At 53.9% G+C, this 113,515-nt stretch carries 117 protein-coding genes, 2 pseudogenes and 1 riboswitch (1 of these 120 cut by a window edge); of the genes and pseudogenes, 94 read left to right on the forward strand and 25 right to left on the reverse strand.

Annotated elements, in window-relative coordinates:
• Positions 1–61: 61 nt before the first annotated feature.
• The 6 genes from dnaG (at position 62) to B9L19_RS05885 (ending at position 6,047) form a co-directional block, all read left to right on the forward strand.
• A complete protein-coding gene (dnaG, locus tag B9L19_RS05860) occupies positions 62–1,858 on the forward strand; it encodes a DNA primase (RefSeq protein WP_089113870.1) in 1,797 nt (598 codons plus the stop codon).
• Positions 1,859–1,892: 34 nt separating this feature from the next.
• On the forward strand, positions 1,893–3,020 hold the full coding sequence (gene rpoD, locus B9L19_RS05865) for an RNA polymerase sigma factor RpoD (RefSeq protein ID WP_011231962.1): 1,128 nt from the start codon (positions 1,893–1,895) through the stop codon (positions 3,018–3,020).
• A gap of 73 nt (positions 3,021–3,093) precedes the next feature.
• Complete coding sequence (locus B9L19_RS05870; protein WP_025948915.1) at positions 3,094–3,609, forward strand: hypothetical protein; 516 nt, start codon at positions 3,094–3,096, stop codon at positions 3,607–3,609.
• Positions 3,610–3,718: 109 nt separating this feature from the next.
• Positions 3,719–4,081 carry a cytochrome c550 gene (gene cccA / locus B9L19_RS05875; protein ID WP_025948916.1) on the forward strand — a complete coding sequence of 121 codons (363 nt, stop codon included), beginning with the start codon at positions 3,719–3,721 and terminating at the stop codon, positions 4,079–4,081.
• 143 nt (positions 4,082–4,224) lie between these two features.
• Complete coding sequence (locus tag B9L19_RS05880; RefSeq protein ID WP_025948917.1) at positions 4,225–4,926, forward strand: tRNA (adenine(22)-N(1))-methyltransferase; 702 nt, start codon at positions 4,225–4,227, stop codon at positions 4,924–4,926.
• Entirely contained in the window at positions 4,926–6,047 is a 1,122-nt protein-coding gene (locus tag B9L19_RS05885; RefSeq protein ID WP_025948918.1) for a Nif3-like dinuclear metal center hexameric protein, read from the forward strand. The genes B9L19_RS05880 and B9L19_RS05885 overlap by 1 nt, the downstream gene beginning before the upstream one ends.
• An 81-nt stretch (positions 6,048–6,128) precedes the next feature.
• Here B9L19_RS05885 and B9L19_RS05890 read toward each other — a convergent pair whose 3' ends face one another.
• Together B9L19_RS05890 and vrrA are read right to left on the reverse strand one after the other, a co-directional pair.
• A complete protein-coding gene (locus B9L19_RS05890) occupies positions 6,129–7,079 on the reverse strand; it encodes a 4-hydroxy-3-methylbut-2-enyl diphosphate reductase (RefSeq protein WP_025948919.1) in 951 nt (316 codons plus the stop codon).
• Between the two features lie 121 nt (positions 7,080–7,200).
• Positions 7,201–7,731 carry a VrrA/YqfQ family protein gene (gene vrrA / locus B9L19_RS05895; RefSeq protein ID WP_047752777.1) on the reverse strand — a complete coding sequence of 177 codons (531 nt, stop codon included), beginning with the start codon at positions 7,729–7,731 and terminating at the stop codon, positions 7,201–7,203.
• 153 nt (positions 7,732–7,884) lie between these two features.
• Here vrrA and B9L19_RS18970 point away from each other — a divergent pair, with 153 nt between their 5' ends.
• From B9L19_RS18970 to B9L19_RS05905, 3 genes are all read left to right on the forward strand, one after another.
• Positions 7,885–8,055 carry a hypothetical protein gene (locus tag B9L19_RS18970; protein WP_169714169.1) on the forward strand — a complete coding sequence of 57 codons (171 nt, stop codon included), beginning with the start codon at positions 7,885–7,887 and terminating at the stop codon, positions 8,053–8,055.
• Between the two features lie 74 nt (positions 8,056–8,129).
• Positions 8,130–9,440 carry a DEAD/DEAH box helicase gene (locus tag B9L19_RS05900; RefSeq protein ID WP_047752778.1) on the forward strand — a complete coding sequence of 437 codons (1,311 nt, stop codon included), beginning with the start codon at positions 8,130–8,132 and terminating at the stop codon, positions 9,438–9,440.
• A gap of 41 nt (positions 9,441–9,481) precedes the next feature.
• Complete coding sequence (locus B9L19_RS05905; protein WP_047752779.1) at positions 9,482–10,381, forward strand: deoxyribonuclease IV; 900 nt, start codon at positions 9,482–9,484, stop codon at positions 10,379–10,381.
• Between the two features lie 20 nt (positions 10,382–10,401).
• Here B9L19_RS05905 and B9L19_RS05910 read toward each other — a convergent pair whose 3' ends face one another.
• A complete protein-coding gene (locus B9L19_RS05910) occupies positions 10,402–10,662 on the reverse strand; it encodes a DUF2624 domain-containing protein (RefSeq protein WP_025948923.1) in 261 nt (86 codons plus the stop codon).
• 95 nt (positions 10,663–10,757) lie between these two features.
• On the opposite strand from B9L19_RS05910, the gene B9L19_RS05915 reads away from it, so the two are divergent.
• The 4 genes from B9L19_RS05915 (at position 10,758) to B9L19_RS05930 (ending at position 13,764) form a co-directional block, all read left to right on the forward strand.
• On the forward strand, positions 10,758–11,639 hold the full coding sequence (locus B9L19_RS05915; protein ID WP_013144722.1) for a YitT family protein: 882 nt from the start codon (positions 10,758–10,760) through the stop codon (positions 11,637–11,639).
• Between the two features lie 82 nt (positions 11,640–11,721).
• The gene (locus tag B9L19_RS05920) at positions 11,722–12,489 is read left to right on the forward strand and encodes a metal ABC transporter ATP-binding protein (RefSeq protein WP_025948924.1); all 768 of its coding nucleotides are present in this window, start codon (positions 11,722–11,724) and stop codon (positions 12,487–12,489) included.
• A gap of 25 nt (positions 12,490–12,514) precedes the next feature.
• Positions 12,515–13,348 (forward strand): metal ABC transporter permease, encoded by an 834-nt coding sequence (locus tag B9L19_RS05925; protein ID WP_047752780.1) that lies wholly within the window; start codon positions 12,515–12,517, stop codon positions 13,346–13,348.
• A complete protein-coding gene (locus B9L19_RS05930) occupies positions 13,345–13,764 on the forward strand; it encodes a Fur family transcriptional regulator (RefSeq protein ID WP_021322332.1) in 420 nt (139 codons plus the stop codon). The genes B9L19_RS05925 and B9L19_RS05930 overlap by 4 nt, the downstream gene beginning before the upstream one ends.
• 37 nt (positions 13,765–13,801) lie before the next feature.
• On the opposite strand, the gene B9L19_RS05935 is transcribed toward B9L19_RS05930, so the two are convergent.
• Positions 13,802–14,368, reverse strand: a complete 567-nt coding sequence (locus tag B9L19_RS05935; RefSeq protein WP_020756540.1) for a haloacid dehalogenase — start codon at positions 14,366–14,368, stop codon at positions 13,802–13,804.
• 97 nt (positions 14,369–14,465) lie between these two features.
• Here B9L19_RS05935 and B9L19_RS05940 point away from each other — a divergent pair, with 97 nt between their 5' ends.
• A complete protein-coding gene (locus tag B9L19_RS05940) occupies positions 14,466–14,813 on the forward strand; it encodes a hypothetical protein (RefSeq protein ID WP_047752781.1) in 348 nt (115 codons plus the stop codon).
• 57 nt (positions 14,814–14,870) lie between these two features.
• Here B9L19_RS05940 and ispG read toward each other — a convergent pair whose 3' ends face one another.
• Positions 14,871–15,995 carry a flavodoxin-dependent (E)-4-hydroxy-3-methylbut-2-enyl-diphosphate synthase gene (gene ispG / locus B9L19_RS05945; protein WP_089113871.1) on the reverse strand — a complete coding sequence of 375 codons (1,125 nt, stop codon included), beginning with the start codon at positions 15,993–15,995 and terminating at the stop codon, positions 14,871–14,873.
• 82 nt (positions 15,996–16,077) lie between these two features.
• A complete protein-coding gene (locus B9L19_RS05950) occupies positions 16,078–16,392 on the reverse strand; it encodes a LysM peptidoglycan-binding domain-containing protein (RefSeq protein ID WP_025948927.1) in 315 nt (104 codons plus the stop codon).
• A gap of 299 nt (positions 16,393–16,691) precedes the next feature.
• Here B9L19_RS05950 and B9L19_RS05960 point away from each other — a divergent pair, with 299 nt between their 5' ends.
• Genes B9L19_RS05960 through pstA form a run of 3 tightly spaced genes read left to right on the forward strand, consistent with a single transcriptional unit; the run spans position 16,692 to position 19,460 of the window.
• Entirely contained in the window at positions 16,692–17,582 is an 891-nt protein-coding gene (locus B9L19_RS05960) for a phosphate ABC transporter substrate-binding protein PstS family protein (RefSeq protein ID WP_047752782.1), read from the forward strand.
• 56 nt (positions 17,583–17,638) lie between these two features.
• Entirely contained in the window at positions 17,639–18,535 is an 897-nt protein-coding gene (gene pstC, locus B9L19_RS05965) for a phosphate ABC transporter permease subunit PstC (RefSeq protein WP_089113872.1), read from the forward strand.
• 1 nt (position 18,536) lies between these two features.
• On the forward strand, positions 18,537–19,460 hold the full coding sequence (gene pstA / locus B9L19_RS05970; RefSeq protein ID WP_047752783.1) for a phosphate ABC transporter permease PstA: 924 nt from the start codon (positions 18,537–18,539) through the stop codon (positions 19,458–19,460).
• 38 nt (positions 19,461–19,498) lie between these two features.
• Here the strand turns inward: pstA and B9L19_RS05975 are convergent, their stop codons facing one another.
• Complete coding sequence (locus B9L19_RS05975) at positions 19,499–20,272, reverse strand: DUF1189 domain-containing protein (RefSeq protein ID WP_025948931.1); 774 nt, start codon at positions 20,270–20,272, stop codon at positions 19,499–19,501.
• 94 nt (positions 20,273–20,366) lie between these two features.
• The gene (locus tag B9L19_RS05980) at positions 20,367–22,046 is read right to left on the reverse strand and encodes a methyl-accepting chemotaxis protein (protein ID WP_089113873.1); all 1,680 of its coding nucleotides are present in this window, start codon (positions 22,044–22,046) and stop codon (positions 20,367–20,369) included.
• Between the two features lie 266 nt (positions 22,047–22,312).
• Here B9L19_RS05980 and sodA point away from each other — a divergent pair, with 266 nt between their 5' ends.
• The 4 genes from sodA to pstB all read left to right on the forward strand — a co-directional run bounded on the left by sodA (position 22,313) and on the right by pstB (position 27,668).
• The gene (sodA, locus tag B9L19_RS05985; RefSeq protein ID WP_011231937.1) at positions 22,313–22,927 is read left to right on the forward strand and encodes a superoxide dismutase SodA; all 615 of its coding nucleotides are present in this window, start codon (positions 22,313–22,315) and stop codon (positions 22,925–22,927) included.
• Positions 22,928–23,069: 142 nt separating this feature from the next.
• Positions 23,070–24,353, forward strand: coding sequence for an MFS transporter (locus B9L19_RS05990; protein ID WP_047752784.1), 1,284 nt, complete (start codon positions 23,070–23,072; stop codon positions 24,351–24,353).
• 72 nt (positions 24,354–24,425) lie between these two features.
• Complete coding sequence (locus tag B9L19_RS05995) at positions 24,426–26,540, forward strand: peptidoglycan D,D-transpeptidase FtsI family protein (RefSeq protein ID WP_089113874.1); 2,115 nt, start codon at positions 24,426–24,428, stop codon at positions 26,538–26,540.
• 318 nt (positions 26,541–26,858) lie between these two features.
• A complete protein-coding gene (gene pstB, locus B9L19_RS06000; RefSeq protein ID WP_128733412.1) occupies positions 26,859–27,668 on the forward strand; it encodes a phosphate ABC transporter ATP-binding protein PstB in 810 nt (269 codons plus the stop codon).
• A 145-nt stretch (positions 27,669–27,813) separates the two neighbouring features.
• Here the strand turns inward: pstB and B9L19_RS06005 are convergent, their stop codons facing one another.
• Both B9L19_RS06005 and B9L19_RS06010 read right to left on the reverse strand, forming a co-directional pair.
• Positions 27,814–28,263, reverse strand: a complete 450-nt coding sequence (locus tag B9L19_RS06005; protein WP_015375407.1) for an endolytic transglycosylase MltG — start codon at positions 28,261–28,263, stop codon at positions 27,814–27,816.
• Positions 28,260–28,610 carry a sigma factor-like helix-turn-helix DNA-binding protein gene (locus tag B9L19_RS06010; RefSeq protein ID WP_047752790.1) on the reverse strand — a complete coding sequence of 117 codons (351 nt, stop codon included), beginning with the start codon at positions 28,608–28,610 and terminating at the stop codon, positions 28,260–28,262. Before B9L19_RS06010 ends, B9L19_RS06005 begins: the two co-directional genes overlap by 4 nt.
• Before the next feature lie 157 nt (positions 28,611–28,767).
• Here B9L19_RS06010 and rpmG point away from each other — a divergent pair, with 157 nt between their 5' ends.
• The 5 genes from rpmG (at position 28,768) to B9L19_RS06035 (ending at position 31,874) form a co-directional block, all read left to right on the forward strand.
• Entirely contained in the window at positions 28,768–28,917 is a 150-nt protein-coding gene (gene rpmG / locus B9L19_RS06015) for a 50S ribosomal protein L33 (RefSeq protein WP_011231931.1), read from the forward strand.
• Between the two features lie 53 nt (positions 28,918–28,970).
• A complete protein-coding gene (locus B9L19_RS06020) occupies positions 28,971–29,543 on the forward strand; it encodes a 5-formyltetrahydrofolate cyclo-ligase (RefSeq protein ID WP_033024011.1) in 573 nt (190 codons plus the stop codon).
• Positions 29,533–30,306: a DUF92 domain-containing protein gene (locus tag B9L19_RS06025; protein WP_025948938.1), complete on the forward strand. Its 774-nt coding sequence runs from the start codon at positions 29,533–29,535 to the stop codon at positions 30,304–30,306. The genes B9L19_RS06020 and B9L19_RS06025 overlap by 11 nt, the downstream gene beginning before the upstream one ends.
• A gap of 75 nt (positions 30,307–30,381) precedes the next feature.
• Entirely contained in the window at positions 30,382–30,561 is a 180-nt protein-coding gene (locus B9L19_RS06030) for a hypothetical protein (protein ID WP_025948939.1), read from the forward strand.
• 143 nt (positions 30,562–30,704) lie between these two features.
• Positions 30,705–31,874, forward strand: coding sequence for a rhomboid family intramembrane serine protease (locus B9L19_RS06035; protein WP_033024012.1), 1,170 nt, complete (start codon positions 30,705–30,707; stop codon positions 31,872–31,874).
• Positions 31,875–31,925: 51 nt separating this feature from the next.
• Here B9L19_RS06035 and B9L19_RS06040 read toward each other — a convergent pair whose 3' ends face one another.
• Positions 31,926–32,789, reverse strand: a complete 864-nt coding sequence (locus B9L19_RS06040) for a hypothetical protein (RefSeq protein WP_025948941.1) — start codon at positions 32,787–32,789, stop codon at positions 31,926–31,928.
• Positions 32,790–32,914: 125 nt separating this feature from the next.
• On the opposite strand from B9L19_RS06040, the gene B9L19_RS06045 reads away from it, so the two are divergent.
• The 4 genes from B9L19_RS06045 (at position 32,915) to B9L19_RS06060 (ending at position 36,992) form a co-directional block, all read left to right on the forward strand.
• On the forward strand, positions 32,915–34,378 hold the full coding sequence (locus B9L19_RS06045) for a spore germination protein (protein WP_025948942.1): 1,464 nt from the start codon (positions 32,915–32,917) through the stop codon (positions 34,376–34,378).
• 94 nt (positions 34,379–34,472) lie between these two features.
• Positions 34,473–34,685, forward strand: coding sequence for a YqgQ family protein (locus B9L19_RS06050; protein ID WP_025948943.1), 213 nt, complete (start codon positions 34,473–34,475; stop codon positions 34,683–34,685).
• Positions 34,686–34,692: 7 nt separating this feature from the next.
• On the forward strand, positions 34,693–35,646 hold the full coding sequence (locus B9L19_RS06055; protein ID WP_025948944.1) for an ROK family glucokinase: 954 nt from the start codon (positions 34,693–34,695) through the stop codon (positions 35,644–35,646).
• A 185-nt stretch (positions 35,647–35,831) separates the two neighbouring features.
• A complete protein-coding gene (locus B9L19_RS06060) occupies positions 35,832–36,992 on the forward strand; it encodes a M14 family metallopeptidase (protein WP_047752792.1) in 1,161 nt (386 codons plus the stop codon).
• A gap of 34 nt (positions 36,993–37,026) precedes the next feature.
• Here the strand turns inward: B9L19_RS06060 and B9L19_RS06065 are convergent, their stop codons facing one another.
• Positions 37,027–37,203 (reverse strand): DUF2759 domain-containing protein, encoded by a 177-nt coding sequence (locus B9L19_RS06065; RefSeq protein ID WP_011231921.1) that lies wholly within the window; start codon positions 37,201–37,203, stop codon positions 37,027–37,029.
• Positions 37,204–37,371: 168 nt separating this feature from the next.
• Between B9L19_RS06065 and B9L19_RS06070 the strand changes: the two genes are divergently transcribed.
• Both B9L19_RS06070 and B9L19_RS06075 read left to right on the forward strand, forming a co-directional pair.
• Complete coding sequence (locus tag B9L19_RS06070) at positions 37,372–38,004, forward strand: MBL fold metallo-hydrolase (protein WP_025948946.1); 633 nt, start codon at positions 37,372–37,374, stop codon at positions 38,002–38,004.
• A 319-nt stretch (positions 38,005–38,323) separates the two neighbouring features.
• The gene (locus tag B9L19_RS06075; RefSeq protein WP_047752795.1) at positions 38,324–39,457 is read left to right on the forward strand and encodes a class I SAM-dependent methyltransferase; all 1,134 of its coding nucleotides are present in this window, start codon (positions 38,324–38,326) and stop codon (positions 39,455–39,457) included.
• Positions 39,458–39,540: 83 nt separating this feature from the next.
• Here B9L19_RS06075 and B9L19_RS06080 read toward each other — a convergent pair whose 3' ends face one another.
• Positions 39,541–39,783: a DUF2626 family protein gene (locus tag B9L19_RS06080; protein ID WP_008879854.1), complete on the reverse strand. Its 243-nt coding sequence runs from the start codon at positions 39,781–39,783 to the stop codon at positions 39,541–39,543.
• Positions 39,784–39,935: 152 nt separating this feature from the next.
• Positions 39,936–40,634, reverse strand: a complete 699-nt coding sequence (locus B9L19_RS06085; protein WP_025948948.1) for a helix-turn-helix transcriptional regulator — start codon at positions 40,632–40,634, stop codon at positions 39,936–39,938.
• A 192-nt stretch (positions 40,635–40,826) separates the two neighbouring features.
• Between B9L19_RS06085 and comGA the strand changes: the two genes are divergently transcribed.
• The 8 genes from comGA (at position 40,827) to B9L19_RS06125 (ending at position 45,253) form a co-directional block, all read left to right on the forward strand.
• On the forward strand, positions 40,827–41,900 hold the full coding sequence (gene comGA / locus B9L19_RS06090; protein WP_025948949.1) for a competence type IV pilus ATPase ComGA: 1,074 nt from the start codon (positions 40,827–40,829) through the stop codon (positions 41,898–41,900).
• Complete coding sequence (gene comGB / locus B9L19_RS06095) at positions 41,897–42,925, forward strand: competence type IV pilus assembly protein ComGB (protein ID WP_047752793.1); 1,029 nt, start codon at positions 41,897–41,899, stop codon at positions 42,923–42,925. The genes comGA and comGB overlap by 4 nt, the downstream gene beginning before the upstream one ends.
• Positions 42,926–43,104: 179 nt before the next feature.
• Complete coding sequence (gene comGC, locus B9L19_RS06100; protein ID WP_025948951.1) at positions 43,105–43,401, forward strand: competence type IV pilus major pilin ComGC; 297 nt, start codon at positions 43,105–43,107, stop codon at positions 43,399–43,401.
• Positions 43,391–43,828 (forward strand): competence type IV pilus minor pilin ComGD, encoded by a 438-nt coding sequence (comGD, locus tag B9L19_RS06105; protein WP_025948952.1) that lies wholly within the window; start codon positions 43,391–43,393, stop codon positions 43,826–43,828. The genes comGC and comGD overlap by 11 nt, the downstream gene beginning before the upstream one ends.
• Positions 43,812–44,138 carry a type II secretion system protein gene (locus B9L19_RS06110; protein WP_025948953.1) on the forward strand — a complete coding sequence of 109 codons (327 nt, stop codon included), beginning with the start codon at positions 43,812–43,814 and terminating at the stop codon, positions 44,136–44,138. Before comGD ends, B9L19_RS06110 begins: the two co-directional genes overlap by 17 nt.
• Positions 44,117–44,563 (forward strand): competence type IV pilus minor pilin ComGF, encoded by a 447-nt coding sequence (gene comGF, locus B9L19_RS06115; RefSeq protein ID WP_047752796.1) that lies wholly within the window; start codon positions 44,117–44,119, stop codon positions 44,561–44,563. The genes B9L19_RS06110 and comGF overlap by 22 nt, the downstream gene beginning before the upstream one ends.
• Before the next feature lie 75 nt (positions 44,564–44,638).
• The gene (gene comGG / locus B9L19_RS06120) at positions 44,639–45,028 is read left to right on the forward strand and encodes a competence type IV pilus minor pilin ComGG (RefSeq protein ID WP_025948955.1); all 390 of its coding nucleotides are present in this window, start codon (positions 44,639–44,641) and stop codon (positions 45,026–45,028) included.
• Positions 45,029–45,073: 45 nt separating this feature from the next.
• The gene (locus B9L19_RS06125; protein WP_011231910.1) at positions 45,074–45,253 is read left to right on the forward strand and encodes a YqzE family protein; all 180 of its coding nucleotides are present in this window, start codon (positions 45,074–45,076) and stop codon (positions 45,251–45,253) included.
• Positions 45,254–45,355: 102 nt separating this feature from the next.
• Here B9L19_RS06125 and B9L19_RS06130 read toward each other — a convergent pair whose 3' ends face one another.
• Together B9L19_RS06130 and B9L19_RS06135 are read right to left on the reverse strand one after the other, a co-directional pair.
• Entirely contained in the window at positions 45,356–46,150 is a 795-nt protein-coding gene (locus B9L19_RS06130) for a YqhG family protein (protein ID WP_025948957.1), read from the reverse strand.
• Positions 46,137–47,801, reverse strand: a complete 1,665-nt coding sequence (locus B9L19_RS06135) for a DEAD/DEAH box helicase (protein ID WP_025948958.1) — start codon at positions 47,799–47,801, stop codon at positions 46,137–46,139. Before B9L19_RS06135 ends, B9L19_RS06130 begins: the two co-directional genes overlap by 14 nt.
• A 220-nt stretch (positions 47,802–48,021) precedes the next feature.
• Positions 48,022–48,110, forward strand: a riboswitch (glycine riboswitch).
• Positions 48,111–48,296: 186 nt separating this feature from the next.
• On the opposite strand from B9L19_RS06135, the gene gcvT reads away from it, so the two are divergent.
• The 4 genes from gcvT to B9L19_RS06155 all read left to right on the forward strand — a co-directional run bounded on the left by gcvT (position 48,297) and on the right by B9L19_RS06155 (position 53,739).
• The gene (gcvT, locus tag B9L19_RS06140) at positions 48,297–49,391 is read left to right on the forward strand and encodes a glycine cleavage system aminomethyltransferase GcvT (protein WP_047752797.1); all 1,095 of its coding nucleotides are present in this window, start codon (positions 48,297–48,299) and stop codon (positions 49,389–49,391) included.
• A 35-nt stretch (positions 49,392–49,426) separates the two neighbouring features.
• Complete coding sequence (gcvPA, locus tag B9L19_RS06145; RefSeq protein ID WP_047752798.1) at positions 49,427–50,773, forward strand: aminomethyl-transferring glycine dehydrogenase subunit GcvPA; 1,347 nt, start codon at positions 49,427–49,429, stop codon at positions 50,771–50,773.
• Positions 50,766–52,238: an aminomethyl-transferring glycine dehydrogenase subunit GcvPB gene (gcvPB, locus tag B9L19_RS06150; protein ID WP_047752801.1), complete on the forward strand. Its 1,473-nt coding sequence runs from the start codon at positions 50,766–50,768 to the stop codon at positions 52,236–52,238. The genes gcvPA and gcvPB overlap by 8 nt, the downstream gene beginning before the upstream one ends.
• A 313-nt stretch (positions 52,239–52,551) precedes the next feature.
• Positions 52,552–53,739, forward strand: coding sequence for an ROK family transcriptional regulator (locus tag B9L19_RS06155; RefSeq protein ID WP_047752799.1), 1,188 nt, complete (start codon positions 52,552–52,554; stop codon positions 53,737–53,739).
• Between the two features lie 56 nt (positions 53,740–53,795).
• Here B9L19_RS06155 and B9L19_RS06160 read toward each other — a convergent pair whose 3' ends face one another.
• Positions 53,796–54,170, reverse strand: a complete 375-nt coding sequence (locus B9L19_RS06160; protein ID WP_012820561.1) for a rhodanese-like domain-containing protein — start codon at positions 54,168–54,170, stop codon at positions 53,796–53,798.
• Between the two features lie 210 nt (positions 54,171–54,380).
• Between B9L19_RS06160 and B9L19_RS06165 the strand changes: the two genes are divergently transcribed.
• The 4 genes and pseudogenes from B9L19_RS06165 (at position 54,381) to B9L19_RS06185 (ending at position 59,983) form a co-directional block, all read left to right on the forward strand.
• A complete protein-coding gene (locus tag B9L19_RS06165; RefSeq protein WP_025948964.1) occupies positions 54,381–55,217 on the forward strand; it encodes a lipoate--protein ligase family protein in 837 nt (278 codons plus the stop codon).
• A gap of 262 nt (positions 55,218–55,479) precedes the next feature.
• A pseudogene (locus tag B9L19_RS06170) lies at positions 55,480–56,265 on the forward strand (ribonucleotide reductase N-terminal alpha domain-containing protein); the annotation flags it as partial.
• Between the two features lie 403 nt (positions 56,266–56,668).
• Positions 56,669–58,456, forward strand: a pseudogene (locus tag B9L19_RS06180) (vitamin B12-dependent ribonucleotide reductase); the annotation flags it as partial.
• Positions 58,457–58,570: 114 nt separating this feature from the next.
• Positions 58,571–59,983, forward strand: a complete 1,413-nt coding sequence (locus B9L19_RS06185; RefSeq protein ID WP_047752802.1) for a glycoside hydrolase family 18 protein — start codon at positions 58,571–58,573, stop codon at positions 59,981–59,983.
• A gap of 39 nt (positions 59,984–60,022) precedes the next feature.
• On the opposite strand, the gene B9L19_RS06190 is transcribed toward B9L19_RS06185, so the two are convergent.
• On the reverse strand, positions 60,023–60,463 hold the full coding sequence (locus B9L19_RS06190) for a hypothetical protein (RefSeq protein ID WP_047752803.1): 441 nt from the start codon (positions 60,461–60,463) through the stop codon (positions 60,023–60,025).
• Between the two features lie 362 nt (positions 60,464–60,825).
• Here B9L19_RS06190 and splB point away from each other — a divergent pair, with 362 nt between their 5' ends.
• The 3 genes from splB (at position 60,826) to B9L19_RS06205 (ending at position 63,568) form a co-directional block, all read left to right on the forward strand.
• The gene (gene splB / locus B9L19_RS06195; RefSeq protein ID WP_025948967.1) at positions 60,826–61,851 is read left to right on the forward strand and encodes a spore photoproduct lyase; all 1,026 of its coding nucleotides are present in this window, start codon (positions 60,826–60,828) and stop codon (positions 61,849–61,851) included.
• Between the two features lie 322 nt (positions 61,852–62,173).
• Positions 62,174–62,599, forward strand: a complete 426-nt coding sequence (gene mntR / locus B9L19_RS06200) for a transcriptional regulator MntR (RefSeq protein WP_025948969.1) — start codon at positions 62,174–62,176, stop codon at positions 62,597–62,599.
• A gap of 87 nt (positions 62,600–62,686) precedes the next feature.
• Complete coding sequence (locus tag B9L19_RS06205; RefSeq protein ID WP_025948970.1) at positions 62,687–63,568, forward strand: patatin-like phospholipase family protein; 882 nt, start codon at positions 62,687–62,689, stop codon at positions 63,566–63,568.
• 78 nt (positions 63,569–63,646) lie between these two features.
• Here the strand turns inward: B9L19_RS06205 and B9L19_RS06210 are convergent, their stop codons facing one another.
• Entirely contained in the window at positions 63,647–64,003 is a 357-nt protein-coding gene (locus tag B9L19_RS06210) for an SA1362 family protein (RefSeq protein WP_021322363.1), read from the reverse strand.
• Positions 64,004–64,025: 22 nt separating this feature from the next.
• The gene (locus tag B9L19_RS06215; RefSeq protein ID WP_025948971.1) at positions 64,026–64,961 is read right to left on the reverse strand and encodes a DUF1385 domain-containing protein; all 936 of its coding nucleotides are present in this window, start codon (positions 64,959–64,961) and stop codon (positions 64,026–64,028) included.
• Positions 64,962–65,148: 187 nt separating this feature from the next.
• Between B9L19_RS06215 and B9L19_RS06220 the strand changes: the two genes are divergently transcribed.
• The 26 genes from B9L19_RS06220 (at position 65,149) to spo0A (ending at position 87,608) form a co-directional block, all read left to right on the forward strand.
• On the forward strand, positions 65,149–65,679 hold the full coding sequence (locus B9L19_RS06220; RefSeq protein ID WP_047752830.1) for a YqhR family membrane protein: 531 nt from the start codon (positions 65,149–65,151) through the stop codon (positions 65,677–65,679).
• Positions 65,680–65,843: 164 nt separating this feature from the next.
• Positions 65,844–66,905 carry a M24 family metallopeptidase gene (locus tag B9L19_RS06225; RefSeq protein ID WP_047752807.1) on the forward strand — a complete coding sequence of 354 codons (1,062 nt, stop codon included), beginning with the start codon at positions 65,844–65,846 and terminating at the stop codon, positions 66,903–66,905.
• 27 nt (positions 66,906–66,932) lie between these two features.
• Complete coding sequence (gene efp, locus B9L19_RS06230) at positions 66,933–67,490, forward strand: elongation factor P (protein ID WP_011231892.1); 558 nt, start codon at positions 66,933–66,935, stop codon at positions 67,488–67,490.
• A gap of 176 nt (positions 67,491–67,666) precedes the next feature.
• A complete protein-coding gene (locus B9L19_RS06235) occupies positions 67,667–67,948 on the forward strand; it encodes a YqhV family protein (RefSeq protein ID WP_011231891.1) in 282 nt (93 codons plus the stop codon).
• A 61-nt stretch (positions 67,949–68,009) separates the two neighbouring features.
• Positions 68,010–68,930, forward strand: coding sequence for a stage III sporulation protein AA (gene spoIIIAA, locus B9L19_RS06240; RefSeq protein WP_025948974.1), 921 nt, complete (start codon positions 68,010–68,012; stop codon positions 68,928–68,930).
• Complete coding sequence (gene spoIIIAB, locus B9L19_RS06245; RefSeq protein ID WP_025948975.1) at positions 68,927–69,439, forward strand: stage III sporulation protein SpoIIIAB; 513 nt, start codon at positions 68,927–68,929, stop codon at positions 69,437–69,439. The genes spoIIIAA and spoIIIAB overlap by 4 nt, the downstream gene beginning before the upstream one ends.
• A 15-nt stretch (positions 69,440–69,454) precedes the next feature.
• Entirely contained in the window at positions 69,455–69,661 is a 207-nt protein-coding gene (gene spoIIIAC, locus B9L19_RS06250) for a stage III sporulation protein AC (RefSeq protein ID WP_011231888.1), read from the forward strand.
• 11 nt (positions 69,662–69,672) lie between these two features.
• Entirely contained in the window at positions 69,673–70,068 is a 396-nt protein-coding gene (gene spoIIIAD / locus B9L19_RS06255; protein ID WP_047752808.1) for a stage III sporulation protein AD, read from the forward strand.
• Positions 70,069–70,081: 13 nt separating this feature from the next.
• Positions 70,082–71,245: a stage III sporulation protein AE gene (gene spoIIIAE / locus B9L19_RS06260; protein WP_025948977.1), complete on the forward strand. Its 1,164-nt coding sequence runs from the start codon at positions 70,082–70,084 to the stop codon at positions 71,243–71,245.
• A gap of 10 nt (positions 71,246–71,255) precedes the next feature.
• Complete coding sequence (spoIIIAF, locus tag B9L19_RS06265; protein WP_047752809.1) at positions 71,256–71,867, forward strand: stage III sporulation protein AF; 612 nt, start codon at positions 71,256–71,258, stop codon at positions 71,865–71,867.
• 6 nt (positions 71,868–71,873) lie between these two features.
• Positions 71,874–72,506: a stage III sporulation protein AG gene (gene spoIIIAG, locus B9L19_RS06270; RefSeq protein ID WP_025948979.1), complete on the forward strand. Its 633-nt coding sequence runs from the start codon at positions 71,874–71,876 to the stop codon at positions 72,504–72,506.
• Positions 72,507–72,529: 23 nt separating this feature from the next.
• Positions 72,530–73,081 carry a SpoIIIAH-like family protein gene (locus B9L19_RS06275; RefSeq protein WP_025948980.1) on the forward strand — a complete coding sequence of 184 codons (552 nt, stop codon included), beginning with the start codon at positions 72,530–72,532 and terminating at the stop codon, positions 73,079–73,081.
• Positions 73,082–73,225: 144 nt separating this feature from the next.
• Positions 73,226–73,759, forward strand: a complete 534-nt coding sequence (gene accB / locus B9L19_RS06280) for an acetyl-CoA carboxylase biotin carboxyl carrier protein (RefSeq protein WP_047752810.1) — start codon at positions 73,226–73,228, stop codon at positions 73,757–73,759.
• Between the two features lie 15 nt (positions 73,760–73,774).
• Positions 73,775–75,130, forward strand: a complete 1,356-nt coding sequence (accC, locus tag B9L19_RS06285) for an acetyl-CoA carboxylase biotin carboxylase subunit (RefSeq protein WP_025948982.1) — start codon at positions 73,775–73,777, stop codon at positions 75,128–75,130.
• A gap of 10 nt (positions 75,131–75,140) precedes the next feature.
• Positions 75,141–75,542: an Asp23/Gls24 family envelope stress response protein gene (locus B9L19_RS06290; RefSeq protein WP_047752811.1), complete on the forward strand. Its 402-nt coding sequence runs from the start codon at positions 75,141–75,143 to the stop codon at positions 75,540–75,542.
• 192 nt (positions 75,543–75,734) lie between these two features.
• Positions 75,735–76,127 carry a transcription antitermination factor NusB gene (gene nusB / locus B9L19_RS06295; RefSeq protein ID WP_047752812.1) on the forward strand — a complete coding sequence of 131 codons (393 nt, stop codon included), beginning with the start codon at positions 75,735–75,737 and terminating at the stop codon, positions 76,125–76,127.
• 59 nt (positions 76,128–76,186) lie between these two features.
• The gene (gene folD, locus B9L19_RS06300) at positions 76,187–77,041 is read left to right on the forward strand and encodes a bifunctional methylenetetrahydrofolate dehydrogenase/methenyltetrahydrofolate cyclohydrolase FolD (protein ID WP_025948984.1); all 855 of its coding nucleotides are present in this window, start codon (positions 76,187–76,189) and stop codon (positions 77,039–77,041) included.
• An 11-nt stretch (positions 77,042–77,052) separates the two neighbouring features.
• Positions 77,053–78,399, forward strand: a complete 1,347-nt coding sequence (gene xseA, locus B9L19_RS06305) for an exodeoxyribonuclease VII large subunit (protein WP_047752813.1) — start codon at positions 77,053–77,055, stop codon at positions 78,397–78,399.
• Positions 78,396–78,626 (forward strand): exodeoxyribonuclease VII small subunit, encoded by a 231-nt coding sequence (locus tag B9L19_RS06310; protein WP_012820585.1) that lies wholly within the window; start codon positions 78,396–78,398, stop codon positions 78,624–78,626. The genes xseA and B9L19_RS06310 overlap by 4 nt, the downstream gene beginning before the upstream one ends.
• Before the next feature lie 3 nt (positions 78,627–78,629).
• On the forward strand, positions 78,630–79,523 hold the full coding sequence (locus B9L19_RS06315; protein ID WP_047752814.1) for a polyprenyl synthetase family protein: 894 nt from the start codon (positions 78,630–78,632) through the stop codon (positions 79,521–79,523).
• A gap of 247 nt (positions 79,524–79,770) precedes the next feature.
• A complete protein-coding gene (gene dxs, locus B9L19_RS06320) occupies positions 79,771–81,663 on the forward strand; it encodes a 1-deoxy-D-xylulose-5-phosphate synthase (RefSeq protein WP_047752831.1) in 1,893 nt (630 codons plus the stop codon).
• A 3-nt stretch (positions 81,664–81,666) separates the two neighbouring features.
• Entirely contained in the window at positions 81,667–82,515 is an 849-nt protein-coding gene (locus tag B9L19_RS06325) for a TlyA family RNA methyltransferase (RefSeq protein WP_025948988.1), read from the forward strand.
• A 49-nt stretch (positions 82,516–82,564) separates the two neighbouring features.
• Complete coding sequence (ahrC, locus tag B9L19_RS06330) at positions 82,565–83,014, forward strand: transcriptional regulator AhrC/ArgR (RefSeq protein WP_011231872.1); 450 nt, start codon at positions 82,565–82,567, stop codon at positions 83,012–83,014.
• A 125-nt stretch (positions 83,015–83,139) separates the two neighbouring features.
• A complete protein-coding gene (gene recN, locus B9L19_RS06335; RefSeq protein WP_047752815.1) occupies positions 83,140–84,861 on the forward strand; it encodes a DNA repair protein RecN in 1,722 nt (573 codons plus the stop codon).
• Between the two features lie 282 nt (positions 84,862–85,143).
• On the forward strand, positions 85,144–86,439 hold the full coding sequence (gene spoIVB / locus B9L19_RS06340) for a SpoIVB peptidase (RefSeq protein ID WP_047752816.1): 1,296 nt from the start codon (positions 85,144–85,146) through the stop codon (positions 86,437–86,439).
• A 350-nt stretch (positions 86,440–86,789) separates the two neighbouring features.
• A complete protein-coding gene (gene spo0A, locus B9L19_RS06345) occupies positions 86,790–87,608 on the forward strand; it encodes a sporulation transcription factor Spo0A (RefSeq protein ID WP_025038882.1) in 819 nt (272 codons plus the stop codon).
• 151 nt (positions 87,609–87,759) lie between these two features.
• Here spo0A and B9L19_RS06350 read toward each other — a convergent pair whose 3' ends face one another.
• Positions 87,760–87,906, reverse strand: a complete 147-nt coding sequence (locus B9L19_RS06350) for a YycC family protein (RefSeq protein WP_075261359.1) — start codon at positions 87,904–87,906, stop codon at positions 87,760–87,762.
• A 108-nt stretch (positions 87,907–88,014) separates the two neighbouring features.
• On the opposite strand from B9L19_RS06350, the gene B9L19_RS06355 reads away from it, so the two are divergent.
• On the forward strand, positions 88,015–88,743 hold the full coding sequence (locus B9L19_RS06355; RefSeq protein WP_025948991.1) for a glycerophosphodiester phosphodiesterase: 729 nt from the start codon (positions 88,015–88,017) through the stop codon (positions 88,741–88,743).
• 75 nt (positions 88,744–88,818) lie between these two features.
• On the opposite strand, the gene B9L19_RS06360 is transcribed toward B9L19_RS06355, so the two are convergent.
• Positions 88,819–89,067 carry a DUF2627 domain-containing protein gene (locus B9L19_RS06360; protein WP_025948992.1) on the reverse strand — a complete coding sequence of 83 codons (249 nt, stop codon included), beginning with the start codon at positions 89,065–89,067 and terminating at the stop codon, positions 88,819–88,821.
• Between the two features lie 139 nt (positions 89,068–89,206).
• Between B9L19_RS06360 and B9L19_RS06365 the strand changes: the two genes are divergently transcribed.
• The 11 genes from B9L19_RS06365 to B9L19_RS06415 all read left to right on the forward strand — a co-directional run bounded on the left by B9L19_RS06365 (position 89,207) and on the right by B9L19_RS06415 (position 102,783).
• On the forward strand, positions 89,207–91,270 hold the full coding sequence (locus B9L19_RS06365; RefSeq protein ID WP_025948993.1) for a sigma-54 interaction domain-containing protein: 2,064 nt from the start codon (positions 89,207–89,209) through the stop codon (positions 91,268–91,270).
• Positions 91,271–91,398: 128 nt separating this feature from the next.
• The gene (gene yqiS, locus B9L19_RS06370) at positions 91,399–92,310 is read left to right on the forward strand and encodes a phosphate butyryltransferase (RefSeq protein WP_279627613.1); all 912 of its coding nucleotides are present in this window, start codon (positions 91,399–91,401) and stop codon (positions 92,308–92,310) included.
• Positions 92,311–92,330: 20 nt separating this feature from the next.
• Complete coding sequence (locus B9L19_RS06375; protein ID WP_025948995.1) at positions 92,331–93,434, forward strand: leucine dehydrogenase; 1,104 nt, start codon at positions 92,331–92,333, stop codon at positions 93,432–93,434.
• 55 nt (positions 93,435–93,489) lie between these two features.
• Entirely contained in the window at positions 93,490–94,602 is a 1,113-nt protein-coding gene (gene buk / locus B9L19_RS06380) for a butyrate kinase (RefSeq protein ID WP_025948996.1), read from the forward strand.
• 30 nt (positions 94,603–94,632) lie between these two features.
• Positions 94,633–96,054, forward strand: a complete 1,422-nt coding sequence (gene lpdA / locus B9L19_RS06385) for a dihydrolipoyl dehydrogenase (protein ID WP_025948997.1) — start codon at positions 94,633–94,635, stop codon at positions 96,052–96,054.
• 63 nt (positions 96,055–96,117) lie between these two features.
• On the forward strand, positions 96,118–97,113 hold the full coding sequence (locus B9L19_RS06390; protein ID WP_025948998.1) for a thiamine pyrophosphate-dependent dehydrogenase E1 component subunit alpha: 996 nt from the start codon (positions 96,118–96,120) through the stop codon (positions 97,111–97,113).
• 17 nt (positions 97,114–97,130) lie between these two features.
• The gene (locus tag B9L19_RS06395) at positions 97,131–98,114 is read left to right on the forward strand and encodes an alpha-ketoacid dehydrogenase subunit beta (protein WP_047752818.1); all 984 of its coding nucleotides are present in this window, start codon (positions 97,131–97,133) and stop codon (positions 98,112–98,114) included.
• A 148-nt stretch (positions 98,115–98,262) separates the two neighbouring features.
• Complete coding sequence (locus B9L19_RS06400; RefSeq protein ID WP_047752819.1) at positions 98,263–99,606, forward strand: dihydrolipoamide acetyltransferase family protein; 1,344 nt, start codon at positions 98,263–98,265, stop codon at positions 99,604–99,606.
• Between the two features lie 119 nt (positions 99,607–99,725).
• Positions 99,726–100,703 carry a YncE family protein gene (locus tag B9L19_RS06405; RefSeq protein ID WP_047752820.1) on the forward strand — a complete coding sequence of 326 codons (978 nt, stop codon included), beginning with the start codon at positions 99,726–99,728 and terminating at the stop codon, positions 100,701–100,703.
• Positions 100,700–101,374: a response regulator transcription factor gene (locus B9L19_RS06410; RefSeq protein WP_025949002.1), complete on the forward strand. Its 675-nt coding sequence runs from the start codon at positions 100,700–100,702 to the stop codon at positions 101,372–101,374. Before B9L19_RS06405 ends, B9L19_RS06410 begins: the two co-directional genes overlap by 4 nt.
• A 2-nt stretch (positions 101,375–101,376) precedes the next feature.
• Positions 101,377–102,783, forward strand: coding sequence for a sensor histidine kinase (locus B9L19_RS06415; RefSeq protein ID WP_025949003.1), 1,407 nt, complete (start codon positions 101,377–101,379; stop codon positions 102,781–102,783).
• 331 nt (positions 102,784–103,114) lie between these two features.
• Here B9L19_RS06415 and B9L19_RS06420 read toward each other — a convergent pair whose 3' ends face one another.
• The 3 genes from B9L19_RS06420 to B9L19_RS06430 all read right to left on the reverse strand — a co-directional run bounded on the left by B9L19_RS06420 (position 103,115) and on the right by B9L19_RS06430 (position 106,650).
• The gene (locus B9L19_RS06420; protein WP_053914908.1) at positions 103,115–105,529 is read right to left on the reverse strand and encodes an ABC transporter permease family protein; all 2,415 of its coding nucleotides are present in this window, start codon (positions 105,527–105,529) and stop codon (positions 103,115–103,117) included.
• Entirely contained in the window at positions 105,526–106,203 is a 678-nt protein-coding gene (locus B9L19_RS06425; protein WP_025949005.1) for an ABC transporter ATP-binding protein, read from the reverse strand. The genes B9L19_RS06420 and B9L19_RS06425 overlap by 4 nt, the downstream gene beginning before the upstream one ends.
• A 75-nt stretch (positions 106,204–106,278) precedes the next feature.
• A complete protein-coding gene (locus B9L19_RS06430; protein WP_025949006.1) occupies positions 106,279–106,650 on the reverse strand; it encodes a hypothetical protein in 372 nt (123 codons plus the stop codon).
• Between the two features lie 571 nt (positions 106,651–107,221).
• Between B9L19_RS06430 and B9L19_RS06435 the strand changes: the two genes are divergently transcribed.
• The 5 genes from B9L19_RS06435 to B9L19_RS06455 form a co-directional block, all read left to right on the forward strand.
• Complete coding sequence (locus B9L19_RS06435) at positions 107,222–109,270, forward strand: methylmalonyl-CoA mutase family protein (RefSeq protein ID WP_047752822.1); 2,049 nt, start codon at positions 107,222–107,224, stop codon at positions 109,268–109,270.
• Entirely contained in the window at positions 109,254–111,449 is a 2,196-nt protein-coding gene (scpA, locus tag B9L19_RS06440) for a methylmalonyl-CoA mutase (RefSeq protein WP_047752823.1), read from the forward strand. Before B9L19_RS06435 ends, scpA begins: the two co-directional genes overlap by 17 nt.
• Positions 111,446–112,594, forward strand: coding sequence for a methylmalonyl Co-A mutase-associated GTPase MeaB (gene meaB, locus B9L19_RS06445; RefSeq protein WP_025949009.1), 1,149 nt, complete (start codon positions 111,446–111,448; stop codon positions 112,592–112,594). Before scpA ends, meaB begins: the two co-directional genes overlap by 4 nt.
• A gap of 32 nt (positions 112,595–112,626) precedes the next feature.
• Entirely contained in the window at positions 112,627–113,064 is a 438-nt protein-coding gene (locus tag B9L19_RS06450) for a BrxA/BrxB family bacilliredoxin (RefSeq protein WP_020756259.1), read from the forward strand.
• Between the two features lie 215 nt (positions 113,065–113,279).
• Positions 113,280–113,515: the 5' portion of an AbrB/MazE/SpoVT family DNA-binding domain-containing protein gene (locus B9L19_RS06455; RefSeq protein ID WP_047752824.1), read on the forward strand. 133 nt of this gene lie beyond the right edge of the window; the window shows 236 of its 369 coding nt (coding positions 1–236); it begins with the start codon at positions 113,280–113,282; the stop codon falls past the right edge of the window.

The following is a 113,515-nucleotide window of genomic DNA, read 5'->3' on the forward strand; positions in this document are numbered from 1 at the left end:
GTCGAAATGGAAAGGAAAATCGGCTTGCTGCCGAGAATAAATACGATACGGGGTTGTTCGTATGGGACATCGCATTCCCGAGGAAACGATTGAAGCCATCCGCCGCGGTGTTGACATCGTTGACGTCATTGGCGAATACGTCCAGTTGAAAAAGCAAGGCCGCAACTATTTTGGCTTATGCCCGTTTCACGGAGAAAAGACGCCATCGTTTTCCGTTTCCCCAGAAAAGCAAATTTTCCACTGCTTCGGCTGCGGGGCAGGGGGGAATGTCTTTACGTTTTTAATGGATATCGAAGGCATTCCGTTTGTGGAAGCGGCGAAACGTCTTGCGGCCAAAGCAGGGATCGACTTGTCCGCCTATGAGCTGGACAGCCGTGGGAGTGATGGCAGCCGAGCCGACGAGGCGAAGGCGATGGTCGAAGCACACACGTTGTTGAAACGATTTTACCATCATTTGCTTGTCCATACAAAAGAAGGACAAGCCGCGCTCGATTATTTGCAGGTGCGCGGGTGGACAAAAGAAACGATCGACCGATTTGAAATCGGCTATGCGCCGGATGTTCCTGATGCCGCCGTCAAGCTGCTGGATAGCCGTTCGTTTCCGTTGGTATTGATGGAAAAGGCGGGCTTGTTGGTGAAAAAAGAAGACGGGCGATACGTCGACCGCTTCCGGAATCGGATTATGTTTCCGATCCATGATCATCGCGGCGAGACGGTTGGTTTTTCCGGCCGTCTGCTCGGCGACGGGCAACCAAAGTACATGAACAGCCCAGAAACGCCGATTTTCCGCAAAGGCACGCTTTTGTATTTTTTTCACGAGGCGCGCGTGTCAATCCGCAAGCGTCAAGAGGCGCTGCTCGTTGAAGGATTTGCCGATGTCATCTCTGCCGTGCAGGCCGGCGTTGACTATGTGGTGGCAACGATGGGAACATCGCTGACCGAGGAGCAGGCACGCATTTTGCGCCGCCATGCTGAAACGGTCACGATTTGCTATGACGGCGACAGCGCCGGAACGGAAGCCGCCTGGCGCGCCGCCGAACAATTGAGCGGATTCGGGTGCCGCGTGAAGGTAGCATTGCTCCCGGACGGGCTGGATCCAGATGAATATATACGCACTTCTGGCGCCGATCGTTTTGCCGAAGAGATCGCCGCCGCCCGGCCGCTCATGGCGTTTAAAATGGATCGTTTGCGGCGGGGAAAAAATTTGCAGGAAGAAGGCGACCGGCTCCGTTATATCGAGGAAGCGCTCCGAGAAATCAGCAAGCTGTCGAGCCCGGTGGAAAAAGATTATTATATGCGCCAGCTTGCGGATGAGTTTTCGCTGTCGCTCTCCGCGCTTTATGAACAGTTGTCCCGCTCCAAGCCGGAACAGCCAAAGCCGCAGGTGAACGGCGGCGGAAAACCGGCCCAGCCGGCATTGACGAAAAAATTGCTTCCGGCCTTTCAAAATGCCGAGCGGTTGTTGCTTGCCCATATGATGCGGAGCCGCGATGTGGCGTTCATCGTTCAGGAGAAGGTCGGCGGCCGATTTAATATCGAAGAGCATCGGGCGTTGGCTGCTTACATTTACGCCTTTTACGAAGAGGGTCATGAAGTCGACCCCGGCGCGCTCATGTCTCGGCTTCCCGGGGAGCTGCGGACGCTGGCGAGCGAGCTGTCGCTTTTGTTGGTCGCAGACGACGTTTCCGAGCGGGAGCTTGCCGATTGCATCCGGCATGTGTTGAATCACCCGAAATGGTTAATGCTAAAGGAAAAAGAGCAAGAAAAGACGGAAGCGGAGCGAAGAAAAGACTTTTTGACGGCCGCCCGCATCGCGAAAGAGATGATTGAGATGAAAAAAATGTTATCTTCTTCATAACATGGTGGTATGAGTTTTTAAAGGAGGTAATGAAATGGCTGAAAAACCAGCCCAATCAAAGCAGGCTGAAGCTGCCGGCGAATCGCTTGAACAAGTGAAAGAGCAACTCGCTGAGCTCGGTAAAAAGCGGGGGATCCTCACCTACGAGGAAATCGCTGAGCGGTTGTCTGGCTTTGATTTGGACTCCGACCAGATGGATGAGTATTATGAATACCTCGCTGAGCAGGGCATTGAAGTGATCAGCGAATCCGATCTTGAGGCCGATCCGGACATCGACGACTTGGCCAAAGAGGAAGAATTCGACTTAAATGACTTGTCCGTTCCTCCCGGCGTCAAAATCAATGACCCGGTGCGCATGTACTTGAAGGAGATCGGCCGCGTGCCGTTGTTGTCGGCGGAAGAAGAAATCGAGCTGGCGAAACGGATCGAGCAAGGCGATGAAGAAGCGAAACGCCGGCTGACGGAAGCGAACCTCCGCCTCGTCGTCAGCATCGCCAAACGGTATGTCGGCCGAGGCATGCTCTTTCTTGATTTGATTCAAGAAGGGAACATGGGGCTGATCAAGGCGGTCGAAAAGTTTGACTATCGGAAAGGCTACAAGTTCAGCACGTACGCGACGTGGTGGATCCGCCAAGCCATCACAAGGGCGATCGCCGATCAGGCGCGGACGATCCGCATCCCGGTTCATATGGTCGAAACGATCAATAAACTGATCCGCGTCCAACGGCAATTGCTCCAAGACCTCGGGCGCGAACCAACGCCGGAAGAAATCGCCGAGGAAATGGATTTGACACCGGAAAAAGTGCGGGAAATTTTGAAAATCGCCCAAGAACCGGTGTCGCTCGAGACGCCGATCGGCGAGGAAGATGACTCGCATCTTGGCGATTTCATCGAAGACCAAGATGCGACATCGCCATCCGAGCACGCTGCTTACGAGCTGTTGAAAGAGCAGCTCGAAGATGTGCTTGATACGCTGACGGATCGCGAGGAAAATGTGCTGCGTCTCCGCTTCGGGCTTGACGACGGACGGACGCGGACGCTCGAAGAAGTCGGCAAAGTGTTCGGCGTGACGCGCGAACGCATCCGTCAAATTGAAGCCAAAGCGTTGCGCAAGCTGCGCCATCCAAGCCGCAGCAAACGGCTGAAAGACTTTTTAGAGTGACCGTTTTGTTCGATAGTTTACTTCTTCGGAAGTAAACTATTTTTTCTTTCTTTATGGGAAAGGTGGTCTATCTATGAATCGGCAACGACGGGAAACGATCATCCAAGAAATCGAATATTGGAAACGTTCGCGCCTTCTGCCGGAACATTATTGCGACTATTTGCTCGCGTTGTACACGGAAGGAGACGCCCGTTCGCACGGACGACGGTGGCGCAGCTCGCTCGCCGCTGGTCTCTGTTTATTGCTTCCAGCCGCTGCTCTTGTCATTTATTTTACTGAATTGTCATTCGTTTTGCAAACGCTCCTTTTCGCCCTTTTTTTGGCTCTCTGCTTGTTCTTTTGTTGGCGGTGGCGGAACAAGCGAGAGCTCCTTCACTTTCCGCTCATCGGAAGCGCCTGGATTTTGCTTGTGGCATCCATTTTTGAGGTTGATCGGTATTTTCCCAGGCAAACGGGTACGCTAGCAGCTGTCGTGCTCGGAAACTGTGTTCTCTGGTTTGTTGTCGGCCGCCTGCTTCACCTTCGCTACTTTTCGCTCGCTGCTGTCAGCGGGGCGTTGCTTGTAACCGCCGCCATCTGGTGGCGCTGAGGCGTGTTGTTGCCATTTCGGCAACTTAGGGCTTTTCCTTGTCCATTATTTACAGTAAAATAAAATTGTTTGCAGCGTTCTTCATTACTACATAAGGGAGGTAAAAGAGATGAACCGCAATCCGCTCATCCCGTTTTTCATCATCATGGCATTCGGGATTGTGCTGACGTTCGTCTTGTCGTTTAAAGGGCTAGGCGATGCGAAGGAAATGGCGAAAGAGAAAAAAGGCGGCGAAAAAACGGAACAAACGGCTGAATTTAATCCAGAACAGTTTTACCAACAAACGTGTTCTAGCTGTCACGGCCAAAACTATGAAGGCGGCGTCGGTCCATCGTTGAAAGGGGTCGGACAACGGCTGTCAATGGACCAAATTAAAGACGTCATTCAACACGGACGCGGCAACATGCCGGCAGGGCTTGTGCCGGCGGATAAAGCCGATGCCATGGCGAAATGGCTCGCCGGTTTAAAATAATGGATGGTGAACATCCCTTTGCTTTTGGCAGAGGGATGTTTTGTTTAGTACAATAGAGGCGCGCGGTGTTGGAGAGGAAAGGAGGGGAAGGCGAACCGCCTTCGCGCTGCAGGTGGCGGAAGGTTGGTTGCCATTGCAGTGCTATGAACGAATTTCGCCTGTCGAAACGGCTGGAAACGGTCGCCTCATTCATTCCAAAAGGGGCGGTGCTTGCTGACATCGGGTCGGATCATGCGTATTTGCCTTGCTATGCCTGCTTGCACGGCTACGCATCAAAAGCCATTGCCGGCGAGGTGGCGGACGGACCGTTCCGCCTAGCGCAGCAGCAAGTCGAGAAGTCCGGGCTTTCTCATCTCATTTCCGTGCGCAAAGGGGATGGGCTTTCGATCCTTGCCTCGGGGGAGGTAGACTGCATCACGATCGCCGGCATGGGTGGGGCGCTGATCGCCCGCATTTTGGGCGACGGAAAGGAAAAGCTTGCCGGTGTCAAACGGCTCATTTTGCAACCGAACATCGGTGCGGAACTTGTTCGCCGTTGGCTTCTTGATCATGGGTGGGAGCTCGTGGCTGAGCGCATTTTGAAAGAAGATGGGCAAATTTATGAAGTACTCGTCGCCGAGCCTGGCGCCCCCCGACGGCCGTATCGCCATCTCGAGGCGGAGCTGCTCCTTGGACCGTTTTTGCGCCGGGAAAACAGCGAGGTGTTCCGCGAAAAGTGGAAGCGCGAGATTGAAAATTGGAAACGGATCATCGCTGATTTGACGGCCAAAGGGCAAAGTGAAGCGGCCAAGCGGAAAAAGCGTGAACTGGAGAGAAAAGTTCAATTGGTGGAGGAGGCGTTGTGATGAGCCGCGTTCCGTACGGTTATGAAATCATTCAGCTTCTTGAGCAGCTTGCTCCGAAACAGTTGGCGATGGAAGGGGATCGGATCGGTCTGCAAATCGGGACGCTAAACAAGCCGGTCAAAAAAGTGATGATCGCTCTTGATGTGCTTGAAGATGTCGTTGTGGAAGCAATCGATCAGCAAGTGGATTTAATCATCGCCCACCACCCGCCGCTGTATCGTCCGCTGAAGCAATTGCTGACTGATGATGGGCACGGGCGGATGATCGCCGCGTGCATCAAGCATGACATTGCGGTGTACGCCGCCCATACGAATTTGGATGTAGCCGATGGCGGTCTGAACGATTGGCTTGCCGAGGCGCTCGGCTTACACGATACGGCTGTGCTCGTGCCGACGTATACCGAACCATTGAAAAAGCTCGTCGTGTACGTGCCAGCGAGTCATGCCGAGGCGGTGCGGACGGCGTTAGGCGATGCCGGCGCCGGGCATATCGGCCGCTACAGCCATTGCACGTTCAACAGCCGCGGCGTCGGCACGTTTTTGCCGCAAGAAGGAGCGCGGCCGTTCATCGGCGAACAAGGGAAGCTGGAAGAAGTGGAGGAGGTGCGCATCGAAACGATCGTGTCGGCCTCTCTTGAACGGGAAGCGATTCAGGCGATGCTGGGTGTTCATCCGTATGAGGAAGTGGCCTATGATATCTACCCGCTTGACAATGGAGGACGCCGCTTCGGGCTTGGCCGCATTGGCCGGCTGCCGCAGCCGGTGACGCTTGGCGCTTTTGCCGAGCAGGTGAAAACGGCGTTTTCCGTTCCGGCGGTGCGCGTCGTTGGCCGGCTGGATGATCTCGTGCAAACGGTCGCGGTGCTTGGTGGGGATGGGAATAAGTTTGTCGCTGCCGCCGCATCGGCCGGGGCGGACGTATACGTGACAGGGGATGTGTATTACCACACCGCCCATGACGCCCAAGCGCTCGGTCTTCACATCATTGATCCGGGACATCATGTAGAAAAAATCATGAAAGAAGGCGTAGCCCGATACTTAATCACGGAGCTCGCGAAACGTCAATGGGAGGCGGAAGTGGTTGCTTCCAGCGTCCATACTGATCCGTTTCAGTTCGTATGAACGGCCAACGAAAAAGGCTGTCCTGGATGAGCGGTTCAACCGTTTGTCCAAGACAGCCTCTCTTGATGGATGAAACAACCGTCACTCTTCTTTCTTTGTTTTCACTTTCGGCAAGATTTTTTGCAGCGGCACTTTCCGTTCCCTCTTCCATGTCGATGGGTCGTTCGGGTCAAACTGCTCCAAAAAGTCGATCACTTCTTTCGTAATCGGCGTCGGGGTGGAAGCGCCGGCGGTGACAGCGACTTTTTTCGCATCTTTAATCCAGTTGATGTCGATTTCCGTCACATCAGCGACGCGATACGCCTTCGTGCCGGCGATCTCTTCCGATACTTGGGCGAGGCGGTTCGAGTTGTTGCTGCGCGGGTCGCCGACGACGATCGTCACATCGGCTTCCTTCGCCTGCTCAGCGACCGCTTCTTGTCGGAGCTGGGTGGCCAGGCAAATTTCTTTATGCATTTCCACGTGCGGGTATTTTTCTTTCACTTTCGCCATGATATCGGCGACGTCCCATTGGCTCATCGTCGTTTGGTTTGTCACCATGATGCGCTCATTGTGAATGGACAGCCGTTTGACATCATCGATGGTTTCCACAAGATGGATTCTTTCCGGATTGATGCCGACCGCTCCTTCCGGTTCCGGATGTCCTTTTTTGCCAATATAGATGATATCGTAGCCATCGGCGAGCTTTTGTTCGATGAGCCGATGCGTTTTTGTCACATCGGGGCATGTCGCATCAATCGTGACAAGTCCCTTTTCGAGCGCTCGTTTTTTTACTTCTGGTGAGACGCCGTGGGCGGTGAAAATGACGGTGCCATGGTCGATTTTTTCCAAAATTTCCAAACGATTTTCTCCATCGAGCGTGATGATGCCTTCTTCGGCAAACGCGTCCGTGACGTGTTTATTATGGACGATCATGCCGAGAATGTAAATCGGACGCGGCAAAGATGGGTCCAACGCCGCGTTGCGGGCGATGACCATTGCATCGACCACCCCGTAGCAATACCCGCGCGGGGTAATTTTAATCACTTCCATCATATTCCCTCCCTGCCGCCGGTTGTGCGGCGGTTGTTCACCTTCCATTATATCGGAGCACCGGGGAGAAGACAAAGAATAACCGCCCTAAACAGCGGGTACGCTAGGGCGGGGAAAGAAACTAGATATACAGTTTCGGCTTGGACGGCTTCGGGGCAGCCGATGCTTCTTTTTCTTGCGGCTCTTCGCGCTTTGCCTGCGGAACGGAGCGTTTTTTTGGCGCCTTGGCGGCCGGCTTTTGTTTCGTTTCGTTGGCCGGTGCGCTTTCCGATGTTGTTTCGCCTTCCCCTTCGTCGGCCGGTTTCAGCTCGCGGAAAATGCGGATCATCGCCGGAAGATTGCGGATGAGCGGTCCATACTGTTGCACCATCGGCATGACGTTTTGCGCGATGCCAAGCATTTTTTGCACGTTGTTTAACATGCCAACCAAGCCGCCCCCCGTGTTGGATGCGGCGGTGCTAGCGGCGTTGGGCAAAAACGGCAGCCCCCAAGGAGACGATGCAGCAGCCGGCGGCTGCCCGCGCGAAAACAAGCGGGCCAAGAAGCCGCCGGGGCCGCTGGGGCCAAAAGGCGGCGCCGGCATGCGGGTGAACGGGGCTGGCGGCCTTCCGGCAAACGGAGAAGGCATCATCGGGGGCCGACTGTATCTCATAGCAGCTTCCTCCTTTCGGTCGTGCGGATGAACGAATGTCCTCCTTTCTACAATATGCGGGCAAGGCGGGAAAGGTTTGTTGCAGGATCGTCTTTAGTTGCGGCAGGGGGCAGCGATTGGCTATAATGGTGAAGCGGACGAAGCGGCGCCCATATGCCATTTGAAACGTTAACGTTTACGCTCTTTTATGGAGCCAGCCGGTATTGGATCGACTGTCGGGTGACCGAACCATACTGCTTCCAGACCGATGCATGGATTTGTGAAACGGTTGGTTGTTCCGGCTTCCGTCGCGTCAAAGCTTGCCGCCGACAGTCGGAAAAATAGACGGCACGCTTTTGGGCCAACGAGATGGGAAACCTTCCAGTTGCGTTTATTTAAATAGAAGGGAGTGGTGCTTCATGGCAGAAACGCAGTTTACTCGTTTTTCATTTCAACCGTTTATCATCGAAGCCATTCAAGCGCTTCGTTTTTATAAACCGACGGAAATTCAAGAGCGCATCATTCCGGGGGCGCTGCGCGGCGAAAGCATGGTCGGCCAATCGCAAACCGGAACGGGAAAAACACATGCGTACTTGTTGCCGATCATGGAAAAAATCAAGCCAGAACGCGCCGAAGTGCAAGCCGTCATCACGGCGCCGACGCGCGAGTTAGCGACGCAAATTTACCACGAAACGCTGAACATTACGAAGTTTTGCCCGAAAGATCGGATGATCGTCGCCCGTTGCTTGATCGGCGGGACGGATAAGCAAAAAGCGCTCGAAAAGCTCAACGTGCAGCCGCATATTGTCATCGGCACGCCGGGACGCATCAACGATTTCATCCGCGAGCAGGCGCTTGATGTGCATACGGCCCACATCCTTGTCGTCGATGAAGCCGACTTGATGCTCGATATGGGCTTTATCACGGATGTCGACCAAATCGCCGCCCGGATGCCGAAAGACTTGCAAATGCTCGTCTTTTCCGCGACGATTCCGGAAAAGCTGAAGCCGTTTTTGAAAAAATATATGGAAAACCCGACCTTTGTCCACGTCGACCCGAAGCAGACGGCGAACGAAAACATCGAACACGTGCTCATCCCGCTGCGCGGACGCGAGAAAACAAAACTTCTTCATGATGTGCTCCTCAGCTACAACCCGTATTTGGCCATCGTATTTGTCAACACAAGGAAAATGGCTGACGAGGTCGCCGACCGTCTCGCTGAGCAAGGGTTGAAAGTCGGCGTGCTGCACGGCGATTTGACGCCGCGCGAGCGGAGAAAGATGATGAATCTCATCCGCGATTTGGAGTTTCAATATGTCGTCGCGACCGATTTGGCGGCGCGCGGCATCGATATTGAAGGCGTCAGTCATGTCATCAACTACGAGTTGCCTGATGATCTGCAGTTTTATATTCACCGCGCCGGACGGACGGCGCGCGCTGGCTATAGCGGCATTGCGGCGACGATTTATGAGCCGTCTGACCAAGATGCGATTGCCCGGTTGGAAAAAATGGGAATTTCGTTTGTCCACCGTGATCTCGTGCGCGGCGAATGGAAGGAGCTGCCGCCGTGGAACCGGCGGAGCAAGCGGGCGGGCGAAAAGGATGACGAACTGGCGCTGCTTTTCGCCAAACTGAAAAAAACGAAGCAGGTGAAGCCGGGCTACAAAAAAAAGTTGCGCGCGGAGCTGGAGAAGAAGAAAAAGCGGCTTGGCCGTTTCAAAAAATCATAATAGCCGTCCGTCTTTAACGCAAAGAAAAGGGAGAGAAGAACATGTTAAAAATCGGTTCACATGTTTCCATGAGCGGAAAGAAAATGCTGCTGGCCGCCAGCGAAGAAGCGGCCTCCTACGGAGCGAACACGTTTATGATTTACACGGGGGCGCCGCAAAACACAAAGCGCAAGTCGATTGAAGAGCTCAACATCGAAGCCGGGCGCCAGCATATGCAAGCGCACGGCATCGAAGAGATTGTCGTCCACGCCCCGTATATCATCAATATCGGCAATACGACCAATCTCGATACGTTTTCGCTGGGCGTCGACTTTTTGCGCGCGGAAATCGAGCGGACGGAAGCCATTGGAGCAAAGCAGCTTGTGCTGCACCCAGGCGCTCATGTCGGCGCAGGGGTGGAAGCCGGACTTCGCCAAATTATTCGTGGACTGAATGAAGTGTTGACGCGCGAACAGAATGTACAAATCGCCCTAGAAACGATGGCTGGCAAAGGGTCGGAATGCGGGCGGACGTTTGAGGAGCTCGCGTACATTATCGACGGCGTCGCCTATAATGACAAGCTGTCCGTTTGCTTTGATACATGCCATACGCATGACGCCGGCTATGACATCGTCAACGATTTTGACGGCGTCCTTGAGGAGTTTGACCGGATCATCGGTCTCGGACGGCTGAAAGTACTGCACATCAACGACAGCAAAAACCCGCGCGGCAGCCGGAAAGACCGCCATGAAAACATCGGTTTCGGCCATATCGGGTTTGCTGCGCTCAACTATATCGTCCATCACCCGCAGCTTGAGGATATTCCGAAAATTTTAGAAACCCCATACGTGGGCGAAGACAAACACAACAAAAAGCCGCCGTACAAGCACGAAATCGCCATGCTGCGGGCGCAGTCGTTCGATGACCAGTTGCTTGAAAAAATCAACGCTGGAGTGGAATGAGAAAAGGGCTATGCGCCCTTTTATTTTTTTTGCACGAATTTCAAAAACAGCTCGTTCGCTTTTCGAGCGATGTCCGGCGAGGTGATTTTCGCTAACTCTCGCACCCATTTTTTCCGCTCCTCGGGGTCAAAGACGTTAATGTCGTTCGTCCGGGCGAGATGAAGAATTTGTTTCGCTTGGCTCGCCGTGATGGGCAAGCCGTACTCTCGGCTGTACGCAACGAGTTCTTCCGGGGTGATCGTTTTCAATTTTTGCTTGACAAGCTGTTGGTAAATGTTCATCGCAGCCGCCTCCTTGCTTCTGTTCCATCATATGACGTGAATGGAAAAGGCGTGTATGGTATAATAGAAAAAACAAAAAGGGAAAGGGTGGTAGTTTGGCGCCAAAACAGCATAAAAAAGAACCGCTAGGCCATGTGTTGTATCGGGTGTTGATGATCGCCATCGGCGCCTCTTTGGCGGCGTTTGCCATCGAGCGGCTGCTCGTTCCGAACAAAATGATCGACGGCGGCATCATTGGCATATCGCTGATTCTGGACTACTTGACTCCGGACGAATGGCGGCTGCTCAATTTTGCCACGCTCGTCATCCTCTTAAACGCCCCGTTCATGTATTTCGGCTACAAGCAAATCGGGAAAACGTTCATGCTGTCAACGATTTTAGGCGTCGTGATCCTCGGCGTCACCGAACGGCTGTTTCACCATCTTTCCCCGCTGACGACCGAGCCGATTTTAGCCACCGTTTTTGGCGGGTTGTCGCTCGGTCTTGGCGTCGGATTGGTCATCCGTCATGGCGGATCGCTCGATGGGACGGAAATTTTGGGGATTTTGATGACGAAAAGGATCCCGTTTTCGGTCGGCGAGTTTGTCATGTTTGTCAACGTTTTTATTTTTGGCTGGGCGGCGTTTGTGTTTGGCCTCGAGCCAGCCATGTATTCGGTGATGACGTACTACATCGCCTCCAAAACGATCGATGCGGTCATTGAAGGGCTTGACGAGACGCGGGCGGCCTTTATTGTGACCGATCATTATGAGGAAATTTCCGACGCCATTTTGCACCGGCTCGGCCGCGGGACGACGAAATTGCTCGGCAAAGGCGGATATACGGACGAGCAAAAGGAAATCATTTATGCAGTCGTCACGCGCTTGGAAGTGACAAAACTAAAATCGATCGTCAATGAAATCGACCCGGATGCGTTCATCACCATTATGCCGACGCATGAAGTGCGCGGCGCCCGCTTTAAATCAGCGATTCATTGAGGTTTACAAAACGCGGATGGTGGGGTATACTTGCATAGTGAAGCAAATCGGAATGATTCTGAATTAGCAAGGGAGAACCGCCATGGAAAATGGGCTTGTTGTGCAAATTGAGGATGTGTCGTTCCGCTATGAAAACGAGAACGTGCTTGAGCATGTTAGTTTAACGGTGCCGAAAGGGGCATTTTTAGGATTGGTCGGCCCGAACGGCTCGGGAAAATCGACGCTGCTCAAATGTGTGCTCGGCTTGTTAAAACCGAACAGCGGCCGCATTTTTTTGTTCGGCGAGCCGATTGAATCGTTTCGCGAATGGCATCGGATCGGTTTCGTGTCGCAAAAAGCGAACAGCTTCAACCGCAGCTTTCCGGCGACGGTTGAGGAAGTGGCGGCGAGTGGGTTGGCGGCTAAACGCGGCTTATTTCGGCCGCTGACAAACGAAGACCGCCGTGCGGTCGAAGCGGCGCTCGCGGCCGTTGGGTTGAGCGGCCTGGCAAAGCGCAATATCGCGGAGCTGTCCGGCGGCCAGCAACAACGAGTATTTATCGCCCGCGCACTGGCGAGCAAGCCGGATTTGCTCATTTTAGACGAGCCGACGGTCGGCGTGGATGCGCGCCATGTGCACGAATTTTACGAACTGCTCGGCGACTTGAACCGCCGCGGCTTGACGCTTATCTTAGTGACGCATGACATCGGGACGATCACGGACCGGGTGACCGATATCGCCTGTTTGAACAAGCGCCTCTATTTCCATGGAAAGGCGGAAGAGTTCGAACATCTTGGCAACGAGGCGATTTCGCAGTTTTATGGCCATCCGATCCATGTTCTCTCTCACGAGCATGAACGGGCGGAATGAAACGGTGACGGTGGAGGAATGACACGTGTGGGAAGCCATTTGGCAATACGAATTTTTGCGCAATGCGTTTGTTGCCGGCGTTTTGACCGGTTTTACGGCGCCATTGCTCGGCGTTTTTATTGTCGTTCGGCGGCTGTCGCTCATCGCTGATGCATTGAGTCATGTGACGCTCGCCGGCATTGCCGCCGGGCTCTTGCTTGGAAAAGCGGCGCCGTCAGCCGCGAGCTGGAACCCGCTTTACATCGGAATGGGGTTTTCCGTCGTCGGGTCGCTGTTTATCGAAAAGCTGCGCGCTGTGTATCGGCATTATGAAGAGCTTGCGATTCCAATCGTGTTGTCGTCCGGTCTTGGCTTGAGCGTCATTTTCATTTCGATGGCCAACGGGTTTACGACCGATTTGTTTTCGTATTTATTCGGCAGCGTCAGCGCCGTCAGCCGTGCTGATGTTTGGACAGCGTTTGCTGTCGCCGCAGCTGCCGCGATCGTGATTTTGACGTTTTACAAAGAGCTGTTTCTTCTTTCCTTTGACGAGGAATACGCCCGAGTCTCCGGCGTTCGCACCACATGGATCCATTTTTTGTTTATTGTGCTTGTTGCGCTCGTCATTGCTGCATCGATGCGCATCGTCGGCGTGCTCCTCATCTCGTCGCTCATGACGCTGCCGGTGGCGGCGAGCATCCGCATCGCCAAAAGTTTTAAACAGGTGATCGGGCTTTCGATTTTGTTCGGGGAGCTGGCCGTCATCGCCGGGCTCTGGGCGGCGTATGAGCTAGACTGGGCGCCGGGTGGAACGATCGTCATCGCAGCGGTTGTCATTTTGCTTTTCGCACTCGGATGGAAAAGGGGGCGGCAGCGATGAATATCGACGAAGCGTTGCAGTTGATGAAAGAGAAAGGATTTAAATATACGGAAAAACGGAGACAAATGCTTGAGTTGTTTGCCGAAAGCGACAAATACTTGACGGCCAAAGACGTGCTTGAAGCGCTCCGTCCCCTCTATCCGGGCCTGAGCGTTGATACGGTGTACCGCAATTTGTCGCTCTTTACGCTGCTTGGCATTTTGGAAATGACCGAGCTTTCCGGGGAGAAACATTTCCGTTTTGCCTGCGGCGCCCGCCGCCACCACCATCATTTCATTTGCATCCAGTGCGGAAAAACGAAGAAGATTGACGCTTGTCCGATGGACGGGTTTGCGGCGCAGCTCGATGGGTATGAGATCACGGACCATAAGTTTGAAATTTACGGCACATGTCCGCAATGTCAACAGAGGGGCTGATCCCAAAACGCATTCGCGTTTTGGATCAGCCCTTTGTTTATGGCTGGAGGCGCTGTTCGATTTCTCGCTTTGCTTCAAGCCAGTTATTGACGCGGATGACGTTTTCGGGGAGCGGGCCTTGGTTGTACGGGGTGTCGAACAAAATGACGGGAATGCCGCATGTTTTGGCGATTTCGCAGGCATTATCGTACTTGTCTTCAAAGAAGGCCGACAGCTTATACTGGCGGACGGCGGCGATTTTGTCGTGCGACCCAATCAGATCAATATGGTGGTAATGGACGCCGTGCCGCCGGAACCAGCGCTCGGTGAGATCATACAAATGGCGGCCGCGGGCGCTGATGTAATACAGCTCGTATTTGTCTTTCCAGCTGTCAATCACCTCAAGCGCATAGCGGGCAAGCGGAGCCCTCTCATAAATATCCGCTTCGTTTTCCTCAAGCCAGCGGTCCATTTCTTCCTCCGCCACGCCGTATAACGGCGCCAAATTGTATTGCGTAATGTCGTGTAATGCGAGCTCTTTGCCGAATGCTTCGTTTAAATACGGAATGAACGTGCTCGGACATGTCACCGTGCCGTCAATGTCGATGCCAAGCCGTTTTTTCACCGCTTCATCCTCCTGTTAGAAAATATTCACACTGATAAAATAACGCCGGTTTCTCATACTAATAATGCTTCTTACTTTAGGAAAGCGAGGGAAGCATATGGCAGACGACCGCGAGCGCACGTATAACGGAGGTTACGTGCAATCGATCGGAAAAGAGGAACCAGAACGCCATTTTATGGAAGAAACAGCGGCGGAAGTTGCTGAACCGATTCGCCGCGGCGACGAACGGGACGAAGAACGCGCGGACGGCGCCGGGCTCGGCTGGCTCGCTTTGGCCCTGTCCATCATCGCCTTGTTTATTTGGCCGATTTTGTTAGGGGCGGCCGGCATTATTGTCGGGTTTATCGCGCGCCGGCGCGGCGCAGAGACGCTCGGTGCGTGGGCCATCGGGATCGGTGTCATCGCGATTCTCGTCCGTCTGTTTATTATGCCGTTTTATACGTAAAAAGCGAGGGTGTCCCCAAGCGGGGACGCCCTTTCTCGTTATGCAGGAACATTCCGCTCATTGGGCGGCGCTGCCTTTCAGAGCGGCTTTGTTTTCCTTTTGCTTTGCAAAATATTCTTCCGCCAGCTTGTCGATTTCTTTTTTCAGTTCTTCCACCATTTGCTCTTCCGGTACTTTTCGGACGATTTTGCCGTGGCGGAACAACAAGCCTTCGCCACGGGCGCCGGCAATGCCGATGTCGGCTTCCCGTGCTTCCCCTGGTCCATTGACGGCGCAACCGAGCACGGCGACTTTGATTGGCGCCTTAATTTTGGCGATATAGTCCTCGATTTCATTGGCGATGCTGATCAAATCGATCTCAATCCGCCCGCACGTCGGGCAGGAAATGAGCGTCGCCGCATTGGAAGCGAGTCCGAACGTTTTTAAAATTTCGCGCGCTACTTTCACTTCTTCAACCGGGTCGGCGCTTAACGAAACGCGGATCGTATTGCCGATGCCTTTGCTTAAAATGGCGCCGAGTCCAACCGCGCTTTTGATCGTGCCGGAGAAAAGCGTGCCCGCTTCGGTGATGCCGACATGGAGCGGGTAGTCGAACGTGCGCGCCGCTTTTTCGTACGCTTCAATGGCGAGGCGTACGTCGGACGCCTTTAACGAAACGATAATATCGTGAAAATCAAGTTCTTCTAAAATGCGGATATGATATAAGGCGCTCTCAACCATGCCGTCGGCTGTTGGATATCCATATTTTTCTAAAATGCGTTTTTCCAGCGATCCAGCGTTGACGCCGATGCGAATCGGTACGCCGCGCTCTTTCGCCGCTTTCACGACCGCTTCGACTTTTTCGCGGCGCCCGATGTTGCCTGGATTGATGCGGATTTTATCGACGCCGCCTTCGATCGCTTTCAGCGCCAATTTATAGTCAAAGTGGATGTCGGCGACAAGCGGGATGTTGATTCGCTTTTTGATTTCCGGTATGGCCTCAGTCGCCCGCTCGTCCGGGCAGGCGACGCGGACGATTTGGCACCCCGCTTCCTCGAGACGGTGGATTTGCGCCACCGTCGCTTCGACATCGTGCGTTTTTGTCGTCGTCATGCTTTGAATGATGACTTCGTTGTTGCCGCCGATTGTCAGCGGACCGACGCGGACCGGCCGAGTCTTTGAACGATGGATGATTTCACCCACGGGAATTCGCTCCTTTTGCATTCAAGTCGCTTTCTGCATTATTGTAACAGTGCCATCCGCCGTTTGACAAGCGATTCGCCGGTTAGCGATAGATCGGCACTTTATAAGTTTTCCCGATTTTTAATGTTTGCGCATGTTCGCCTGGATTTAACCGTTCAAAATCACGGATCAGCTGCTCGAGCGGAACGGGCAATGGGCCGTTGAGTTCTTTCTCGATGATGGACAACAACGTATCGCCAGGGCGAATGGTCACCATCCGGTACGGGATGGCCGCCTGTTTCGACTGGACAACGGCTGCCGCTGTTTCAGATGAAGGGTGAAGCGTTCCGATGACAAGGTCGCGGTAAACGATATAACTGGAAAGAACGAGAAGCAGGAGAAACATGAATTTTTTCATGACGCTTCCTCCGCATGCGTATATCTATTTCATATGTATGCTTGTCCAGCGAAAATATGTCTTCCTTAGCAAGGTCGTTGAATTCATGAGGAACATACGTCAACAAAAGAATGTCTCCAATTTGAAAAACGGCATCACCGTTCTTCTTTGCCTTCAAGGCTCGCTTGACGGCTTTTTGAACATATTCCTGTTTTTTGTCTTTACAGAAACTTAACAACTGCTTTATAAGGACCTAACAATGTCTCGCTACAATGGTCTTGTACGTTGAAAGTACGAAAACAAAACGGGGGGATTTCTGCATGTGGAGCAAACGAGTCAAATTGGGATTGGCCGCCTTGTTGATGGCCGGCGTTTTGGCCGGCTGCGGGCAGACTGAAAAGAACAACGCAGGCGGCAACGAAGGAGCGGCAAAGAAAGAAGAAACCTACTCCGGCACTATTGCACTAGCGGGATCTACAGCGCTTCAGCCGCTGGCAGAGGAAGCGGCAAACGCGTTTATGGAAAAATATCCGGACGTATCGATCACCGTTCAAGGCGGCGGCAGCGGCACGGGCGTCAACCAAGTGGCAGCCGGCGCCGTGCAAATCGGCAACTCGGATGTGCCGGCGGCGGAGAAGCTGGACGACAAATCGAAAGCGTCAGAGCTTGTTGACCATAAAGTGGCCGGCATCGCCTTTGCGATTGTGGTCAACAACGATGTGAAGGTCGATAATTTAACGACGAAGCAAATTCAAGATATTTTCAGCGGAAAGATTAAAAACTGGAAAGAAGTCGGCGGCAACGACGAAGCCATTCACGTGATCAACCGTCCGGCATCATCGGGAACAAGAGCGACGTTTGAGAAAACGATTATGAAAGGCGTAAAAGTCGATGATTCCATCGGTACAGTGCAAGATTCGAACGGAGCGGTCGAGCAAGCGATCAGTTCGACGCCAGGGGCTGTCAGCTATGTAGCGATGTCGTATTTAATCGGGGAAAAGAAAAACTTGAAAACGGTCAAAATTGACGGCGCGGAACCGACGGTGGAGAACATCCGCACGGAAAAATACCCATTTTGGTCGTATGAATACATGATTACCAAAGGGGAAGCGAAGGAAGAGGTGCGAGCGTTTATCGACTTTGTCAAGAGCGAAGAATTTGCGCCGACCGTGAAAAAGATGGGGTATATCCCGATGACGGAATTGGAGTAGAGAAGGGCGGAAGGCCGGCTCGTTAGGCCGGCCTTTGACAATGGAGGGATGAAGCCATGCAACAAATGCATACGAAACGGCGGAATCGCTGGCTTGAAGAGTACATCGGCCGCACGTTTGCGGTCATCTCCGGCTGGCTGATCGTTCTGATTACGGTGACGATGATCATCTTCTTAGCGGTAAAGGGAATTCAGTCCTTTACGGACAGCGGTCTCTCGCTTTCCGACATGTTGCTTTCGGCCCAATGGGATCCAAACGGCACGCCGCCGAAGTATGGGGCGCTCATTTTTATTGTTGGCTCGATGCTCGTCTCGCTTGGCGCTTTGTTGATCAGTGCGCCGATCGCGTTGGCGTTGGCGATTTTCATGAACTTTATCGCTCCCAAATGGTTCGTTTCGTTGCTCAAGCCGGTGCTGGAGCTGCTTGTCGGCATTCCGTCGGTGGTGTATGGCTGGCTTGGGGTGACGATTCTCGTTCCGCTCTTGCGCGAATGGTTCGGAGGCTCCGGCTTTAGTCTGCTTGCGGGGATCATCGTCCTTAGTATGATGATTTTGCCGACCATCACCAGCATTGCGGCCGACGCCTTGGCCAATGTCCCGATGGCGTATATGGAAGCATCATACGGGCTTGGCTCTACGCGTTGGCAGGCGATTTCCCGCGTCATTGTTCCGGCGGCGAAAGCCGGGATTGCCACCGGCGTCGTTCTCGGCTTGGCGCGGGCGTTTGGCGAGGCGCTTGCCGTGCAGATGGTGATCGGCAATACGATTAAGCTGCCTTCAGGCCTTGACAGCCCGACGGCGACGTTAACCAGTGTATTGACGATGGATATGGCGAATACGATCAACGGAACACCATGGAACAACGCGTTATGGACATTGGCGCTCATTTTGCTCTTGATCTCGTTTTTCTTTATTGCCGTGATCCGTTTGGTCGGCCCGAGAAAGGAGCGATAAGATGACAGCGCGAATGATCGATAAAGTTTGGACAGGCATTTTCTATGCGGTGGCTGCTGCAGTCATCGGGTTGCTCATGTTCTTTTTTGCCGTTGTGTTGTCGAAAGGAGCGGGATTTTGGCAACCTGAGTTTCTGTTCGGACGGCCGAGCAATACGCAAGCGGGCGGCGGCATTGGTCCGCAGCTCATCAATTCATTTTATATGTTGGTTGTGACATTGCTTTTGTCGGTTCCGCTTTCGTTGGGAGCTGGAATTTATTTGGCCGAATACGCCAAACAAGGGCGGATCGTCGGGTTCATTCGCCTTTGCCTGGAAGCGATGGCATCATTGCCGTCGATTGTTGTCGGGTTGTTTGGATTGTTGGCGTTTGTCACCTTGACGGGTTGGGGCTATACGTTGCTCGGCGGCGCGTTAGCCGTCACGATCATCAATTTGCCTGGATTGACGCGCATTTGCGAAACGGCGATTTTGGATGTTCCAGCCAACATTAAAGAGGGGAGTCTTGCCCTTGGAGCGACGCGCTGGCAGACGTTGGTCAAAGCGGTGCTTCCGGCCGCCATCCCGCAAATTGTCACCGGCGTCATTTTATCGGCTGGGCGCATTTTCGGCGAAGCGGCTGTTTTCATTTATACCGCTGGGCTGACGACTCCGATGCTTCGTTGGGATGCGGATTGGTCAAGCCAAGCCAACCCGCTGAACGTGTTCCGGCCGGCCGAAACGCTGACGGTGCATATTTGGAAATTGAATTCGGAAGGCATTGTCCCAGACGCAAAGCTGATCGCGGCCAAATCGGCGGCTGTATTGATGGTGGCCGTTCTTTTATTCAATTTGGCCGCACGGCTCGCTTCTTCCTTGCTTGCGCGGCATTTCTCCGGGGGGCGGCGCGCGCGTCGGGGACGAGGAGAAAGAAGCAAAGCAGCGTAAGCACAAAAAAAGCTGTCCTGCATCAACAGGCAGCTTTTTTATATTTCCCGTTTGGCTGATGGCACTTCCTTGACAGCCAAAAAGAGGACGACAAGCGAAACGAACCAATGGATCAACGCACCGTAGGGCACGACCGCTTGCACCGTTTCCATCACGGTGAAAAAGACGGTCGACAGCGTAATGGCGTAAGCCGACATCACCCATGTATGGCGGTAGCGCAGCGTTTTGTCGAGCACGCCGGCCAAAATCAGGCCGAAAAAGGCAAAGATGCACACGCTGATGAATTTCCCGGCGCAGGCGAGCACGTATAAAACGAGCCCAAAAAGCGGAATGAGAACGGGAAGCATAGATTTTAGATCCGTAATAAAGACACGTACATCTTGATCGGTAATGTTGATGTCAGGAAACGTTGCATAGCTATAATGCTGCGCTTGATGGCTTGCAACCAATACGGCTTCATGTTTTAACAAGGCAAACGCATTCGGAAACCGCTCCACTTCCTCTTTTGTCACCGTGCCGGTGCTGTCAAAAATGATCGTAAATCCGTCTTGATCAATATGAATCGGCGCAGCTGCCTCCGAATGAAGTTCGCCATTTTCAATCGAAAACGCGGGCAGCTCGTGATTTAATAAGGCGCTCGTTGTGCGGATGCCTTCCATAAGCGACGAGGAGAAATAGTAAAACGTCGGAAGAATGGACAGCAACGTCAGCAAAAACAAATAACCGATCGTTTTCCCAATGCCCTGAAATCGAAAGCGGGCGATGTCTTTCGGAGAATATAAGCTTTTCCACAGTTGGACGAATACGTTCATCGCAGACACACCTTTCTTTGTCTCCTTTTCCATTGTAGCCGGGAAAGAGGAAGAATTCAACTTGAGACAAAGAAAAAGCGGGCGTCTTCCCGCTTTAGTCAGAAGGCAAATGAAAGGTTTCAAGCAAGGCGCGCCATTGCAACACCCGTTCATTTAGTGCATCGGCTTCGGAACGAATGGCAGCCATGGCATTGTGCTGGTTGTCGGTAAAATGCGAAATTTGCTCCATCGACGAAGCGATCTGTTGGGCGACGGTGGCAATCTCTGCGATATGTTCACGCATTTCGCTGATTTGCTGCTCGGTAGCGGCGAATTGTTCTGAAATTTGCAACGTATGTGCGGATGAATGCAACACCATGGTGGTGATTTCTTCAAAGGCTTGTTGGCTTTCCGTGAACGTTTTTTTCGTTTCATCGAGTTGTTTTGCGCTTTCTTTCATCGATTGAACCGCGGCCTCGATTTGGCTTTGCACATCTTGGACAATGGATTGAATTTGTGCCAACGCTTGTCCTGTTTGCGCCGACAGCGCCCGGATTTCTTTCGCCACAACGGAGAACCCCCGGCCATGCTCCCCTGCTTTGGCTGCTTCAATGGCGGCGTTTAGGGCGAGCAAGTTCGTTTGTTCAGCGATGGTTCCGATCAGGGATAGAATGCTGGCAATATGACGTGAATGGTCTTTCAACGCATCGATCGTGTACATCGTGTTCGCAATGGATTGTTGCAGGTAAGCCATGTCGTTGCTTGCCCGCTCAACAAGTCGGTTGCCGCTTTCCGCTTGGGAATGGGCTTGTTCTGTGGAACGACGGGCTTCCTCCATTCGAAAGGACATTTGTTCCATTTCATCCGCCAGTTGTTGAAAAAAAGAGGCGATATCAGCCGATTTGCGCGCTTGTTGCTCTGCCCCGTACGCCGTGTCTGCCACCGCCGCTGCGATTTGTTCAGAAGCCGCTGTTGTCTCAGAGGATGTTTGGTTTAAAATGTTGGTAGCCGCTGCGATTTGTTCAGAGCTGAAGCGCATATGTTCGATCAGAACGGCCAAATTGCTGGACATCTGATGGAACCCATCGGTGAGGGCGAGAATATCTTTTGTCGCGGCATGCCATTCGATGCGCGACCGCCAATCGCCAGATCCAAGCCGTTCCATGGCTTGCTGGAGCCAAGCAATGGGGCGAGTGGCGCGGCGGATGATCCCCCATCCGGCGAGGCATACGGCTAAGATGGCGGCGACAGACCCTGCTAAGTTTGCTGCTTGTTGTTTCAAAAGCGGCCACAAATAATCCTTTTCTGGGATGGCAATCATGTAGACCGCTCCTTGCAAATCACTTGAACTAGAAAATGCAGCCAGCCATTGGTCTGTATGCAAAACACCTTGCTTCTTTTTCAATATATCGCGAACGAGCTGTTCAGGCAGTGTTTGGTTAGGCGAGGATGACCGTTTTGCCACCGTCTTTCCCGTTTTCGTTACAATCAATTGCACCGGATGAAGGTGTAAGGCGTGGAATTTCCGTTCATTTAACGTCAATGAATAATTCAGTTTTGGAGAAAATGCTTCATTGGTCGTTGTCGCTTTTAAAATAGAAATTTTTTTAACCATCGTTTCGCTTGATAGCTGCAACTGTTGTTGGATCGACTGAATCGCTGAATGGCGCCCTTGAATATAGCCGATTGAGGTGATGGCAAGGGCTGACAACGTTGTTGTGAGCACCATGGCCATCATGACAATGGTCTCAAGGCGAAAGGCGTTCCATAAAGAACCTGATCGTTTCGTTTCCATTTTCGCTGAGTTCCTCCTTAACTGGAAGCTATTTTATACTATAACTTGCCATTATGAAGAAATGGTCAACGTTGTGTTGAAAATATGTAAATAAAAAGCTCGTTCCCCCTCGCCCGCAACAGGGTTCGACGATATGTGTGTTGAAAATATGTAAACAAGAAGCGAGGACAAGCAAATCGATTGAAACATTGTGCCAACTTTGGTAAGCTAATTTCAAACGAACGCGTTGGCGTTCGTGTACATAAACCAAAAAGGAGGAGATCGGTATGCCATTTGAATTGCCAGCATTGCCGTATCCGTACGATGCCCTGGAGCCGCACATCGACAAGGAAACGATGAACATTCACCACACGAAGCACCATAACACATACGTTACAAATTTGAATGCGGCGCTTGAAGGGCATCCGGATTTGCAAAACAAATCGCTCGAAGAATTGCTCAGCAATTTGGAAGCCCTTCCGGAAAGCATTCGCACGGCGGTGCGCAACAACGGCGGCGGCCATGCGAACCACTCGCTTTTCTGGACGATTTTGTCGCCAAATGGCGGCGGTGAGCCGACGGGTGAGCTGGCTGAGGCGATCAACAAAAAATTCGGCAGCTTCACCGCGTTTAAAGACGAGTTTTCGAAAGCAGCGGCTGGCCGTTTCGGTTCTGGCTGGGCATGGCTTGTCGTGAACAACGGCGAGCTGGAAATTACGAGCACGCCGAACCAAGATTCGCCGATTATGGAAGGCAAAACGCCGATTCTCGGCTTGGACGTTTGGGAGCATGCGTACTACTTGAAATACCAAAACCGCCGTCCGGAATACATTGCCGCATTCTGGAACATTGTCAACTGGGACGAAGTGGCGAAACGGTACAGCGAAGCGAAAGCGAAGTAATCAACAAAGCGGGGCGAAACAAAGCGCCCCGCTTTTTTTAGCGACGGAGGGTGCAGGCAAAAGAAGCGGTTTTCTTCGCGCCGGGTGCATAGAGGCTGCGGAAACGGCCACACTACCGGATAGATGAAAAGGGGAGTTTGCAATGGCATTTTTCCAAAAACTAACCGGCCAAGAACAAGTGAACCGCGATTTGTTGCTTTTGCTTTGCATCGGTGGGTTTTACGCGCTCGGTGTTTCCCTGTCGAACACGTTTGTCAACATTTATTTATGGAAACAGACCGGCGATTTTCGCGATTTGGCATTGTACAACTTGGCGGTCGTCACGATGCAGCCGCTGACGTTTATTTTCGCCGGCCGGATGGCAAAACAAATTGACCGCATTCTCGTTTTGCGGCTTGGCGTGTCGTGTTTAGCCGTTTTTTTTGTCACTGTTTTGTTGGTCGGCTCTCGCGCCCATCAATATTTACTTTTTCTCGGTGCGCTGCTCGGCGTCGGCTATGGTTTTTATTGGCTGGCATTTAACGTGTTGACATTTGAAATTACCGAACCGGAGACGCGCGACTTTTTTAACGGTTTTTTCGGGGTGTTGACCTCATCAGCCGGCATGATCGGGCCGATTGCCGCCGGTTATATCATCTCATCTCTTCATGGAGCGAAAGGGTATACGTTCGTTTTCTCGCTGTCGCTCGGCTTGTTTCTTGTCGCTGTGCTGCTCAGCTTTTTCCTTAAGCGCCGTCCGGCAGCGGGGAAATATTTATTTTTCCGCATTTTAAAGGAACGGAATGAAAACCGGAACTGGCGGCTCATTACGAATGCCCACTTTTTTCAAGGATTGCGCGAAGGCACGTTTGTGTTTATCATTTCCGTGCTTGTGTATGTCACTTCTGGAAGTGAATGGGCGCTCGGCAAATTCGGGCTTGTCAACTCGTTTACATCGTTTATCGCCTATTATGCTGTCTCCCGGCTGATCAAGCGTGAATATCGGATGAAAGCGATTTTGCTGGGAGGAGCGTTGCTATACGGAGCGATTTTTTTAATCGTCTTCCATCCAACCTATCCGCGCCTCATTCTTTATGCCATCACGATCGCCATTGCGTATCCATTGCTGCTTGTTCCGTATTCCTCCTTGACGTTTGACGTCATCGGAAAGAGCTGGAAATCGGCCGAGGCGCGCGTCGAATACATCGTTGTCCGCGAATTGTTTTTAAACGCCGGACGGGTGGCGTCGATTCTTGCCTTTTTGGCGGCTGTGGCGCTCTTTGGCGAAGAAGCTGGCATTCGCGTGCTGATGTTTGTATGCGGAGCCGGGCATTTGGTGATTTATTGGTTTGTCCGCCGCATTCGCTTCACCGATGGCCATCCGGAGCGCGAGCGGCTTTTGCTTCGGCCGAAGCTGGCCGGCGAACGAGGCCGTTCGCCGGTGTGAGGGGCCAAGTTTTTCCCTAGCCATGCCCGCCTTTTTCTTTTACAATAGGGGGAGGGAAAGGAGGACCGGGGGATGAAACGGAAAAAGCGGGCGCAAGTGCCGATTCGGTTAAACATTTTGTTTTTCTTTGTCTTCTTGTTGTTTTCAGCGCTGATTTTGCGCCTTGGCGTCGTGCAGATCGTCTACGGTGAAGATTATCGGCGCGAAGTGGAGCGAACGCAGGATGAAATCGTCAGCACGCCGGTGCCGCGCGGCAAAATTTACGATCGATTCGGCCGCGTGATCGTCGACAACACACCGCAAAAGGCGATTACGTACACGCGTTCCAAAACGACTCAGCCGGAAGAAATATTGGACGTAGCAAGGAAACTCGCCCAATACATCGACATTCCCGATGCAGAGAAAAAAGTGACGGAGCGCGATATGAAAGATTATTGGATTTTGACCCATCCGGAAGAAGCCAAAAAGAAAGTGAGCGAACAAGAACGGAAAAAGCTCGCTGACCAAGGGCTGACACAAAAAGAGATCGACAAAAAGGTGTACGAATGGACGCTTGACCGCATCACCAAGCAAGATTTGGCGCAAATTTCGAAGTCGGAGCTTGAAGTGATCGCCATTAAACATGAGATGGAAAGCGGCTATGCGCTGACGCCGCAAACGGTCAAAAGCAAAGGAGTGACCGACCGCGAATATGCGGTCGTCAGCGAGCATTTGAGCGAGCTGCCCGGCGTCAATACGACGGTGGATTGGGACCGGAAATACGTGTATGACAACACATTCCGCTCTGTGCTCGGCAGTGTGACGGAAGAAGACGAAGGCGTTCCGCGCGAGCGGCTTGATTACTTTTTAGCCCGCGACTACAGCCGCAATGACCGCGTCGGCAAAAGCTATTTGGAGATGCAGTATGAAGAAGTGCTGCACGGCAAAAAGGCAAAAGTGAAAAACATTGTCGACAAATCGGGCAATGTCATCTCGGTTGAACAATTGTATCCAGGCGAGCGCGGCAAAGACCTCGTGTTGACCATCGATACTGAATTGCAACAAAAAGTCGAAGAGATTATTCAGCAGGAGATTTTGGCGACGAAGCGCAAAGGCCGGTCGCCGCTCTTGGACCGAGCGTTTGTCGTCATGATGAACCCGAAGACGGGCGAAGTGTTGGCGATGGCCGGCAAGCTTCTTCAAGATGGCAAATTTGTCGACTTTGCCATCGGCAACATCACGTCCGCCTATGCGATGGGATCGGCGGTGAAAGGGGCGACCGTTCTCACCGGCTTTCAAACCGGGGTGCTTCATCCGAATACGTATATCAAGGATGAGCCGCTGTATATTAAAGGAACCCCGGTGAAAAAATCATGGAAGACGATGGGGACGATCAACGAGCTGACGGCGCTCAAGCAGTCATCGAACGTCTATATGTTCAAAACAGCGATCGCCATCGGGGGCGGTGCGTATCGTCCGCACGCGCCGCTTCGCATCAATCCAGAGGCATTTACGACGATTCGCCACTATTTCAGCCAATTCGGCCTTGGCGTGAAAACGGGCATCGATTTGCCGAACGAACTTAGCGGCTTCCAAGGACAAAGCACGCGCGGCGGATTTTTGCTTGACTTAGCCATCGGCCAGTACGATATGTATACGCCGATGCAGCTGGCGCAATACGTCTCGACGATCGCCAACGGCGGCTATCGAATGAAGCCGCAGCTTGTCAAAGAAATTCGTGAGCCGTCGGCTGACGGAAAAAAACTTGGCCGAATCATGAAACAGTTTGAACCGGTTGTGCTCAACCGGATTGACATGAAGACGGAATACATCAAGCGGGTGCAAGAAGGATTCCGCCGTGTGATGCAAGAGCCGGGCGGAACGGCGTATTCGTACTTTGCGAGTGCTTCGTACAAGCCGGCCGGCAAAACGGGGACGGCAGAGGCGTTTTACGATGGACCGATCCAAAGCCGGCGGAATGATCCAACGTACAACTTGACGCTCGTTGGCTATGCGCCGTACAACGATCCAGAAGTGTCATTCGCTGTTGTTGTCCCGTGGGCGACGCAAGGAGAGAGCGACGGGATTAATGACCGGATCGGCCGCCGCATTTTGGACGCCTATTTTGAATTGAAAGCGAAGCGAGCCGCTGAAGGCGGGAGCAGCTTCGATGTGCAAGGCGGCGCGGAGGCCGCCGATGCGCGCTGACAGGAAAGGCGCCTAGCTAGGCGCCTCTTTTTTTGCGCTTGCAAAAAAATGGATCTTCACCAAAAGTTGTACTTGATTTTTTCTGAACATACCCTATTTACGCTTGGGAGGGAAAATCAGCACGTTTTGCATAAACCGTATTGTTTGTCAAGTGCATGTTGTGGTGAAGAGCCAAAAAAATGATGTTTGTTTACAAAAACTTTACATACGGTCCACACAGCGTTAACGATCGTTTTGTATGCTCATGATAGGAAAAACTCGATCTTCCGCTGCCAGTGAGGGCGGAAGGAAATGAAAGGAGTCACGCCGATGAGGACGATGGCGGTGGTGGAGCGCCGAAAAGAGGACATTCCTTCGGCTCAGTTGGTGACAAAAGAGGTCGTTTACGAAACGAATGGACTGAACGTATGGTATGGAGAGCATCATGCGTTAAAACATATTCACCTGTCTTTTTATGAACGCGAGATTACGGCGATTATCGGCCCGTCAGGATGCGGCAAGTCAACCTATATCAAAACGCTCAATCGAATGATCGAGCTCATTCCAAACGTCCGGCTCGAAGGGGAGATTTTGTATCGCGGCCGCCGCATTTTTGACACGTCATACCCTGTTGAACAGCTGCGGACGCAAGTGGGGATGGTGTTTCAAAAGCCCAACCCGTTTCCAAAGTCGATTTATGACAACGTCGCCTATGGGCCGCGCATTCATGGGATCCGCGACCGGCGGCTGCTCGATGAGATCGTCGAAAAAAGCTTGCGCCAAGCGGCGCTCTGGGAGGAAGTCAAAGATCGGCTTCATGAAAATGCCCTCGGTTTATCGGGCGGCCAACAGCAGCGGCTGTGCATCGCCCGCTGTTTGGCCGTCGAGCCCGATGTCATTTTAATGGATGAGCCGACATCAGCGCTCGATCCGATTTCGACAGCGAAGGTCGAGGAGTTGATGGGCGAATTGAAAACAAAATACAGCATCATCATTGTCACGCATAATATGCAGCAGGCGGCTCGCATTTCTGATCGGACAGCGTTTTTCTTAAACGGAGAAGTCATTGAGTACGGCGAGACAAAAATGTTGTTTTCTCGCCCCGCTGATCAACGGACGGCGGATTATATCGCTGGGCGGTTCGGATGATAAAAGCGGACGGAGGGCGTCAGGCATGACGGACAAAAAGTTCGTTTCAAATAAAGATGTGTTTCTTTCAAAAAATGCTGTTTGATGCGCAGACACAGCCTTAAGAAAAGGTGTCCCGGTCCTTTGGGAGGGACACCTTCTTTCGTTATGGTTCGGCAATCAAACGGCCGATCGCTGCGTAGTCCATATCGCTCCGCACGTTGTAGACGCCGGGGCGGATGGAGCGCGTCAGCCCATGTTGTTCCAAGTAGTCGTTGAAGGCGCGGGCGCTTTGAACGATGCCAGCCTCTTCAAGTTCGCGGGCAAATGTCTCTGGTGTATCTCCTTTTTGAATAACGAGTCGATAGACGTAAACGGTTTGCCCTGATGGTTCGGACATCTGCTTGGACGCCGCTTTCGGAGCGGCATTCGGCTGAGCGCTGCGGAGCCTGTCGTATTCCTCTTTCGCCACGGCGACAAGCCCATGCTGTTTGAGAAACGTCTTGATTTCCGCTTCCGTCGGTGCAGCCGGGGGTGAAGCGTAATACGAGGCGCCGATCAGTGCTGTCGATGCAAGCAACCCGAGGGCAAACGAACGCATGGATCGCTTGTTCATCGGCGCAACCTCCTTACCGCCCGCTCGACTTCCGCAACGGTCAGCCCCGTCTCACGGGCGATGTCTTCGAGCGGGAATCCTTGTTTATGCAAAAACAAGATGCGCCGATCGGCCGGCGACAACGATCCGTCAAGCCGCAGCGAAGCGGACCGTTGCCGCTCCGGAATGAGGAGCTCCTCCTCGATGACTTGCAGCCGCTTTTTGATCTGGTACGTTTCTTGCGCCAGGGAAACGGTCAAATGATCAATTTGTTCTTCGAGCGGTTTCAGATCATCTTTCGCAAAAAAGGAAAGAACAAGGAGAATAATGGCTAGAGCTGCCAAAGCGATGATTGCGTATTCTACCACATGCATCCCTCCCCTTTTCACTATACCATATCGTTCTCTGCTTGTGGCGCTCTTATTGAACAAAGATGAAATTTAAAGGTGGAAATCGCCGAAGAAAAATGGTATCATAGAAAGGTCTGATTATATAAAGTATAAAGCTCGTTTGGAGGGAAAAAAGATGCGCGTGAACATTACATTGGCATGCACAGAATGCGGCGAACGCAACTATATTACATCGAAAAATAAACGCAACAACCCAGAGCGTTTGGAATTGAAAAAATATTGCCCGCGCGATCGCAAAGTCACGTTGCACCGCGAAACGAAGTAAGCAGTGGGAAGATGATTCCTGCTGCTTTTTGTCTTTATGGGAGGAAGGGGAAGATGATGGACGGTAAACAGGAATGGCGCCAGCGCATGTTGAATCAGCTTCGGCAGCTTAAAGCGGCAGAAAAAGAGAGGTACGATCGGCAAATCGCCGCTCATTTATATCGGTGGCCATTATGGCAAACGGCGCGGACGATCGCCATGACGGTGTCGAGAGAGACGGAAGTCAACACCTTGCCGATCATGGAACAGGCGTGGCGGGAAGGAAAAACGATCGGCGTCCCAAAATGTGATCCGAGGGCGAAAACGATGTCCTTTCGGCGGCTTGAGTCGTTTGCTCAGCTCGAAAAAGCGTACGCGGGATTGTTGGAGCCGATTGAAGACCAAACAACGCCGATCGACCGCGATGAGTTTGATCTCATCATTGTCCCGGGGGTCTGTTTTGCCAAAACCGGCTACCGGATCGGCTATGGCGGCGGGTATTACGACCGATATTTACGGGGAGCTTCGGCGGTGACGGCAGCGCTGGCTTACTCCTTTCAAGTGATGGACGACATTCCGGCCGAGGAGCATGATGTGCCGGTGAAATTCATTATTACGGATCAAGGAGTTCTTCACTGTGAGCGATGAATGGTGGTATATCGCGGTCTCTGCCCTCGCCGCCGGCGGAGGATGGCTGTTGCGCTCGTTGTCCATATCAGGAGCGGCGGTAGCCATTGTCATCGGCGCAGCGGTTGGATGCGGCTTTTCATGGGGCGGAATATGGGTGTTAGGCTGCTTTTTTGTCAGCTCCAGCTTCTTTAGCCACATCGGAAAGCAACGCAAGGCAAAACTGTCTGAAAAATTGGCGAAAGGCGGGCGGCGCGATGCCATCCAAGTGTTGGCCAATGGCGGGGTGCCGGCCGTGTTGGCGCTATTGGCCGCTGTCCGTCCCGACCCGATTTGGGATGATCTGTTTGTTGTCGCCGTCGCTGCAGCGAACGCCGATACCTGGGCGTCTGAAATCGGTTCTTTAAGCCCGTGGCCGCCTCGGGTTTGGCCGAGTTTTCGGCCGGTGGAAGCCGGCACCTCAGGGGCTGTGACGCTCCTTGGCACGGCTGCTTCGTTTGCCGGCGCACTGTTTATTGCGGCTGTTGGCGTGTTTTTTCTCGACGTCCGACCCGTTTTTACTCTTGCCTTTTTCGGTTGGCTCGGCAGCTGGTTTGATACGTGGCTTGGCGCGGCTTGGCAAGCGGCTTACCGCTGTCCGGCATGCGGGGCGACGACTGAGCGGAAACGGCATTGCGGGCAGGCGACCATTCATATGAAAGGCTGGCGGTGGCTTGACAATGATGCGGTGAACGTTCTTTCCGTCATCTTTGCGGTGCTGGCCGCCTTCGTGTTGGCGCGTTAGGCGCGCCCCGCTTCATATTTGGAGAGAAAAAGGGAAAAAGAATAACGAGCATGTCATATGATAGGAGGAACAACGATGAATAAATGGTCGTACTCGCTGCTTGTCGTTGCCGCTGGATGTCTTGCTTACCGCTATCGCTACCGAATGGCCGCCTTCGCATTGCGCGTTCCGCCGTTGCGAAAGCAACTTGTCCGATTTGCGCTCCACATTCCTCCTGTGCGCAACGCCCTTGTTTCGCAACTGTTGCGTCCATGATGCAATAGCCGTGAATCATTTTTGAAGAAGTCGGTTATGAAAAAAACCGGCCCATTCGCTCCGGTTTGCCGGACGGTCGATGAGTTGGCTTTGTTGCTGTTTGTCGGACTTGGCCTCGCCAGGGAAAGGGAGAGGAGAACGTGATGGGAACGATGGATGTACTGTTTTGGCAGCTTGTTCAGCGTTTGTCTCGCGGCGGCTACCGCATCGTACGGATGTCTGAGCAGGCCGATGAAGTATGGCTGGAATCAAACCATTGGCGTCGCCCAACACTCATCCGCCTCGTGCGCGCTGATTTTGATTGGAGCCGATCGTTGCGCCTTGATATGGAATATACATGGCAATTCGTTCAGCAAATGAGGGGATGGAATTTCAGCAAAGCGGGCCGGGTCATCAATGTTTATGTGATGGCGTATCCGCCGGTTGACGATTGGGAATTTCTTGTCGCCGAGCCGTTGCCGCTCTCTGGAGTGTCCGATGGCGTGCTTCATACGCTCCTCCTTCACAGCGGCAATATGGGGGACGTGCTGCCGCGGCTTGCGGAGATGACGGGTGTTGCGCTCCGTTTTGAGCCGCCTGTGGAAACGTCCGATCCGTTTGTTGCCGCCGAGCGCTTAAAGCGTGAGGTGGTCCGCGAATGGCGGCGCCGCCGTGAGGAGGAACGGCGCATTTTTGAGTATGGCAAGCCGATGTTCACCCGGCTGTTCATCGTCGTGCAGGTTGCGATGTTTTTGGTTCTCGAATGGAGCGGCGGGAGCACGAATCCGGATGTGTTGATCCACTACGGCGCCAAATTCAATCCGCTCATTGAGGCGGGAGAATGGTGGCGGCTGTTGACGCCCATGTTTTTGCATATTGGTTTTTTGCATCTGCTGACCAACACGCTCGCCTTGTATTATTTAGGGATCACGGTTGAGCGGCTGTACGGCTCGCTTCGCTTTTTGTTCATTTACGTAACGGCTGGATTTTTCGGAGCGCTGGCGAGTTTTTTGTTTACACCATCATTATCGGCCGGGGCGTCGGGAGCCATTTTCGGGCTGTTCGGGGCTCTTCTTTACTTCGGCACTGTCTACCGGCATTTATTTTTTCGAACGATGGGGATGAGCGTCATCAGTTTAATCATCGTCAACCTGTTGTTTGGCCTGCTTGTTCCCGGCATCGACAACGCCGGCCATATCGGAGGACTGGTTGGCGGTTTTTTGGCGGCTGGCGTCGTTCATTTGCCAAAACACACTGCTTTAGGGCGGCAGGCGGGAGCGTTGGCGGTGTCGGCGTTGCTTGTCGCCGCTGGCTTATGGATCGGATTTCGGTAAACGCCCCCCACTTCGCTTTGTTTGAAGTGGGAGGCCTCTTTTCGAAATGTGTTAAAGAAGTTGCACGAGCATCACTTTTTCCCCAGTTTTCGCTTCAATGAGAACGAAGAGCCTGTTGTAATCTTTGCGAATGAGAATGAGCGGCATCGTGCTGCCGATTGGCGAGAGGATGGATCCATCCTCTTTTTTTATGCCAAGAATGTACGACTTGTACAATCCTTCCCAAAGACGGCCGATGACGGTTTGCGTTTTGGCCGTTGACAACCCCGGCAACGGTTGTTCCGTGTAGGCGACGAGCTCCGGCAAATAAAGGGCGTAATAATCTTTCTTTGACAAAGAAAAGTGGGTGAGCAGCTCGTCCGCTTTATGACGAAGAAATTCATTCGTGGCTTTGTTCAAGACGCGCTGCCATTCGCGCTCGTCATCTGTTCTTGGCCGCCGGAACGATGTGCGCGGATGGTACGGTGAGTCAATGACGTACAAATAGCTGCTTGACATCGTTTGGCTGCTTGTGATGTTCTCTCCTGTATGCAGCTCGCCGTGATGGAACGAGACGGCTTGAAAAAAGCGGCTGTCCCGCATCCGGACCGTCTTTTCCATGTCGATCGCATCTGTGTTTGTTTTCCATTTCGACAGCACATCGGCCAAGCGGCCATCGGTAAACAACAACGAGACGTCCTGACGCAAATAGGCGCGGCGGTTTAAAATGGAGGCGGCTGACCAGCGGAGCGCGTAGCGTCCGGGTTCATTGTCGCCCTCAAGCGCAAGCGATGTTTTCGCTTCGATGAACGCCGCTTCGTGATCAAGTGGGAAAAACTTGATCGTTTCAGCGGTCTGATCGTGCTCCCACAGCGAGGCGAGCGCGGCGGCAAGGAAAAAAGCAAGCGCCATGAAGGGGATCATCCATCGTTTCATGACATCCTCCCGGATTGGACAAGGTTTTCACCAATATATGCATCGCAAGGAACATTTATGTATGAATGTCCTCATGCTTGTCTATGATGGGGAGTATACAGTGCAAACGATGCAGGGGGATGGCGATGGAGAAACAGATGCCCAAACGCCTGGCGTCCCGCCGCCTTCACGACAATGCATCCTACTTAGCCGAACGGCTTGGAGTCGGCAAGAGCTTCGATGTCATTCGCCTTGACGTCGAATATGGCGGCCGGGCGATGGCGCTGTTTATGATTGACGGATTTGTCAAAGACGATATTTTGCATGATTTGATGAGATATTTGTCTCGGCTTGAGGAACACGAATTGGACGTTCACCCGCTTGAGAAGCTCCTGAAAAAATATCTTCCGTACGTCGAGATCGGACAGACAGACGACTTGGAAGAAGCGGTTGCGATGGTGCTTGCTGGGCCGACGGCATTAGTCGTTGACGGCGTTGAGCGGATCATTTTGATTGACGCCCGCACGTATCCGGTGCGCGGGCCGCAAGAGCCGGATACGGAACGGGTCGTACGCGGGGCGCGCGACGGTTTTGTCGAGACGATCGTCTTTAACACCGCGCTCATCCGTCGCCGCGTCCGCGACCCTTCCTTGCGCATGGAGTACGTGCAGGTGGCGCGGCGCTCGAAGACCGATATTTGCATTTGCTATATCGAGGAAATCGCCGACCCAGAACTCGTTCGCCGCGTTCGGGAATCGATTGCCGCCATTGACACAGACGGGCTGGTTATGGCTGAGAAAACGGTGGAAGAGTTTATTTCCGGCCGGCATTGGAATCCGTACCCGGTTGTCCGCTATACGGAACGCCCCGATACGGCAGCGGCCCATTTGTATGAAGGCCATGTGCTTGTGATCGTCGATGGATCGCCAAGTGTCATTATTACCCCGGCAACGTTTTGGCATCATTTGCAGCACGCTGAAGAGTACCGGAATAAGCCGATCGTCGGGGCGTATTTGCGGCTCGTCCGCTTTCTGGCTGTTTGGGCGTCGGTGTTTTTGCTGCCCCTTTGGTATTTGCTCATGATCGAGCCGGAACTGTTGCCGGGGCCGCTTCAGTTTTTGGGAAAGGCCAAATTGGGAGACATTCCGCTGTTTGCACAAATTTTGATGATTGAAATCGGGATGGATATGCTGCGAATGGCCGCCATTCATACACCGTCTTCGCTGGCGACCGCGCTCGGCCTCGTCGCTGCGCTGATGATCGGCGGCATCGCGGTGGAAGTTGGACTCTTTTCCAATGAAGTGATTTTGTATTTTTCTGTCACGGCCATCGGTACGTTTGCGACGCCCAGCTATGAAATGAGCTTGGCGAACCGGCTCGTCCGCATTGCCTTGCTCATTTTGTCGGGCCTGTTCGGCCTGTACGGTTACGTCATCGGCATCACCGTTTGGATCCTTGCTTTGGCGCGGATGACGTCATTTGGCGTTCCGTACTTATGGCCATTCATCCCGTTCTCCTACCGAGCAATGCGCGACGTGCTCATCCGGTCGCCGATGCCGCTCAAAAACCGGCGGCCGTCGATTCTTCACCCGCGCGACCCTGACCGCTGACGCAGGTGCTGATGTTAGCGCCTGCGTTTTTTGTCTTGACGGCTGCGTCCGTTTGCCGCTACATTAAAAGAGGAAAAAAGGAGAATGAGTGGCCATGAAGACCGTATATGACGTTCAGCAGCTGTTGAAGCAGTTCGGCACGATCATTTACGTGGGCGATCGGCTTGCTGATTTGGAGCTGATGGAAGAGGAAGTGAAAGAGCTGTACCAGTCCCAGCTGATCGATGCGAAACAGCTGCAAGCCGCTTTGTTTATTTTGCGGCAGGAAGCGCAAATGGAGCGGGAAAAACGGATGAAAAAAGGATGAGGATGCAATGGAACCATGGTTGGTAGGCATTGACCTCGGGGGCACGACAATCAAAATGGCGTTTGTCACCACCGAGGGTGACATCGTGCACAAATGGGAAATTCCGACGAACACCGCCAATCGCGGTGAGCATATCGTCGCTGACATTGCCCGATCGCTTGAAAAGACGCTCGCCCAGCTCGGCGGAGCGAAAGAGAGGCTGCTTGCCGCCGGCATCGGCGCCCCCGGACCGGTCGAAGAGGAAACCGGCATGTTGTATGAGACGGTCAATATAGGGTGGACGAATTATCCATTGAAGCAACGGCTGGAAGAGGCGACGGGGCTGCCCGTTTCGGTCGATAATGACGCCAATCTCGCCGCGCTTGGCGAAATGTGGAAAGGAGCAGGGGGAGGAGCGCGCCATTTGTTGTTTGTGACGCTTGGCACCGGCGTTGGCGGCGGTGTGATTGCCAACGGCGCCATTGTGCGCGGCATAAACGGCGCCGGCGGAGAGATCGGACATATGACGATGATCCCTGATGGCGGCGCCCGTTGCAACTGCGGCAAAACCGGATGTTTGGAAACGATTGCGTCCGCCACCGGCATCGTGCGGATCGCCAAGGAGAAATTGGCCGCAGATGAGCGTCCGAGTGAGCTTCGCAACGGGGATGTGACGGCCAAAGCGGTGTTTGACGCCGCCAAAGCGGGCGATGCGTTGGCATTGGAAGTGGTCGATGAAGCAACGTACTATCTTGGTTGGGCGTTGGCGAATGCCGCCAATGTGACGAATCCGGAGAAAATCGTGATCGGCGGCGGCGTGTCCAAGGCGGGTGACATGCTTGTTGAGCGCGTGGCCGTCCATTTCCGCCGCTTCGCGTTCCCGCGCGTCGCCGCTGGGGCGAAGCTTGTTTTAGCGACGCTTGGCAACGATGCCGGCGTCATCGGCGCCGCTTGGCTGGCGAAAGAGCTTGTCGGCGCGTAAACAACGGAAGGTGTCCCAAAAAGGTTGGGGCGCCTTTTCTTATTGTTGGATGATATATGAGATGGGAACGAACTTTGAAGAAGGAGATATTTGCGAACATTCGTGCACTGTCGCCTGCCAGGCGCTCATTTTTTGCCGTTTGCCGGCATATGGTAAGGTAAAGAAATGGGAAGGGGAGACGGCACATGCACCTTCAAGCATGGCCTGGCGATACGTTTGAAACATATGGACGATGGTTTTCGGTGCCGATGGAACTGATCATCGATTCGAATCCGCATGTCAAAGAGGGATTGCGCCCTGGAGAGATCGTTGCCATCCCGGGATACGCGCCGATCGATACGTGGGAAGCGCTCGCTGACTGTCTATCGCTGCCGACGGAGGTGCTGCGGCGGCTGCCGGGGGCGATGGCGGTCATTAACGGAACAGCGCCGTTGCCGAAGCGGATTTCGTCCCCGGTCGTCCACAGCGTCCGTCCGTACGATTTTGCCGCTTTGATGGAGGATATCACCACCCTCGTCTGTCGCTATCCATTTGTGCGCCAGCGGACGATCGGCCATAGCGTTCTCGGCTTGCCGCTCGTTGAACTGCAAATCGGCCGAGGACCGGTGCGCGTGCATATGAACGGATCATTCCATGCGAATGAGTGGATCACGACGGCCGTGATCATGGCGCTCATCGACGAGTACGCGAGGGCGTTGGTGAATGATGACGAGCTTGCTGGCCATCGGGTGCTTGATTATTACCGTAAAGTGACTCTTTCCGTTGTGCCGATGGTCAATCCCGACGGTGTCAATCTTGTGCTGAACGGCCCGCCGGAAGAAGAGCTGCATCGGAGCGAAGTCGTCTGCATCAACGGTGGATCACTCGACTTTTCGCAATGGAAAGCGAACATCCGCGGCGTTGATTTAAACAATCAATTCCCAGCTAACTGGGAAATAGAACAGACCCGCAAACCGCCGAAAGCGCCGGCACCGCGTGATTTTCCAGGATTCGCCCCGCTTACGGAGCCGGAGGCAAAAGCGATGGCGGCGCTCGCCGAGTCAGGCGATTTTGCGATGGTCGTCGCGTTTCATACACAAGGCAAGGAAATTTATTGGGGATATGAAGGGTTCGAGCCGCCGGAGGCGAAGGCAACGGTTCAGGCGATGGCCGAGGCAAGCGGCTACCAGGCTGTTCGCTACATTGACAGCCATGCCGGCTACCGCGATTGGTTCATTCAAACGTGGAAGCGGCGCGGCTACACCGTAGAGCTCGGTGAGGGTGTCAATCCGTTGCCGCTCTCGCAGTTTGCACGAATATACCGCGACAGTCTCGGCCTGTTTTTAGCAGCGCTCAAAATGGCATAAAAAACGCAAGAGGCATGATTGGCCTCTTGCGTTTTCAGTGCGTGCCGGTTGGAATGCCATGATGCAAAATGGTCATAATGGTAAACCAGCCGAATACGGCGGTAGTGGCAAGTCCAAACAAAAATCCGAGCACGTTTTTCTCGCGCAATGTACGGAGCATTCCATAAAGGGCAAGCAGCGTTACAAGTGCAAAAATAATGACCGTACCCATCGTTTTACCCCCTCATGAAACAGTATGTACAAACGTGTCCATTCTTTTTCATTGTAATCTTTTTTCCCCCATTTGTCGAGGTCCCTTTCTCTTTTCTCTTCCATCGCTTGAAAAAAAACAGTAAAATAAAGTTAAATATTGGACATGCCAAGAAAAGGAGGAAATCGTATGGAATGGACGCGCATCCCTGTCGGTCCGATTCAGGCCAACGCTTACTTGTTGTCGTCTGCAGACCGACAATGCCTGATCGTTGACCCCGGCGCGGAAGGCGCGGCGCTTGTCCGACGGATCGAGGAAAAAGGGCTGACCCCGTTGGCGATTTTGCTGACGCATGCGCATTTTGATCATATTGGCGGCATCCCGGACGTGCTTGCCCGCTGGGACATTCCAGTGTATGTGCACGAAAAGGAAAAACAATGGCTGCAAGATCCGGCATTGAATGGCTCGCTTTATTTCGGCGGTTCAGTCGCTGTCCGCTGCGAACCGACATGCCTGAAAGGACCGACGGTGCTGAACATTGGTCCGTTTGTGTTGGATGTCCGCGAAACGCCGGGTCATTCCCCGGGCAGCGTCTCGTATTATTGTAAACAAGCCAATATTGTGTTTTCCGGCGATGCGCTGTTTGCCGGCAGCATCGGACGCACGGATTTGCCAGGCGGCAACCATCAGCAGCTGTTGAAAAGCATTCATGACGAACTGCTTACGCTGCCGGAGGAAACGATCGTTCTTTCAGGCCATGGGCCAGAGACGACGATCGCCGCAGAGATGGATGCAAATCCGTTTTTGCATGGGTTTTCGTAAGAAAAAAAGCCGTCTACGTCGGCTTCACACAAGCAATCCTCTCGGGCAAACGCAGGCGGCTCCCTTGGGCAAGGAAAAGCGCAACGGAAGGCCGCCTGGCGTCGGAACACACAAAAAGCCCTTCTTAGCCGCGCCAAGAAGGGTTTTTGGGGGATGTTCTATCCACAATAATGGGAGGGGATATAGCTAAGCTGCTACTATAACAATATATGATTATTTTCACTATGTCAACAGTAAAAAGTGAACGACTCCCACTTCGCTTTGCTTGAAGCGGGAGCTTCTTTCGGAATAATGATGAAGACGGGGTAGAGAAATGGTGATGGATCGATTGTATGAACAGATTGTCGCAGCGCCGGGCGGGCGGGTGTCGTATGCCGATTACATGCGGATGGCTCTTTACGACGAACGATTCGGCTACTATATGCGGAAGCGGGCGAGAATCGGCAAGGAAGGCGATTTTTTTACGAACAGCTCATTCGCGCCGGTGTTTGGCAAAGCGCTTGCTTCACTTTGGGTTCGGATGGTGGAACAGAGCGGCCTGCCGCCCGCTGTTTGCGAGTGGGGGGGCGGAGACGGAAGATTGGCGCTTTCGATATTGGAAGAATGGAAGAAAAAAAGTCCACATACATACGACCGCTTGTCGTATACGATCATCGACCAAAGCCCGTTCCACCGCCGGCGCCAGCGCGAAACGCTTCAACCCGCAGCCGAGAAGGTGGAGCAATATGACGATGTCTCTCGCTGGCTGGCTGAGCGTGGGCCGTTTTCCGGCATTGTGTTTAGCAATGAGTTTTTTGATGCGTTTCCCGTTCACGTCATTGTAAAGGAAGGCGGCGTTTTGCACGAATGTTTTGTCGCCGCCCGTGATGGCCGGCTCGTTGAAGAAAAGGCGCCGCTTTGCCGCCCGGCTATTGTCCGCTATTTACAAGAGCGCGGATTGGATCTTGCTGAGGGGCAAAGGCTTGAGGTGCCTCTCGCGATGAAGGCGTTTTGGCTCGAGGTTGGGACGCTGTTTCATCAGGCGGTGATGGTGACGATCGACTATGGCTATACGGACGAACAGCTGCGCGCCCCGGCGCGGCGGCATGGAAGCTTGCGTGGATATTTCCGTCATCGGCTTGTTGCCGATCCGCTTCGCCATCCGGGGGAGATGGACTTGACGAGCCATGTACAATGGGATGCGCTTCGCTTGTACGCCCGTCAGGCTGGGTGGGAGGAAGTGGCGTTCATTCGCCAAGATCGGTTTTTGCTCGCAGCCGGCCTTTTGCATGAATGGAACGTTTCAGAAGGCGGCGATTTCTTTTCGCCGGCAAGCCGCCAAAATCGAATGATCCGCGCGCTGATCGCTGACGATGGCGTCAGCCGCTTTTTTGACGTGCTGATCTTGCAGAAAGGGATGAGTCTTGCCGCGCGCGACTTTTGGCCAGCGCCCGAGTTTTTGCCGGCCGATTAACGGCTTCCTTCGCTGATCTGCAATGGAGAAAAGGGATTCCGGTCAAAGCGGCAAAAAAACAGGCAGGAGGTTCTGCCTGTTTTTTATTCGCCCATGCCGGGCACCATCATAAACGTCGTCCAATACGTAAACGCCGCGAAGAAGATCGTCAAATATGCCCCGAAAATGTAAATGTACATTCTTTCGGTCAGCTTTAAAAAGCCGAGGAACAGGAAAAACACCGTTTGCCCAAAGAAGATGAGCGACGTCGTATGCATGTGGCCGAGGTAAAACATGACAGCAAAAATGCCGGTCCAAAAGGCGAGCACGCGGAACATGCGGTCCATTCTATATCCCTCCTTTGTTTGAAACCATTGGTCCTTACTTATTATAATGTACAACGATTGGGAATGTAAATAACGCTTTCGGACAAGGGGCAAGAAATAAAGCCAAGGCCGGCCGTTGCTTTTTTCAGACAAAAAAGAAGGAAGGGACGCTGTCACGGACGAATGACGATGCGGTAGGCGCAGCGACGGCTGTCTTCCATCATATTTTCCGTTTCCGTTACTTCAGCACCGGCAAACAGCGTCTCGACCATTCCTTCCAAAAAGGAATGATGCATACCGCAAACCGTATCAGGTGCTTGCGCGGCGATTTCTTTGAATGGGCAGTTGAAAATATCGAGGTATAGCACTCCTTTTTCTTCATCATAGTGCAATTGCGGCAAACATCCAGCCGCTTCGGCCGCCTCTTCCATTATGGCGATTTTGTCCGCCATGGTGAGCGCGCTCGCTGCGCCGTTATGCGGCAAACGGCTGGCGATAAGCTCACGGCCGAACCGTCTTCCTGTTTCACGCAATGCCTCGCTTCCAATGGGACCGAGTTTGGCCATCGTTTGAATGGCGATGCGGGCGAGGAGTTGATAATCGCGGAACGGAAAATACAGCCCGATCACTTCGTCGGACAGCCGATACAGCCGGCTCGGCCGTCCGCCTTTTCCCGTTTTTTGCGTATCCGATACGACCATGCGAACGTCTTCAAGCTTCGTTAAGTGCAAGCGGGCAACGTTTGGATGGATATGGAATGTTTCTGCGATTTCTTGAACAGAAACTTCGCGATGCACTTTTGCTATATATTCATAAATATGAAATCTTGTCGGGTCAGACAATACGCTTGTGATTTTCAGCGTTTGTTCCATTGGTTTCCCTCCCAAATGAATCATTGATATGGTTATTATAATGAAATCGTCCAAAGCGAGGAATGATTTTTGTCACTTTTTTCAGTGAGTGGACTGACATTCAAAAAAATTTCACAAAAAAGCTGCGCCAAAAGCAGGATAACGACTTATGCTCGTCGAAATAGTAAGCAACCTGTCGAAAGGAGGGAATATGTGCTGAACGAGATCGAACAAACGGCAAACCGCCTTCTCGCCGAAGCGGTGCAGCGCCGCGCCTCGGATCTCCACCTCGTTCCGCGCCGCCGTGATGCCGCCGTTCGTCTTCGGCTCGATGGCATGCTTGTCGACGTTGGCGCTCTTCCGAAAGAAACGGCGGAACGCCTCATCGTCCACTTTAAATTTTTAGCCGGCATGGATATCGGGGAACGACGCCGTCCGCAAAGCGGCGCCATGGAAGTGGCGGAGTTTGGGGAAACGGTGTATTTGCGTTTATCGACATTGCCGACGCTCTACGACGAAAGTCTTGTCATTCGACTTCTGCCGCAGCGCCTCCCACTGCCGCTTCGCGAACTATCCTTATTCTTCCACTCCACCGCACGATTATTTTCCTTCATGCAGCATCCGCAAGGACTCGTGCTGTTGACCGGTCCGACGGGGTCGGGAAAAACGACGACCCTGTACACCCTTCTTGATCTTTGCCAAGCGGAAAGGCAACGCAACATCATCACGCTTGAAGATCCAATCGAAAAACAGAACGAACGACTGTTGCAAGTGCAAATCAATGAAAAAGCAGGCATCACGTACGCCGTTGGGTTAAAAGCGGCGCTGCGCCATGACCCGGATGTGTTGATGGTCGGCGAGATCCGCGATCATGACACGGCGGCCATTGCCGTCCGTTCAGCGTTGAGCGGCCATTTGGTCGTCTCGACGATGCACGCCGCCGATGCAGTCGGCGCCGTCTACCGGCTGCATGAATTCGGCATTCCGCTCGGCGATTTGGCTGAGACGCTGCTTGCCGTCTCTGCCCAGCGGCTTGTCGAGCTTTGCTGCCCGCTGTGCGGCGACGATTGCCATCCATCGTGCGGCCGTCTTGGGCGCCGCCGGCGCACGGCTGTTTATGAGTTGCTTTGCGGTTCAGCCCTGGAGGACGTGATTCATTTTCTCTCCAATGGGAGAGGGAAGCCAAAGCGCTCTTATATGACGCTGGCTCGCTTGATCCGCAAGGGGATTGCGCTTGGCTACCTGCCCGTCCGCATGCTTGAGCTCGTCGGAGGGGGAGAAAGATGAAACGCAAAATGTGGCCGCTCGCTGAACAGGCGTTGTTTTTCACCCGGCTCGGCCGGCTGCTCGAGCGCGGTTATCCTCTTGGGCAAGCGCTTGAGTTTTTGGCCATTCAAGCTCCAACACACCGCCGGCTGGAAATAGAGCGCTGCCTGCAGCAGCTGCGCGCCGGGCTGCCGCTGTTTGCGGCTGTCGAAGCGCTGTCGGTCGACCGCATGGCGGTTAACCTTCTCTTTTTTGCCGAACGGCATGGCGACTTGCCGCGCGGCATGGCAGAGACAGGGGAAGCGCTGGCGCAAAAAGCGCGCTTCCACGAGCAGCTGCGCCGCTTCAGCCGCTATCCGCTGTTCCTTCTTTCTTTGCTCATCATCATGCTCGTCTTGATGGAATGGTGGCTGCTGCCGCAGTTTGAACGGGCGGCGGCAGCGTTTTCTCCACAACACGGGCACACCGCTTGGCTGCTTGCGGTAATCGCCCATGCCCCTATGGCGATGGCGGCCATCGCCGTCTTGGCGGTGTTCTCCGGGCTGTTTTATGCCGCTTGTTTCCGCCGCTGGCCGGTCTCCCGAAAACTTCAATTCGCTTTGCGAATTCCAGGGCTTGCTTCGTTTCTGAGACTGTTTGTCACCTGCCTGACCGCCCGACAGCTCGGGCGCCTGCTGCAGGCCGGATTGTCGGTTTATGATGCGCTCGGCGTGTTCAGCGAGCCGTCGTCGTGGCCGTTTTTGCAAATGGAAGGTCGGCGCCTTCGTGAGGGGCTCTTGCGAGGCACGACGCTCGACGATCTCATTGGGACGGCCCGTTATTATGAACCCGAGCTGGCGCTTGTCATCCGCCACGGCCAGTCGAATGGCGAACTTGGCAAAGAACTTGAACATTACAGCGAGTTTTTGCTGCAGGTGATGGAGCAGCGAATCGAGTCGGTCTTAAAACGCATGCAGCCGCTTTTATTGGCGGTCGTTGGCTCGTTTGTTGTCGGCCTGTATTTGGCGATTTTGCTGCCGATGTTTTCGATGTTGAATGAAATGTGACAAGAATGGGACGGCTCTGTAGGAACAAGATGCTCAATCTTGGTGTGTTGCTCTTTGAGGAAGAGGCGCGCCCCTCGCCTCCTAAGGCTCAATCGACGAACAGATTCGATGGTCAATAGCCTGAACCGGTCATTCGCTAGATTCTATTTCTGAAATTTCGCATATGAGGAGGAGCGATGATGAATCAAAAAGGATTTACATTGATCGAAATGCTGATCGTGATGATGGTGATTTCTGTTCTGCTTCTGATTGCCATTCCGAATATAACCAAGCACAACAGCATGATCAATTCGAAAGGATGCGAGGCGTTTTTGAACACGGTGCAAGCGCAGGTGAAAGCGTATGAGATGGAACACGACAAAATTCCGACGGTGCAGGAATTGCTCGCTGGCCGCTATATCAAGTCGGACAAATGTCCAAACGGTCACGCGATCCAAATCAGCGCGAACGGCGATGTGAGTGAAAGTGGCTCGTAACGACGGGTTTACGCTGCTTGAGATGCTGATTGTTTTCTCGGTGGTGCTCGTGCTTGCCGCGCTGGCTGTTCCAGCGCTTGGCGGCGCTGTGCGCCATCAAGAGGAGATGTATATGCTGGCTGTGCTGCGCGCGGATTTGTATGGCGCGCAGCAGCATGCCATCGCCCGGCGGGTGAATGTAGCGGTTTTTTTTACCGACGGGGGCGCTGGGTACAAGGCGATTGAGGCGGCGAGCGGCCAGCAGGTTGTCGCCCGTTCGCTCCCTTCTCCGTGGCGGTTTCGGCTCGGCACGCTGCGCAATCCGCTCATCTTTACCGACAACGGCAATATTGAACGGGCTGGAACCATTTGGATAGGGGGTGGCCGAATGACGTATAAAGTCACCTTTTTGCTGGGGAAAGGGCGATTTTATGTGCAAAAAATGTAACGGCGGATTTTTGCTTGTTGAAGCATTGTTCGCTTTGGCGCTCCTGTGGACGACAGCGGCCGTTCTTCTCCCGCTGTTGACGCAAATGGCGCAAGAGCGCAACAGCCTCATTCTCGAGGAGAAAGCGCGCCGGCTGTTGGCCATCGCGCTGTATGAGGAGCCGCTTGTCGGAGAAACCACTATTGCCGACGGGCGCACGGTATTTCAGTTGCAAGCGAGCGATGAAGGGGGGCGAATGCGGAAAGTATGCGTGCGTTGGAACGATTACGCCGGTCGCGAGATGGAGCGGTGCGGGTATGGAAAACGGTAGCGGCAAAAGAAAACGGATTTACGATGATCGAAGCGCTGTTGGCGCTGGCGGCTGCGATGGCGGTGGCGGCGGCCGTTCCGGCGGTGTTGTCCGTTCGCTTGCTGGCTCCGGAGCCGGCGGACGCGTTTTCCCGATTGGAATGGCGGCTGTTTGTGCAACAGCTGCAAATCGAGCTGAATGAAACGAAGCAATGGTCGACTGGCGGCCGTGTCCTCTATTTGCAAAAATGGAACGGTAAGACAGTCAGTTTTTCGGTTGTGGCGACAAGGGCGGAACTGATCCGCCAGGTGGACGGCGCTGGCAATGAAACGGTGCTCCGCCATGTGCGTGCTGTTTCGTACCGGGCCGGCGCCCGCGGGATATTTTTGCAAGTGACGGCTGATGACGGAACTGTTTGCGAGGCGTTTGTGGCGCGGGCGTTTTAGCGGGCGGCTTGTGCGGTGAGACCCCCTTGACCGCCGCTTCCCCCTTTTAGACTGGAAAAACGAGGGGAAGGGGAAATGGGTCGACAAGATGGCGTCATGTTTCCGATTGTAGCGGTTGTGTCTTTATTGCTTGTCTTTTCTGTCATGCATGTCTTGCTCCTCTATGAAGCGGAACGACAGGCGGCTTATGAGGCCCGGCAGGCAGCTGAAGCGGATGAGCTTGTGCAGATGGCTGTGTTTGACGTAAAAGAACGCATCGCATCGGCCGATCCGTCGACCGCAGGCGAGTCTGGGGAATGGACTTATCCGCGCGGAATGGCGGCCTACCGGTGGGTGCGGGAAGGTGCAGCGTATGTTCGGGTTTCTTTGTCCATCCGTTCGGCCTCTGGGCTGAGGCGGGACGCCCTGTTTACTGTCACGCTTCCGGCGCTTCATATTGTCGAATGGAGCGAGCAAAACGGTTAAAAGAGGAAAGAAGCGGAAAAACTAAAAGAAAAAAGGGGGGATTTGATGGCGGTCAACGATTATGTCAAGTTTGTCACCCAACAGTTTGTCGCCTACATGGATTTGCCGAAAGAGGAGCGGAGGCAGCGGCGTCAGGTGCGGAAACAAGAGCAGCTTCCTCTTTCATACCGCTTGTTTGGCATGGTGCCGCTTTCGCTTCGCTTGCTGTTTCGGCGCCGCCCGTAGCAGCCGCCCGCCGGCCTAAGCCGGCGGGCGGTTTTCGTGCCGACGGAAGGGAGTTTGTCGGTTTGAACGCTCCGCGCCGGATGGACCCATCCCGGAGTTGATTCACGATGAGCGGGGCAGCAAATAAAACAGTCCGCCGTTGATGACGGAAACGGTGATGCGCGGCTTATACTGCTTTTCCAACGCTTCCTTCTCAATATAATAGCACTCCGGCTTTTCTTCGCAGTCTTTGTAAAATTCATCAAGCAACGCCAAATCGTCGGCCCAGCGTCGGCGCGCCTCATCCGCCCACGCATGGTCGTCGGCGGCGATGCGGCTGCGTATGTATTGCTCGAGACGGCCGATGCCGCTTCTCGGCTTAATGAGCGGAGAGATGGTGAAACAGTAATCAGGGATTTTCGGCGTCAGCCGTCGCTCGCGCATCCGCTCATGAAACGACTCGACGATCGTTCCGCTAATGAGGTGAAGGCCAAGGGAGACGATTTCATCTTTTTTTCGGTCGCATTCGTACGAAATCGTGACGTTCATGCCGAGCCATGGATGGAGGGCGGCGTTGCCGTCCAAAGGCGCGCTTGGCTCTTCATACAGACGGATGAAGCTGCCGCGTTTTTGCGCTGAGCGGAACAGCTGATGCAGTCGCGGAGCGCCGAAATGGAGGCGTTCTCCTTTCAGTTTGTCTGTTCGTTCATTGGCGCGGATGATGAGCGTCAGTTGCATCGGCTGCGGGACGCCGCCCGTCCGTTCGATATAATGCCAGTAAAACGGCCGATTCATCAGCTCTTTGTCCATTTCTGCCGTCAGTTGAACGGTGAGGTAATCGTCGTTCGCCTCAACAAACGTGCAGCCGTTAGCGGCAAAGTAACGCTCGACAAAGCGACGGATTTCATGTTGCTGCATACCGCTCTCCTCCTTCCTTTCCGAGCTGCTCGGCCAGCTCGATCATCGCGACGATGTTCTCCATTTTGACTTTCATCTCTCCTTCGCTCCGTGAATGAACGAAGGCGTCTTCGAAGTAGCGTTCCAGGTTCGCGAGGTTCATTTTCGCCAAAATGTCGTCCAGTTCGCCGACGACTCGTTCGAACAGGCGGATTTTTTCGTACAGAAGCGTTAAAATATGCTCTTCGACCGTCTGTTTGACGGCGAAGTTGTAAATGTAAACGTCATCCGTCTGGCCGAGGCGGTGGACGCGGCCGATCCGCTGCTCAAGGCGCATCGGGTTCCACGGCAAGTCGTAGTTGATCACATAGCGGCAAAACTGCAAGTTGATGCCCTCGCCGCCTGCTTCGGTGGCGATGAACACTTGGGCGTGGTGTTTGAACAGTTCCTGCATCCAGTCTTTTTTGCCGCGCCGGAAGCCGCCGCGAAACGGAACGGACGAGATGCCGTGCTGCTTTAAAAACCATTGCAAGTACAGCTGCGTCGCTCGATATTCGGTGAAAATAATCACTTTGTCATTGATCGAGCGGATGAGCTCGAGCGCCTTTTCCGCCTTTGAGTTCGTGGTGACGGCGTTGATTTTTTCCACTACGCGTTTAAGCGGCTCTGGAACCGCTCCGCCGCATTTATCGATCATGTTTTTGATCGTGAGAAACAGCGCCTCGCGGCTGCTGCACGCCTCGCGAAGAAGCGTGATGAGCGAAAACGAGCCGGCGAACGATTCGCGGCGGAGCGCCTTGACCGCTTCATACATCTCCCGTTCCTCATTCGTAAACTCGATCAGCACCGGTTCAACGTGGCGCTTCGCCCATTCGATCGGCGTATCGGCGCGGCGGTTGCGGATCATCACTTTGTTGACGAGCGCTTTTAAATGGTCGTTCGTCTGTACGGCCCGCGTTTTTCCGTACGTTTTGGCAAACTGTTCCGAGCTGCCTAAATGGCCGGGTTTCAACAGCGAGACGAGGTTGAAAATTTCTTCGATCCGGTTTTGGATCGGCGTCGCGGTCAGGAGCAAACAAAACTTCTTTTTTAAATTTTGCACAAACTCGTAGTTTTTCGTTTTGTTATTTTTCAGTTTGTGCGCCTCGTCGATGATGATCATGTCGTACGACTGCCCGTAGATGATGTCACGGTGCGGCGGTTTTTTCGCCGTGTCGATCGAGGAAACGACGATATCGCACTGCTCCCAGACGTAGCTCTTTTTCTGCTGGACGGCCGGGATGAAAAATTTTTCGTTCAACTCTCTCACCCATTGCGAAACAAGGGAGGCGGGAACGAGAATGAGCGCTTTTTTCACAAGGCCGCGAATCATATATTCTTTTAAGACGAGCCCGGCCTCGATTGTTTTTCCAAGCCCGACTTCATCCGCCAAAATGGCTTTGCCGTTCATCTCTTCGACGACGCGGCGCGCCACTTCAAGCTGGTGCGGAAGAATGGTCAAGTGGGGCAGGTGTTTGGGCGCCTGCAAGCCATGAAATTCCGGGACGCTTACATGATGGGCGGCCTCAAGCGCCAGTTCATACATTTCCCAGCTCGCCCACGGACCGTCTTTTTCGACGCGTTCCAAAAATTCCTCCTTCCATGTTTCATCCATTTCCAGATCAATGTTCATGGTAATCCCCTTTCCTGTGTTGCGAATGTTTATATAGATTACATTTGGTATGTTAAGAAAAACAAGAACATTATTATGACTAATTACCATGAAAGTTCGATTATTTCCTATTGCCCTTTGGCTGCTGTTGATGGTAGTATAAATTTAGAACATTCGCATGACTCGTTGATGAGGGCGTTTGTTAGTATGCCCGATATGGAAACAATTTATTGATGGGCGGATGACGGCAAGGGGAGAGACTACGAAATGTAGCGCCGAAGGAGCAAGCGGAAACGCGAATCTCTCAGGCAAAAAGACTCTTGCTTGACGCAGCTCTGGAGAGCGCCTGCTGAAAGCAGGCCACCCAAGAGGAAACCGATCGGCCCCATGGACCGCGAACGGACGCGCCAAACGGGCCGGCGGGAAACTTTCAGGTGCCAGGACAGAGCCCCCTTACTTGTTGATAGGGGGAAGTCTGTCCTTTTTTGTGTGACGTGGATCAAAGGAGGGAATCAGATGCTAAAGCGCACGCCCCTATTCTCGGTGTACGCCCGTTACGGCGCCAAAACGATTGAATTTGGCGGCTGGGAAATGCCGGTGCAGTTTTCCAGCATAAAGGAAGAACATGAGGCTGTAAGAACGCGCGCCGGGCTGTTTGACGTCTCCCATATGGGGGAAATTGTCGTCCGCGGTCGTGGGAGCCTCGCGTTTTTGCAAAAGCTCATGACCAATGACGTCGCCAAACTGCGGCCCGGCCGGGCGCAATATACGCTCATGTGCTATGAGGACGGCGGCACAGTCGATGATTTGCTCATCTATCAAAAAGGAGAGAATGACTACTTGCTGGTCGTCAACGCGGCCAATACGGAAAAAGACTTCGCTTGGCTAAGCGGGCATGTTGAGGGCGACGTCGAGCTTCAAGATGTATCGTCCGAAACGGCTCAGCTTGCCTTGCAAGGGCCGGCAGCGGAGCGCGTCTTGCAGCGATTGGCGGATTTTGATTTGGCGGCGCTGCGCCCGTTTTCATTCGCTGACGGCGTCGAAGTCTCGGGCGTGAAGGCGCTCGTTTCGCGCACCGGCTATACGGGGGAAGACGGGTTTGAGCTATATTGTAAAGCGGAAGACGCCGCCGCGCTATGGGAGGCGATCCTAGCGGCCGGAGCTCGTGACGGCGTTCTCCCATGCGGACTGGGGGCGCGCGATACGCTCCGCTTTGAAGCATGCCTGCCGCTTTACGGTCAAGAGCTGTCCGACTCGATTTCACCAGTTGAAGCCGGGCTTGGTTTTGCCGTCAAAGCGGAAAAAGAGCCGCCTTTTATCGGCCAAGCTGTATTGAAACGGCAAAAAGAGGAAGGGCCGCCGCGCCGGCTCGTCGGCATTGAAATGATCGACAGAGGCATTCCGCGCCACGGATACCTTGTATTTGCCGACGGCGAAGAGGTCGGGTTCGTCACGACCGGCACGCAGTCGCCGACGCTGAAGAAAAACATCGGCTTGGCCTTGGTGAAAGCGGATGTGGCCGCCATCGGCCGGGAAGTGGAGGTGGACATCCGCGGCAAGCGGCTGAAAGCGAACATCGTGCCGATTCCGTTTTACAGGCGGGCCAAGTGACGATTTCAAAGCGACAAGGAAAGGGGAAAAACGCAGTGCTCCATCGTTATTTGCCGATGACGGAAGAAGACAAACAGGAGATGTTGAAGACGATCGGCGTCGCCTCGATTGACGACTTGTTTGCCGATATTCCAGAACAAGTCCGCTTCCGCGGCGAGCTGAAGGTGAAACCGGCCAAATCCGAGCCGGAGCTGTGGAAAGAGCTTGCGGCCTTAGCGAAAAAAAACGCCAGCGTAAAACAATACGTTTCCTTTTTAGGAGCCGGGGTGTACGACCATTATATTCCAGTCGTCGTCGACCATGTCCTGTCGCGCTCTGAATTTTATACGGCCTATACGCCGTATCAACCGGAAATTTCCCAAGGCGAGCTGCAGGCGATTTTTGAGTTTCAAACGATGGTGTGCGAGCTGACCGGCATGGATGTCGCCAACTCGTCGATGTACGACGGCGGCACGGCGCTTGCCGAAGCAGTGCTTCTTAGCGCCGCGCATACGAAGCGGAAGAAAGTGCTCATCTCGACCGCCGTTCATCCGCAATATCGGGAAGTTGTGCGCACGTACGCCAAAGGACAGAAGCTCGAAGTGAAAGAAATTCCGTATGACGGCGGCATCACCGATCTTAAGGCGCTTGAAGCGGAAATGGGGGATGATGTGGCGTGCGTTGTCGTCCAATACCCGAACTTTTTTGGCCAAATCGAGCTGCTGAACGCGATCGCGCCGCTTGCGCATGAAAAGAAAAGCTTGTTTGTCGTCGCCAGCAATCCATTGGCGCTTGGTGTGTTGACTCCACCCGGAGCGTTTGGCGCCGACATTGTGGTCGGCGACATGCAGCCATTTGGCATTCCGACGCAATTTGGCGGCCCGCATTGCGGCTATTTCGCTGTCAAAGCGCCGCTCATGCGCAAAATTCCAGGCCGTCTTGTCGGGCAGACGACCGATGAGGACGGGCGCCGCGGATTTGTCTTGACGCTTCAAGCGCGCGAACAGCACATCCGCCGCGATAAGGCGACATCCAACATTTGCTCCAATCAAGCGTTAAACGCCTTGGCCGCTTCCGTTGCGCTGTCGGCGCTTGGCAAGCGGGGCGTGAAAGAAATGGCGGCGATGAATATTCAAAAAGCGCATTATGCGAAGGTGGAACTTGAAAAACGCGGACTGTCGTCGCCGTTTGCCGGTCCGTTTTTCAACGAGTTCGTCATCCGGCTTGGACGGCCGGTTTCTGAGGTGAACGATCGCCTGCTCGAAAAAGGAATCATCGGCGGCTATGACCTTGGGGCTGACTATCCGGAGCTTGCCGGTCATATGCTTGTTGCTGTCACCGAACTGCGGACAAAAGAAGAAATCGATCGGTTTGTCAATGAATTGGGGGATGGCCATGCGTAACGATCAACCGCTTATTTTCGAACGAAGCAAGCCGGGGCGCATCGCCTACAGTCTGCCGGCGCTTGACGTGCCGGCTGTCGATGTCAGCGAGCTCGTGCCGGCCGATTATCTTCGCACTGAAGAGCCGGAGCTCCCGGAAGTGTCGGAGCTTGACTTAATGCGCCATTATACGGCGCTCTCGAAACGAAACCACGGCGTCGATTCTGGGTTTTACCCGCTCGGGTCGTGCACGATGAAATACAATCCGAAAATCAATGAAAACGTCGCCCGCCTCGCTGGATTTGCCCACATTCATCCGCTTCAGCCAGAGAAAACGGTGCAAGGGGCGCTTGAGTTGATGTACGACTTGCAAGAGCATTTAAAAGAAATCACAGGCATGGATGCGGTCACCTTGCAACCGGCGGCCGGCGCCCACGGCGAATGGACGGGGCTGATGATGATCCGCGCTTACCATGAAGCAAACGGCGACTTCAACCGGACGAAAGTGATCGTCCCGGATTCAGCGCACGGCACGAACCCGGCGTCGGCAACGGTCGCGGGTTTTGAGACGGTGACGGTCAAATCGACCGCCGATGGACTTGTCGATTTAGAGGACTTAAAGCGCGTCGTCGGTCCGGATACAGCGGCGCTTATGCTCACGAATCCGAACACACTCGGGCTGTTTGAAGAGCATATTGTCGAAATGGCCGAAATCGTCCACAAAGCCGGCGGCAAGCTGTACTATGACGGCGCGAATTTAAACGCGATTCTTGGCAAGGCGCGCCCGGGGGACATGGGCTTTGACGTTGTTCATTTGAACTTGCATAAAACATTCACCGGCCCGCATGGCGGCGGAGGCCCAGGCTCGGGCCCGGTCGGGGTGAAAGCCGACCTCGTTCCGTTTTTGCCGAAGCCGGTCATCGAAAAAGGGGAAAACGGTTATTACCTTGATGATGACCGTCCGCAATCGATCGGCCGCGTCAAGCCGTTTTACGGCAATTTCGGCATCAACGTCCGGGCGTACACGTACATCCGCTCGATGGGGCCGGACGGCTTAAAAGCGGTGAGCGAATATGCGGTGTTAAACGCCAACTATATGATGCGTCGGCTTGCTGAGTATTACGATTTGCCGTATGACCGCCATTGCAAGCACGAGTTCGTTCTCTCTGGCCGCCGGCAAAAGAAACTCGGTGTCAGAACGCTCGACATCGCCAAGCGACTGCTTGATTTCGGGTTTCATCCGCCGACGATTTACTTCCCGCTCATCGTTGAAGAATGCATGATGATCGAGCCGACGGAGACGGAGTCGAAAGAGACGCTCGACGCGTTTATTGACGCCATGATCCAAATCGCCAAAGAGGCGGAGGAAAATCCGGAAATCGTTCAAGAAGCGCCGCATACGACCGTTGTGAAGCGACTTGATGAAACGACCGCGGCGCGCAAGCCGATTTTGCGCTATCAAAAACCAACACATCGCGACAACTGATGTTTGAGCATTGATGAGCGCTCGCTCCCTAACGGAGCGGGCCGTTTCTTTGTACGACGGATGAGTCATTGACAGAAATGTCGAATTAGTTTATTATATAAACTAAGATCAAGAAAGAAAAAGCATGTGTCCATATGGAGAAGTTAGCCTTAACAGTCGGTGCACGGGCGCCCGACGGCTTGGGCGAAAAAGCTGATGGTCAAGAGTCGAACACGGCAGGAATCGACGGATGCAGCAACCGCCATAATAGCGAGGCGCCCCTGCCCTTTCGCAAGACACATTCGATCAATCAAATGAAAAGGATGACAGAGACGTGCGGACAGGAAACATTTCTCTTGTAAAAAAAATGAATAAACAGCTCGTCTTAAAATTGATTCGCGACCAGCATCCGATTTCGCGCGCCGATATCGCCAAGACAACCGGATTGAACAAGGCCACTGTCTCCGCGCTTGTAGACGAACTGATCGCCGAGCATTTCGTCCATGAAAGCGGAATCGGCGAGTCAACCGGCGGGCGCCGGCCGCTCATGCTTCGCTTCAACGCCGACGCCGGCTCGCTTATCGGCGTTGAGCTGGGGGTGAACTATTTGTATGCCGTGTTGACCAATTTAAACGCGGACATTCTTTGGGAGCAACGGCGTTCGTTCCGCCCGTCTGAAGGGCAGGAGGCGATCATCGACGAAATGATGGAGCTCATCGAGGCGGCCATCCGCCGAGCGCCGGCGACGCCGTACGGCGTGATGGGAATCGGCATCGGCGTGCCGGGCGTCGTCCATACCGAAAGCGGGACCGTTGTGTTTGCTCCGAACTTGCGCTGGGACGATGTCGCCTTGGCGGCTGTTTTGCGGCAACGGTGGCCTGAGCGTCCTGTCATTGTCGAGAATGAGGCGAAACTGGCGGCGCTTGGAGAAAAGTGGTTCGGCGCCGGCAACGAGTTCGCCCACTTTGTTTACATCAGCGCCGGAATCGGCATTGGCGCCGGCGTCGTTCTTCACCATCAGCTCTATCGGGGTGTCAGCGGCCTAGCTGGTGAAATCGGCCATCATACGATCAATGTCAACGGCATTCGCTGCAGCTGCGGCAACATCGGCTGCTGGGAAATGTATGCGTCGGAAAAATACATTGAACGCCGTTTGGCTGAAGAAGGGCGTTCCGAATGGCTCAACGAACGCTTTTCCATCGCTGCGATGGCGTTGGCAGCAGAAAGCGATGAACAGCTGGCGCGCATTTTGGAGGAAACAGGGCGCTATCTCGGCGTTGGATTGTTGCAGGTGATGTATGCGTACAATCCAGAAGCGGTCATCATCGGCGGCCCGCTTGCCCAAGCGGGTGAATATGTGATCGATCCGGCGCGCCAAGAAGTGAGAAAGCGAATCCTCGTCAAAAAAGAAAGCGAACCGTCCATCATCGTCTCCAAGCTGAAAGAGAAAAGCTGCGCCATCGGCGCGGCTGCTTCGGTGCTTGAGGCGGTCGTCCTGCCGCCGGAATTTGCGGCGGTCTAGCGCATGCGAAAAGAGGCGCCTGCCTGTTTCGGCAGAGCGCCTTTTTGGTTAACGGGCTACGCTTTTTTCTTCACTTTCCCGGTCCATGTTTTAAATCCGCCTTTTAAATGGTACAAGTCGCGGTATCCTTTTCGGTAGAGCATTTGCGCGGCCCGCCCGCTGCGCAGTCCGTTTTGGCAGTACAAATAGATCGGCTGGTCTTTGCGCAATTCTTTCATGCGCACGCGAAGCTGCGTGAGCGGGATGTTGCGCGCCCCTAAAATATGTCCAGCCGCAAACTCATCCGGTTCGCGGACATCAATCAATTGCGCTTTCCGGTAGCCGGCGCGGAATTCTTCTTCCGTCAACGATTTGACAATTCGTCTTTGCCAAATGTAGGTGATCACCGAATAAATGATGATCGCGCCGAGAATAATGAGCAATGCTTCCACCCCATCATGCCTCCCTTCGCTTCGTCTGCTATTTCCTATTATATAAAGTCGCCGCCGGGAAGCAAAGAGATTTTCGCCATGCCATTTTTCTTTCCTTCACCGGCGTTGTTTGCTAAACTAATAAAGGCGGCCAAAAGTGTCCCGCCCCTTGGCGGTGGTCGACAAGCCGCCGCAGCGTTTAGAGTATGGAACAATAGAGAAGGTGGAACGATGGCAAAAGAAGTATGGCGCTTTATCGATTCCGGCTATTGCCCGCCGGCGTTCAATATGGCGCTCGATGAGGCGCTTCTCGATTGGCACAGCGAAGGCAAAATTCCGCCGACGATCCGCTTTTACGGCTGGAATCCGCCGACGTTGTCGATTGGTTATTTTCAAAAAGTGGAGAAAGAAATTGATTTAGAGGCGGTGAAACGGCACGGCCTCGGCTTTGTCCGTCGGCCGACCGGCGGGCGCGGCGTCCTGCACGATAAAGAATTGACATACAGCGTGATCGTCTCCGAGTCGCACCCGGCGATGCCGAAGACGGTGACGGAAGCATACCGCGTCATTTCCCAAGGCATTTTAGAGGGATTTCGTTATCTTGGATTGGATGCGTATTTTGCCGTGCCGAGGACAGAAGAAGAGAAAGCCGATTTGCGTAGCCCGCGTTCGGCTGTTTGTTTTGACGCGCCGTCATGGTACGAACTTGTCGTTGAGGGGCGGAAAATCGCCGGCAGCGCGCAAACGCGGCAAAAAGGCGTCATTTTGCAGCATGGTTCGATTTTGCTCGATTTGGACGAAGACTTGCTGTTCAGCTTGTTTAAATATTCAAACGAGCGGGTGAAAGAGCGTCTGCAGCGCGATTTTAAAAAGAAGGCGGTCGCGATCAACGAGTTGACGAGCCGCACGGTGACGATCGAGGAAGCGAAAGAGGCGTTTTACAAAGGATTTGAAAAAGGATTGAACATCGTATTGGAACCGTACACGCTCACCGCCGAAGAGCGGGCGTACGTCGAAGAGCTGGCGCGGACGAAATACGAAAGCGACGAATGGAACTTCAAGCGCTGAGCAGCGACGCGGTAAATCGTTCGTTTTCCGGTAAAAACAGCGGCACTCCCCCGTTTTTCTCCGCTTTTCGCCTTGTTTTGTTTTTTTTTTTTTTTTTGCTTGACAAAATGAAATCATTTGTTCTCTTTAACAATATATAGTATGATTTTCGTAAAAAATCATACTATATATTGTTTTTTTCTGTTTGATATGGTAAGGTAGAGAAGACAGGACAACTTTGCCAAAAACATGAGAGATTATATAAAAGAGGAGAGATAGGAGAATGACGGTGGCGTCGTCCGAAAAAATGAAAATCAATATTGACAAGCTGAACGAGGATATTCGCCTATTTCCGCAAGTGCATCCGATTACGCCGGATATGCACATCACCCATAAAGGCGTATCCCGTTTGGTCATGCTTGACCGTTATTCGTTTAAGGATACGGAAAAGCTGACGCTCACACCGGGCGATTTCGTTGTGTTGACGATCAAGGAGGATCCGAAATTCCCGGCACGAGGGCTCGGGTTTATCGTCGACATCGATTGGGAGGCGAAAAAGGCGCGCGTCCAGGTGGAGGATGAGTACCGGCACGTGCTCGAAGGGGAAGAGGCAAAGACCGGCATTGTCGTTCGGTCGCTTGACATTATCGACAAGCCGCTCGAGATTTTCTATGAGCAAATCGCCAAGCGCAATGCGACCGGGCTGGCGGCGGTGGAAAAGACGGAAGAAAAGCGGAAAGAGTGGTTCGAAAAGTTTTATCAAGAGCTCGCCAGCTTGAATTTTGTTCCGGCCGGCCGCGTGTTGTACGGGGCGGGTTCAGGCAAGGAAGTGACGTATTTCAACTGCTATGTGATGCCGTTTGTGAAAGACTCGCGCGAAGGCATTTCCGAACATCGGAAGCAGGTGATGGAAATTATGAGCCGCGGCGGCGGCGTTGGGACGAACGGCTCGACATTGCGGCCGCGCCATACGCTTGCGCGCGGGGTGAACGGCAAATCGTCCGGGTCGGTCTCATGGCTTGACGACATTGCGAAGCTGACCCACCTTGTTGAGCAAGGTGGCTCCCGTTAATAAGGCGCCAGACGGCGGGAGTAAAATCTCGCGAATTGCTGGAACACCCTAAAGCCAACTTGACCACAACGCAGCCGGTGACGGCAGACGTGACGGTTGGAAAACAAGTTGGATGCAACAATGGGCAACCAGCAGCCAAGCATCTCTGGAAACGGAGATGAAGGTTCAACGACTATTGAAACTTCCTACAGCCCTCGATACAATGATGATAACGAACGTTGTTTCGAGGGGAGAGAGGGCCATGGAAGGAGTAAATCGTAGCTTATGGCGACGAGGCTACGAGGCGCGAGACAGGGAAGCATTCTCTTCCCTGATGATATAGTCTGATCTCCGACCGAAAGGCGGAGAGCTAGGCAGAAATGACCTAGCCCACTCGTGAAAGCGAGTGAGTAACAATGTGCGCGGCGCCCAAATGATTATGCTGGCCGACTGGCACCCGGACATTATCGAATTCATCGTCTCGAAAATGCAAAACCCTCGCATTTTGCGCTACCTGCTTGAAAATATGGAAGACGAGGGCATCAAAAAAGCAGCGCGCGACAAGCTGAAATTCACGCCGCTCACCGAGCGGGAGCGGGCGATGTACGAAGCGATCGTCCGGTACAAAAACGCGCCTGACTACGGCGGATTCACTGAAGAGATCATTAAAGACGCCGAAGAAAAACTGCGCGCCGGCGGTACATATACCGTGCACAATCCTGACTTTTTGACCGGCGCGAACATTTCCGTCTGCTTGACGAAAGAGTTCATGGAAGCGGTCGAAAAGGACGAAGAATACGCGCTCCGCTTCCCGGACGTGGAAACCTATTCCGAAGAGGAAATGCGCATTTACAACGAAAAATGGCATGAAGTCGGCGATGTACGCGAATGGGAACAAATGGGCTATCGCGTCCGCGTCTACCGAAAAATCCGCGCCCGCGAGCTCTGGAAGCTGATCAACATTTGCGCGACGTATTCGGCCGAGCCGGGCATTTTCTTCATCGACAACGCCAACGAAATGACGAACGCCCGCGCGTACGGGCAAAAAGTCGTGGCCACCAACCCGTGCGGGGAACAACCGTTGGCGCCGTATTCGGTATGCAACCTAGCCGCCATTAACTTGGCGAACATGGTCGACAAAGAACGGAAAGTCGTGGACTACGAAAAACTGAAACGCACAGTCGAAATCGGGGTGCGGATGCAAGACAACGTCATTGACGCTACGCCATACTTCCTTGAGGAAAACAAAAAACAAGCGCTCGGTGAGCGCCGCATCGGCCTTGGCGTCATGGGGCTTGCCGACTTGCTCATTTACTGCGAAAAAGCGTACGGCTCCGAGGAAGGAAATCAACTTGTGGACGAGCTGTTCCGCACAATCGCCACGACCGCTTACCGGGCCTCGATCGAGTTGGCGAAAGAAAAAGGCAGCTTCCCGTTTTTGGTCGGCGAAACGGAGGAAGAGACGCGCAAGCTGCGTGAAGCGTTCATCAACACTGGCTACATGAAACGGATGCCGGAAGACATTCGCCAAGATATTTTGAAATACGGCATCCGCAACTCGCACTTGCTGACGGTGGCGCCGACGGGATCGACAGGGACAATGGTCGGCGTCTCAACCGGGCTTGAGCCGTACTTCTCGTTCTCGTACTACCGGAGCGGGCGCTTGGGCAAATTTATCGAAGTGAAAGCGGACATTGTCCAAGAATATTTGGACAAACATCCGGAAGCCGATCCGAACCACTTGCCGCCTTGGTTTGTGACGGCGATGGACTTGCCGCCGGAAGCGCACGCCGATGTGCAGTGCATCATTCAACGCTGGGTCGACTCGAGCTTGTCAAAAACGGTCAACGCGCCGAAGGGCTACACCGTCGAGCAAGTGCAAAAAGTGTATGAGCGTCTGTGGCGCGGCGGCGCGAAAGGCGGAACCGTCTATGTCGACGGCAGCCGCGATGCGCAAGTGTTGACGTTAAAGGCTGAGGAGAATCAGATTGAAGAGCAACTTGAACTGCTTCCAGAGGAGCTCGAGGAAAAAGAAACGAAACGCCCCGTCGTGCTTGTGGATACGATTCAAGATGTGCGCGCCACCGATGTGACGATCGGTTCCGAAATCGGCAATATTTGTCCGATTTGCCGCGAAGGGACGATCGAAGAGATCGGCGGCTGCAATACGTGCACGAACTGCGGCGCGCAGCTGAAGTGCGGGTTGTAATGTTGAATGATGGGGTGAAGGACACGCTGGTTCTGCAAAGGAACCGGCGTTTTTTTACATAAAGGAGAAAAGCGAAAATATAGTGGTAAAAGGGAGAAGGAAAGGGGGAGCGTCATGATTGTCCATGTCGTAAAGCGCGGGGAGACGCTTTGGCAGTTGGCTCAGCGTTACGGCGTTCCACTCGAGCGGATTGTCGCCGCCAATGAACTGAGCGACCCGAACCGGCTAGCCGTTGGCCAAGCGCTCGTCATCCCGGTTCCATATCGCTACCATACTGTCCATGCGAGAGAAACGTTATGGCGCATTGCGCGCCAGTATGGGGTGGCGGTCGAGGTGATCGTACAGGCGAACCGGATCACGAATCCGTCGCTCCTTTATCCAGGGACAACGTTGTTCATCCCAGCGCGCATCCATACGGTGCAAAGCGGGGAGACGCTGGCGCAAATCGCTTCGTTCTACGGAGTGACGGTTCAGCAGCTGATCGAAGTAAACGATATTACCGATCCGAACTGGATCGCCCCTGGACAGCGGCTTATCATCCCGCCGGCGAAGCCGCTCATCGAGGTGAACGCATTTACGGTGGATCAAGGGGAGAAAGGAGCGGAGCAAGTGCGCGAAGTCGGCCGCCATTTGACCTATGCCGCGCCATTCGCCTACACGATCCGCGCCGATGGCGGGCTCAATCCGATCAATGATGCGGCATTCATTCAGGCGGCTTATGCCGCCCGTGTCGTGCCGATGATGACGATCACGAACTTTACGTACCAAGACCCGGGCTCGAGGCTGGCGCAGACGATTCTGGCCGACGTTGCGCTGCAAACGCGATTGCTTGACAACGTCATTCAAGTGATGCGAGCAAAAGGGTACCGGGCGCTGAATGTCGATTTTGAAAACGTCTATCCGTCCGACCGCAAGCGGTATAACGAGTTTTTGCAGCAGGCGGCCAACCGGCTTCACGCCGAAGGGTATGTGTTATCGACGTCTCTGGCGCCCAAAATAAGCGCTGAACAAAAAGGGCTGCTGTACGAAGCGCACGACTACCCAGCCCACGGACGCATCGCTGATTTTGTTGTCCTTATGACCTATGAGTGGGGCTACCGGTTTGGGCCGCCGCAAGCCATTTCGCCGGTGAATCAAATTCGGCGCGTGCTCGATTATGCGGTGACCGCCATTCCGCGTAGCAAAATCATGATGGGGTTTCAAATTTATGCCCGCGACTGGGTGCTGCCGCACGTGCCAGGGCAAGAGGCGGAAACGTTCAGCCCGAAAGAGGCGCTCGAGCGCGCCGTTCGCTACGGAGCATCCATTCAGTACGACCCCGTGGCTGCCTCGCCGTTTTACCGCTACACGGACGAACACGGGCGCCAGCACGAAGTATGGTTTGAAGACGCCCGCAGCGCGTTGGCGAAATTTGAATTGGTGAAAGAATACGGATTGCGCGGAATCAGCTACTGGGTGCTCGGGTATCCGTATCCGGAAAACTGGGTGCTGTTAGAAGACCATTTCCGCATTCGCAAGCGGGGATAAGCGGTTCGAGCGTATGCGCCGGTCATCGGGCATGCGCTTTTATTTTGTTTCTTGGAGTTCGAGCCGCTTTTTTAGTTGATACATTTCCAGATCGTGCTGGCCGATCTTATGATTTAAATATTCAATCGCAATGTTCGCGTTACGCCAATCATGTGACAGTATCTCGAACATACGCCGATGATCAGCCAGTTCGTCCTCGATTTTTTTGAAATGGCTGCGCGTTTCGATGATGAAATGGTCCAACTTTTCCTCGAGGCGCTGTTGTCGTTCTTCGAGGCGCTGTTGTCGTTCTTCGAGGCGTTGTTGTCGTTCTTCGAGGCGTTGTTGTCGTTCTTCGAGGCGTTGTTGTCGTTCTTCAAGGCGTTGTTGTCGTTCTTCAAGGCGCTGTTGTCCGGCTTCTAGTCGATCGAGGCGTTCATGAATCGGCTGCAACTCCTCTTTCAGCACTGAGCGAAGCAATTCGGCAAGCTCGTGAGACATTCTGCATCCCTCCTTTCAGTTTAGTTTTATTGTATCATTGCGTTCATGAGATGTCATGGCAAATTGCAAAGGTGTGCGAATGTTTTGCAGGGCAATCTGTATGTTGGAACGAATATAGAGTAAGCGAAAGGCATGTGGGATCCGAAATTGCATCTGGATGGCATGATTGGCGGCCGAGAATACCAGCAAATTGTGGCTGAAACCGATGGACATGGCCGTTGGTTTCGCTGGGAGATGAACATATCAAATTAGGGGCAATGAGCCTTCCATGAAAAATCGTTGCCAAGCGAAAGAATCACGTGATTTCCCTCCCGCTTTGAATCATACTAACATCAACATATGAACAGTCTGGAGGGAAATGAATGAAACCGTTTGTGCCCAAGCTTGTGTATTTCGAGCCGGAGGCGTTGTCGTACCCGCTCGGGCAGGAACTGTATGAGAAATTTACGCAAATGGGAATTGAGATTCGCGAGACGACATCGCACAACCAAGTGCGCGGCATTCCGGGAGAGACGGAGCTGGCCCGGTATCGAAATGCGAAATCGACGCTCGTTGTTGGCGTGCGGCGGACGCTGAAATTTGATTCATCGAAGCCGTCAGCCGAATACGCCATTCCATTGGCAACCGGATGCATGGGCCATTGCCATTATTGCTATTTGCAAACGACATTAGGAAGCAAGCCATATATCCGCGTGTATGTCAACTTGGACGACATTTTCGCTCAAGCGCAAACGTATATTGACGAGCGCGCACCCGAGATCACTCGCTTCGAGGCGGCATGCACGTCCGACATTGTCGGGATCGATCATTTGACCCATTCGCTGAAAAAAGCGATTGAATTTATCGGCGCGACCGACTACGGGCGGCTCCGATTTGTGACGAAGTATGAGCATGTCGATCATTTGCTTGATGCCCAACATAACGGCAAGACGCATTTTCGCTTCAGCGTCAATTCCCGCTACGTCATCCGCCATTTCGAGCCAGGGACGTCCTCCTTTGACGCGCGGCTTCAAGCCGCGCGCAAAGTGGCCGGCGCCGGCTATCAGCTCGGTTTTGTCGTTGCGCCGATTTACCGGCATGAAGGTTGGAAACAAGGGTATTTCGAATTGTTTGAGGAGCTCGCCCGGCAATTGGAAGGGGTGGATTTATCTGACTTGACGTTTGAGCTCATCCAGCACCGGTTTACCAAGCCGGCCAAGCGGGTCATTGAGCAGCGTTACCCGAAAACCAAGCTCGATTTGGACGAATCGAAGCGCAAGTATAAGTGGGGGCGGTACGGCATCGGCAAATATGTGTACCGTGACGAGGAGGCGCGGGAGCTGGAGGAAACCATGCGCTCGTATATTGCTCGCTTTTTTCCATCGGCCCAGGTGCAGTATTTTACGTAATGTCCCCTTCATGGTATAATGGGATTGATTGCTATTTTTTGTTTGCTCGGGCGGCCGAATGCGGCAGAAAAAGCTGAAAATAAAGATTTCTCATATATGGATGCAATGAAAACGTTTCACATATCCTTATCCTTGACGGAAAAGCCGCTTATCCATTTTTCGACTGTCACGCCTTGGCGTGACAGTCGATCAAATGCTCGGTACAAGCTGCAAATGTTAAAACTTCAGATTGCATCTATATCGTTTTGATTGGTTCATCAACAAGCCTGTTTGATGAGAGATGCTGACGGCCGTTGCATTACGTGATGGGAGGGGACGAACGTTGCCGACACCAAGCATGGAAGATTATATTGAACAAATTTACATTTTGATTGAAGAAAAGGGCTACGCCCGCGTCTCGGACATTGCGGAAGCGTTGTCCGTCCATCCCTCCTCGGTGACGAAAATGGTGCAAAAGCTCGATAAAGATGAGTATTTAGTGTATGAGAAATACCGTGGCCTTGTCCTGACGCCAAAAGGAAGAAAAATCGGCCAGCGGCTCGTCTACCGTCATGAGTTGCTTGAGCAATTTCTTCGTTTGATCGGTGTCAGCGAAGAAAATATTTACCGCGACGTGGAAGGGATTGAACACCATTTGAGCTGGAACGCCATCGACCGGATCGGCGATTTGGTGCAGTATTTTCAAGAGGACGAACGCCGCCTTGAAGCGCTGCGCGATGTCCAAAGACGCAATGAACAAGGAGAGTAAGCTGAGGCTTGCTCTTTTTGTTTGCCGTACTAAATGCCTTCCTTTTTTCTTACATATGTATAAACGATAAAAAGGGGGGAGGCGGCGGTGGACATTGATCTTGTTTTTTCCGGCGGCGGGGTGAAAGGGTTTGCGTTGCTTGGAGCGTATGAAGCGATTGAGGAAAAAGGTCTGCGCTGGAAGCGGCTTGCCGGCACGAGCGCCGGAGCGTTGCTATCGGCGCTGCTATCGGCAGGCTACAGCGCCCGCGATATTGCCCGACTGCTTGAGGAGTTGGAGTTGGAGCAGTTTTTGGATGAACGGCCGCTATGGATTCCGTTTCCGCTTTGGAAATGGGTGCGCTTGTATTGGCATCTTGGACTGTATCAAGGAAAGGCGTTTGAGCGGTGGCTCGAGGCGGCGCTCGCCGCCCGCGGCGTGCGGACGTTTCAAGATGTGCCGGCCGGCAGTTTGTATATCGTCGCTTCCGACGTGACGAACGGGCGCATCGTCGTGTTGCCGGACGATTTAGCCATATACGGCATTGACCCTGGGTCGTTTTCCATCGCCAAGGCAGTGCGGATGAGCATCAGCATTCCGTATTTCTTTGAGCCGGTCCGCCTTCGCGGGCGAAACGGTGTGGCTTTCATTGTCGACGGAGGGGTGTTGAGCAACTTTCCGCTGTTTTTGTTCGATGAAGAAAAGAAGAAAAAACGGCCGGTGCTAGGCGTTCAGCTGAGCCCAAAACCAGGGGAGCGGCCGAAACGAACGATCACCAATGCGCTCGATTTGTATGAGGCGCTGTTTGCGGCGATGAAGGAAGCGCATGATGCGCGCTACATTTCGCGTCGCCATGAAAAAAACATCGTCTTTTTGCCGGTGGACAACGTTATTTCTACGGAATTTTCCATCGACCTGGAAGCGCGCCGGCGCCTGATCGATTACGGACGCGAGCGGACGCGGCAGTTTTTACGTCAATGGGCGTACTAGACGGGAAAGCGGCAATAGGGCGCACCTCTGCCGCCGATTTTTCAGCTGAACGGCAGAGGCAAACAAAAAAGAATCAAGCTAAAACGAAGCTCGATTCTTTTTTTTGCCTTTTTTGCCCTCGATCACGGTCAAGTGCGGAATGGCCGTCCGTTTTTTCAGCGGCCGCTTCAGTTTCGCCGGCTTTGCTTGTTTGCGCCCGGAGCGGGGATGGAGCTTTTTCGACTGCCGCACCGCCTTTAAATACGATAATCGATCTTGATCGGTGCGGCGTTGGTAGACGAACCGGTAAAAGAGATAAATGGCGGCCAAAAACAGCGCAACAAACAACAGCTGGCGGAACAGCACCGTCGGATGGGCAAAAAGGGTATAGACAATGCCAAGGGTTCCAAGCAAAATCATAAGCCCGACAAGCGGATGAATGGCCCGGCGCCGCAATGAGTCCACCCCCTTTGATCGATTACTGCACCGCTTGTTTCCTTTCGGCTTCCGCTTCCAAATCGAGAAGCCGCTGAAACGAGGCGATGGCCACTTCCACTTGGTCATCGTCCGGTTCTTTTGTCGTCAACCGTTGCAGCCATAGCCCGGGATAGCCAAGCCAGCTTAGCAGCGGAATATCCCTCAATTTATTTGTAAACTGCAAGACTTCAAACGAAACGCCAAGCACGATAGGAATTAAAGCGAGCCTGTTTGCGATTCGCAGCCAAAGCGGATCCGTCGGCACGAACAAATAAAGGAATAAGCTGATCATGACAGTAAATAAAATGAAGCTGCTGCCGCATCGGTAGTGAAGGCGCGAGGCGCGCTGGACGTGCTCAACCGTGAGCGGCCACCCCGCTTCAAAGGCGTTGATGACTTTATGTTCCGCCCCGTGGTATTGGAACACGCGCCTAACAAGCGGCGTCAACGAAATAAAGTGAATGTAGCCGAGCAAAAGGGCAAGCTTAAAGGCGCCTTCAAGCAAAATTTGCCCCATTTTCCCCGGTACGAGCGGTTTAAAGGCGTCGGCGGCGAGCGCCGGAACGAGCGTAAAAATGGTTTTGGCGAATAAAAACGATAGCACGCCGATGACGGCGGCGCCGAGAATCAGCCCGAATTTGGAGCGGCTTTCTTCGGCGGCCTGTTTTTCGTCCGAGGACGCCTCATATTGTTCGCTGGCAAACTGCAAATGTTTGGCCCCGTTTGCGCTCGCCTCAATAATGGCGACAATGCCGCGGACAAACGGGATTTTTTTCAGGGCAGTCAGCGTCGGATGGCTGCGGCGAGGCAGCGTAAAATAGTCAATTGTCCCGTCATGGCGGCGAACGGCGGTGACGGAGTGCGTCTTGCCGGCAAACATCACCCCTTCAACGACCGCTTGGCCGCCGTATAACGGTTTCTCCATTGATGATTTCATCAGGCCAACACCAACCTATTTTTTATGTTTATTATTTTATTCTACAAGAAATATCCGGAAACCTCTAGGTTGATGCTGCTATTATGATTTCCAAAAAATCCATGATTTACACAAGAGCGGTCATTTTTTTCGTTTGATTCATGGGACGGTCGGCTTTCGGTCATACTACCAGACAAGGAGGTGCACAATGATGGCGGAACAAAAAGGGGAGCTCGAGCAAGAGAAGACGGAGCGGCCGATGACGCTCATACAAAAAACGATCATCATCGGGTTTGTCGGCGGGGTGTTTTGGAGTTTGATCGGCTATTTGTCCTATTTTTTCCATTTTAGTGAAATCAGCCCGAATATGATTCTCATCCCGTGGGTTGCCGAGGACTGGAAATATGGGAAAGCCGGCAATTATGCGGCCATCGTGCTGATCGGCATCATTTCCATTGCGGCGGCGCTGCTATACTATGCACTGCTAAGGAAAATCCGCGGCATGTGGGCGGGAATGTTGTATGGTGCTGCGCTTTGGGGAGTGGTGTTTTATTTGTTCAATCCGCTGTTTCCGAACGTGCAGCCGGTTGCGGATTTAGAGACGAATACGGTCATTACGACGCTTTGCTTGTACATTTTGTACGGGGTGTTTGTCGGTTATTCGATTTCTTTCGAGACGCAGGAAATGAATCGGCCGTCGCCAAGCGCCGGGCAGCAGGCGGCCAAGGAAGGAAGTTGAGCTGTCGGCCAAAGCGGGCGCATGTGGCGGAAACTGCCGTGATCATGGTAAAATAAAGAAGGTTTCCATATTTTTTGGGCGCAGCCGATCGCGCGCATCGGAAACCGCCCACGTATCGCATCGCCTTTGTAATTACAATATTCATGGGCAGAGGAGAATGAGACATGGAAAAAATGGAAAGGCTTCGAGCGCTGCTTGAAGAGCAGCATCTTGATGGGCTGTTAGTCACAAACGGCTACAACCGCCGCTATTTGACCGGGTTTACTGGCACGGCCGGCGCTGTGCTTGTCAGCCGTCAAGGGGCGGTGTTGGTTACGGACTTCCGCTACGTCGAACAAGCATCGAGGCAAGCCCAAGGGTTTGAAGTCGTCCAGCACAGCGGGCCGATCATCGAAGAAATTGCCAATCAGGTGAAGCGGCTTGGCATCAAGAGGCTTGGCTTTGAGCAAGAACACGTCACCTATGCCGCATACAAGTCGTATGAAGAAGCCATCCGCGCTGAACTCGTGCCAACGTCTTGGCTCGTAGAAAAATTGCGCTTGATTAAGTCAGAGGCAGAGATTAAGATATTAAAGGAAGCAGCAGAAATCGCCGATGCGGCGTTTTCGCACATTTTGTCGTTCATCCGTCCAGGCGTTAAAGAAATCGAAGTGGCGAATGAGCTGGAATTTTTTATGCGCAAACAAGGGGCGTCTTCGTCCTCCTTTGATACGATCGTGGCCTCCGGCTACCGTTCGGCGCTGCCGCACGGGGTGGCGTCAGAGAAAACGATCGAGCGCGGCGAGCTCGTTACGCTTGATTTCGGGGCTTACTATAAAGGGTATTGTTCCGATATGACGAGAACGGTCGCCGTCGGCGACATTAGCGCGGAGCTGCGGACGATTTATGACATCGTTCTTGAAGCGCAGCAACGCGGCATGAACGGGCTCAAGGCAGGCATGACCGGCAAAGAGGCTGATGCGCTCACGCGCGATTACATCCGCGAAAAAGGGTATGGCGACTATTTCGGCCATTCGACCGGCCATGGGATTGGATTGGAAATTCACGAAGGGCCGACGCTTTCGTTCCGTTCGGATGTCGTGCTTGAGCCAGGCATGGTTGTCACCGTCGAGCCGGGCATTTACATCCCGGGGCTTGGCGGGGTGCGCATCGAGGACGATACGGTCATCAATGCTGATGGGAACGAAGCGCTCACCCATTCGCCAAAAGAACTGATCATTTTATAATGGATTGCGTGAGGAGGATTTCGGCTAATGATTTCAGTCAACGATTTTCGCACAGGACTTACGATTGAGGTGGACGGCGAGATTTGGCGCGTCCTTGAATTCCAGCACGTCAAGCCAGGCAAGGGGGCGGCGTTCGTCCGTTCGAAGCTGCGCAATTTGCGCACCGGCGCCATTCAGGAGCGGACGTTCCGCGCCGGCGAAAAAGTGAACCGGGCGCAAATCGACACACGCAAAATGCAATATTTGTACGCCAACGGCGACCAACACGTTTTTATGGATATGGAAACGTATGAACAAATCGAGCTGCCGGCGAAACAAATCGAGCATGAACTGAAGTTCTTGAAAGAGAATATGGAAGTCTTTATTATGATGTACCAAGGCGAAACGATCGGCGTTGAGCTGCCGAACACCGTCGAGTTGAAAGTCGTCGAAACAGAGCCGGGCATTAAAGGTGACACCGCTTCTGGCGGTTCGAAGCCGGCGAAGCTCGAAACCGGCCTTGTCGTTCAAGTGCCGTTTTTCGTCAACGAAGGCGACACGCTCATCATTAATACGGCCGACGGCACGTACGTTTCGCGGGCGTAAGCCCAAGCCCGACAGGCACCGTCTCGGACACCTTCCGGGGCGGTGTTTTTTATGCGCAAAATGGGCGCCGTTTTGCTCTCCCCCATCGTTTTCCTCAGTAAAAACTTCTTCTGAAACGGCTTGTTTTCGCATACGTTTGTACTAATCGATCCCATTTGGCAAAACAGGAGGGGAACATGAAACATTGGCTGCGATCGATCGACCCGTCCGTTATGGCCATGGCTGGCATGCGGATGGTGTCCGCGTTCATTGAACTGAGCGCGGCGCTGTTGATGCTTGTGTTCAATGACGTGAAAAAAGCGCTTGCCGTTAATGCTGCGCTTGCTGTCGTCGGTCCAACCGTCATGATGGTGACCATGGCGATTGGACTGCTTTCGCTTGCGGACGAGCTCTCGTTTTCACGGCTTGGGCTTGTGGCGCTCGGGATCGCGCTCATTTTGTTCGCGATTTACAAGTAAGGCATAAACGGCGCATTCCGCCCATACATATGAACTAGTCCACAAGAAAAGGGGGAGGGCCATGGAAGCGGTGTGGGGAATTTTGCCGAAAACGGTCGCCGCCGCGTTGCAGCACCATCTTCCTTCATGCCGCCGCGGAATTGAAGAAATCCGCATCCGCGTCTCCCGGCCGCTTGAGGTGATCGTCGACGGAACGGCCCGATTGTTGCCGTATGAAGTGACGAAAGAAGACGGCGTGCATTTGCTCAACAAATTGAGTCATTATTCGATCTATGCCGTCGAAGAAGAGCTGAAGCGCGGATTTATGACGATTGAGGGGGGGCATCGTGTTGGGCTGGCCGGCAAAGTCATTACGGAAGGGGGCAAGGTGAAAGCGATCCGCGATGTTTCCTCGTTTAACATTCGCATCGCCAAGGAACAGATCGGCATCGCCGAGCCGCTGATTCCGTATGTGTACGACGGCCGCTGGCGTCATACGATGATCATCGGCTCGCCGCAGACGGGAAAAACGACGCTCCTGCGCGATGCGGCGCGCTTGATTAGCAGCGGGACGGGGCGCATTCCGGCGCAAAAGGTGGCGATCGTTGACGAACGATCGGAAATCGCTGGCTGTGTGAAAGGGATTCCTCAGTTTTCGTTCGGCCCGCGCCTTGACGTGTTGGACGCCTGCCCGAAAGCGGAAGGGATGATGATGATGATCCGCTCGATGAGCCCTGATGTCATGATTGTCGACGAAATCGGGCGCGAGGAGGACAGCGAGGCAGTGCTTGAAGCGGCCAATGCTGGCGTCTCTGTATGGACGACTGTGCACGGCCGCAACATCCAAGACGTCTGGCAGCGTCCGACGCTCGGCCCGGTGATGGAACAAAAGGTGTTTGAACGGTTTATTGAGCTGACGAACATTCCCCATCCCGGCTCCATCCGACGCATTCTCGACGCTGGCGGAACGGTGCTGTATGAAAGGGCGGTGGTCCAGCGATGAAATGGTTTGGCGCTCTGTTGATTCTCGCCGCCTCAACATGGCTTGGGTTTGCCGCCGCCCGCGTGTTGCACGAGCGGCCGCGCCAGCTTCGCCAGCTGAAAGCGGCGCTGAGGGCGCTTGAGGCGGAAGTGATGTATGGCCATACGCCGCTTGCCGACGCCGCTATGCATCTCGCCCGGCAAACGGCCGCCCCGTTGTCCGAATTGTTCGAGCGGTTTGCCGCCGCGTTATGCACAGAAGAAACGAGCGCCGCCGAGGCATGGGAAAAAAGCTTGCGAACCGTATGGGGAAAAACCGCTCTAAAGCAAGGAGAATTTGAAGTGATGAAACAATTTGGCGCCACGCTTGGCCAATACGACCGGCTCACCCAGCAAAGGCAAATCGCGCTGGCGCTCGCCCATCTTGAGCGGGAGGAAGCGGAAGCGCTAGACAACCAGGCGCGCTACGCCAAGATGGCGAAAAGTTTAGGCGTGTTGGCCGGCCTGCTGCTCGTCATTTTACTCATGTAGACAGGAGGCAGAATCATGGGCATCGATGTCGATCTCATTTTGAAAATCGCCGGCGTCGGCATCGTCATCGCGTTTTTGCATACGGTGCTCGATCAGATGGGGAGGAAAGAATATGCCCAATGGGTGACGCTGCTCGGCTTTATTTATATTTTGTTTATGGTCGCTTCGATTGTAAGCGATTTGTTTCAAAAAATTAAAGACGTCTTTTTGTTCCGCGGATAGGGGGAGAGGCCATGGACATTTTGCAAATCGTCGGCCTCGGGTTGATCGCGACGTTTTTGGTCGTGTTGCTGCAAGAGCAAAAGTCGAATCTGGCCTTTTTGTTGACCGTGTTTGTCGGCTGCACCATTTTTCTGTTGTTGGTCGATCAAATCAGCAGCATTTTGGCGATGTTGCGAAAAATGGCCGAAGGCGCCCATATTCAGATGGTGTATTTAGAGACGATGCTGAAAATCATCGGCATTGCCTACATTGCCGAGTTCGCCGCGCAAATTTCCAAAGACGCCGGCCAAGGGGCGATCGCCGCCAAAATTGAGCTCGGCGGCAAAATCGTCATTTTGGCGCTGGCTGTTCCGATTTTAACCGCGATCATCGAAGCGGTCATCGGCCTCATCCCGTCGGCGCGCTAAAGGGGGGAACGGATTGAAGCGAACAGCGTTCCTTATTGTCGGGCTGCTTTCTCTCTTTTTTTGTCCGTTGGTCGTACAAGCCGCAAGCGATGGACCGTCGGTCAGCGAGCAGCTCGCTCAGCTCGATGTGAGCGATATCCGCCGGTATTGGGAAACGATCGTCAGCGAGTATGGCGGGTTTTTGCCGGAAAGCGAGAAAGGGCCGCTCACCGATTTTTTAAGCGGCGGCAAGCAATGGTCGCCGTCCGAATGGCTGAAGGCGCTCGCCCGCTATTTGTTTTATGAACTGCAGGTGAACGGCAAACTGCTCGGCACGCTCATTTTGCTTGCTGTCTTCAGCACGGTGCTGCAATCGCTGCAAAATGCATTCGCTCAGCAGGAAGTAAGCAAAATCGCCCAGGCGGTCGTCTATATGGTGCTCTTGTTGATCGCCTTAAACAGCTTTCGCCTTGCGGCGGATTATGCGCTTGAGGCGGTGCGGACGATGAGCCATTTCATCATCGCCCTCGTTCCGCTGCTGCTCGCCCTGCTCGCCACTTCCGGCGGGGTCGCGTCGGCGGCGTTTTTCCACCCGATCATTTTGTTTGTGATGAACACCACTGGCACGGTTGTGGAATACGTCACCTTGCCGCTTTTGCTTCTGGCTGCGCTGCTTTCGGTCGTCAGCACGCTCAGCGACCGTTACAAGGCGACTCAGCTCGCCGATTTGCTCAACAAAGCCGCCCTCGGTTTGCTCGGCCTCATTTTGACCGTGTTCCTTGGCGTCATGTCCGTGCGAGGAGCGACAGCGGCCGTGGCTGACGGCGTGGCGCTCCGGGCGGCGAAATTTGTCACCGGCAATTTCATCCCGGTCGTCGGCAAGCTGTTCACCGATGCCGCCGATACGGTCGTCGCCGCTTCCATGCTGTTGAAAAATACGGTCGGGTTGGTCGGGGCGGCGATTTTGCTCATGATCGCCATCTTTCCCGCGGTGAAAATTTTCGCCGTCGTCGTCGTCTACAAACTATCGGCTGCTCTTCTGCAGCCGCTTGGCGGCGGACCGGTATTGTCCTGCCTCAACATCATCGGAAAAAGCATCGCCTACGTGCTGGCGGCGCTGCTCATTGTGTCGCTCATGTTTTTCTTAAGCCTCACCGTCATGGTGATGGCCGGGAACATTACGATGATGGTCCGCTAGGGGGAGCGCTATGCAGCTAGTCATTGAGTGGGTGACCAACATCATTTTGTTTTTGTTGTTTGCTGTCATCATCGATTTTTTGCTGCCGTCGGGAACGATGCAAAAATACGTGAAAATGGCTGTCGGGCTTATGCTCGTCCTCGTGATGCTTGCTCCGGTGCTTCGGCTCGCTTCCGTTGATCCCCAGCAGCTCATGGCGTCGGCGCTCGCCCATTTTTCCAACGGCCGTGCGGGGGAAGAGGCAATAAAAAATCAAATCGAACAGCAGAAAAAAGAAATACAAGCCTCGCAACGCGCATATATTATAAAACAAATGGCTGTCCAGCTCGAAAACGATGTTAATGAGGAGTTGATGGAAAAGTATGGGCTGAAAGCGGATGTCAACGTTTACGCCAAGCCAGGCGACGACTGGCGCATGCCGGACGATATCAAGACGATTGAGGTCGTCCTTTCGAAACAGAAGTCAGTCGGTTCGGTGGAACCGGTTGTCATCGATACGACGAAGCCGCCGGCTTTGCCGGAGGGCGATGCTTCGCTGGCAGAGGAGGTGCGCGCTTTTCTCGCCGGCCGATGGGAAATCGATGAAGATAAAATTGACGTGCAATTTAGGGGGAGGGAATAAGGGGGGATGTTGCCGCTCATCAAACGGCTCTTTTCTTCAGCACTGAAAGACGGGGAAGGAGCACAGAAAAAATGGCCGTTTTCGTACGTCGTCGTCCTGCTGTTGGCTGGTGTCGCCTTGATGGCGGCAAGCCATTGGGCAAACAGTGGAGAGGAAGCCGAAGCGAAGCCTTCCGCCGGGCAGCCGTCCGCTCCAGCCGAGCCGGCATTCCTGGCAAGCAAGGAGACGAAAGAGAAAGTGATCGCCGCCTATGAGGAGCGGTACGAAAAAGAACTGAAAGCTGCTCTTGAGGCGATCGAAGGGGTGGATGATGTCACGGTCGTCGTCAATCTCGATTCCACGGAGTTGAAACTGTATGAGAAAAAGCGTTCGACTCAGCAGCAGACAACGGAAGAGAGAGATAAGGAAGGCGGGAAGCGGACGATCGAAAACGAGTCGACTAATGAAGAAGTCATCATTATTCATAACGGCGAAGAAGAAACGCCGCTTGTTGTCGCCACGAAAAAGCCGGACATCCGCGGCGTTCTCGTTGTCGCCAAAGGGGCGGATAATTTGCAAATCAAAAAATGGATCGTCGAGGCGGTGACGCGCGTGTTAAACGTTCCGAGCTACCGCGTCGCTGTCTTGCCAAAAAAATGACCGGGTAAGGGGAGGATATCGGCATGTTGAAAAAACAAACCGTATGGCTGTTGACGATGTTGAGTTTGGTCGTTGTGCTGTCGGTCTATTACGTGACAGCACCAAAAAATATGAACAACAGTCCGGCCTTTACCGCCAATCAGAAGACGGAAAAAACAACCGATCAGCCGAGCGTCGCTGTTGAAGAAGCGAAAAAGCCGTCGGCGTCTGGCGAAACGGGCGACGACTTGTTTACAGCGCTGCGCATGAAAATTGAGGATGAACGGAGCCGGCTGCGCGATGAGCTGAACGCCATTGTCGCTTCAGCGAACGCGACGGCGGAAGAAAAAAATGAAGCGCTCGACAAAATTGAAAAATTGCAAGCATTGTCCGAAAAAGAAGCCACGTTGGAGACGCTCATCAAATCGAAAGGCGGTTATGAAGACGTGCTCGTGCGCGCCGATGACAACCAAGTGCGCGTGACGATCAAAGCGAAACAAAGCTCAGCGAAATCGGCGAATGAAGTCATTCACATGGTGAAAAAAGAAATACCCGATGCTGAATACGTGACGGTTGAGTTTCAGCCGGCTGGATGAACGCGCTGCTCTTTAGGGCAGCTTCTTTTTTTGCGGAAAAGTCTTTTGTTTGTCCTACGGTTGTGTGTATAATCGTTATGGATACGTTTAGGCACCGCCAGAAGGGAACGGGCTGCACGATATTTGGAGAAAGGTGTGAGATCGATGAAAATTCAAGAAATTCGTGAATTGATCCGCTTGGTCGACCAGTCCACGATTGACGAATTCGTATACGAACAAGGCGAAACAAAAGTACATATGAAAAAAGGAACGGCTGCTGCTGCCGTTGCGCCGGCCGCATCAGCACAGACGGCGGTCGCGCCGCCGGCGCCTGCCGCTTTGGCCGCGGTCGAACCGGCTCCGGCAGCTGCTCCCGTTCAAGCAGCGGCCTCGGAAGCGCCGGCACCGAAAGCGGAAACGCCGGTGGTCAAAGAAGCAAAGCCGGCTGTGGAAGGCAACTTGCATCAAATTACTTCACCGATGGTCGGCACGTTCTACGCAGCGCCGGCGCCGGACAAGCCGCCGTATGTGAAGCCGGGCGACAAAGTGAAAAAAGATACGGTCGTTTGCATCATCGAGGCGATGAAGCTGTTTAATGAAATTGAAGCGGAAGTCGATGGCGAAATTGTCGAGGTGTTGGTGCAAAACGGCCAGCTCGTCGAATATGGCCAGCCGTTGTTTTTAGTCAAGCCTGAATAAGGGAGAGAACGGACGATGATCAAAAAAGTGTTGGTGGCGAACCGCGGGGAAATCGCCGTCCGCATCATCCGCGCCTGCCGCGAGCTTGGGATTGAGACGGTCGCTGTCTTTTCGCAAGCCGACCGCGACGCCTTGCACGTGCAGCTGGCTGATGAGGCGTACTGCATCGGACCGACCGCTTCGAAAGACAGCTACTTAAATTTCACAAACATTATGAGCGTCGCCACGCTGACTGGCTGTGACGCCATCCACCCCGGTTACGGGTTTTTGGCGGAAAATGAAGCGTTCGCCGAGCTGTGCCGTGAATGCAACGTGACATTTATCGGTCCAAGTCCGGAAGCGATTGCAAAAATGGGCATTAAAGACATCGCTCGCGAGACGATGCGCGAGGCGGGGGTGCCGATCGTGCCTGGGTCGCGCGGGGTGATCGAAAGCCTTGATGAGGCGCGGGCGATTGCCGACGAGATCGGCTATCCGGTCATCATTAAAGCGACGGCCGGCGGCGGCGGGAAAGGAATCCGCGTCGCCCGCAACGAAGAAGAGCTCGTCAAAGGCATCAACATCACCCAGCAGGAAGCGGCGACAGCGTTTGGCAACCCAGGCGTCTATATTGAAAAATATATCGAAGATTTCCGCCATGTCGAAATTCAAGTGCTCGCTGATTCGTACGGCAATACGATTCATCTCGGTGAGCGCGACTGCTCGATCCAGCGCCGGCTGCAAAAACTGGTTGAGGAAGCGCCGTCGCCGGCCATTGACGACGAGATGCGCCGGAAGATGGGCGAGGCGGCGGTCAAGGCGGCGAAAGCGGTCAACTACACCGGCGCCGGTACGGTTGAATTTATTTATGACCACCGGAACAAACAATTTTACTTCATGGAGATGAATACGCGCATTCAAGTCGAGCATCCGGTCACGGAACTGATCACCGGCATCGATTTGGTCAAGGAGCAAATCCGCATCGCCGCTGGTGAAAAGCTGTCGATCACCCAAGAGGACGTTACGTTTAACGGCTTTGCGATCGAGTGCCGGATCAACGCCGAAAATCCAGCGAAAAACTTTATGCCGTCGCCGGGGAAAATCGCCATGTACCTGCCGCCGGGCGGCCCGGGCGTGCGCGTCGATTCCGCCGCCTATCCAGGCTATACGATCCCGCCGTATTATGATTCGATGATCGCCAAATTGATCGTTCATGCGCCGACGCGTGCGGAAGCGATCGCCCGCATGAGACGGGCGCTTTCGGAGTTTATCATCGAAGGCATTCATACAACGATTCCGTTCCACATAAAATTAATGGAGCATGAGAAATTTCAAAGCGGTGAGTTTAATACGAAGTTTTTGGAGTTATATGATATTATGAAGGCGGAATAGGAGGTGCCTTATGTCTGAGCATGTCTTTGAAACAGAGCAAGTGTACCCGGCGCTCGGCAAGGTGGAAATTGCACCGGAAGTGATTGAGGTGATCGCTGGCATCGCGGCGTCAGAAGTCGACGGCATCGCGCAAATGCGCGGCAATTTTGCCGCCGGCGTTGCCGAGCGGTTTGGAAAGAAACACCATGGAAAAGGCGTCAAGGTGGATTTGCGCGACGACGGCGTCGTCATCGATCTTTATTGCCTCGTCCAGTTTGGCGCATCGATTCCGAACGTGGCGAAAAAGGTGCAGGAAAATGTGCGCCAAGCGCTTTGGAACATGACCGGCCTCGAGGCGAGCGAAGTGAACGTTCATATCGTCGGCATCCAGTTTGAGGGCGGCAAGCAAGAACAAGGCGTGGTCGAACCGTGATCTCGCAAGGCAGTTGCTTTTTCAGCGGCTGCCTTTTTGTTTTTTTGGCCAAAGTTTGTTATTGTAATGAACGAGGCCGTTGTGGCGCAGCCAACGGCAGCGCGAATGATTTTTGGGAAAAGGCTGGCTTTTTCCGAAAAATATGATATGATTTCATTGTGAATGTTCGTTTTTTTGGAAAGGGGGACCGCCATGAAGCGGCATGAAGCACGGGAAAAGGCGTTGCAGGCGCTGTTTCAAATCGATGTCGGACGCATTCCACCGGACGAGGCGCTCCACAATGTCACGGGCGGCGGCGACATCGACCCGTTTTTGCGCCAGCTCGTTTTTGGCGTCGTCGAGCACCAGGAGGAGATTGACGAGCTGTTGCGCGCCAATTTGAAAAAATGGACGCTTGAACGCGTCGCTAACGTTGACCGCGCCATTTTGCGCATGGCGACGTACGAGATGAAATACGCCGATGATGTGCCGGTAAGCGTCAGCCTCGATGAGGCGGTCGAGCTGGCGAAAAAATTCGGCGATTGGAAATCCGGGAGTTTTGTCAACGGCGTGCTTTCGAAAGTGAAGGCGGCGCTGCAAAAATAAAACCGGCTGCATCGCGGGCTGATATTGAACGATGAACGAGGAGAGGGGAACGAAACACGATGACAGCACAAATCATTAGCGGAACGGAGATGGCAAGGACGATTCGCACGGCATTGGCCAGTGAAGCAGCACGGTTGAAAGCGGACGGCGTTGAGCCGGGGCTGGCCGTCATTCTAGTCGGCGACGATCCGGCGTCGCATTCGTATGTAAAAGGAAAACAAAAAGCGTGCGCCGAGGTCGGCATTCGCTCGTTCCTTTACACGTTTCCGGCGGCGATCGACGAAGAGACGCTGCTGGCGAAAATCCGCGAGTTAAACGTCGATCCAGCGGTGCACGGCATTTTAGTGCAGCTGCCGCTGCCGGATCACATTTGCGAATGGTCGGTCATTGAAACGATCGCACCGGAAAAAGATGTCGATGGGTTTCACCCGATCAATGTCGGAAAAATGATGATCGGCCAACGGGCATTTCTCCCGTGCACTCCGCATGGCATTTTAGTGATGGTGCAATCGGCCGGCATTGACATCGCCGGCAAGCACGTTGTCGTCGTCGGCCGAAGCAACATCGTCGGCAAACCGGTTGGCCAGCTGTTTTTGCGCGAACATGCCACCGTCACCTACACTCACTCGAAAACGCCGGATTTGGCCGCCATCACGCGGCAGGCGGACATTTTGATCGTCGCGGTCGGCAAGGCGCGCCTCATCGGCCCGGAACACATCAAGCCCGGGGCGGTCGTCATCGACGTCGGCGTCAACCGGCTTGAGAACGGCAAATTGTGCGGCGATGTCGATTTTGACGCTGTGAAAGAAGTGGCTGGCTATATGACGCCGGTGCCGGGTGGAGTCGGGCCGATGACGATTACGATGCTCTTGCACAACACGATTGAAGCGGCACGGCAGCTGGCCGCAAAGTGAGGGCAGGATCAGTGGAAGTGAAATATGTGACGGTCGGGGCGTTGACGAAGTACATCAAACGCAAGTTCGATGTCGACCCGCATTTGCGCGATCTATGGGTGAAAGGCGAGATTTCGAATTTTAAGCAGCATTCGCGCGGCCATATGTATTTTACGTTGAAAGACAGCCAAGGACGCATTGCCGCCGTCATGTTCGCCGGCTACAACCAGCATTTGCCGTTCCGTCCTGAAGATGGGATGAACGTGCTCGCGCGCGGGGAAATTTCCGTCTATGAACCGAACGGCAACTATCAGCTTTATGTCAAAGAAATGCATCCGGAAGGTGTCGGAAGCCTCTATTTAGCCTACGAACAGCTGAAGCAGCGGCTTGAGGCGGAAGGGTTGTTTTCTCCGGTCCATAAAAAGCCGCTTCCAGCCTTCCCTCGCTGCATCGGCGTTGTTACATCGCCGACTGGAGCGGCGGTGCGCGATATTATGACGACGATTCGCCGCCGCTATCCGCTTGCTAAAATCATTTTGTTTCCAGCGCTCGTTCAAGGGGACGGGGCGGCGCCCTCCATCGTGCGCGCCATCGAGCGGGCGAATGCGTTCGGCGGGGTTGATGTGCTGATTGTCGGCCGCGGCGGCGGCTCGATCGAAGAATTGTGGGCGTTCAATGAAGAAATCGTCGCTCGCGCCATCTTCGCCTCAAAAATACCGATTATTTCCGCTGTCGGCCATGAAACAGATTTTACGATCGCCGACTTTGTCGCCGATTTGCGGGCGCCGACGCCGACGGCAGCAGCTGAGATGGCGGCGCCGCATGTTGGCGAGATCTCTAGACGGCTCGCCGAGCGGAAATGGCGGCTCATCCGCGCCATGAAAGAGCGGCTTGCCGCTGATAAAGAGCAGCTTCGCCGGCTGCAAGGATCCTACGCATTCCGCTATCCCAAGCGGCTCTATGAACAAAAAGAACAGCAGCTTGATGCGCTGCTTGAGCGGCTTAGCCGCCAACGCGAACGGCTCGTCGACAAATATCGCCAGCGGCTGCATGAGCTTGACATGAGACTATGGCGGCACCATCCTGCTGCAGAGCTTGAGCGGATGAAAGAACGGCAAAAGGCGACCGCCAATGCGCTGGACAAAGCGATGCGCATTGCGGTGGAGCGCCATCGGTTCCGCTTTCGCTCCAACCTGGCCCGGCTTGAGGCGCTCAGTCCGCTTCGCATCATGGAGCGCGGCTACAGCTTGGTGTACAATGAGCAGGGCGAGCTCGTGAAACGAACGAACCAGCTTCGAATCGGCGAGCATCTTTCCATTCAAGTTCAAGACGGACGAGTCGATTGTCAAGTGACGGGAGTGGAGGAAAAACACGTATGAGCGAAGAAAAAGAGATGACGTTTGAAGAAGCGATGAAAAAACTGGAGGAAATCGTCGAAAAGCTCGAGGAAGGGAACGTGCCGCTTGAGGAGGCGATCGCCTTTTTTCAAGAAGGCATGAAACTGTCCAAGCTTTGCCATGATAAATTGCAGCATGTGGAGAAACAGTTGGAGTACATGCTGCGCGAAGACGGCGAGCTTGTCCCTTTTTCGCCGGAGGAGGAGTGACGGGTGGCGCAGCTTTCGGTTGAACAGTTTCTCAACGAACAAAAACGGGCCGTCGAGGCGGCGCTTTCCTCCTATATGGCGCGGCTTCGTGGGCCGGAGACGCTGAAAAAGGCGATGGCCTACTCGCTTGAGGCCGGCGGCAAACGAATCCGCCCGCTTTTGTTGCTGGCGACCATCCAAGCGCTTGGCAAAGACCCGGCGATCGGTCTGCCAGTCGCTTGCGCCATTGAAATGATCCATACGTACTCACTCATTCATGATGATTTGCCAAGCATGGATAACGATGATTTGCGGCGCGGCAAACCGACGAACCATAAAGTGTTCGGCGAGGCGATGGCCATTTTGGCCGGGGACGCCTTGCTTACGTATGCGTTTCAATTGATCGCCGAGGTTGATGACGACCGCGTTCTGCCTTCCGTCCGGTTGCAGCTCATCGAGCAGCTCGCGAAGGCGGCCGGCCCGGAAGGCATGGTCGCTGGACAGGCGGCTGATATGGAGGCGGAAGGAAAAACGCTGGCGCTTGCGGAACTGGAATACATCCACCGCCATAAGACGGGGAAAATGCTGCAATACAGCGTGCACGCCGGCGCCCTGCTTGGCGGCGCCGATGACCGGCAAATGCGCGAACTTAACGAGTTCGCCGCACATTTAGGCCTCGCCTTTCAAATTCGCGACGATATTTTGGACATTGAAGGAATGGAAGAAAAAATCGGCAAGCGAGTCGGCAGCGACCGCGACAACAAGAAGGCGACATATCCGGCGCTTCTTTCGCTAGGCGGTGCTAAAGAGAAACTGGCGTTTCACATTGACGCCGCGAAGCGCCATTTGCAGCAAGCCAAAATCGATGACGCGGTGCTGGCCTACATTTGCGAGCTTGTCGCGATCCGCGACCACTGATGCGGGGCGGCGGCCTCTTGTTCCCGTTGTTCGCTTTCCTTCGGGGCGGAGGCGGCCTTGTTTTTTTGGTTGTTTTCCGCCGAGCGGCCACCGCAAGTTCTATAGATACACCACAAAACGCGTCCTAGTGGTGACGGGCTGCGTTGGCGGGAAAAGTCGATTTTTCGCGCCGGATCATGTATAATAATACTACCTGTACGAGGAGAAACGGCTCGAAGAACGACAGAATGAAAGCGAGTGATCTTTGTTGGACTTGACAAAAATTGACCATCCGCGCGTTGTCAAAAATATGTCCATTCCTGAGCTGAAACGGTTAAGCGCCGAGATTCGGCGGTTTTTAATTGAGAAGTTGTCGAAAACGGGCGGACATATCGGCCCCAACTTAGGGGTCGTCGAGCTGACGATCGCCCTCCACCGCGAATTCGACAGCCCAAAAGACAAGCTCATTTGGGATGTCGGACACCAGTCATATGTGCATAAAATTTTGACCGGACGCGCCGCCGCGTTCGACACGCTCCGCCAATACAAGGGGCTGTCTGGGTTCCCGAAACGGAGCGAAAGCGAGCATGACGTGTGGGAAACGGGCCATAGCTCGACATCGCTGTCGGCGGCGATGGGAATGGCGATCGCCCGTGATTTGAAAGGGACGGATGAATACATCGTGCCGATCATCGGCGACGGGGCGCTCACCGGCGGCATGGCGCTTGAGGCGCTCAACCATATCGGGCATGAGAAAACGGATATGATTGTCATCTTAAACGACAATGAAATGTCGATCGCCCCGAACGTCGGCGCATTGCACAACATCCTCGGTCGGTTGCGCACCGCCGGCAAATACCAGTGGGTGAAAGATGAACTGGAGTTGCTGCTCAAGCGCATCCCAGCGGTCGGGGGCAAGCTGGCGGCGACGGCCGAGCGGCTGAAAGACAGCTTGAAATATTTGCTTGTCTCCGGCGTCTTTTTCGAAGAGCTCGGGTTTACGTATTTAGGCCCGGTCGATGGCCATGATTTTGAGGATTTGCTTGAGAACTTGCACTATGCGAAGAAGATGAAAGGCCCGGTGCTTGTCCATGTCATCACGAAGAAGGGAAAAGGGTACAGTCCGGCGGAAAACGACAAAGTCGGCACATGGCACGGCACAGGGCCGTACAAAATCGAAACCGGCGCTTTTGTCAAAACGAAAGAGGCCGGTCCGTCATGGAGCGCGCTTGTCAGCGAAACCGTGCGCCGGCTCGCCCGCACCGACCCGCGCATCGTCGCGATTACGCCGGCGATGCCGGTCGGCTCGAAGCTGGAAGGGTTCGCAAGCGAGTTCCCCGATCGGATGTTTGATGTTGGCATCGCCGAGCAGCACGCGACAACGCTTGCGGCTGGATTGGCGACGCAAGGGATGAAACCGTTTTTGGCCATTTATTCGACATTTTTGCAGCGCGCCTATGATCAAGTCGTCCATGATGTATGTCGACAAAACTTAAATGTCTTTTTCGCCATTGACCGTGCTGGATTGGTCGGGGCGGACGGCGAAACGCACCAAGGGGTGTTTGACATCGCCTTTTTGCGCCATGTGCCGAACTTGGTGTTGATGATGCCAAAAGACGAAAACGAAGGACAGCACATGGTGTACACCGCCATCCGCTACGACAATGGGCCCATCGCTATGCGTTTCCCGCGCGGCAACGGGCTTGGCGTACCGCTTGATGAGGAACTGAAAGAAATCCCAATCGGCACGTGGGAAGTGTTGCGCGACGGCTGCGATGCGGCGATTTTGACGTTTGGCACGACGATTTCGATGGCGCTTGAGGCGGCTGAGGAGCTCGCCAAAGATGGCGTATTCGTGAAAGTCGTCAACGCTCGCTTTTTGAAACCGATGGACGTGGCGATGCTTCACGAACTGCTTGAGAGCCGCCTGCCGATCTTAACGATCGAAGAGGCGGTGCTGCAAGGCGGCTTTGGCAGTGCTGTGTTGGAGTTTGCACATGATCATGGCTACCATGGGGCGGTCATCGAACGGATGGGCATCCCGGACCGCTTTATCGAACATGGAAGCGTCAGCGAGCTGCTCAATGAAATCGGGCTGACGTCGACCCATGTCATCGACCGCATCAAAACGATGGTGCCAAGAAAACAGAAAAGGGCTTGAGATATGAAAGGAAAGAAAGAACGGCTCGATGTGCTGCTTGTTGAACGAGGGTTGGCGGAAACGCGGGAAAAGGCGAAGCGAGCGATCATGGCCGGGCTTGTCTATTCAAACGACGTTCGACTCGATAAGCCCGGGGAAAAAGTGCCGGTTGACATTCCGCTTGAGGTGAAAGGCAACCCGCTTCCGTACGTCAGCCGCGGTGGGTTGAAACTGGAAAAAGCGTTGCGCGAGTTTCATATTCGCGTGGAAAATAAAATTGTTCTTGACATCGGCGCGTCGACCGGCGGTTTCACCGACTGCGCCTTGCAGCATGGGGCGAAGCTGACGTATGCCGTCGATGTCGGCTACAACCAGCTTGCTTGGAAGCTGCGTCAAGACGAGCGCGTCGTTGTGATGGAGCGGACGAACTTCCGCTACGTGACGCCGGATCAGTTTGCGAAAGGGCTGCCGGAAGTAGCTGTCATCGATGTCTCGTTTATTTCGCTGCGGCTCATTTTGCCGGTCGTCAAGACGGTCATGGTGCCGGGCGGAGATGTGATTGCGCTCGTCAAGCCGCAGTTTGAAGCCGGCAAGGAAAAGGTCGGCAAAAAGGGAATTGTTCGCAACCCGAACATTCACGAGGAAGTGCTCGAATCGATCATTCAATTCGCCTGTGCGGAAGGATTCGATGTTTTGCACTTATCCTATTCGCCCATTACAGGCGGCGATGGCAACATTGAGTTTTTGCTTCACGCCGTTTATTCGGGAGAAAATCGCAAAGGGGAAAACCGTCTGTCGATGCCGATCGCACATATCGTACGTGAGGCGCACGCCCATCTGCGTGGCGACAGGACAGAGGGGAATGGCCAATAGAGGCGAGAAACAACAGCGTGGCATTTTGCAAGCAAAGAGGTGGCGCAGTGTGAACAAAGGGCAAAGGCATATTAAAATTCGCGAAATCATTATGAACCATGACATTGAAACGCAAGACGAGCTTGTCGACCGGCTGAGAGAAGCTGGCTTTAACGTCACCCAAGCGACCGTCTCGCGCGACATTAAAGAAATGCAGCTTGTCAAAGTGCCGATGGCCAACGGCCGCTACAAGTACAGCCTTCCGTCTGACCAGCGCTTCAATCCGCTGCAAAAGCTGAAGCGGGCGCTTGTTGATGTGTTTGTGAAGCTTGACGGAACGGGCAACTTGCTTGTGTTGCGGACGCTGCCGGGCAACGCCCATGCCGTCGGCGTCTTGCTCGACAATTTGGATTGGAACGAAATCGTCGGTACGATTTGCGGCGACGATACGTGCCTGATCATCTGCCGGACGCCGAAAGATGCGGAAAAAGTGTCCGACCAGCTGTTGTCCATGCTCTAGTCGGGGCCGACCCAGCTCCCGTTCTGCGTTCAAGGACGGAACGACAGGGCGGTCCTTGTTTGCGAATCCGAACATATGTGCTATAATCAAAAGTGGAATGAATCGGACAGGCAAGGAGTGGTGAAATGCTCGCCGAGCTGTCGATTAAAAATTTCGCCATTATCGAGTCGCTCTCGTTGTCGTTCGACAAAGGGCTGACGGTGTTAACCGGCGAAACGGGAGCCGGCAAATCCATCATTATCGACGCGATTCATTTGTTGATCGGCGGACGCGGCTCCGCTGAATTTGTCCGCTTTGGAGCGGAAAAGGCGGAAATCGAAGGGCTGTTTTTGCTTGATGATGACCGCCATCCGTGCTGGCAAAAATGCGCAGACGTTGGCATCGACGCCAGCGACGGCATGATTGTGTTGCGCCGCGATATTTTCGCCAACGGCAAAAGCGTCTGCCGCATTAACGGCAAGCTCGTCACGACGGCAGTGCTGCGCGACATCGGGGCGACGCTTGTGGATATTCACGGTCAGCATGAACATCAAGAACTGATGGATCCGTCCCGCCATCTGCCGCTTTTAGATGAGTTCGGCGGCCTAGAGGCGGCAGAGGCGCTTGCCCGTTACCGCGCCGTCTATAAGCGGTATGAGGAGCTTGGAAACAAATTAAAAAAGCTGAGCGAAAATGAACAGCAAATGGCGCACCGGCTTGATTTGTTGACGTTTCAGCTGCGCGAAATCGAACAGGCGGCGCTCGAGCCGGGCGAGGACGAGCGGCTGATGGAGGAAAAAGTTCGCATCGTCAATTTTCAAAAAATTTATACCGCGCTGCAGAAAAGCTATGAGGCTCTCTCTGGAGAGGGACGCGGGCTTGATTCCATCGGGGAGGCGATGCGCCATCTCGATGACGTCGCAGGCATGGATGCAGCGCTCAAAGATGCGCATGAAACGACGTTGAACTGCTACTATTTGCTCGAGGAAGTCATGTACAAGCTGCGCGATCAAATTGAGGAGATGGAGTACGACCCCGAACGGCTCGATGCCATTGAAAGCCGTCTCGCGGAAATCGGGCAGCTCAAACGAAAATACGGGGCGACGATCGCCGATATTTTGCACTATGCCGAGACGATCGCCGAGGAAATCGAGACAATCGAAAATCGCGAAACGCATGTGCATGAGCTGAAGCAGCAGCTTGCTTTGGTGACGAACGAGTTGCTCACCGAGGCGAAAAACGTCACCGCTGTTCGGCAAACATATGCTCGGCGCCTGATTGAGCGCATTCATCAAGAACTGAAAGACTTGTACATGGACAAAACGAAATTTGACATCGTATTTGCCAAGCGCGAAGGATCGCTTGACGCCCCCTTGGTCGACGGCGTGCCGGTTAGGTTCCAAGAAGATGGCATCGATATCGTCGAGTTTTACATTTCGACGAACGTCGGCGAGCCGTTAAAACCGCTCGTCAAAGTGGCTTCCGGCGGCGAGCTGTCGCGCATTATGCTGGCGTTGAAAACGATTTTTTCCAAACATCAAGGAGTGACGTCGATTGTTTTTGATGAGGTCGACACCGGTGTCAGCGGACGCGTCGCCCAGGCGATGGCGGAAAAAATTTACCGCATCGCCAGCCAGTCGCAAGTGCTTTGCATTTCCCATCTGCCGCAAGTCGCTGCGATGGCGGACACGCACTTGTTGATCGCCAAAGAGACGGATGGGGAACGGACGAAAACAGTCGTGAGGAAGCTCAATGAGGAGGAGAAAGTGAAAGAAATCGGGCGGATGATTTCCGGCGTCGAGATGACGGAATTGACGAAACGGCATGCCAAAGAGCTGTTGGAACTGGCGGCGAAAATGAAACATTGATTCCTGTTTCCGCTATTCCCCCTGTTCGTCGAGGGGAGGCGCATCCCTCTCAAAGCGGGCCGATTCCGCCTGCCTGTTCTCACTTGGCGCCCGCTTTCCTTAAGAGAACTACGGTGTTTCATAAAGATCAGCAAAAAGCCGCGCGGCTGTCCGGATGCAAGTCCATCCAATTCCGGGCAGCTTTTTTATCGGCAGGGCGATTATATTTTCCCCGGTTCAGGCAAAATTAAAACTGTAACCGTTTTGGCATGGTGTAGGCGGGAGCGAGGAGAGTGGACGACATTGAATAAAGAAACGGCGCGAAAAATCGCAGGAGTGCTTCTCCTTGGTATATTGACGGCCATCGCTTTTTCCGAACCGATGAAGGAATATTGGCAAATTCCGAAGCAGCTTGTCCTGTTTGAAGGCGATGCGGTTGAATTTCCTGCCGCTTCCCTTCCCGTGCAAGCAGCCGTCAATGACCGAAACGCTCCCGAAACGCTCAATATTGAGCGAAAAAACGGTTCTCTGTCTGTAAAGGCGAAACGCCGCGGACATGAAACGATGGTATTGCAGGTTGCCGGAATGCCGATCAAGCAAGTGGATGTCAACGTGCTGCCGACGCTCAAAGTCATTCCCGGCGGACAATCGATCGGCGTCAAGCTCAATACCGTCGGTGTTCTTGTCGTCGGTTACCATCTTGTGGAAACCGAAAACGGGAAAAAATCGCCGGGAGAGGCAGCCGGCATTCAAGTCGGCGATATCATTATCGGTATTAACGGCCAAAAAATCGAAAACATGAGCGACCTTTCCCCTTTCATTGAGGAGGCCGGCAAAACGGGAAAACCGCTTCATTTAAAAATTCTGCGCGATCAGCACTCCATGACGGTGAAGCTCGTTCCGCTGAGAGATAAGCATGACGATGTGTACCGCATCGGCCTGTACATTCGCGATTCGGCCGCCGGCATCGGGACGATGACATTTTACGACCCCAAATCCAAAACATATGGCGCACTTGGCCATGTCATCTCGGACATGGATACGAAAAAGCCGATTGTCGTGCAAAACGGGCAAATTATGCGCTCGACCGTCACATCGATCGAAAAAGGGACGAGCGGCAATCCAGGTGAAAAATTAGCGCGCTTTTCCGACGGCGAAGAAGTGATCGGCACGATCACCACCAACAGCCCGTTTGGCATTTTTGGAAAGCTTACAAAGCCACTGCCGAACGGTCCGTTCACAAAACCGATCCCGGTTGCCTTGGCGAACCAAGTGAAAGAAGGGCCGGCAAAAATATTGACAGTGGTGGAAAACGACAAAGTCGAGCAGTTTGACGTGGAAATTGTCAGCACCATTCCACAGAAATTCCCAGCGACCAAAGGCCTAGTGATTCGCGTCACGGACCCGCGCCTGTTAAAGAAAACAGGGGGGATCGTTCAAGGGATGAGCGGCAGTCCGATCATTCAGGATGGAAAACTCGTCGGCGCAGTGACGCACGTTTTCGTGAACGATCCGACATCCGGCTATGGCGTCCACATTGAGTGGATGCTGCAAGAGGCAGGCATCGATCTATACGGCAAACAAAAGAAAGCGAGCTGACAAAGTCGGCTCGCTTTTTCCCGGCAGCCAACATTCGATTCTTGTGTATATTTGGTGAAATGACGAGTGATGTTTGATCGCCATTCATCTCCCACTTTCACTTCGCTTAAAAGTAGGGGACTTCTTTCGGAAAGATGTTAAAATTTTTTCAAAAAGGCGGCAAAAATTTTGCCGGTTTGGCATAGATATTTGGTGAAACATCCGTTAAAATGAAATGTGTAAAGATTTTTCGACAAACGCATCGCTGGTGAAAACGAATATTGTCTAATGAGCTCGTTTTTTGTTATAATTTTTATTTTTTGAAAAATAAAAGGATTTTTTGCTGCTGTTGTCGAATGTACGTTAGCGGAATGTTACATAGCAAGAAAAAGTGGGGGAGGACGATCGTTTTGAGCATTAAGGTGTGCATTGCCGATGATAACCGCGAATTGGTGACATTGCTTGACGAATATATCTCAAGTCAGCCGGACATGGAAGTGATTGGCACGGCGTATAACGGCCAAGACTGCCTTCATATGCTCGAGGAAAAGCGGCCGGATATTTTGCTTCTGGACATCATTATGCCGCACTTGGATGGGTTGGCTGTGCTTGAGAAAGTCCGCGCAGGTTGTGAGCATCAGCCGAGCGTCATTATGCTGACGGCGTTCGGCCAGGAGGATGTCACGAAAAAGGCAGTGGAACTCGGCGCTTCCTACTTCATTTTAAAACCGTTCGACATGGAGAATTTGGTCCATCATATTCGGCAGATTCATGGCAAAACGGCGCCGATGGTCAGAAAAACCGGCTCTGCCTACCAGGCGCGCGACAACAAACCGAAAAATTTGGATGCGAGCATTACGAGCATCATCCATGAAATCGGCGTCCCGGCGCATATTAAAGGCTATCTGTACTTGCGCGAAGCGATCGCGATGGTGTACCACGACATCGAACTGCTCGGCTCCATCACGAAAGTGCTCTATCCGGACATCGCGAAAAAATACAACACGACCGCCAGCCGCGTCGAGCGCGCCATTCGCCATGCGATCGAAGTCGCTTGGAGCCGCGGCAACCTCGAATCCATTTCCTCGCTGTTCGGCTATACAGTGAGCGTCTCGAAAGCAAAGCCGACAAACTCGGAATTCATCGCCATGGTGGCCGATAAGCTCCGGCTTGAGCATAAGGCATCGTAACGGAAAACGAATGATAGCCAAAGCGGCAAGACGCTCCGCAATCGGGGGCGTCTTTTTTGCCGTTTGGCGGCTTGCTGGAACGAAAAAAAGGAGAACGTGGCTTGCGCCGGTGTGGTGTACAGAGGCGGCTTTACCGCCAAGGGCCAGACGGTTAAGACGGGTCGTTTTCTTTTTTCTCCAATTCCAGCAGCTTGTTCACCAAAATGTGCGGCGGCATATGCATGATCTGCTCGATCGGCACGCCGAGCGCTTTGGCCAGCTTTTGCGCTGTTTCCAGCGAAATGTTCAACGGCTGCATCATCTCACCTCGTTTGTTCATAGTATTACTTTTAGTATAGCGAACGACCGTCGGTTTCGGCCAGCTCGTTGGCTGAACGGCGAATAAAGGCGAAAGGAAGAAGGCAGAATGACATTGATTTTTGCCCACCGCGGGGCGGCGGGGACGCACCCGGAAAATACGATGGCGGCGTTTATCGAGGCGGAAAAAGCGGGAGCGGACGGCATTGAATTGGATGTGCAGCTCACAAAAGACGGCGAAGTGGTCGTCATTCATGACGAAACGGTCGACCGGACGACGGACGGAAGCGGCTGGGTGAAAGACATCGCGTACCGCGAACTGCGCCGATTGAACGCAGCGGCGAAATGGAGCGGCAAGCACGGCCATTGTCCGATTCCGCATCTTGAGGAAGTGCTTGCTTGGCTGTCATCAACACGGATGGCGGCCAACATCGAGCTGAAAAATAGCCTCATTGCCTACGAAACGCTTGAGCAAAAAACGATCTCCCTCGTGCGCCGCTATGGGCTTGAGAAGCGAACGATTTTGTCGTCATTCAACCATAATAGCATGCGCCTTTGCCGAACGCTTGCACCGGAAATCGAGACGGCGCTTTTGTACATCGAGCCGCTGTATGACCCATGGACGTATGTGCGCGCCATGAACGCCGACGGGGTGCATCCGCACTATCGGACGGTGACAGCGGAATTTGCCGCCGAAGCGCGGCGGCGCGGGGTGGCGGTCCGCCCGTTTACGGTAAATAAGCGAAATGTGATGAAAACGATGTTTGCTTATGGCGTTGACGCCGTCTTCACCGACTACCCGCGCCAAGCGAAGCAATGGAAAGAGAAAACGCCTTAACGAAAACCGTTAAGGCATTTTTGGTTTGTCTTGAAATGAATGGTTTCCCAGTGTACTAGGCATCAACATTCCGAGTCAAGGCGTTTTTCGTTTTCGTTGAAAACGCGCCTGCACTTTGTTGCGCTTTCGGTCGCGGTGCAGCAAAAACCCGCCGAGAAACGCCAATCCGGCCGCAAACAGCACGAGCCCAGCAAGAAATTGCAGCCATAAGACGGCGAACGGCGGCTGCATGATGCCAAACAACGCATCGCGCATCCATTTGATGCCAAGCGCCGCCGAAAGCCCCGGGATGACTAAAATCAACAGCGCAATCATTCGCCCCATCGCGATCGCGTTCCTTTCCGAAAAGAGTGGCCTTATCGACTATCATAGCGGTTATGGGGCGTTTGTCAAGGAAAGAGCAAATCAAGTATGATAAAAGTGTCTGCAAAAATTGGCATACTATAAAGTGTGGTGGATGGACATGAAAAAAGTGATGATCATTGGAGCTGACTCGCGCGGAATGTCGCTTTTGAAGCTGCTCCATGGGGCATCAGGGTTTGAAGTCGTGGCAGTCGTGGATGTAGATGAACACGCTCCGGGATTGCAGCTGGCGAAAAAATGGGGCATTGCCGTTGCTGACGACTGGCGTCCATGGATGGCCAAACCGCTTGATTTGATTATTGAAACGACGGGCAAGGCGGATGTCCTTGAGGAAATTCGCCGATTGGCGCCAGATGGGGTCAATATTGTCCCGAGTGCAGTGGCGCAGATGATGGCCGAACTCGTTGAAGAAAAAGAAGCGCTCATCGCCAAATTGAAAAGCGAGGCGGCTCGACGGGCTCTCATCTTCCATTCGTCCCACGATGGCATGATTGTTGTAGATGAGTATGCTTACATTACCGATATGAATGAAAGCGCCGCCCAGCTTCTCGAAGTGGACAAGGACGAGGTGATCGGCCGCCATATTTTATCCGTCTTGCCGTCAAGCGGCTTGCCGCGCGTGCTGAAAACGAGGCAGACCGAATTTCATCAGGAAGTGGAACTGGCCAATGGAAAAAAATTGATCACCACCCGCATCCCGATCATCGATGACAATGGCAAACTGTTTGGGGCGCTCGCGGTATTCAAGGACATCACCGAGCTTGTCGCTTTGGCGGAAGAAATTACGGACTTAAAAGAAGTCCGCATGATGCTTGAAGCGATCATCTATTCGTCGGAAGAGGCGATTTCCGTCGTCGATGAGAATGGGAACGGCATTTTGATCAACCCAGCGTATACAAGGCTCACCGGTCTGACGGAGGAAGATGTCATCGGCAAACCGGCGACCGCCGACATCGCCGAAGGGGAAAGCATGCATATGCAAGTATTAAAAACGCGCCGCCCGGTGCGCGGGGCGCGCATGAAAGTCGGCCCGAAAAACCGCGATGTCATCGTCAATGTCGCCCCGATCATCGTCGACGGGGTGCTCAAAGGAAGCGTCGGCGTCATTCATGATGTGTCAGAAATTCAGCGGCTGACGGCTGAGCTCAACCGGGCGCGGCAAATCATTCGCACGCTCGAGGCGAAATATTCGTTTGCGGATATTGTCGGTGAGTCAGAGGAGATGAAGGTGGCGATCGAGCAGGCGAAGCTGGCGGCGAAAACACCGGCGACGATTTTGCTACGGGGGGAATCAGGGACAGGCAAGGAGCTGTTCGCCCACGCCATTCACAACGCGAGCGATCGAAAGTATAACAAGTTTATCCGCGTGAATTGCGCGGCCATTCCGGAAACATTATTAGAAAGCGAACTGTTTGGCTATGAGGAAGGAGCGTTTTCTGGTGCGCGGCGCGGCGGCAAGAGAGGGTTGTTTGAGGAAGCAAACAACGGCAGCATTTTTCTTGACGAAATCGGCGAGCTGTCGGCCAGCACGCAGGCGAAGCTGCTCCGCGTTTTGCAGGAGCGGGAAATCGTTCGCGTCGGCGGGACGAAGCCAATCCCGATCAACGTCCGCGTCATCGCCGCGACGAACGTCAACCTTGAAAAAGCGATTGCCGAAGGCGCCTTTCGCGAAGACTTATACTATCGGCTCAATCGGATGCCAATTTATATTCCGCCGCTGCGCGCCCGCAAGGAAGACATTCCAGCCCTTTGCCGGCATTTGATCCAGAAACTGAACCAAGATTATGGGCGCAACGTCGAAGGTGTCACGGACGAAGCGATGGCGAAGCTTCTTGCCTATGATTGGCCGGGAAATGTCCGCGAGCTCGAAAACGTGCTCGGGCGGGCGATGATTTTCATGAAGTTTCATGAAGTGATGATCGATGCCGCGCACTTGCCGCCGCTCGCTTCCCCTTCGTCAGTGCCGGCTCATCGAGTGGACACGGAGGAGGAGATTCGGCCGCTTGAGGAAATGGTGAGCCGATACGAAGCGAGCTTGATTGAGCAGGCGCTTCGCCGCCATCGCGGCAATAAAACAGCGGCGGCCCGGGCGCTTGGCATTTCGGTGCGCAACTTATATTACAAACTCGAGAAATACGGACTTGACAAAAATAGCGTGCAATAATTTGCGTATAACGAAAAATATTGCACATACCTGTTTACGAAAACAGTTTATTTTAAAGCGCTTTCAGTTGTTTTTAGTTGGCACGGTTTTTGCATAAAAAGACCGTGCCGCACGATTTGCAGAAAAGGTTGGTGCAGACGATGAAGTTGGAAACATTGATCGAGGAAGCAAGTCAATGTCAAGGTCGGACGGTGGCCGTGGCGGCGGCGGAAGATGAAGAAGTGGTCGAAGCGGTGGCGATGGCGCTCGAGCATCGCCTCGGCCGGTTTGTGCTGTACGGAGACCGGGAGCGAATTGGACGGTTGCTGAAAGAAAAAGGAGGGGCGCGTTTTGACGATGTCGACATCGTTCACGCCAATTCGGTTGCCCAAGCGGCTGAACTGGCGGTGCGCGCCGTTCATTTGAATGAAGCAGATGCCTTGATGAAAGGGCACGTACCGACGGCGACCTTGCTGAAAGCCGTTTTGAACAAAGAATACGGGCTGCGCACGGGAAAAGTGTTGTCCCATGTCGCGGTGTTTGACGTGCCGGAGTTCGAGCGGCTGGTCATCGTGACCGACGCGGCCATGAACATCGCCCCCGATCTCGAGCAAAAGGTGCAAATTGTCAACAATGCCGTCAGCATCGCGCGTTCCATCGGCATCGAGCGCCCGAAAGTCGCAGCGCTGGCGGCGGTGGAGACGGTCAATCCGGCTATGCCGGCGACCGTCGATGCAGCAGCGCTCGCGATGATGCAAAAGCGGGGTCAAATCGAACATTGCCTGCTTGACGGACCGCTTGCGTTAGACAATGCGGTGTCCATGACGGCGGCGAAGCATAAGCGGATTGAAAGCGAAGTGGCTGGACAGGCTGATATTTTGCTTGTGCCGGACATTGAATCCGGCAACATGCTGTACAAGTCGCTCGTCTACCTTGCAAAAGCCAAAGTCGGCGCCGTCATCGCCGGGGCGAAAGCGCCGATCGTGTTGACGTCGCGCGCCGACTCAGCGGAAAGCAAACTGTATTCGTTGGCGCTCGCCATCTGTTCAGCAACGAAATAAACAAAAGGAGGCCTCTTTCGATGGAACTGTTTAAATATATGGAGATGTACGATTATGAACAAGTATTGTTTTGCCAAGACAAAGAATCCGGATTGAAGGCGATCATCGCTATCCATGACACGACGCTCGGCCCGGCGCTCGGCGGGACGCGCATGTGGATGTACAATTCGGAAGAAGAGGCGCTTGAAGACGCCTTGCGCCTCGCTCGCGGCATGACGTACAAAAACGCGGCTGCCGGCCTCAATTTGGGCGGCGGCAAAACAGTGATCATCGGCGATCCACGCAAAGATAAAAATGAAGCGATGTTCCGCGCGTTCGGCCGCTTCATTCAAGGGCTGAACGGCCGCTACATTACGGCGGAAGACGTCGGCACGACCGTTGCCGATATGGACATCATCTACCAAGAAACGGACTATGTGACTGGCATTTCGCCGGAATTCGGTTCATCCGGCAACCCGTCGCCGGCCACGGCTTACGGCGTATATCGTGGGATGAAAGCGGCGGCGAAGGAAGCATTTGGCAGCGATTCGCTTGAAGGAAAAGTTGTCGCCGTCCAAGGAGTCGGCAATGTCGCCTACCATTTATGCCGCCATTTGCACGAAGAAGGAGCGAAACTCATCGTTACCGACATCAACAAGGAAGCGGTGGCGCGCGCGGTCGAGGAATTTGGAGCGAAAGCGGTTGACCCGAACGACATTTACGGCGTGGAGTGCGATATTTTTGCTCCATGCGCGCTCGGCGGCATCATCAACGACCACACGATTCCGCAGCTGAAAGCGAAAGTAATCGCCGGATCGGCGAACAACCAGCTGAAAGAGCCGCGCCATGGCGACATGATCCATGAAATGGGCATCGTCTATGCACCGGATTATGTGATCAACGCCGGCGGCGTCATCAACGTCGCTGATGAGCTGTACGGCTACAACCGCGAACGGGCGATGAAAAAGATCGAGCAGATTTATGACAACATCGAAAAAGTGTTTGCCATCGCCAAGCGCGACAACATTCCGACGTATGTGGCCGCCGACCGAATGGCGGAAGAGCGGATTGAAACGATGCGCAAAGCGCGCAGCCAATTTTTGCAAAATGGCCATCATATTTTAAGCCGCCGCCGCGCCCGCTAATAGCGGCGCGGGGCGGCCTTCCGCCCCGCCGGCGGATGATGGAGGGACAGCAACGATGGAAGAGCAGAAGTTTCGCATTTTAACGATCAATCCAGGCTCGACTTCAACGAAGATCGGCGTGTTTGAAAATGAACGGCCATTGCTCGAAAAAACGATCCGTCACGAGGCGGACGTGCTTCGGCAATATAAAACGATTGCGGATCAGTATGAGTTCCGCAAACAAACGATTTTGCAAGCGCTGGATGAAGAAGGGATCAATTTATCGAAGTTGAGCGCCGTCTGCGGCCGCGGCGGGCTTCTCCGTCCGATCGAAGGCGGGACGTACCGCGTCAATGAGGCGATGCTTGAAGATTTGCGCCGCGGTTATTCGGGACAGCACGCCTCCAATCTCGGCGGCATTTTGGCTCATGAGATCGCCTCAGCCTTAAACATCCCGGCGTTTATCGTCGACCCAGTCGTCGTCGACGAACTCGATCCAATCGCCCGGATCAGCGGGTTCCCGCTCATTGAGCGGCGCAGCATTTTCCACGCCTTAAACCAAAAAGCGGTCGCGCGCCGCGTCGCCAGGCAGCTCGGCAAACGGTATGACGAACTGAACTTGATCGTCGCCCATATGGGCGGCGGCATCACGGTCGGCGCCCATAAGCAAGGGCGGGTGGTTGACGTGAACAACGGGCTTGACGGCGAAGGCCCGTTCAGTCCGGAGCGCGCCGGGACGGTGCCGGCCGGCGATTTGGTAGCGCTATGCTTCTCGGGCGACTACTATCGCGAGGAAGTGATGCGCATGCTTGTCGGCCAAGGCGGACTTGTCGGGTACCTTGGCACGAACGATGCGGTGAAAGTCGAGAACATGATCGAAGCCGGCGATGAAAAGGCCAAGCTCGTGTATGAGGCGATGGCGTACCAAGTGGCGAAAGAAATCGGTGCGGCAAGCGCTGTATTGGCGGGCAAAGTTGACGCCATCATTTTGACCGGCGGACTGGCGTATGGCAAATCGTTCGTCGAACAGATCACTCGCCGCGTGCAATGGATCGCCGATGTGATCGTCCATCCGGGCGAAAACGAACTGCAGGCGCTCGCCGAAGGCGCGCTTCGCGTCCTGCGCGGCGAAGAAGAGGAAAAAGTGTATCCAGGCGAGGCCGTTTCGCCGGTTCCAGCCCGGCGCTGATGCGGCAACGGACAGAAAGGAGAAGGCAAGATGGCAAAGGAATACGATGTCGTCATTCTTGGCGGAGGAACGGGTGGCTATGTGGCCGCCATTCGCGCCTCGCAGCTCGGGTTGAAAACGGCCGTTGTGGAAAAAGGAAAGCTCGGCGGCACGTGCCTGCACGCCGGCTGCATTCCGTCCAAAGCGCTGCTTCGCAGTGCTGAAGTGTACGCGCAAACGAAAAACGGCGAGGCGTTTGGCGTCATCGCCGACGGCGTGCGCCTTGATTTTGCCAAAGTGCAGGCGCGCAAAGCGGCGATTGTCGACCAGCTCCATAAAGGTGTGCAGCATTTGATGAAAAAAGGGAAAATTGATGTGTACGCCGGCATCGGCCGCCTGCTCGGCCCGTCGATCTTTTCCCCGCTGCCGGGGACGGTGTCGGTCGAAATGAACGACGGCAGCGAAAACGAAATGCTCGTCCCGAAATTCGTCGTCATCGCCACCGGTTCGCGCCCGCGCACGCTGCCGGGGCTCGAGCCGGACGGCGAATTCGTGATGACGTCCGATGAAGCGCTGCAAATGGAGACGCTTCCCTCGTCCATCTTGATTGTCGGCGGCGGTGTGATCGGCATGGAATGGGCGTCGATGCTCAACGATTTCGGCGTGGAGGTCACCGTGCTTGAGTATGCCGATCGCATTTTGCCGACAGAAGATGAAGATGTCTCAAAAGAAATGGAAAAACTGCTCCGCCGCCGCGGTGTCAACATCGTCACAGGAGCGCGGGTGCTCGCGGAAACGCTCGAGAAAGGAAACGGCGTCACGATCCAAGCGGAGCATCAAGGCGAGCGAAAAACGTTTGCGGCTGACAAGATGCTCGTTTCCGTCGGACGGCAAGCCAACATTGAAGGAATTGGTCTCGAAAACACCGAAATTGTTGTGGAGAAGGGATATATTCAAACAAACGAGTTCGGCCAAACGAAAGAATCGCACATTTACGCAATCGGTGATGTCATCGGCGGCCTGCAGCTTGCCCATGTTGCGGCCCATGAAGGGATTGTCGCCATTGAGCATTTGGCCGGGCGCAACCCAGCGCCGATTGACTATACGATGGTGCCCCGCTGCATTTACACCCGTCCGGAAGCGGCGGCAGTTGGCTTAACCGAACAAGAGGCGAAAGCGAAAGGCTATGATGTCAAGGTCGGCAAATTTCCGTTTAAAGCCATTGGCAAGGCGCTTGTGTTCGGTGAGGCGGAAGGGTTTGTGAAACTCATCGCCGACCGGAACACGGACGATCTGCTTGGCGTCCATATGGTCGGGCCGCACGTGACCGATTTGATTTCCGAAGCCGGTCTCGCCCGCGTGCTCGATGCGGCCCCGTGGGAAGTGGCGCATGCGATCCATCCGCACCCGACGCTGTCAGAGGCCATGGCGGAAGCAGCGCTGGCGGTCGATGGCAAAGCGATTCATTTTTAAGTTCTAGCGGCATCCGTTCGGTGCATGATCATTCATTGACAAGGAATAAGGGAGGTTGTTGCGATGGCGCAAAACCGTCATCAGGCGCTCGGATTAAGCGATGACACCGTGTTGGAAATGTATGAAACAATGCTTCTCGCCCGCAAGCTCGATGAGCGGATGTGGCTGTTAAACCGCGCCGGGAAAATTCCGTTCGTCATCTCGTGCCAAGGGCAGGAAGCGGCGCAAGTCGGCGCGGCGTTCGCCCTTGATCGGACGAAGGACTATGTACTGCCGTACTACCGGGATATGGGGGTTGTGTTGACGTTCGGCATGACGCCAAGAGAATTGATGTTAGCGGCGTTCGCCAAGGCGGAAGACCCAAACTCCGGCGGCCGGCAAATGCCCGGGCATTTCGGGCAAAAGAAAAACCGGATCGTCACCGGCTCCTCGCCGGTGACGACGCAAGTGCCGCATGCGGTCGGCTTTGCGTTGGCGGCGAAAATGGAAAAGAAAGATTTCGTCGCTTTCGTCACCTTTGGCGAAGGATCGTCGAACCAAGGCGACTTCCATGAAGGGGCCAACTTCGCTGGCGTTCACAAGCTTCCGGTGATTTTTATGTGCGAAAACAACAAGTACGCCATTTCCGTGCCGATTTCGAAACAACTCGCGTGCGAAAAGGTGTCGGACCGCGCCGTCGGCTACGGCATGCCGGGCTATACGGTCGACGGCACCGATCCGCTTGAAGTGTACCGCGTCGTCAAAGAAGCAGCCGACCGCGCCCGCCGCGGCGAAGGGCCGACGCTCATCGAGGCGGTGACATACCGGCTGACGTCGCACTCGTCGGACGACGACCATCGCGTCTACCGGACGGAAGAAGAGCTCGCTGAGGCGCGCGCCAAAGACCCGATCGTCACATTTGCCAACTATTTGAAAGAAACGGGCGTTTTGACCGATGAACGGGATGAAGAAATTCAAGCGCGCGTCATGAAGGAAGTGAACGAAGCGACCGACTACGCCGAAAAGGCGCCGTACGCCGAGCCGGAGCACGCGCTTCGCTACGTGTATGCCGAGGAGTAAGGGAGGGGGACTTGACGATGCCTGTTATTTCCTATATTGATGCGGTTACGATGGCGATTCGCGAAGAGATGGAACGAGACCCACGCGTGTTTGTGTTAGGAGAAGACGTCGGCCGAAAAGGCGGGGTGTTCAAAGCGACGCAAGGATTGTACGAGCAGTTCGGCGAAGAGCGCGTCATCGACACGCCGCTTGCTGAATCGGCGATCGTCGGCGTCGGCATCGGCGCGGCGATGTACGGCCTGCGCCCGATTGCCGAAATTCAGTTTGCCGATTTTATCATGCCAGCGGTCAACCAAATCATTTCGGAAGCGGCGCGCATCCGCTACCGCTCGAACAACGACTGGAACTGCCCGATCGTCATCCGCGCCCCGTACGGCGGCGGCGTTCACGGTGCTCTGTACCACTCTCAATCGGTGGAAGCGATTTTCGCCAACCAGCCGGGGCTGAAAATCGTCATGCCGTCGACGCCGTATGATGTAAAGGGATTATTGAAAGCGGCGATTCGCGACGAAGACCCGGTGCTCTTTTTCGAGCATAAACGCGCCTACCGCCTCATTAAAGGGGAAGTGCCGGAGGACGACTATGTGCTTCCGATCGGCAAGGCGGATGTCAAGCGTGAAGGCGATGACATCACCGTCATCACGTACGGGCTGTGCGTCCATTTTGCCTTGCAGGCGGCCGAGCGCGTCGCGCAAGACGGCATTTCCGTTCACCTGTTGGATTTGCGCACCGTCTACCCGCTCGACAAAGAAGCAATCATTGAAGCGGCGAGCAAAACAGGAAAAGTGCTGCTCATTACGGAAGACAATAAAGAAGGCAGCGTCATGAGCGAAGCCGCCGCCATTATCGCGGAGCATTGTTTGTTTGATCTCGACGCGCCGATTATGCGCCTCGCCGGTCCAGACGTCCCGGCCATGCCGTATGCGCCGACGATGGAAAAGTTCTTTATGGTCAACCCGGAAAAAGTCGAAAAAGCGATGCGTGAACTCGCGGCGTTTTAATGGAAGGATCCATGCCGCCTCCCGTCTAGGAGCAGTGGAGGAGGGAGAAACCCCGGTCCGTTGCGGAGCTTCTCAAGTTTTGAGGCGAACCGCAGGCGGCCGGGGCGCCGCGGCGAAGACATTGCAGCGAAGATAGGAGGGTATCGATGTGGCCATCGAACAATTGACGATGCCTCAGCTCGGGGAAAGCGTCACGGAAGGCACGATCAGCAAATGGCTCGTCTCCCCGGGCGACAAAGTGAACAAATACGACCCAGTTGCCGAAGTCATCACCGATAAAGTGAGCGCGGAAATTCCGTCGTCATTTGCCGGCGTCATTCGCGAGCTGATCGCCAAAGAAGGGGAGACGCTCCCGGTCGGCGCGCCGATTTGCACGATCGAAGTCGAAGGCGCTGCACCGGCTCCGGAAGCGAAGCCGGCGGATGAAGCGCCGAAAGCAGAAGACAGCGCGGAACCAGCCGCTCCGAAAAAGGCCGCTCGGGCAAACAACGGCCGCTATTCGCCGGCCGTGCTCCGCCTCGCCCAAGAGCACGGCATTGACTTGGAACAAGTCCAAGGCACCGGTCTTGGCGGGCGGGTGACGCGCAAAGATTTGCTCAAACTCATTGAGTCCGGGCAAATTCCGAAAGCGGGAGCGGCACCGGCGGCGGAACAAGCGGCGCCAAAAGCGGAACCGAGAACGGAGCAGCCGGCCCCGGCCGCCGCGGCGGCTCAACCGTCTGCCGCTGCCGCGCCAACCGCGCCGCAAGCAGCGCCGGTCAAACTAGCGGCCCCGAACGTCGAAGCCGGAGCGGGCGACATCGAAATTCCGGTCACCCCGGTGCGCAGAGCGATCGCCGCGAACATGCTCCGCAGCAAACACGAAGCGCCGCACGCGTGGACGATGGTCGAAGTCGACGTGACCGACCTGGTCGCCTACCGCGATGCGATCAAAGACGAGTTCAAGCGGCGTGAAGGGTTCAATTTGACGTATTTCGCCTTCTTCGTCAAGGCGGTCGCCCAAGCGCTGAAAGAATTTCCGCAGCTGAACTCGACGTGGGCGGGCGATAAGATCATTCAACGCAAAGACATCAACATCTCGATCGCCGTCGCGACCGATGACGCCTTGTTCGTGCCCGTCATCAAGCACGCCGATGAAAAAACGATCAAAGGCATCGCCCGCGAAATCGCTGAACTGGCGGCGAAAACGCGCGCCGGCAAACTGCGCCCGGAAGACATGCAAGGCGGCACGTTCACCGTCAACAACACCGGCGCGTTCGGCTCGGTGCAGTCGATGGGCATTATCAACTACCCGCAAGCGGCCATTTTGCAAGTGGAAACGATCGTCAAACGACCCGTCGTCAAAAACGGCATGATCGCCATCCGCGACATGGTCAACTTATGCTTGTCGCTTGACCATCGCGTCTTGGACGGCCTCATTTGCGGCCGCTTCCTCGCCCGCGTCAAAGCGATTTTGGAAAACATGAACAAAGACAACACGCCGATTTATTAACGATTCCCCCATCGCCATCGGTTGGCGGTGGGGTTTTTTGCGTGGCGGGATTTCAAACTTCTTTCACAAATATGAAGTATAATGTGGGCAGAAACGAACGTGCGAAGGAGAAAAACGAGATGAAACGAGCGAGCGTGTCGGTGCTGTTGTGCTGGTTCTTTCTGCTAAGCGGCTGCGTCCATCCGTCGTTTCCCCCGGTGGCCGCTTCGCTTTCTGTCGTCATCAGCCTCGATGTCAAAGCGGAAACGGTCACCTTTTTGAATGCAGAAAACGGCCGCAAAATCGCCCGTTGGAACATCAATGAACCGTTTCAAGGAGGGGCGTTGAGCCCAGACGGCCGGACGCTTCTTTTGTACGGACGGGAGCTTGACGGCGTATATCGGTATGATTTGGCGACGGGAAAGCCGCTTTCAGAGTGGAAAACGGGAAGCGGCATCGTCAGCGCGGCCCCGTCCCCGGATGGCCGGACGTGGTTTTTGGGCGACAGCGAACATCACGCGGTGCGCGTTGTGAGCCGGGTCGGGAAAGAGATCGCCCGCCTTTCGGTCGGACACTCCCCGATGACGCTGCTTGTCAATCGCCAAGGAACGGAGATGTATGCCCTCGACTTCCAAGACGGCCGCGCCTTTGTCATTGATACGAGCCGCCTTCGTGTCATTCGCTCATTTTCGGTGCCGAAGATGGCGCTAGGCGGATTGATGCGCGAGCAGCAAGGGGAGTTGTGGATCGGCGGACATGGAAGCGGAAGCAAGGTGGAGACCAATATCCATGTCTATTCACTTCGAGACGGCCGCTTGTTGCGGACGGTTGCTGCGCCGGTCATGCCGGTCGATTTTGTCGAAACGAGCCGCGGCGTGTTTGTGCTAAGCCATGGTTCGAACACGATCCATCGGTTTTCGCCAAGCGGGAAGCGGCTCGGCTCCATCTCTGTCGGCGCCAATCCATTTGCGATGGAAGCGGCGTTCGGCCAGTTGTATATCGCGAGCTATGACAGCGATGAAATCATCGTGGTCGATGAGGCGACGCTGCGCCCGCTCGCCCGCTGGAAGACGGGAGACGGCCCGCTGCAGCTATTCATTCGGGAGGGACGAACATGAAGGAGTGCGTTGTTTTAATTGTGGATGATGAGGAAGACATGCGTCTGCTCGTTGGCATGTATTTGGAAAACGCCGGTTTTCGCTGCCTCGAAGCAGGGGACGGGGAAGAAGCGCTGGTGCTGCTTTCGCAACATCCGGTCGATGTTGTGCTGTTGGACGTCATGATGCCAAAACAGGACGGATTCGCCGTCTGCGCCCGCATCCGCGAGCAGTCGGACGTGCCGGTGTTGTTTTTGACCGCGCTTGGCGAAGAATGGGATAAAGTGAAAGGATTGAAGCTGGGCGGCGACGATTACATTGTCAAGCCGTTCAGCCCGGGGGAGCTCGTCGCCCGCCTCGAGGCGGTGCTGCGTCGGACCGGTCGCGGTTTTGAACATGAGGGGCATCTCCGATTTGGCAACCTGGCCATCGACGAAAAAGGCCGAACCGTGACTGTTGGCGGCCAGGCGGTGAAGCTGACGCTGAAAGAGTTTGAGCTGTTGCTGTTTTTGGCAAAACACCGCGGCCAGGTGTTCAGCCGCGACGACTTGCTCGTCAAAGTATGGGGGTACGACTATACGGGAAACGCTCGCACGGTCGATACGCATATCAAAACGCTGCGTATGAAGCTGAAAGACGCTGCCCGCCACATCCAAACCGTCTGGGGCATCGGCTACAAGTTTGAGGGATGAACATGAGGCGGCTTCGGTTAGGACAGAAAATATGGCTTTCGATCGGCGCCGCGGTCGTGGTGACGCTGGCGTTTTCCTTTGGCCTTCTGAATTATTTTTACAGAACGGTGTACATGAAAGAAGTCGAGCGAACATTGATCGCGGAAGGGACGAGCCTCGCCCGCGATTATCGCGGCGGGGCGGTGACGGAGGCGTATCGCCGTCAAATCGAATGGTATGATGAAAAATCGACGGCCACGATCTTGTTGATCGACAACCCGCGCGAACTGAGCGCCTGCTTTCCGTTTCCGGTCCACTATGACGCGTTGGTCAGCGGCCGCGACCGAGAAACGCTGTTAAATGGAAAGCCTGTCGTCAAAACGGGATACGAAAAGCGGTTCGGCCGCCGCGTGATGGCGGTCGTCGTTCCGCTTTTGGACGGCAGACGGCTTGAAGGAGCGATTTACTTGTATTTGCCGTTAGCCGACGTTCAGGCGGCAACGAAGCGGGCAGCCGCTGTGTTTTGGCCGTTCGCCGCCGTGTTCGCAGGCGCGCTGTTGGTGGCCGGGCGGCGGATGGTGCGGCAGATGACCGAGCCGCTCCAAGCGATGGAACAAGCGGCAGAACGCATGGCGGAAGGGCGTTATGAGGCGGACATTCCCGTGCGGAGCGATGATGAAATCGGCCGCCTGGCGAAGGCGTTCAACCAAATGGCGGACGCCATTGCCAAAGAAGACGAGCGGAAGCGCGCGTTTTTAGCGAACGTCTCGCATGAATTGCGCACGCCGCTCAGCTATATGAAAGGATACAGCGAAGCGCTCCTTGCAGGCCTTGCGAAAACGGAAGAAGAGGAAAAGGCGCATCTTCGCCTCATCCACCGCGAAACGGAGCGGATGGAGCGGCTGGTGCGCGATCTTTTGGATTTGGCGCGCCTTGAAGGGCAAAGCGTGCCGCTCGAGCGCGCGCCGTTGGCGTTCGCCCAAGTGATCGAAGATGTCATCGCCACGTATGAACCGATCGCCGCGCAAAAGCGGATCGAGCTGGCGTGCGAGTTGGACTATGACATCATCGTCAACGGCGACGCCGACCGGCTCGAACAAGTCGTGCGCAACTTGCTTGACAACGCCATCCGCTACACCCCAGAAGGCGGTGTGGTGACGGTGCGGCTTTCCCGCTTGTCGGAAACGGAAGGCGAGCTTGTCGTCCAAGACACGGGCAAAGGCATTCCAAAAGACCAGCTCCCGTTTCTCGGCCAGCGCTTTTTCCGCGTCGACCGCGCCCGCACCCGCAAAGAAGGCGGCACTGGCTTGGGGCTTGCCATCGTCAAACAAATCGTCTCTCTTCATGACGGCGCGATTTCGTTCGACAGCGACCTTGGACGTGGGACGACTGTATCGGTTCGCCTGCCGCTCGTTTGGGAAGAGGAGTAAACATCGTTCAAGACACAGGAATGGATGGTGTATAATCAATATAAATAGGAGGCAGGTGGAGGATATGGGTTCACCAGAAAAGGAACAGGCCCCTATGACCTACAAAGAGTATGTGGTACTCGGATGAGTGTATAACCGGGATGGGGCTGTTTTGGTTCGAGGATCGATTTGCGGAACGTTTTTTCGGAAATGACAACTCTCATTGACGGTGATGGTGAACAAAAGCTCCTTTCATTCCGTTTCAACAAGGTGATGAAAGGAGCTACTGTTCGATTATGGGGTTGCCTTATTCAAAAGGATTGCAAGAATGGGAAAAGGGAAGGCGAGAAGATTATTCCGACAGTTGAACAAGGCGAGATCCAATCATGGAACCCAAGGTTATGGCTACCATCAAGACAGCGATTCCTATGCCGATGCAAATCCACTTCATTGAGACGTTTAGCATACAAAGGATTGTTCCACTTATCACTGCTCCTGCCAAACTTGCCCAAGCAGACCATGCGAACGTTTCCATAAATAAAAATTTCACTATCTTTCCTTTTGTCCATCCAATCATTCTATACATGACGAATTCTTGTTTTCGTTCGTTGAACAAGGATGCTACTCCTTCACTCAATGAGATTGTGTTTAAGTAAAACACAACGATTGCAACAAACAGTCGAAAGAAATTCGTTCGATCATTAATGTAGTTTCCCATTGATGTCGTCGATGATCGTTGCCAAGCATCTCCTAATGCGGCGATATGGATGGCTAATAACGTCAGAGCGAGGCAAAGCACGAACATCATCGGGATGATCAGTTGTTTATAGTAGAAAATGGAGGCCAGCTGTTTGTATGCATGTATTCTCTTTCGTGTTTTCTCTCGTCTCATCCATAAAAGAGCAACAGCAGCCAACGTAAAGATCCATAACAGAACAGCAACGGCGTACATCGAAGGAGTGGCGTCCCATTGATACAAAAAGAAAAGCGACACAATAAGAGCAATGGATGTCAACATATATTGTTCAAGGATATTTCGCCAGCGAATCTTTTCCTTTTCCCATCCAATAATAGAAAGAAGTTCATTTTCTCTTGCCAATGTGTTCTGTTCAAATATAAATCGAACAACCAACCAGAACCCCGCGAAGAGAATGAGTAAAATTGTGGTGAGGATATAGAACCCATTCCATGTTTCTGTCAATGTTTGCGCAACGCCTAATGTCGTCCATGATTCTTTGACATTCCCAATCCCCTCTACCCGCAGCGTCATTTCCTTAAAAGAGGAACCGGCTACCACGTCCACCTCATATCCCATTTTTAGCAATTTGGTGGCGACTTTCTTGATTTTCTCCCGAGCTGCTTCGTTATAATTGGTGATTCCAGCAATCTTGATCCGTATGGCATCAATTGGTTTTTTGCCTTTAATCAGTTCTGCTGCATCAAGAGTGGTGACCCCGCTTGCTGGTGAAGGAATAAAGCTTCCTGGATGGGTGGTGGGGGTTAGAATGGTTCCGTCTTCAGCTATAGCTTTCATTTCCCCGTAAATGCCTAACGGGCTAGCAGCAAGTCTGTTTCGGGAGGACGTATTCTGTGAAAACGTTCCAACTTGTTCAATAAGAAAAGGTATGTCTTGAGATTCCTGCATTGATACGCCTTTTTTCTCTATTTTTTTATAAGAAGGCGGTTCGCCATGATGCACAATGTTTACTGTCGGTACAGATTGTACGTGTTCATATTGAAGTTTTGAAGCCACATAGTAGACGGACGTATTATGATCGGCTACAAATCTTTCCGACAGCATCGGCACAAATTGATCGGATAATGCTAAAGCAGAGCCATCAAACGGTTTTTGAAAATGGGATAAATTGATTTCCATTGTTTGAGATGATTGAATTGGCGCCTTTTGCAATGTCGACAAGGCCGCATCGATTTTTTCGGGAGACGCTTCCATCATCCATTGGCTTTCTCTGAGACCGAGCATCGTTAAATAGTCTGGCAGCTTGACATCCAATTGGTCAACAGTGAGCTTCAAATACAATGGGATATGTAAGTCGCGGTTTTGCAACACTTTTACAACAGGCGGATTTCCATAGCTTTTTAAAATGTCTTGGAGAATAGGGTTATTTGTCTTTTTCTTTAAAGCTGAAAAATCAATTCTGGTTAATTTTCCCTCGCTATCTGGATCGATAGCAACTAAAAGGTAGTAGTTCTCTGGCATAAGAACAGACATGGATGAACTAAACAGTTGTTGCTCTCTGTTATTGGTTATATACTGAATCATGCCCGGATGCGGCCGCTCAAAATAGACAATGGATTTTTCTTTGTTTAATGGATATTTTTTTCGGCCATCTGATGTATAAAATTGATATGTAAAGCGGGTCGGTCGGTTAAGTACGGGAAATTCTATTGAAACCTTTTTTCCACGGAAATAACCAAGAGATGCGACAGGCGCGGCAATTTCTACATCTGGATCTTCTTTGATTTTTTTCCATTCAGAAATGGAGATTCCTCCTTTGCTGTCTCCAATATAGTTTTCCTCGACCATATGGAGCGCCCGTTCAATCGTTGTGCGGGAAGAAGGTGGGCGTACAAGCAGGTCGTAGCTGCCTCGGCCGTACTGTTCAATCGATTTTTGAATGGTCGTTGTGGCCGTTTTCGACTTGTCCCATCCAAAAGGAATAAGAGTATAAATACTGATGAAGGCGAGGAGCGTGGTGATCGATATCCATTTTCGAGAATAGAGACGTTTCCATGTGATGGAAATCATATTCTCACCTCAGCCCTTGCAAGCATTCCATTCACTAAACGATAGATGTGATTGGCATGAACAGCTACTTCCATATCATGCGTGACGACAACCATCGTTTTTCCTTGTATGTGTAATTGGCAAAACAGTTGAACGATATGATTGCGATTCTCATGATCGAGATTGCCGGTAGGTTCATCGCAAAAAAGAACATCCGGGTTGGCGATTAATGCGCGGGCTATCGCCACCCGCTGCTTTTCTCCCCCAGATAGGCTTTCTGGCAGTCGAGAGAATAAAGACTCGTCAATTCCCATCATATGAAGCAGTTTTTTGGCTTTTTTGCGCAATTCATGTTTTGGGTGATCGTAATATAAGGGAAGGATCACATTATCCAATACAGAGTAGTAAGGAAGCAATTTGAAATCTTGAAAGACAAATCCGATATGGTTTCGCCTCCAATTGCTTCGTTGACGCTCTGTCAACTGATAAATGTTTGTATCGTTGAAACACACGTCCCCCGAGTCAGGATGGAGCAAACCAGATGCAATATGCAACAAGGTTGATTTTCCGCTGCCGGACGGTCCAACGATGGAAACCCACTCCCCTTTTGAAATGGCAAGCTGAATGTTTTTTAAAACTTCGAGTCGGCCCGACTGGATATGGAATGATTTGCTAATGTTTTTTAATGAAATCATGATGTCGCTCCTTTCATCATTGAGCACCCTAGTTTTTTTATTGAAACTAGGGTGCTTGATGGATGATTCAGTGTGTTATCTGTCTTTTAAAGTGACACTTCCGTAGGCTGCATCGCTTGTGCCATTGGAGACATAAAGAGACGTATACCATGTTTTTGTACTTAGTGATCCTTTATTGTAATAAGAAGTGCTATAAGTAGAATAATAATTGGCTTTTGGATCGTAAAAAGAAGTGGTGACCCCATTCCAATATTCCACATAATACGTATTGGTCGCCCCTCCGCCCCACGACAACTGTTTGGTGAAGTATGCAGAAGTGCCGATTTTTGTTTCATTAGCTGGACTTAAACTGGCGTACGTTGGTTCAGCGGCAAAGACATGAGGAATAGCGCTTGTCAGCAAAATTGCACTTCCCAGAATAGCGGATGTGAGTTTGTTCAGTTTCATGATCTTCCCCTCCTTTTTATACAAAAAATTCTATATATTACACATATCAAAAAAAAAGAAATTGTCAATATTTTTTGTCATCCAAACCCTTTTTAGTTTTGATTTGGTTCAGCAATATTGCTTAAAGAGATGTACGGTATAAAAAGAAAAAAATGTTGTGTTGGTTTTCCTCATCATGATCGTCTTTCTTTGTCAAGTATACTTTGTGGTGAAGATCCTTTGATTTGGATGATTTGTAAATTGTCTACACTTCACATTTCCGATCTTCTTGGTGAAATGGGGGAGTGCTTTCCATTCCCATGTCAAATGAATTCTTGACACATGTAAAATCCTTGCGATTTTGTGCGAAGTCCATGTCCCGTTTGACAGCAACCAAGAAGTCTTTGTTCATTGCCCAAAACCAGCCTATGTACTACAATAAACATAGAACCCGTTTTTTCCCACCCAAGCACGGCTTCATTTGTTTGGCGTGAGGCGCCATTGGGTGTTGCCCGTCTTCAGGTGGAAAAAGGCGCGGAAAAACGAAAGCGGTTTCTTTTTTGGGAGAAAGACGCGAAAGGGGAATGGGGAAATGAGCGATGTCGCAAAGATGAAGGAAGCGGTGTTTCCAGCTCCGACGGTGGAGGAGTGGGAGCGGGAAGCGGAAAAATCGCTGAAAGGCAAGCCGCTCGAGCGGCTTGTGACGATGACGTATGAAAACATTGCGGTGAAACCGCTCTATACGCGTCGCGATGTAGAGGCGCTCGGCCCGCTTGAGCAGTACCCGGGCTTTGGGCAGTACGTGCGCGGGGCGCGGCCGGAAGGGTATCGGGGCGGGCCGTGGAAGGTGAGCCAGGAGATTTCGGCGGCGAGCCCGTCCGATTGGAACGAAGCGGTCAAGCACGACTTGGAGCGGGGGCAGACGGAAATCCATCTTGCCCTTGGTCGGCTGCCGTTTGCCGTCGAGTCGGTTGAGGATGTGGCGGTGATGTTTGCTGGCGTGCCGCTCGATCGCTATTCGCTCCGGGTGGACGCCGGGGAGCGGTCGCTTTCGTTTTTGGCGCTGCTTGTCGCTTATTTCAAGGAGCAGGGAGTGCCGCTATCGAGCGTACGGGGCGCGATCGGCATGGATCCGCTCGGAGCGTGGGCGGAACAGGGGACGCTTTCGTGTTCGCTTGAGCGGCTGTATGATGAAATGGTGGAAGCAACAAAGTGGGCGAAGGACGAGATGCCTGTCGTCCGCACGATGTTCGTGCGCGGAGAGCCGTATCATAACGGCGGGGCGAACGCCGTGCAGGAGCTGGCGTTTGCGCTGGCGACGGCGGTCGAGTACATCCGCGCCGGGCTCGATCGAGGCTTGGCGGTCGACGACATCGCGGTGCGGATGCAAGCGTCGTTTGCGGTTGGAGCGGATTTCTTTATGGAAATCGCAAAACTGCGGGCGGCGCGGCGCTTGTTTGCGCAAGTGATGGAGGCGTTTGACGGCGGCGAATCGGCAAGGCGGATCGAGCTATATGTGCGCACCTCACCCTTTACGAAAACGGTGTACGACCCATATGTGAACATGCTGCGGGCGGCGGCGGAAGCGTTTGCGGCTGTTGTCGGCGGCGCCGATGGAGTGCACGTGTCGCCGTTTGACGAAGCGATCGGTCTTCCTGATGAGTTTTCGCGGCGCATCGCCCGCAACACGCAGCTCATTTTGCTTGAAGAGGCGCATATGGCGAACGTCATCGATCCGGCCGGCGGTTCGTATTATGTGGAAACGTTGACCGCTAGACTTGCCGAAGAAGCGTGGAAGCTGTTCCAGCGCGTCGAAGAACAAGGCGGCATGGCGAAGGCGCTCGAAGCCGGCTTCGTGCAGGCGGAAGTGGAAGCGGTCGCCAAGCAGCGGCTTGATCGGGTCAAGATGCGGAAGGAAAAAATCGTCGGCACGAACGTGTATGCGAACTTAGAAGAAACGCCGATCGAAAAGCCGACGCAAGCCGCGGTGAACGAGTTGCCGCCGCTGGAGGAAAAGCGGGTGGCTGATATTCGCAGCGCGCTTGCCTTCGGGAAGTGGATGGAAGCGGCGATTGATGCGGCTCGTCGCCGAGCAACCGCTCGGGAAATCGCGGCGGCTCTCGCTGACGGAAACACGTCCGTCCGCATTGCGCCGATTCGCGCATGGCGCTTGGCCGAGCCGTTTGAGCGGCTGCGCAAGGAGGCTGAGAAGCATGCGGAGCGCACGGGAAGCCGGCTTTCCGTTCACTTGATCAATATCGGACCGCTTGTCCGCCATCAGGCGCGCGCCGATTTCATCGCCGGGCTGTTTGCGGCCGGCGGGGTGGCGGCTGAACGAAGCGATGGCTTCGCCTCGGTCGAGGAAGCGGTCGAATGGGTGCAAAGCACGAGCGGGACGCATTATATCGTGTGCGGCGTCGACGACGATTATCCGGCGTTTGTTCCGGCGTTGGCTCGGGCGTTCAAGCAAGCGAAGCCGGACGCGAAGCTGTATGTGGCCGGAAAACCGCCGGAAGAGCTCGAGAACACGTACGCGGCCGCGGGCGTGGACGGATCGATTCATCTCGGTTCGAACGCGTACGAGGTGATCGCGGCGTTTCTCACGGAAAGAGGGGTGGCGTTGGATGGCGAAGTACATTGATTTTACAAAGATGACGCTTTCCGCCATAGCGGCCGATGTGGAGGAGAAACAGTGGAAAGACGCCATCGAGCGGCGCGTGCAAGCGTCGATCGATGAGCTGTTGGTTGAGACGAATGAGCACATTGCGGTGAAGCCGTTGTATACAAAGAATGACATCGATGGGTTCGATTTTCTTGATTATCTGCCCGGCTTGCCGCCGTACTTGCGCGGGCCGTATCCGACGATGTATGTCGTGCGGCCGTGGACGATCCGCCAATACGCCGGTTTTTCGACCGCCGAGGAGAGCAATGCCTTTTATCGGCGCAACTTGGCGATGGGGCAAAAAGGGTTGTCGGTCGCCTTTGACCTGGCCACCCACCGCGGCTATGACTCCGACCATCCGCGCGTCGTCGGCGACGTCGGCAAAGCAGGGGTCGCCATCGACTCGGTGCTCGATATGAAAATTTTGTTTGACGGCATCCCGCTTGACCAAATGTCGGTGTCGATGACGATGAACGGAGCGGTGCTCCCGATTATGGCGTTTTACATCGTCACGGCCGAAGAGCAGGGAGTGACGCAAGACAAACTGTCCGGCACGATTCAAAACGATATTTTGAAAGAATATATGGTGCGCAACACGTACATTTATCCGCCGGAGATGTCGATGCGCATCATCGCCGACATTTTCGCCTATACGGCCAAATACATGCCGAAGTTCAACAGCATCAGCATCTCCGGCTACCATATGCAGGAAGCCGGGGCGCCGGCCGATCTGGAGCTGGCGTACACGCTCGCCGACGGGCTTGAGTACGTGCGCACCGGCTTGAAAGCGGGCATTGACATCGACTCGTTCGCGCCAAGGCTGTCGTTTTTCTGGGCGATCGGCATGAACTACTTTATGGAAGTGGCGAAACTGCGGGCGGCGCGCCTCATGTGGGCGAAAATGATGAAAACGTTCAACCCGAAAAACCCGAAATCGCTTGCTCTAAGAACGCATTCGCAAACGTCGGGCTGGAGCTTGACCGAGCAAGATCCGTTCAACAACGTCGTGCGCACGCTCATCGAGGCGCATGCGGCGGCGATGGGGCATACGCAGTCGCTCCATACGAACGCCTTGGATGAAGCGATTGCCTTGCCGACGGATTTCTCGGCGCGCATCGCCCGCAATACGCAACTGTACTTGCAGGAAGAAACGGGCATTTGCCGGACGATCGACCCGTGGGCCGGTTCGTATTACGTCGAAGCGTTGACGAACGAATTGATGAAGCGGGCGTGGGCGCATATCGAAGAAATCGAAAGCTTGGGCGGGATGGCGAAAGCCATTGAAACCGGCATCCCGAAAATGCGCATCGAAGAAGCGGCGGCCCGCCGCCAAGCGCGCATCGATTCAGGAGCGGAAACGATCATCGGCGTGAACCAATACCGCCCGGACAAAGAAGAACCGATCGACATTTTGGAAGTCGACAACACCGCCGTGCGCCAGCGGCAAATCGAGCGGCTGAACGAGCTCAAGGCGATGCGCGACAACGAGCAGGTCGAAGCGGCGCTTGCCGCCATCACGAAAGCGGCGGAAACGGGCGAAGGGAACTTGCTTGAGCTCGCTGTCCAAGCGGCGCGCGTCCGGGCGACGCTCGGGGAAATTTCGTATGCGATCGAAAAAGTGGCGAGTCGCCATCGCGCCGCCATCCGCTCGATCAGCGGCGTGTACAGCTCGGAATACAAAAACGAAACCCAGCTCGAACGGGTGAAGCGGCGGGTGGAGCAGTTTGCCGAACTGGAAGGGCGGCGTCCGCGCATCTTGATTGCGAAAATGGGGCAGGATGGCCATGACCGCGGGGCGAAAGTCGTCGCCACAGCGTTTGCCGATCTGGGGTTTGACGTTGACATCGGCCCGCTTTTCCAGACGCCGGAAGAAACGGCGCGCCAAGCAGTTGAAAACGACGTGCACGCCGTCGGCATCAGCTCGCTCGCCGGCGGACATAAAACGCTCGTGCCGCAGCTTGTGGCGGAGCTTGAAAAACTCGGCCGCGGCGACATTCTCGTTTTTGTCGGCGGCGTCATCCCGCCGCAAGACTACGCGTTTTTGTATGAACACGGCGCTGCCGCCATCTTCGGGCCGGGCACCGTGATTCCGGAGTCAGCGGAAAAAGTGTTGGATGAAATTTACGCCCGGCTTGGCTATGAGGAAGTGAACCCATGAGCGGGGAAGAGAAACGGCGGGAACAGGAAAGCGGCCAGAGCGCAGCTTCGGACGGGCAGCCGCGGCGCCCGGAATGGGCGGACGGCAATGGCTTGTCGTCGTACGTGCAAGCCGAGCGTCCGCCGGCGCCAAAGCGGGTCGTGAGACGGAAAGAGCGGTCGGTCGAAGAGTACGTCCAAGGGGTGCTCGCCGGCGACCGCACCATTTTGGCGCAGGCGATTACACTTGTCGAAAGCAATGCGTCTAGGCATATGGATCTTGCCCAGCAAGTGCTCAATGAACTGCTCCCCCACGTCGGCCGCTCGATTCGCATCGGCGTCACCGGCGTGCCGGGAGCGGGAAAAAGCACGTTCATTGAAGCGTTCGGCACGTTTTTGTGCGAGCAAGGGCACCGCGTCGCCGTCTTGGCCGTCGACCCGACAAGCTCGTTGACCGGCGGCAGCATTCTCGGCGACAAAACGCGGATGGAGGCGCTCGCCCGCCATCCGCGCGCCTTCATCCGCCCATCTCCATCCGGTGGGGCGCTTGGCGGCGTGCACCGGAAAACGCGCGAGACGATGATGCTGTGCGAAGCAGCCGGCTATGACATCATCCTCGTCGAAACGGTCGGCGTCGGGCAAAGCGAGTTTGTCGTCCGCGGGATGGTTGACTTTTTCCTTCTTTTGGCGCTAACCGGCGCCGGCGACGAGCTGCAAGGCATGAAGCGCGGCATCATGGAGCTGGTCGACGCCATCGTCATCAACAAGGCGGACGGCGACAACAAAGAAAAAGCGCGGACGGCGCAAAACGAATACAACCAGTTTCTCCATTACCTCCGCCCGGCCACGCCCGGCTGGGAGACGAAAGCATACACATGCTCAGCGCTGTTGGGCGAAGGGATCGCCGATATGTGGCGCGTCATTCAAACGTTCGTCGAGACGACGAAGCGATCGGGCGTGTTTTTCGACCGCCGCCGCCAGCAGCAAAAAGACTGGATGCATGCCATGATCAAAGAATATATCGAAACGCGCTTTTTCGCCGACCCGATCGTGAAAGAAACGCTCCCGATGCTCGAGAACAGCGTCATTTCCGGCGCCAAGCCGGTCACCGCCGCCGTCCGCGAGCTGATCGAAGCGTATGAACGGAAGCGAGGCGGTGAACTGTGATATGATAAAGGCAAACCGAAGGAGGTGTTGAGATGTTCCAATTTCAATTTCCGCTCTATCACGACATCGTCGAACAAGCGCGGCGTGAAGCGGTCGAAGCCGGATTTGAAGAGCTGCGCACGCCGGAAGACGTCGATGCGGCATTCCGCCGTCCGGGCACCACGCTTGTCCTCATCAACTCCGTGTGCGGCTGCGCCGGCGGCATCGCCCGTCCCGCAGCGGCCCACGCCGTTCATTACGACAAGCGCCCGGACCATTTGGTGACCGTCTTTGCCGGCCAAGACAAAGAAGCAACGGCCCGTGCACGCGAATACTTTGTCGGCGAGCCGCCGTCCTCGCCGTCGTTCGCCTTGTTAAAAGACGGAAAACTGTGCGCCATGCTCCACCGCCACGACATCGAAGGGCACGAACCGGTCGCCGTCGTGCAAAAGCTGCAGGCGCTGTTTGACGAATATTGTGAGGAAGTGTGAACCGAAACACCCGAAGCCAAAGAAGGCTTCGGGTGTTTGCGTGATTGTTGGAAACCCTTCTCATAAACATTGAACAAAAGCAGGGGCCAATCATTGTGTTTGCTTTCGCTCTATGCTATGATCATTAGTAAAGAAACCAAGAAATTTGGTTATGTTTTGGGGAGGAGGGGAATACTATGATACCATCAGATGCCATGACAAAGGAGAAGGTATCGATGGACAAACTCCCAGATGACAAGAAAAAACGTGTGAAGCGCATTGCTGTATCAAGGAAAAAACAAATTACAATCCCAAAAGATTTTTATGAGCAATTAGGGATTGGAAATGAAGTGCTGATTGAGCTGGCGGATAATAAATTAATTATTCATCCGATTCATGAGGACCACTTTGACTTTTCCGATCTGATTTTAAAAGACTTGATCAGGGAAGGGTATGCAGGTGAAGAACTATA

Source organism: Geobacillus thermocatenulatus (genome assembly GCF_002217655.1).
GTDB classification, from domain to species: Bacteria; Bacillota; Bacilli; order Bacillales; family Anoxybacillaceae; genus Geobacillus; species Geobacillus thermocatenulatus.

Coding starts and splice junctions, on each gene's coding strand:
- B9L19_RS06225 (WP_047752807.1), top strand. CDS start 65,844: ATGGAAAAAATGGAAAGGCTTCGAGCGCTGCTTGAAGAGCAGCATCTT.
- B9L19_RS06055 (WP_025948944.1), top strand. CDS start 34,693: ATGGAACCATGGTTGGTAGGCATTGACCTCGGGGGCACGACAATCAAA.
- efp (WP_011231892.1), top strand. CDS start 66,933: ATGATTTCAGTCAACGATTTTCGCACAGGACTTACGATTGAGGTGGAC.
- B9L19_RS05920 (WP_025948924.1), top strand. CDS start 11,722: ATGGAAAATGGGCTTGTTGTGCAAATTGAGGATGTGTCGTTCCGCTAT.
- B9L19_RS06215 (WP_025948971.1), bottom strand. CDS start 64,961: ATGAAATCATCAATGGAGAAACCGTTATACGGCGGCCAAGCGGTCGTT.
- B9L19_RS05900 (WP_047752778.1), top strand. CDS start 8,130: ATGGCAGAAACGCAGTTTACTCGTTTTTCATTTCAACCGTTTATCATC.
- B9L19_RS05885 (WP_025948918.1), top strand. CDS start 4,926: ATGAGCCGCGTTCCGTACGGTTATGAAATCATTCAGCTTCTTGAGCAG.
- B9L19_RS06235 (WP_011231891.1), top strand. CDS start 67,667: ATGAAACATTGGCTGCGATCGATCGACCCGTCCGTTATGGCCATGGCT.
- B9L19_RS06185 (WP_047752802.1), top strand. CDS start 58,571: ATGATTGTCCATGTCGTAAAGCGCGGGGAGACGCTTTGGCAGTTGGCT.
- pstC (WP_089113872.1), top strand. CDS start 17,639: ATGCAACAAATGCATACGAAACGGCGGAATCGCTGGCTTGAAGAGTAC.
- comGG (WP_025948955.1), top strand. CDS start 44,639: ATGGGTCGACAAGATGGCGTCATGTTTCCGATTGTAGCGGTTGTGTCT.
- B9L19_RS06065 (WP_011231921.1), bottom strand. CDS start 37,203: ATGGGTACGGTCATTATTTTTGCACTTGTAACGCTGCTTGCCCTTTAT.
- B9L19_RS06075 (WP_047752795.1), top strand. CDS start 38,324: ATGGATCGATTGTATGAACAGATTGTCGCAGCGCCGGGCGGGCGGGTG.
- vrrA (WP_047752777.1), bottom strand. CDS start 7,731: ATGAGATACAGTCGGCCCCCGATGATGCCTTCTCCGTTTGCCGGAAGG.
- B9L19_RS06405 (WP_047752820.1), top strand. CDS start 99,726: ATGAAACGAGCGAGCGTGTCGGTGCTGTTGTGCTGGTTCTTTCTGCTA.
- B9L19_RS06420 (WP_053914908.1), bottom strand. CDS start 105,529: ATGATTTCCATCACATGGAAACGTCTCTATTCTCGAAAATGGATATCG.
- B9L19_RS05990 (WP_047752784.1), top strand. CDS start 23,070: ATGGCATTTTTCCAAAAACTAACCGGCCAAGAACAAGTGAACCGCGAT.
- B9L19_RS06410 (WP_025949002.1), top strand. CDS start 100,700: ATGAAGGAGTGCGTTGTTTTAATTGTGGATGATGAGGAAGACATGCGT.
- B9L19_RS18970 (WP_169714169.1), top strand. CDS start 7,885: ATGCCATTTGAAACGTTAACGTTTACGCTCTTTTATGGAGCCAGCCGG.
- B9L19_RS06310 (WP_012820585.1), top strand. CDS start 78,396: ATGAGCGAAGAAAAAGAGATGACGTTTGAAGAAGCGATGAAAAAACTG.
- folD (WP_025948984.1), top strand. CDS start 76,187: ATGACAGCACAAATCATTAGCGGAACGGAGATGGCAAGGACGATTCGC.
- B9L19_RS06350 (WP_075261359.1), bottom strand. CDS start 87,906: ATGCAGCCGTTGAACATTTCGCTGGAAACAGCGCAAAAGCTGGCCAAA.
- B9L19_RS06430 (WP_025949006.1), bottom strand. CDS start 106,650: ATGAAACTGAACAAACTCACATCCGCTATTCTGGGAAGTGCAATTTTG.
- rpoD (WP_011231962.1), top strand. CDS start 1,893: ATGGCTGAAAAACCAGCCCAATCAAAGCAGGCTGAAGCTGCCGGCGAA.
- buk (WP_025948996.1), top strand. CDS start 93,490: ATGGAAGAGCAGAAGTTTCGCATTTTAACGATCAATCCAGGCTCGACT.
- B9L19_RS06375 (WP_025948995.1), top strand. CDS start 92,331: ATGGAACTGTTTAAATATATGGAGATGTACGATTATGAACAAGTATTG.
- B9L19_RS06365 (WP_025948993.1), top strand. CDS start 89,207: ATGAAAAAAGTGATGATCATTGGAGCTGACTCGCGCGGAATGTCGCTT.
- nusB (WP_047752812.1), top strand. CDS start 75,735: ATGAAGCGGCATGAAGCACGGGAAAAGGCGTTGCAGGCGCTGTTTCAA.
- B9L19_RS05960 (WP_047752782.1), top strand. CDS start 16,692: ATGTGGAGCAAACGAGTCAAATTGGGATTGGCCGCCTTGTTGATGGCC.
- comGC (WP_025948951.1), top strand. CDS start 43,105: ATGAATCAAAAAGGATTTACATTGATCGAAATGCTGATCGTGATGATG.
- gcvT (WP_047752797.1), top strand. CDS start 48,297: ATGCTAAAGCGCACGCCCCTATTCTCGGTGTACGCCCGTTACGGCGCC.
- B9L19_RS06070 (WP_025948946.1), top strand. CDS start 37,372: ATGGAATGGACGCGCATCCCTGTCGGTCCGATTCAGGCCAACGCTTAC.
- B9L19_RS06030 (WP_025948939.1), top strand. CDS start 30,382: ATGAATAAATGGTCGTACTCGCTGCTTGTCGTTGCCGCTGGATGTCTT.
- rpmG (WP_011231931.1), top strand. CDS start 28,768: ATGCGCGTGAACATTACATTGGCATGCACAGAATGCGGCGAACGCAAC.
- B9L19_RS05880 (WP_025948917.1), top strand. CDS start 4,225: ATGAACGAATTTCGCCTGTCGAAACGGCTGGAAACGGTCGCCTCATTC.
- B9L19_RS06355 (WP_025948991.1), top strand. CDS start 88,015: ATGACATTGATTTTTGCCCACCGCGGGGCGGCGGGGACGCACCCGGAA.
- sodA (WP_011231937.1), top strand. CDS start 22,313: ATGCCATTTGAATTGCCAGCATTGCCGTATCCGTACGATGCCCTGGAG.
- scpA (WP_047752823.1), top strand. CDS start 109,254: ATGGCGAAGTACATTGATTTTACAAAGATGACGCTTTCCGCCATAGCG.
- spoIIIAA (WP_025948974.1), top strand. CDS start 68,010: ATGGAAGCGGTGTGGGGAATTTTGCCGAAAACGGTCGCCGCCGCGTTG.
- lpdA (WP_025948997.1), top strand. CDS start 94,633: ATGGCAAAGGAATACGATGTCGTCATTCTTGGCGGAGGAACGGGTGGC.
- B9L19_RS06290 (WP_047752811.1), top strand. CDS start 75,141: ATGTCTGAGCATGTCTTTGAAACAGAGCAAGTGTACCCGGCGCTCGGC.
- B9L19_RS06360 (WP_025948992.1), bottom strand. CDS start 89,067: ATGGGGCGAATGATTGCGCTGTTGATTTTAGTCATCCCGGGGCTTTCG.
- B9L19_RS05980 (WP_089113873.1), bottom strand. CDS start 22,046: ATGGAAACGAAACGATCAGGTTCTTTATGGAACGCCTTTCGCCTTGAG.
- B9L19_RS06020 (WP_033024011.1), top strand. CDS start 28,971: ATGATGGACGGTAAACAGGAATGGCGCCAGCGCATGTTGAATCAGCTT.
- spoIIIAB (WP_025948975.1), top strand. CDS start 68,927: ATGAAATGGTTTGGCGCTCTGTTGATTCTCGCCGCCTCAACATGGCTT.
- B9L19_RS06130 (WP_025948957.1), bottom strand. CDS start 46,150: ATGCAGCAACATGAAATCCGTCGCTTTGTCGAGCGTTACTTTGCCGCT.
- meaB (WP_025949009.1), top strand. CDS start 111,446: ATGAGCGGGGAAGAGAAACGGCGGGAACAGGAAAGCGGCCAGAGCGCA.
- pstA (WP_047752783.1), top strand. CDS start 18,537: ATGACAGCGCGAATGATCGATAAAGTTTGGACAGGCATTTTCTATGCG.
- B9L19_RS06080 (WP_008879854.1), bottom strand. CDS start 39,783: ATGGACCGCATGTTCCGCGTGCTCGCCTTTTGGACCGGCATTTTTGCT.
- B9L19_RS06125 (WP_011231910.1), top strand. CDS start 45,074: ATGGCGGTCAACGATTATGTCAAGTTTGTCACCCAACAGTTTGTCGCC.
- B9L19_RS05950 (WP_025948927.1), bottom strand. CDS start 16,392: ATGAAAAAATTCATGTTTCTCCTGCTTCTCGTTCTTTCCAGTTATATC.
- B9L19_RS06325 (WP_025948988.1), top strand. CDS start 81,667: ATGAAAGGAAAGAAAGAACGGCTCGATGTGCTGCTTGTTGAACGAGGG.
- B9L19_RS06165 (WP_025948964.1), top strand. CDS start 54,381: ATGGCAAAAGAAGTATGGCGCTTTATCGATTCCGGCTATTGCCCGCCG.
- cccA (WP_025948916.1), top strand. CDS start 3,719: ATGAACCGCAATCCGCTCATCCCGTTTTTCATCATCATGGCATTCGGG.
- B9L19_RS05975 (WP_025948931.1), bottom strand. CDS start 20,272: ATGAACGTATTCGTCCAACTGTGGAAAAGCTTATATTCTCCGAAAGAC.
- B9L19_RS05995 (WP_089113874.1), top strand. CDS start 24,426: ATGAAACGGAAAAAGCGGGCGCAAGTGCCGATTCGGTTAAACATTTTG.
- B9L19_RS05940 (WP_047752781.1), top strand. CDS start 14,466: ATGGCAGACGACCGCGAGCGCACGTATAACGGAGGTTACGTGCAATCG.
- B9L19_RS05870 (WP_025948915.1), top strand. CDS start 3,094: ATGAATCGGCAACGACGGGAAACGATCATCCAAGAAATCGAATATTGG.
- B9L19_RS06135 (WP_025948958.1), bottom strand. CDS start 47,801: ATGAACATTGATCTGGAAATGGATGAAACATGGAAGGAGGAATTTTTG.
- recN (WP_047752815.1), top strand. CDS start 83,140: ATGCTCGCCGAGCTGTCGATTAAAAATTTCGCCATTATCGAGTCGCTC.
- B9L19_RS06220 (WP_047752830.1), top strand. CDS start 65,149: ATGATGGCGGAACAAAAAGGGGAGCTCGAGCAAGAGAAGACGGAGCGG.
- B9L19_RS06425 (WP_025949005.1), bottom strand. CDS start 106,203: ATGATTTCATTAAAAAACATTAGCAAATCATTCCATATCCAGTCGGGC.
- pstB (WP_128733412.1), top strand. CDS start 26,859: ATGGCGGTGGTGGAGCGCCGAAAAGAGGACATTCCTTCGGCTCAGTTG.
- gcvPB (WP_047752801.1), top strand. CDS start 50,766: ATGCGTAACGATCAACCGCTTATTTTCGAACGAAGCAAGCCGGGGCGC.
- spoIIIAG (WP_025948979.1), top strand. CDS start 71,874: ATGTTGCCGCTCATCAAACGGCTCTTTTCTTCAGCACTGAAAGACGGG.
- B9L19_RS06050 (WP_025948943.1), top strand. CDS start 34,473: ATGAAGACCGTATATGACGTTCAGCAGCTGTTGAAGCAGTTCGGCACG.
- spo0A (WP_025038882.1), top strand. CDS start 86,790: ATGTTACATAGCAAGAAAAAGTGGGGGAGGACGATCGTTTTGAGCATT.
- B9L19_RS05905 (WP_047752779.1), top strand. CDS start 9,482: ATGTTAAAAATCGGTTCACATGTTTCCATGAGCGGAAAGAAAATGCTG.
- B9L19_RS06085 (WP_025948948.1), bottom strand. CDS start 40,634: ATGGAACAAACGCTGAAAATCACAAGCGTATTGTCTGACCCGACAAGA.
- B9L19_RS06040 (WP_025948941.1), bottom strand. CDS start 32,789: ATGAAACGATGGATGATCCCCTTCATGGCGCTTGCTTTTTTCCTTGCC.
- B9L19_RS06435 (WP_047752822.1), top strand. CDS start 107,222: ATGAGCGATGTCGCAAAGATGAAGGAAGCGGTGTTTCCAGCTCCGACG.
- B9L19_RS06275 (WP_025948980.1), top strand. CDS start 72,530: ATGTTGAAAAAACAAACCGTATGGCTGTTGACGATGTTGAGTTTGGTC.
- spoIIIAF (WP_047752809.1), top strand. CDS start 71,256: ATGCAGCTAGTCATTGAGTGGGTGACCAACATCATTTTGTTTTTGTTG.
- B9L19_RS06110 (WP_025948953.1), top strand. CDS start 43,812: ATGTGCAAAAAATGTAACGGCGGATTTTTGCTTGTTGAAGCATTGTTC.
- spoIIIAC (WP_011231888.1), top strand. CDS start 69,455: ATGGGCATCGATGTCGATCTCATTTTGAAAATCGCCGGCGTCGGCATC.
- dnaG (WP_089113870.1), top strand. CDS start 62: ATGGGACATCGCATTCCCGAGGAAACGATTGAAGCCATCCGCCGCGGT.
- comGB (WP_047752793.1), top strand. CDS start 41,897: ATGAAACGCAAAATGTGGCCGCTCGCTGAACAGGCGTTGTTTTTCACC.
- B9L19_RS06005 (WP_015375407.1), bottom strand. CDS start 28,263: ATGAACAAGCGATCCATGCGTTCGTTTGCCCTCGGGTTGCTTGCATCG.
- B9L19_RS05890 (WP_025948919.1), bottom strand. CDS start 7,079: ATGGAAGTGATTAAAATTACCCCGCGCGGGTATTGCTACGGGGTGGTC.
- B9L19_RS06190 (WP_047752803.1), bottom strand. CDS start 60,463: ATGTCTCACGAGCTTGCCGAATTGCTTCGCTCAGTGCTGAAAGAGGAG.
- B9L19_RS06045 (WP_025948942.1), top strand. CDS start 32,915: ATGGAGAAACAGATGCCCAAACGCCTGGCGTCCCGCCGCCTTCACGAC.
- B9L19_RS06390 (WP_025948998.1), top strand. CDS start 96,118: ATGGCGCAAAACCGTCATCAGGCGCTCGGATTAAGCGATGACACCGTG.
- B9L19_RS05930 (WP_021322332.1), top strand. CDS start 13,345: ATGAATATCGACGAAGCGTTGCAGTTGATGAAAGAGAAAGGATTTAAA.
- B9L19_RS06060 (WP_047752792.1), top strand. CDS start 35,832: ATGCACCTTCAAGCATGGCCTGGCGATACGTTTGAAACATATGGACGA.
- B9L19_RS06035 (WP_033024012.1), top strand. CDS start 30,705: ATGGGAACGATGGATGTACTGTTTTGGCAGCTTGTTCAGCGTTTGTCT.
- B9L19_RS06415 (WP_025949003.1), top strand. CDS start 101,377: ATGAGGCGGCTTCGGTTAGGACAGAAAATATGGCTTTCGATCGGCGCC.
- accC (WP_025948982.1), top strand. CDS start 73,775: ATGATCAAAAAAGTGTTGGTGGCGAACCGCGGGGAAATCGCCGTCCGC.
- splB (WP_025948967.1), top strand. CDS start 60,826: ATGAAACCGTTTGTGCCCAAGCTTGTGTATTTCGAGCCGGAGGCGTTG.
- B9L19_RS06395 (WP_047752818.1), top strand. CDS start 97,131: ATGCCTGTTATTTCCTATATTGATGCGGTTACGATGGCGATTCGCGAA.
- B9L19_RS05910 (WP_025948923.1), bottom strand. CDS start 10,662: ATGAACATTTACCAACAGCTTGTCAAGCAAAAATTGAAAACGATCACC.
- accB (WP_047752810.1), top strand. CDS start 73,226: ATGAAAATTCAAGAAATTCGTGAATTGATCCGCTTGGTCGACCAGTCC.
- B9L19_RS06450 (WP_020756259.1), top strand. CDS start 112,627: ATGTTCCAATTTCAATTTCCGCTCTATCACGACATCGTCGAACAAGCG.
- spoIIIAD (WP_047752808.1), top strand. CDS start 69,673: ATGGACATTTTGCAAATCGTCGGCCTCGGGTTGATCGCGACGTTTTTG.